The 111,673-nt window shown below is 73.7% G+C and carries 103 protein-coding genes and 1 riboswitch (2 of these 104 cut by a window edge); of the genes, 47 read left to right on the forward strand and 56 right to left on the reverse strand.

From position 1 onward, the window contains the following. Positions 1-748, forward strand: partial view of a YafY family protein gene (locus tag ANAE109_RS20590; RefSeq protein WP_012098832.1) — the 3' portion only. The gene continues 224 nt to the left of window position 1, outside the view; the window shows 748 of its 972 coding nt (coding positions 225-972); its start codon lies beyond the left edge, outside the window; its stop codon occupies positions 746-748. 69 nt (positions 749-817) lie between these two features. Here the strand turns inward: ANAE109_RS20590 and ANAE109_RS20595 are convergent, their stop codons facing one another. The 3 genes from ANAE109_RS20595 to ANAE109_RS20605 all read right to left on the reverse strand — a co-directional run bounded on the left by ANAE109_RS20595 (position 818) and on the right by ANAE109_RS20605 (position 5,127). Further along, entirely contained in the window at positions 818-2,002 is a 1,185-nt protein-coding gene (locus ANAE109_RS20595) for a cytochrome c (RefSeq protein WP_143828032.1), read from the reverse strand. Between the two features lie 509 nt (positions 2,003-2,511). Further along, complete coding sequence (locus ANAE109_RS20600) at positions 2,512-4,176, reverse strand: NERD domain-containing protein (protein ID WP_158305922.1); 1,665 nt, start codon at positions 4,174-4,176, stop codon at positions 2,512-2,514. A gap of 12 nt (positions 4,177-4,188) precedes the next feature. Beyond that, a complete protein-coding gene (locus ANAE109_RS20605; RefSeq protein WP_041448566.1) occupies positions 4,189-5,127 on the reverse strand; it encodes a hypothetical protein in 939 nt (312 codons plus the stop codon). Between the two features lie 177 nt (positions 5,128-5,304). On the opposite strand from ANAE109_RS20605, the gene ANAE109_RS20610 reads away from it, so the two are divergent. From ANAE109_RS20610 to ANAE109_RS20655, 10 genes are all read left to right on the forward strand, one after another. Next, positions 5,305-5,778 (forward strand): hypothetical protein, encoded by a 474-nt coding sequence (locus tag ANAE109_RS20610; RefSeq protein ID WP_143828033.1) that lies wholly within the window; start codon positions 5,305-5,307, stop codon positions 5,776-5,778. 195 nt (positions 5,779-5,973) lie between these two features. Beyond that, positions 5,974-6,065: riboswitch (SAM riboswitch) on the forward strand. A 500-nt stretch (positions 6,066-6,565) separates the two neighbouring features. Then, positions 6,566-6,904, forward strand: a complete 339-nt coding sequence (locus ANAE109_RS23770) for a hypothetical protein (RefSeq protein ID WP_012098836.1) — start codon at positions 6,566-6,568, stop codon at positions 6,902-6,904. After that, entirely contained in the window at positions 6,880-7,260 is a 381-nt protein-coding gene (locus ANAE109_RS20620) for a protein-tyrosine phosphatase family protein (protein ID WP_143828034.1), read from the forward strand. The genes ANAE109_RS23770 and ANAE109_RS20620 overlap by 25 nt, the downstream gene beginning before the upstream one ends. Positions 7,261-7,307: 47 nt before the next feature. Then, positions 7,308-7,739, forward strand: coding sequence for a bifunctional (p)ppGpp synthetase/guanosine-3',5'-bis(diphosphate) 3'-pyrophosphohydrolase (locus tag ANAE109_RS20625; protein WP_012098838.1), 432 nt, complete (start codon positions 7,308-7,310; stop codon positions 7,737-7,739). An 80-nt stretch (positions 7,740-7,819) separates the two neighbouring features. Continuing rightward, positions 7,820-8,311 carry a hypothetical protein gene (locus ANAE109_RS20630; RefSeq protein WP_012098839.1) on the forward strand — a complete coding sequence of 164 codons (492 nt, stop codon included), beginning with the start codon at positions 7,820-7,822 and terminating at the stop codon, positions 8,309-8,311. Next, positions 8,308-8,850, forward strand: a complete 543-nt coding sequence (locus ANAE109_RS20635; RefSeq protein WP_012098840.1) for an HAD domain-containing protein — start codon at positions 8,308-8,310, stop codon at positions 8,848-8,850. Before ANAE109_RS20630 ends, ANAE109_RS20635 begins: the two co-directional genes overlap by 4 nt. Positions 8,851-9,049: 199 nt before the next feature. After that, complete coding sequence (locus ANAE109_RS25065) at positions 9,050-9,595, forward strand: SEC-C metal-binding domain-containing protein (RefSeq protein WP_012098841.1); 546 nt, start codon at positions 9,050-9,052, stop codon at positions 9,593-9,595. A gap of 88 nt (positions 9,596-9,683) precedes the next feature. Beyond that, on the forward strand, positions 9,684-9,875 hold the full coding sequence (locus ANAE109_RS20645) for a hypothetical protein (RefSeq protein WP_041448570.1): 192 nt from the start codon (positions 9,684-9,686) through the stop codon (positions 9,873-9,875). Positions 9,876-10,046: 171 nt separating this feature from the next. Beyond that, entirely contained in the window at positions 10,047-18,293 is an 8,247-nt protein-coding gene (locus tag ANAE109_RS20650; protein ID WP_012098842.1) for a GH36-type glycosyl hydrolase domain-containing protein, read from the forward strand. Then, a complete protein-coding gene (locus ANAE109_RS20655) occupies positions 18,290-18,484 on the forward strand; it encodes a hypothetical protein (protein WP_012098843.1) in 195 nt (64 codons plus the stop codon). Before ANAE109_RS20650 ends, ANAE109_RS20655 begins: the two co-directional genes overlap by 4 nt. Before the next feature lie 75 nt (positions 18,485-18,559). Here ANAE109_RS20655 and ANAE109_RS20660 read toward each other — a convergent pair whose 3' ends face one another. The 3 genes from ANAE109_RS20660 to ANAE109_RS20670 all read right to left on the reverse strand — a co-directional run bounded on the left by ANAE109_RS20660 (position 18,560) and on the right by ANAE109_RS20670 (position 22,421). Continuing rightward, positions 18,560-19,510 carry a hypothetical protein gene (locus tag ANAE109_RS20660; RefSeq protein ID WP_012098844.1) on the reverse strand — a complete coding sequence of 317 codons (951 nt, stop codon included), beginning with the start codon at positions 19,508-19,510 and terminating at the stop codon, positions 18,560-18,562. 257 nt (positions 19,511-19,767) lie between these two features. Beyond that, positions 19,768-20,484 (reverse strand): PolC-type DNA polymerase III, encoded by a 717-nt coding sequence (locus ANAE109_RS20665; RefSeq protein WP_012098845.1) that lies wholly within the window; start codon positions 20,482-20,484, stop codon positions 19,768-19,770. Between the two features lie 11 nt (positions 20,485-20,495). Next, complete coding sequence (locus tag ANAE109_RS20670) at positions 20,496-22,421, reverse strand: DUF294 nucleotidyltransferase-like domain-containing protein (RefSeq protein ID WP_012098846.1); 1,926 nt, start codon at positions 22,419-22,421, stop codon at positions 20,496-20,498. A gap of 147 nt (positions 22,422-22,568) precedes the next feature. Here ANAE109_RS20670 and ANAE109_RS25930 point away from each other — a divergent pair, with 147 nt between their 5' ends. After that, positions 22,569-24,308, forward strand: coding sequence for a cache domain-containing protein (locus tag ANAE109_RS25930; RefSeq protein ID WP_012098847.1), 1,740 nt, complete (start codon positions 22,569-22,571; stop codon positions 24,306-24,308). 55 nt (positions 24,309-24,363) lie between these two features. On the opposite strand, the gene ANAE109_RS20680 is transcribed toward ANAE109_RS25930, so the two are convergent. From ANAE109_RS20680 to ANAE109_RS20690, 3 genes are all read right to left on the reverse strand, one after another. Further along, complete coding sequence (locus ANAE109_RS20680) at positions 24,364-25,818, reverse strand: hypothetical protein (RefSeq protein ID WP_012098848.1); 1,455 nt, start codon at positions 25,816-25,818, stop codon at positions 24,364-24,366. A gap of 153 nt (positions 25,819-25,971) precedes the next feature. Next, a complete protein-coding gene (locus tag ANAE109_RS20685) occupies positions 25,972-27,309 on the reverse strand; it encodes a sodium:proton antiporter (protein WP_012098849.1) in 1,338 nt (445 codons plus the stop codon). Between the two features lie 96 nt (positions 27,310-27,405). After that, entirely contained in the window at positions 27,406-27,708 is a 303-nt protein-coding gene (locus ANAE109_RS20690; protein WP_012098850.1) for an antibiotic biosynthesis monooxygenase, read from the reverse strand. Between the two features lie 165 nt (positions 27,709-27,873). On the opposite strand from ANAE109_RS20690, the gene ANAE109_RS20695 reads away from it, so the two are divergent. Then, complete coding sequence (locus tag ANAE109_RS20695) at positions 27,874-28,698, forward strand: ROK family protein (protein WP_012098851.1); 825 nt, start codon at positions 27,874-27,876, stop codon at positions 28,696-28,698. A gap of 86 nt (positions 28,699-28,784) precedes the next feature. Here the strand turns inward: ANAE109_RS20695 and ANAE109_RS20700 are convergent, their stop codons facing one another. Continuing rightward, positions 28,785-29,201 carry a VOC family protein gene (locus tag ANAE109_RS20700; protein WP_012098852.1) on the reverse strand — a complete coding sequence of 139 codons (417 nt, stop codon included), beginning with the start codon at positions 29,199-29,201 and terminating at the stop codon, positions 28,785-28,787. A 123-nt stretch (positions 29,202-29,324) separates the two neighbouring features. Beyond that, entirely contained in the window at positions 29,325-30,314 is a 990-nt protein-coding gene (locus ANAE109_RS20705; RefSeq protein ID WP_012098853.1) for a sigma-70 family RNA polymerase sigma factor, read from the reverse strand. Between the two features lie 89 nt (positions 30,315-30,403). Here ANAE109_RS20705 and ANAE109_RS20710 point away from each other — a divergent pair, with 89 nt between their 5' ends. Beyond that, positions 30,404-31,501 carry an ATP-dependent DNA ligase gene (locus ANAE109_RS20710; protein ID WP_012098854.1) on the forward strand — a complete coding sequence of 366 codons (1,098 nt, stop codon included), beginning with the start codon at positions 30,404-30,406 and terminating at the stop codon, positions 31,499-31,501. A 198-nt stretch (positions 31,502-31,699) separates the two neighbouring features. Here the strand turns inward: ANAE109_RS20710 and ANAE109_RS20715 are convergent, their stop codons facing one another. From ANAE109_RS20715 to ANAE109_RS20725, 3 genes are all read right to left on the reverse strand, one after another. Beyond that, positions 31,700-32,329, reverse strand: a complete 630-nt coding sequence (locus tag ANAE109_RS20715) for a class I SAM-dependent methyltransferase (RefSeq protein ID WP_012098855.1) — start codon at positions 32,327-32,329, stop codon at positions 31,700-31,702. A 119-nt stretch (positions 32,330-32,448) separates the two neighbouring features. Next, on the reverse strand, positions 32,449-32,883 hold the full coding sequence (locus ANAE109_RS20720) for a co-chaperone YbbN (protein ID WP_012098856.1): 435 nt from the start codon (positions 32,881-32,883) through the stop codon (positions 32,449-32,451). Positions 32,884-32,991: 108 nt separating this feature from the next. After that, the gene (locus tag ANAE109_RS20725; RefSeq protein ID WP_049768655.1) at positions 32,992-33,255 is read right to left on the reverse strand and encodes a hypothetical protein; all 264 of its coding nucleotides are present in this window, start codon (positions 33,253-33,255) and stop codon (positions 32,992-32,994) included. A gap of 295 nt (positions 33,256-33,550) precedes the next feature. Here ANAE109_RS20725 and ANAE109_RS20730 point away from each other — a divergent pair, with 295 nt between their 5' ends. Next, positions 33,551-33,754, forward strand: coding sequence for a cold-shock protein (locus ANAE109_RS20730; RefSeq protein WP_012098858.1), 204 nt, complete (start codon positions 33,551-33,553; stop codon positions 33,752-33,754). 110 nt (positions 33,755-33,864) lie between these two features. Here ANAE109_RS20730 and ANAE109_RS20735 read toward each other — a convergent pair whose 3' ends face one another. Next, complete coding sequence (locus ANAE109_RS20735; protein WP_012098859.1) at positions 33,865-34,056, reverse strand: TIGR04563 family protein; 192 nt, start codon at positions 34,054-34,056, stop codon at positions 33,865-33,867. Positions 34,057-34,183: 127 nt separating this feature from the next. Here ANAE109_RS20735 and ANAE109_RS20740 point away from each other — a divergent pair, with 127 nt between their 5' ends. Both ANAE109_RS20740 and ANAE109_RS20745 read left to right on the forward strand, forming a co-directional pair. Next, positions 34,184-35,389 (forward strand): FIST N-terminal domain-containing protein, encoded by a 1,206-nt coding sequence (locus tag ANAE109_RS20740; RefSeq protein WP_012098860.1) that lies wholly within the window; start codon positions 34,184-34,186, stop codon positions 35,387-35,389. Between the two features lie 54 nt (positions 35,390-35,443). Further along, a complete protein-coding gene (locus ANAE109_RS20745; RefSeq protein WP_041448573.1) occupies positions 35,444-35,626 on the forward strand; it encodes a hypothetical protein in 183 nt (60 codons plus the stop codon). Between the two features lie 400 nt (positions 35,627-36,026). Here the strand turns inward: ANAE109_RS20745 and ANAE109_RS20750 are convergent, their stop codons facing one another. Further along, positions 36,027-37,298, reverse strand: coding sequence for a phosphatidylserine/phosphatidylglycerophosphate/cardiolipin synthase family protein (locus tag ANAE109_RS20750; protein WP_049768656.1), 1,272 nt, complete (start codon positions 37,296-37,298; stop codon positions 36,027-36,029). Positions 37,299-37,435: 137 nt separating this feature from the next. Between ANAE109_RS20750 and ANAE109_RS20755 the strand changes: the two genes are divergently transcribed. The 6 genes from ANAE109_RS20755 to ANAE109_RS20780 all read left to right on the forward strand — a co-directional run bounded on the left by ANAE109_RS20755 (position 37,436) and on the right by ANAE109_RS20780 (position 42,942). Further along, on the forward strand, positions 37,436-38,329 hold the full coding sequence (locus tag ANAE109_RS20755) for an urease accessory protein UreD (RefSeq protein ID WP_012098863.1): 894 nt from the start codon (positions 37,436-37,438) through the stop codon (positions 38,327-38,329). Positions 38,330-38,344: 15 nt separating this feature from the next. Continuing rightward, the gene (locus ANAE109_RS20760) at positions 38,345-39,118 is read left to right on the forward strand and encodes an urease subunit gamma (RefSeq protein ID WP_012098864.1); all 774 of its coding nucleotides are present in this window, start codon (positions 38,345-38,347) and stop codon (positions 39,116-39,118) included. A 1-nt stretch (position 39,119) separates the two neighbouring features. Next, positions 39,120-40,835 (forward strand): urease subunit alpha, encoded by a 1,716-nt coding sequence (gene ureC / locus ANAE109_RS20765; protein ID WP_012098865.1) that lies wholly within the window; start codon positions 39,120-39,122, stop codon positions 40,833-40,835. Between the two features lie 10 nt (positions 40,836-40,845). Further along, positions 40,846-41,502: an urease accessory protein UreF gene (locus tag ANAE109_RS20770; protein ID WP_012098866.1), complete on the forward strand. Its 657-nt coding sequence runs from the start codon at positions 40,846-40,848 to the stop codon at positions 41,500-41,502. 2 nt (positions 41,503-41,504) lie between these two features. Next, entirely contained in the window at positions 41,505-42,215 is a 711-nt protein-coding gene (ureG, locus tag ANAE109_RS20775) for an urease accessory protein UreG (RefSeq protein WP_012098867.1), read from the forward strand. An 88-nt stretch (positions 42,216-42,303) separates the two neighbouring features. Next, entirely contained in the window at positions 42,304-42,942 is a 639-nt protein-coding gene (locus ANAE109_RS20780; RefSeq protein ID WP_041448574.1) for a DNA-3-methyladenine glycosylase I, read from the forward strand. Positions 42,943-42,994: 52 nt separating this feature from the next. On the opposite strand, the gene ANAE109_RS20785 is transcribed toward ANAE109_RS20780, so the two are convergent. Then, positions 42,995-43,477, reverse strand: a complete 483-nt coding sequence (locus tag ANAE109_RS20785; RefSeq protein ID WP_012098869.1) for a VOC family protein — start codon at positions 43,475-43,477, stop codon at positions 42,995-42,997. A 306-nt stretch (positions 43,478-43,783) separates the two neighbouring features. Here ANAE109_RS20785 and ANAE109_RS20790 point away from each other — a divergent pair, with 306 nt between their 5' ends. The 6 genes from ANAE109_RS20790 (at position 43,784) to ANAE109_RS20815 (ending at position 51,789) form a co-directional block, all read left to right on the forward strand. Then, positions 43,784-45,415: a PocR ligand-binding domain-containing protein gene (locus tag ANAE109_RS20790; protein WP_049768657.1), complete on the forward strand. Its 1,632-nt coding sequence runs from the start codon at positions 43,784-43,786 to the stop codon at positions 45,413-45,415. 67 nt (positions 45,416-45,482) lie between these two features. Next, the gene (locus ANAE109_RS20795; RefSeq protein ID WP_041448575.1) at positions 45,483-46,265 is read left to right on the forward strand and encodes a sulfite exporter TauE/SafE family protein; all 783 of its coding nucleotides are present in this window, start codon (positions 45,483-45,485) and stop codon (positions 46,263-46,265) included. A 145-nt stretch (positions 46,266-46,410) separates the two neighbouring features. Then, positions 46,411-46,842, forward strand: coding sequence for a hypothetical protein (locus ANAE109_RS20800; protein WP_041448576.1), 432 nt, complete (start codon positions 46,411-46,413; stop codon positions 46,840-46,842). Between the two features lie 189 nt (positions 46,843-47,031). Beyond that, positions 47,032-49,779 carry a DEAD/DEAH box helicase gene (locus tag ANAE109_RS20805; RefSeq protein WP_041448577.1) on the forward strand — a complete coding sequence of 916 codons (2,748 nt, stop codon included), beginning with the start codon at positions 47,032-47,034 and terminating at the stop codon, positions 49,777-49,779. Between the two features lie 58 nt (positions 49,780-49,837). Next, positions 49,838-50,671, forward strand: coding sequence for an SWIM zinc finger family protein (locus ANAE109_RS20810; RefSeq protein ID WP_012098874.1), 834 nt, complete (start codon positions 49,838-49,840; stop codon positions 50,669-50,671). Positions 50,672-50,838: 167 nt separating this feature from the next. After that, positions 50,839-51,789, forward strand: a complete 951-nt coding sequence (locus ANAE109_RS20815; protein WP_012098875.1) for an NAD(P)-dependent oxidoreductase — start codon at positions 50,839-50,841, stop codon at positions 51,787-51,789. On the opposite strand, the gene ANAE109_RS20820 is transcribed toward ANAE109_RS20815, so the two are convergent. Next, on the reverse strand, positions 51,743-52,714 hold the full coding sequence (locus tag ANAE109_RS20820) for a sigma-70 family RNA polymerase sigma factor (RefSeq protein WP_012098876.1): 972 nt from the start codon (positions 52,712-52,714) through the stop codon (positions 51,743-51,745). The genes ANAE109_RS20815 and ANAE109_RS20820 overlap by 47 nt on opposite strands. 200 nt (positions 52,715-52,914) lie before the next feature. On the opposite strand from ANAE109_RS20820, the gene ANAE109_RS20825 reads away from it, so the two are divergent. After that, complete coding sequence (locus ANAE109_RS20825) at positions 52,915-55,224, forward strand: malate synthase (protein ID WP_012098877.1); 2,310 nt, start codon at positions 52,915-52,917, stop codon at positions 55,222-55,224. A gap of 25 nt (positions 55,225-55,249) precedes the next feature. Here the strand turns inward: ANAE109_RS20825 and ANAE109_RS20830 are convergent, their stop codons facing one another. From ANAE109_RS20830 to ANAE109_RS20855, 6 genes are all read right to left on the reverse strand, one after another. Then, positions 55,250-55,462: a hypothetical protein gene (locus tag ANAE109_RS20830; protein ID WP_143828036.1), complete on the reverse strand. Its 213-nt coding sequence runs from the start codon at positions 55,460-55,462 to the stop codon at positions 55,250-55,252. Positions 55,463-55,470: 8 nt separating this feature from the next. After that, on the reverse strand, positions 55,471-55,662 hold the full coding sequence (locus ANAE109_RS20835) for a hypothetical protein (RefSeq protein WP_041448579.1): 192 nt from the start codon (positions 55,660-55,662) through the stop codon (positions 55,471-55,473). Positions 55,663-55,905: 243 nt separating this feature from the next. Then, positions 55,906-57,570, reverse strand: coding sequence for an energy-dependent translational throttle protein EttA (gene ettA / locus ANAE109_RS20840; RefSeq protein WP_012098878.1), 1,665 nt, complete (start codon positions 57,568-57,570; stop codon positions 55,906-55,908). Positions 57,571-57,712: 142 nt separating this feature from the next. Continuing rightward, positions 57,713-59,221: a phenylacetate--CoA ligase family protein gene (locus tag ANAE109_RS20845; RefSeq protein ID WP_012098879.1), complete on the reverse strand. Its 1,509-nt coding sequence runs from the start codon at positions 59,219-59,221 to the stop codon at positions 57,713-57,715. Between the two features lie 21 nt (positions 59,222-59,242). Further along, positions 59,243-61,831, reverse strand: coding sequence for a serine/threonine-protein kinase (locus ANAE109_RS23780; RefSeq protein WP_158305924.1), 2,589 nt, complete (start codon positions 61,829-61,831; stop codon positions 59,243-59,245). A 179-nt stretch (positions 61,832-62,010) separates the two neighbouring features. Then, entirely contained in the window at positions 62,011-62,868 is an 858-nt protein-coding gene (locus ANAE109_RS20855; protein ID WP_041448580.1) for an NmrA/HSCARG family protein, read from the reverse strand. Between the two features lie 236 nt (positions 62,869-63,104). On the opposite strand from ANAE109_RS20855, the gene ANAE109_RS20860 reads away from it, so the two are divergent. Beyond that, a complete protein-coding gene (locus ANAE109_RS20860; protein WP_012098882.1) occupies positions 63,105-63,302 on the forward strand; it encodes a hypothetical protein in 198 nt (65 codons plus the stop codon). 102 nt (positions 63,303-63,404) lie between these two features. Here ANAE109_RS20860 and ANAE109_RS20865 read toward each other — a convergent pair whose 3' ends face one another. The 4 genes from ANAE109_RS20865 to ANAE109_RS20880 all read right to left on the reverse strand — a co-directional run bounded on the left by ANAE109_RS20865 (position 63,405) and on the right by ANAE109_RS20880 (position 65,690). Continuing rightward, positions 63,405-63,818, reverse strand: a complete 414-nt coding sequence (locus tag ANAE109_RS20865; protein WP_012098883.1) for a universal stress protein — start codon at positions 63,816-63,818, stop codon at positions 63,405-63,407. A gap of 233 nt (positions 63,819-64,051) precedes the next feature. Next, entirely contained in the window at positions 64,052-64,288 is a 237-nt protein-coding gene (locus tag ANAE109_RS20870) for a hypothetical protein (protein WP_012098884.1), read from the reverse strand. A 231-nt stretch (positions 64,289-64,519) separates the two neighbouring features. Then, positions 64,520-65,008, reverse strand: a complete 489-nt coding sequence (locus tag ANAE109_RS20875) for a universal stress protein (RefSeq protein WP_012098885.1) — start codon at positions 65,006-65,008, stop codon at positions 64,520-64,522. Between the two features lie 166 nt (positions 65,009-65,174). Continuing rightward, on the reverse strand, positions 65,175-65,690 hold the full coding sequence (locus ANAE109_RS20880) for a superoxide dismutase family protein (protein ID WP_012098886.1): 516 nt from the start codon (positions 65,688-65,690) through the stop codon (positions 65,175-65,177). Positions 65,691-65,847: 157 nt separating this feature from the next. Here ANAE109_RS20880 and ANAE109_RS20885 point away from each other — a divergent pair, with 157 nt between their 5' ends. The 3 genes from ANAE109_RS20885 (at position 65,848) to bfr (ending at position 67,775) form a co-directional block, all read left to right on the forward strand. Beyond that, positions 65,848-66,300, forward strand: a complete 453-nt coding sequence (locus tag ANAE109_RS20885; protein ID WP_041448581.1) for a MarR family winged helix-turn-helix transcriptional regulator — start codon at positions 65,848-65,850, stop codon at positions 66,298-66,300. A gap of 89 nt (positions 66,301-66,389) precedes the next feature. Beyond that, positions 66,390-67,136, forward strand: a complete 747-nt coding sequence (locus tag ANAE109_RS20890; RefSeq protein ID WP_012098888.1) for a hypothetical protein — start codon at positions 66,390-66,392, stop codon at positions 67,134-67,136. Positions 67,137-67,298: 162 nt separating this feature from the next. Beyond that, the gene (bfr, locus tag ANAE109_RS20895; RefSeq protein WP_012098889.1) at positions 67,299-67,775 is read left to right on the forward strand and encodes a bacterioferritin; all 477 of its coding nucleotides are present in this window, start codon (positions 67,299-67,301) and stop codon (positions 67,773-67,775) included. A gap of 65 nt (positions 67,776-67,840) precedes the next feature. Here the strand turns inward: bfr and ANAE109_RS20900 are convergent, their stop codons facing one another. Then, entirely contained in the window at positions 67,841-69,166 is a 1,326-nt protein-coding gene (locus ANAE109_RS20900) for a glycoside hydrolase family 3 N-terminal domain-containing protein (RefSeq protein WP_049768659.1), read from the reverse strand. Positions 69,167-69,223: 57 nt separating this feature from the next. Here ANAE109_RS20900 and ANAE109_RS20905 point away from each other — a divergent pair, with 57 nt between their 5' ends. Together ANAE109_RS20905 and ANAE109_RS20910 are read left to right on the forward strand one after the other, a co-directional pair. Beyond that, positions 69,224-69,964 (forward strand): sigma-70 family RNA polymerase sigma factor, encoded by a 741-nt coding sequence (locus ANAE109_RS20905; protein WP_041448582.1) that lies wholly within the window; start codon positions 69,224-69,226, stop codon positions 69,962-69,964. A 42-nt stretch (positions 69,965-70,006) separates the two neighbouring features. After that, positions 70,007-70,480 (forward strand): type II TA system antitoxin MqsA family protein, encoded by a 474-nt coding sequence (locus ANAE109_RS20910; RefSeq protein ID WP_012098893.1) that lies wholly within the window; start codon positions 70,007-70,009, stop codon positions 70,478-70,480. 30 nt (positions 70,481-70,510) lie between these two features. Here ANAE109_RS20910 and ANAE109_RS20915 read toward each other — a convergent pair whose 3' ends face one another. Then, positions 70,511-70,708 carry a hypothetical protein gene (locus tag ANAE109_RS20915; RefSeq protein WP_041448583.1) on the reverse strand — a complete coding sequence of 66 codons (198 nt, stop codon included), beginning with the start codon at positions 70,706-70,708 and terminating at the stop codon, positions 70,511-70,513. Between the two features lie 196 nt (positions 70,709-70,904). On the opposite strand from ANAE109_RS20915, the gene ANAE109_RS20920 reads away from it, so the two are divergent. After that, the gene (locus ANAE109_RS20920) at positions 70,905-71,114 is read left to right on the forward strand and encodes a hypothetical protein (RefSeq protein WP_041448584.1); all 210 of its coding nucleotides are present in this window, start codon (positions 70,905-70,907) and stop codon (positions 71,112-71,114) included. A gap of 8 nt (positions 71,115-71,122) precedes the next feature. Here ANAE109_RS20920 and ANAE109_RS23785 read toward each other — a convergent pair whose 3' ends face one another. The 8 genes from ANAE109_RS23785 to ANAE109_RS20960 form a co-directional block, all read right to left on the reverse strand. Beyond that, entirely contained in the window at positions 71,123-72,619 is a 1,497-nt protein-coding gene (locus tag ANAE109_RS23785) for a carotenoid biosynthesis protein (RefSeq protein WP_012098895.1), read from the reverse strand. Between the two features lie 4 nt (positions 72,620-72,623). Continuing rightward, positions 72,624-74,588, reverse strand: coding sequence for a squalene--hopene cyclase (gene shc / locus ANAE109_RS20930; RefSeq protein WP_012098896.1), 1,965 nt, complete (start codon positions 74,586-74,588; stop codon positions 72,624-72,626). Further along, positions 74,585-75,508: a phytoene/squalene synthase family protein gene (locus ANAE109_RS20935; protein WP_041448585.1), complete on the reverse strand. Its 924-nt coding sequence runs from the start codon at positions 75,506-75,508 to the stop codon at positions 74,585-74,587. Before ANAE109_RS20935 ends, shc begins: the two co-directional genes overlap by 4 nt. Beyond that, positions 75,505-77,220: an NAD(P)/FAD-dependent oxidoreductase gene (locus tag ANAE109_RS20940; protein ID WP_012098898.1), complete on the reverse strand. Its 1,716-nt coding sequence runs from the start codon at positions 77,218-77,220 to the stop codon at positions 75,505-75,507. The genes ANAE109_RS20935 and ANAE109_RS20940 overlap by 4 nt, the downstream gene beginning before the upstream one ends. Then, the gene (fni, locus tag ANAE109_RS20945; protein WP_012098899.1) at positions 77,217-78,269 is read right to left on the reverse strand and encodes a type 2 isopentenyl-diphosphate Delta-isomerase; all 1,053 of its coding nucleotides are present in this window, start codon (positions 78,267-78,269) and stop codon (positions 77,217-77,219) included. The genes ANAE109_RS20940 and fni overlap by 4 nt, the downstream gene beginning before the upstream one ends. 11 nt (positions 78,270-78,280) lie before the next feature. Continuing rightward, complete coding sequence (hpnH, locus tag ANAE109_RS20950; RefSeq protein WP_012098900.1) at positions 78,281-79,291, reverse strand: adenosyl-hopene transferase HpnH; 1,011 nt, start codon at positions 79,289-79,291, stop codon at positions 78,281-78,283. Beyond that, a complete protein-coding gene (hpnA, locus tag ANAE109_RS20955; RefSeq protein ID WP_012098901.1) occupies positions 79,276-80,343 on the reverse strand; it encodes a hopanoid-associated sugar epimerase in 1,068 nt (355 codons plus the stop codon). Before hpnA ends, hpnH begins: the two co-directional genes overlap by 16 nt. 253 nt (positions 80,344-80,596) lie before the next feature. Then, positions 80,597-80,836 (reverse strand): hypothetical protein, encoded by a 240-nt coding sequence (locus ANAE109_RS20960; protein ID WP_041448586.1) that lies wholly within the window; start codon positions 80,834-80,836, stop codon positions 80,597-80,599. A 157-nt stretch (positions 80,837-80,993) separates the two neighbouring features. Here ANAE109_RS20960 and ANAE109_RS20965 point away from each other — a divergent pair, with 157 nt between their 5' ends. After that, positions 80,994-82,187 (forward strand): PLP-dependent aspartate aminotransferase family protein, encoded by a 1,194-nt coding sequence (locus tag ANAE109_RS20965; RefSeq protein WP_012098902.1) that lies wholly within the window; start codon positions 80,994-80,996, stop codon positions 82,185-82,187. A 24-nt stretch (positions 82,188-82,211) separates the two neighbouring features. On the opposite strand, the gene ANAE109_RS20970 is transcribed toward ANAE109_RS20965, so the two are convergent. Further along, on the reverse strand, positions 82,212-83,675 hold the full coding sequence (locus ANAE109_RS20970) for a YhjD/YihY/BrkB family envelope integrity protein (RefSeq protein WP_012098903.1): 1,464 nt from the start codon (positions 83,673-83,675) through the stop codon (positions 82,212-82,214). A 187-nt stretch (positions 83,676-83,862) separates the two neighbouring features. Here ANAE109_RS20970 and ANAE109_RS20975 point away from each other — a divergent pair, with 187 nt between their 5' ends. Next, positions 83,863-84,300, forward strand: coding sequence for a universal stress protein (locus ANAE109_RS20975; protein WP_012098904.1), 438 nt, complete (start codon positions 83,863-83,865; stop codon positions 84,298-84,300). A gap of 10 nt (positions 84,301-84,310) precedes the next feature. On the opposite strand, the gene ANAE109_RS20980 is transcribed toward ANAE109_RS20975, so the two are convergent. Continuing rightward, the gene (locus ANAE109_RS20980) at positions 84,311-84,520 is read right to left on the reverse strand and encodes a hypothetical protein (RefSeq protein ID WP_041448587.1); all 210 of its coding nucleotides are present in this window, start codon (positions 84,518-84,520) and stop codon (positions 84,311-84,313) included. Between the two features lie 200 nt (positions 84,521-84,720). Here ANAE109_RS20980 and ANAE109_RS20985 point away from each other — a divergent pair, with 200 nt between their 5' ends. After that, complete coding sequence (locus tag ANAE109_RS20985; protein WP_012098905.1) at positions 84,721-85,503, forward strand: DUF169 domain-containing protein; 783 nt, start codon at positions 84,721-84,723, stop codon at positions 85,501-85,503. 19 nt (positions 85,504-85,522) lie between these two features. Here ANAE109_RS20985 and ANAE109_RS20990 read toward each other — a convergent pair whose 3' ends face one another. Both ANAE109_RS20990 and ANAE109_RS20995 read right to left on the reverse strand, forming a co-directional pair. Beyond that, complete coding sequence (locus tag ANAE109_RS20990; RefSeq protein WP_234945198.1) at positions 85,523-86,440, reverse strand: lysophospholipid acyltransferase family protein; 918 nt, start codon at positions 86,438-86,440, stop codon at positions 85,523-85,525. A gap of 62 nt (positions 86,441-86,502) precedes the next feature. Beyond that, positions 86,503-86,742, reverse strand: a complete 240-nt coding sequence (locus tag ANAE109_RS20995) for a hypothetical protein (protein ID WP_234945199.1) — start codon at positions 86,740-86,742, stop codon at positions 86,503-86,505. 331 nt (positions 86,743-87,073) lie between these two features. Between ANAE109_RS20995 and ANAE109_RS21000 the strand changes: the two genes are divergently transcribed. Continuing rightward, positions 87,074-87,271 (forward strand): hypothetical protein, encoded by a 198-nt coding sequence (locus ANAE109_RS21000; protein WP_041448588.1) that lies wholly within the window; start codon positions 87,074-87,076, stop codon positions 87,269-87,271. Positions 87,272-87,376: 105 nt separating this feature from the next. Here the strand turns inward: ANAE109_RS21000 and ANAE109_RS21005 are convergent, their stop codons facing one another. The 8 genes from ANAE109_RS21005 to ANAE109_RS21040 form a co-directional block, all read right to left on the reverse strand. Continuing rightward, complete coding sequence (locus ANAE109_RS21005) at positions 87,377-90,355, reverse strand: biotin carboxylase N-terminal domain-containing protein (protein WP_012098909.1); 2,979 nt, start codon at positions 90,353-90,355, stop codon at positions 87,377-87,379. 49 nt (positions 90,356-90,404) lie between these two features. Next, entirely contained in the window at positions 90,405-92,129 is a 1,725-nt protein-coding gene (locus tag ANAE109_RS21010; protein ID WP_012098910.1) for an acyl-CoA carboxylase subunit beta, read from the reverse strand. 302 nt (positions 92,130-92,431) lie between these two features. After that, the gene (locus ANAE109_RS21015; RefSeq protein ID WP_012098911.1) at positions 92,432-95,569 is read right to left on the reverse strand and encodes an efflux RND transporter permease subunit; all 3,138 of its coding nucleotides are present in this window, start codon (positions 95,567-95,569) and stop codon (positions 92,432-92,434) included. 11 nt (positions 95,570-95,580) lie between these two features. Further along, positions 95,581-97,158: an efflux RND transporter periplasmic adaptor subunit gene (locus ANAE109_RS21020; RefSeq protein ID WP_012098912.1), complete on the reverse strand. Its 1,578-nt coding sequence runs from the start codon at positions 97,156-97,158 to the stop codon at positions 95,581-95,583. Continuing rightward, a complete protein-coding gene (locus ANAE109_RS21025) occupies positions 97,155-98,399 on the reverse strand; it encodes a TolC family protein (RefSeq protein ID WP_012098913.1) in 1,245 nt (414 codons plus the stop codon). Before ANAE109_RS21025 ends, ANAE109_RS21020 begins: the two co-directional genes overlap by 4 nt. A 35-nt stretch (positions 98,400-98,434) precedes the next feature. Next, complete coding sequence (locus tag ANAE109_RS23790) at positions 98,435-99,409, reverse strand: M56 family metallopeptidase (protein ID WP_012098914.1); 975 nt, start codon at positions 99,407-99,409, stop codon at positions 98,435-98,437. Continuing rightward, positions 99,406-99,798, reverse strand: coding sequence for a BlaI/MecI/CopY family transcriptional regulator (locus ANAE109_RS21035; RefSeq protein WP_041448589.1), 393 nt, complete (start codon positions 99,796-99,798; stop codon positions 99,406-99,408). Before ANAE109_RS21035 ends, ANAE109_RS23790 begins: the two co-directional genes overlap by 4 nt. Before the next feature lie 57 nt (positions 99,799-99,855). After that, the gene (locus ANAE109_RS21040; RefSeq protein WP_012098916.1) at positions 99,856-100,470 is read right to left on the reverse strand and encodes an RNA polymerase sigma factor; all 615 of its coding nucleotides are present in this window, start codon (positions 100,468-100,470) and stop codon (positions 99,856-99,858) included. A 150-nt stretch (positions 100,471-100,620) separates the two neighbouring features. Between ANAE109_RS21040 and ANAE109_RS21045 the strand changes: the two genes are divergently transcribed. After that, positions 100,621-102,978: a heavy metal translocating P-type ATPase gene (locus ANAE109_RS21045; RefSeq protein WP_012098917.1), complete on the forward strand. Its 2,358-nt coding sequence runs from the start codon at positions 100,621-100,623 to the stop codon at positions 102,976-102,978. A gap of 33 nt (positions 102,979-103,011) precedes the next feature. On the opposite strand, the gene ANAE109_RS21050 is transcribed toward ANAE109_RS21045, so the two are convergent. Beyond that, on the reverse strand, positions 103,012-103,569 hold the full coding sequence (locus ANAE109_RS21050; protein WP_041449519.1) for a methyltransferase domain-containing protein: 558 nt from the start codon (positions 103,567-103,569) through the stop codon (positions 103,012-103,014). A 451-nt stretch (positions 103,570-104,020) separates the two neighbouring features. On the opposite strand from ANAE109_RS21050, the gene ANAE109_RS21055 reads away from it, so the two are divergent. From ANAE109_RS21055 to ANAE109_RS21075, 5 genes are read left to right on the forward strand one after another with little or no spacing between them, the layout of a single operon-like run. Continuing rightward, the gene (locus tag ANAE109_RS21055) at positions 104,021-104,872 is read left to right on the forward strand and encodes a hypothetical protein (RefSeq protein WP_012098919.1); all 852 of its coding nucleotides are present in this window, start codon (positions 104,021-104,023) and stop codon (positions 104,870-104,872) included. A 17-nt stretch (positions 104,873-104,889) separates the two neighbouring features. Beyond that, positions 104,890-105,117 carry a FeoA family protein gene (locus tag ANAE109_RS21060; RefSeq protein ID WP_012098920.1) on the forward strand — a complete coding sequence of 76 codons (228 nt, stop codon included), beginning with the start codon at positions 104,890-104,892 and terminating at the stop codon, positions 105,115-105,117. Further along, positions 105,114-105,347 carry a FeoA family protein gene (locus ANAE109_RS21065; protein ID WP_012098921.1) on the forward strand — a complete coding sequence of 78 codons (234 nt, stop codon included), beginning with the start codon at positions 105,114-105,116 and terminating at the stop codon, positions 105,345-105,347. The genes ANAE109_RS21060 and ANAE109_RS21065 overlap by 4 nt, the downstream gene beginning before the upstream one ends. Further along, positions 105,344-107,560 (forward strand): ferrous iron transport protein B, encoded by a 2,217-nt coding sequence (gene feoB / locus ANAE109_RS21070; protein ID WP_012098922.1) that lies wholly within the window; start codon positions 105,344-105,346, stop codon positions 107,558-107,560. The genes ANAE109_RS21065 and feoB overlap by 4 nt, the downstream gene beginning before the upstream one ends. 2 nt (positions 107,561-107,562) lie before the next feature. Beyond that, complete coding sequence (locus ANAE109_RS21075; protein ID WP_041448590.1) at positions 107,563-107,781, forward strand: hypothetical protein; 219 nt, start codon at positions 107,563-107,565, stop codon at positions 107,779-107,781. A 137-nt stretch (positions 107,782-107,918) separates the two neighbouring features. Here the strand turns inward: ANAE109_RS21075 and nrfD are convergent, their stop codons facing one another. The 5 genes in view from nrfD to ANAE109_RS21100 are tightly spaced (at most 19 nt apart) and all read right to left on the reverse strand, a layout consistent with a single transcriptional unit that may run on beyond the window. After that, positions 107,919-108,854: an NrfD/PsrC family molybdoenzyme membrane anchor subunit gene (gene nrfD, locus ANAE109_RS21080; RefSeq protein WP_012098923.1), complete on the reverse strand. Its 936-nt coding sequence runs from the start codon at positions 108,852-108,854 to the stop codon at positions 107,919-107,921. A gap of 19 nt (positions 108,855-108,873) precedes the next feature. Continuing rightward, entirely contained in the window at positions 108,874-110,073 is a 1,200-nt protein-coding gene (locus ANAE109_RS23795) for a YeeE/YedE thiosulfate transporter family protein (protein WP_012098924.1), read from the reverse strand. Beyond that, positions 110,070-110,579: a YeeE/YedE thiosulfate transporter family protein gene (locus ANAE109_RS21090; protein WP_012098925.1), complete on the reverse strand. Its 510-nt coding sequence runs from the start codon at positions 110,577-110,579 to the stop codon at positions 110,070-110,072. The genes ANAE109_RS23795 and ANAE109_RS21090 overlap by 4 nt, the downstream gene beginning before the upstream one ends. 8 nt (positions 110,580-110,587) lie before the next feature. Then, positions 110,588-111,127: a 4Fe-4S dicluster domain-containing protein gene (locus ANAE109_RS21095; protein WP_012098926.1), complete on the reverse strand. Its 540-nt coding sequence runs from the start codon at positions 111,125-111,127 to the stop codon at positions 110,588-110,590. Then, positions 111,124-111,673, reverse strand: the 3' portion of a protein-coding gene (locus ANAE109_RS21100; protein WP_012098927.1) for a molybdopterin-dependent oxidoreductase. 1,685 nt of this gene lie beyond the right edge of the window; only the last 550 of its 2,235 coding nucleotides appear in the window; its start codon lies beyond the right edge, outside the window; its stop codon occupies positions 111,124-111,126. The genes ANAE109_RS21095 and ANAE109_RS21100 overlap by 4 nt, the downstream gene beginning before the upstream one ends.

A 111,673-nucleotide genomic window follows, 5' to 3' on the forward strand; every position in this document is an offset into this window, starting at 1 on the left:
CGAGGTCCACGTCACGTATGCGAACGGCTTCGGCAGGCCCACGGCCTTCTCCCTCGCCGAGGGCGCGGTCCTGCTCGCAGCGCTCACGCCCTTCGAGCAGGACGGCGGGCGTCCGGTGAAGGAGGCCGCGCGCAAGCTCCGCAAGGCGATCCCCGAGGTCCTGCGCACCGAGGCGGACCGGCTCGTCGCCGGCCTCGATCTGCAGCTCGAGACCCCCGGCCCCTGGGCCGGGGCGCTCCGCGAGGCGATCGACAAGCGGGTCGAGACCACGATCGAGTACCGCTCCGTCGGCGACGGCACGGCCGCGAAGCGCGTCGTGGAGCCGCGGCTCGTCTTCCACCGCGAGGGCCACTGGTACCTCGCCGCCTGGAACGTGGCGAAGCGCGAGGAGCACCTCTTCCGCCTCGACCGCATCGTCTCCGTCGAGCTCGGCACGCGCATCTTCGGCGAGCACCAGGGTCCGCCGCTGGCGCGGTACGGGAAGAGCCTCTACTTCCAGTCGGGAGCCGAACGCGACGTCAGCGTCCGGTATCGCGATACCGCCGCGCGGCTCGCCCGCGAGCGGCACGGCGCCCGCGCGCGGGCGAACGACGACGGCAGCGTCACCGTCACGACGAAGCTGACCCCGGGGAACTTCCTGCTCGGGATCGTGCTCGGGTATGGCGGCGAGGCCACGATCGAGGCCCCCGAGGACGTCGTGGCCCAGCTGCGCGAGCGCGTCGAGGCGCTGCAGCGGTTGTACGGGTGACCCGGCTCAAATGGGCGATCCGGGCCGCTCGTGGAGCGACCCGGACCGCCTCGCGGAGCAGCGCGCCGATTACGGACCGATCACGCTGACGATCGCCTGCAGCTGCTCATCCGTCAGGCCGAACGTCATGTTGCCGTCCTTGATCATCTGGACGGTCATGCCCCTGCCCTTCAGGTTGCTCGTCTCGAGCGGCCCGTGGCAGCTCGCGCAGGACTGGCCGTACAGCGCGGCCCCGTCGATCGGGGGCGTGTACGTGCAGGCCTGCTGGACGATGGGTGTGCCGCCGGTGCAGCCGTCCGGCGACGAGGTGAGCACGGAGCGCGTCTGCGTTCCGTCCGGCTGGCAGGCGCTCCAGTCCGAGTAGGTGAAGGAGGTGCACTCGACGGCGGGCGGCGTGTACGTGCAGGCCTGCGAGAGCACCGGGCTACCGCCGGTGCAGCCCTCGGGCGAGGACGTCAGCACCGTGCGCGTCTGCGTCCCGTCGGACTGGCAGGCGCTCCAGTCCGAGTAGGTGAAGCTCGTGCAGGTCACCGGGGGAGTGTAGGTGCACGGCTGCGAGAGCTCGGGGCTACCGCCCGTGCAGCCCTCGGGCGAGGACGTCAGCACGGTGCGCGTCTGCGTCCCGTCGGGCTGGCACGCGTCCCAGTCCGAGTAGGTGAAGCTCGAGCACGTCACCGGGGGCTCGCCGTACGTGCACGACTGCGTGAGGACGGGCGTACCCGTGCAGCCCTCCGGGCTGGAGGAGATCACCGTCCGCGTCTGCGTCCCGTCCGGCTGGCAGGCGCTCCAGTCCGAGTAGGTGTACGTGCACGCCGTCGGAGGGGTCACGCCCGCCGGAAGGTTCTCCGGGTGGAACACGCCGGCGGCGAGGTCCGTGAGCGGTGCCGAGAAGATCAGCCCGCCCGTCTCGCGGTTGGTGACCGTCACGTTCCCTTCGCGGTCGCGGGTGATCTTGACGACGCCGAGCAGCGGCACGACGCCGGTGCTCCCCTCGCTCGCCACGGGCTTCGGGACCCGGTAGTTCTCGAACAGCGGGGCGAGCGCCGGGACCGTGCGCAGCTCGTTGAGGACGTCCATGAACGTCTTCACCGCCTGCTCGGGCGCGACCCCGGGTGACAGCTCCCTCGCGGCCGCGCGGACGGCCGCGGTGGCCTGCGCGTCGGCGGCGGGCGGGGAGCTGCCGTCGCCGCATCCACTGGTCGTCAACCCGGCGACGAGCGCGCCGACGGCGAGCGAGTTGAGAATCCGGTTCATCTGCATTGCGTCTCCGATCTTGGCGGCGCGGCCTCCACTGCGGAGCCCGCGCCGCGCCGTGAAAGGGGGCGCCGCGCGCGCCGCGTCCGGATGAGAACGCGGCGCGCGCGGCGTGGGGACGTGTACTGAGCCTCGCCTCCTGACCACTTCGCGCCGGGGCGGATCCCCGGGGGCGTGCGATCGGACGGGTCACGTCAGCACCAGGCGTGCCCGCGGCGAGCGGACCGATCATCGGGCGCTTACGCGCGCAGTGAGCCCACGCGGGCTGCCTGATTTTCGATGTGCGATATCGCGAATCCGAGGCCCGCGGGACCCACCCGTGGTGCAGGGCCTCGCGGTGCTGACGGGGCGATCATGATTCGCGAGAGGACGCCGAGTACGAGCCTTCCACCTCGGTCAGCCCAGACACAGACCTCGTGGGCAGTCGAGGTGCACGCGGAGCGTGCGCGTGCCTTCACCCTCATCGGCCAGCCCCGCAGGATTCGCGCCGGCCGCCGTCTCGTTCGTGTTCACCTCAGCCCCGGCCAGCGCCCTTCTCCCGGGTGAGGCGCCACGATCCGCGCCGCAACGAGCGCTCGGGTGAGCGCGATGTGCATCCGCGTCCCGAACTGCTTCACGGTCGGGTCCACGTCCGCGACCACGATGGCGGGCCGCTCGAGCCCCTTCCAGCGCAGGAAGGTGTCCGCGACGAGGTGGCTCTCCATCTCCGGATCGTCCGCGTGCACGAACGCGTGTCGCCCGATTCGCTCGCGCTGGTGGATGGCGTCCGAGGCGGTCTGGCCGCGCAACGACACCACCCCGATGTCGGCGAGCGTCAGCCCCTGCGAGAGCAGGCGATCGATCTCCTCCCCCACGCGGTCGGCCGTCTTCGCGGCGTCGGCGCACTCGACGAGCGCGAGCGTGCGGTCCCGTACGGCCGCCGCGATCGCCTTCTCGTCCCCCTTCTCGCCGGCGTAGAGCCCAGCGAGCGCGCCGACACCCGCCGGGCAGCGCTGGCCGCGGGTCAGCCGGAACGTCGTCGTGAACAGGTCCGGGAGCGGCTCGCGATCGGGCCAGAAGCCCTGGCCGGGATCGTAGAAGGCCCACAGGCGCGCGCCCTCGGCGAGCCCGCGGATTAGGTACCAGGCCTCGAAGGTGAGGTCCTGGCCCTCGTCGACCACGACCGCGTCCCAGCGCGGCTCGCAGAGGTCCGCCGCGCGCTCGTAGGTGGCCTGCCAGTAAGCGTTCGCGGTGAGGTCCCCCTGCCGGTTCGGCCCGTCCGCGGCATCGGCGATGGACTTCGCGAACCCGCTCACCGTCTGGACTTCGACGCCGCTGCCGGCGAGGCGGGCCTCGAGCCACTTGCGCAGCGGCTGCGTGAAGCACAGTAGGAGCACGCGCTTCCCCTCCGCAGCGTGACGGCGCGCCGCCTCCACGGCGAGCAGCGTCTTTCCGGAGCCGGCTCCGCCGCGGACGAGGACGCGGTCGTTCTCGAAGAGCCCCTCGAGCGCGACGAGCTGGGCGTCGTCGAGCGCGAACTGCCGGTCGCCCAGGGAACGAAGTCGAGTGCCGAGCGAGAGCGCCGGAACCCACGTCTCGCCCCACATCTGATGAAGCCGGTCCATCCAGCCGCCTCTGGCCGGCTGCGGCTCGGGCAACGCGCGATCGACGACACCCGGGAACGCCTCCGCAAGCCAGCGCAGCTGCATTCGTCCGAGAACGACGCCGCGCAGCGCGTCCTCCTGCGGCTGCTCGTCGAAGTCCGTGTCCGGCAGAACCAGCGCGGCGCCGAACGCAGGCGGCTCGCATTTCCAGTCTTCGAGGCGCCGCTCGAGCTTGTGAACGAACCCGTGCGCTTGATCGAGGGGAGTCGTGTCGAACGGGATCCCGTTCGTGAACCAGCGCCCGTCGCGCTGCTCGACGCGCCCGCCCTTCACCTCCAGGACGAGCAAACCCCGTTGCGGGTGAGCGAGGACGAAGTCCCCCTCCCCCAGGTAGTTCTTGCCGTCGCGGATACGGAGCGAGTGCCAGGCGGTCCAGCCGGCGGGCATCCCATTCTTCAACGCCTTCCAGACGGTTCGCTCTGCTTTGGACTTCGCGGGGCGGGGCGCTTCGGCGGGATTGATGCGCGGCGGGGGCACGGAGACAGGTTGCCAGAAGAGCGGATCGAGTGAAACGGGCCAGCCGACCGACACGCTCGCTTGACGTCAGGTCCCGTTGCTCTCGCCCCACTCGTACCCGAGCGACGTCACGTGGTCGATGACCTGCTCGACGGTCGCCTCGGCCGGCAGCGCGCCGTAGTGCTTGCGCGCGGCGGCGAACGTCTCGGCGCCGGGTTCGTCGACCGAATAGAAGACGAGCTCGTCGAGCTGCCCCAGCTCCGCAGCCACGAGCTGCAGCAGCGCCATCAGCTCGCGGTTCCCGCCGTAGGCTCCACCGCCCCAGAACCCGGTATGGACGACGGTGCGCGGCCGGGAACGGTGTGAATGCGCGGCTCGGTCGGTCTCCAGCACCGCGGCGCGGAATCCCGAGAACGCGGTCGAGAGGATGAGCGCGACCTCGTCGCGATCGTAGGTGCCCGATCCGTACGCCGGCGCCTCGATCGCGATGATGTTGCTGATCGTGGGCGGCTCGATGCGCGACAGCGCAGCGAGGACTTCCTCTTCGAGCGCCCGAGCGAACTGGTTGCCGTACAGCCCGTTGGGGCGTCCCGGCCCGGGCCGCGTGTCCAGCTCTCCGCGCCGTTCGACTCCGCTCACGAGGACCGGCGTTGGCCGCCCGTCCTCGACGCAAAGGATCGAGAAGCCCTCCGCGCTGGCCGCTTCGGGCAGCGATCCGAGCGCGGGGTGCTCCAGGACCTGCAGCTCGTCCTGCGCGAGCAATGGTCCCGCGTACGCGCCGAAGCAGTCGCTCATCGCGAAGTTCACGTGCCAGTGCGTCGCACCCACCGGCGCCGGTTCGCCGTAGACGAAGAACCCGCTGCGCTCCGTCAGCGCCGGACGGGTCGGCGGTCGGACGCGCGGAAGCGCCGCCTCGGCCCATCGGGTGGCGGACAACGTTCCACGAGGGGCCTCTCCGTCCAGGAGCAACCGCGCGAACACGGCGCGCTTGTTCGCGTCCGAGAACCGCGGCGGGTGCTCTCGCATCAAGCGGCCAGCCTCATACTCGTGGCGCTCGAGAAGCTTGGGATCCATTCCGTCAGCTTAGGGCGGGGTCGGACAGCAGCCGACCTTCGACGATCGTCCGTTCGCCCTTCGACTACGCGGGCCGCTCCGCGGCCGCTACGCTCGGGGCGAACGGTCGAGAGAAGCTCGCCGAGACCGATGGGGGTCGGCCCTGTCCGTCCCGCGGGTATTCTTGTGGCCATGGCAGCGGGCAAGGCATTCCTCCTCCTCGCCGTGATCACCGCCGCAGCGCTCCCGGTCATCGCTCATGCCGAGCTCGACGTGCGGGTCGGCGGCCGACAGTGGGCCACCGTGGAGGACGATGGCACGGTTCGCGTGAACGGCCTCGGCGTCGGGCGCATCGAGCCGGACGGAACGGTGCGACGCGACGGGAGGAGCGTAGGAGAGGTCGAGCCCGACGGGACGATCCGCGCGTCCGGGAGAGTCGTCGGTCGGGTGGAGCGAGACGGCACCGTGCGTCGGGGAGGCCGTGCAATCGGCGCCATCGAGGACGGTGGAACGCTGCGACGCGACGGCCGTGCGTGGGGAAGCATCCGCAACTGCTGCGGCGACCCGGCGTCGAAGCGGACGATCGCGGCCCTCCTGGCGTTCTTTGCGGACGACTGGTTCTGAGGCACCCCAGGGTGCCGAGACGTGTCGGGCGTCGAAGACTCGGCATTCCGAGTCTTCGCTCGAATCGTCCGTCCCTCTCGGGAGGGACGGGCGCTTTCGTCGCTACGTGAAGACGTCCCCGATTGGACGCGATTGACCCGATTGTTGACTTATGGTGGCCAATGATGTATCTACGGGTCTCCGATGTTCGGCCCGATTCCATCAAGACGAGGCGAGGGCGGCGGCCCGATGACCCTCGGCCAGCTCCCGGCATCCCGGGGATGTGGCAATGCCGCCTGCGATGGAGGACCCATGACCCACGAGAAGACGACGTAATCGGCCCTCGGGCGTGATCGTCGCTGCGCCCCGCGGGCGCAGGCGATGACGCACCGTCCGTCCTGGTCACCCGGGCCTCTTCGCCCGGCCGGCCATGTCCGTGCGCTGCGTAGGATGATCCTGCCGGCGCCCACGTCCTCGTCAAGCCATCCGACCGCTGCAAAGCAGCGGGACGGGATCCGTTCGTCCCGATGAAGGAGATATTGCGCAATGACCTGCTATCCGCTCGGCGTCGCCTCGCACCTCGCCATCGCCTGCGATTGCATTCGCCGGGGCGACCTCGACGGCGCCCAGGCTGCGCTCGCGCGCGCCACCTCGCTCGTTCGCGACGAGCGCCCCGCGCATGCGCGGCCGGCTCCGCACACGCGGCCGGCCCCTCACGCGGCGCCGGCGCCGCGGCCCTGAACGGACCCGGCCCGGGATCGCCCGAGTCCGGAACCACGACGCACCGAAACCACAAGGAGGAACCGACATGACGCCGAGGAAGACGACGGACCGACTGCTGGGAGAGATGCGGCGCGCCTACGACCTCGTGGAGCAGCGGCGCGCCGACGAGGCGGTGAACGTGTACCGCGAGATCGTCGCGGAGGCCCGCAAGGTGGGGCTCGACTCCGCCCACCTCCACTGGGCGTTCGCCGTGGCCTGCGACTACTCGGGAGAGTCCCCTCCTCCGCGCTCGGGTTCCCGGGCCGACTCGGCCTCACGCGCGCGCCCGGCCGCTGGTCGGCGGGACGCACCCCGGACTCCGACCTGCGGCTGCGCGAGGACGTGGAGGCGATCGCGCGCGTGCACGGTGCGAAGATGCTCGTGACCTTGCTCGAGCGGTTCGAGATCGCGGAGCTCGGCGATCTCGACGGCGAGGCGCGGCAGGCGCGGCTCAGGTGGATCCACTATCCGATCGCGGACAGGTGGGCCCCAACGGATCTGGCCTCGGCGCGCCGGCTCGTGGTGAGCATCCTGAACGCGCTCGAGCGAGGGCAGGACTTGGTCGTGCACTGCTGGGGTGGCGTCGGGCGTGCCGGGACCATCGCGGCGGCGTGCTTCGTCGCGCGCGGCACGCCTCCCGCAGACGCCATCGCCATCGTGCGCGCGGCCCGCGGTCGCGCGATCGAGACCGCCGCGCAGGAGCGCTTCGTCCGGGAGTTCGGAAGCCACGTCCACGCCTGACCTCGTTTCCTCGAATTCAGCTTCACCCACACACAGGAGAGACTCCCATGCACACCCCCACCGTCGCCGATGCCGTCGCGCTCGCGGCCGAGAAGCACCGGGACGCCATCGACAAGGGCGGCGCTCCCTACATCCTCCACCCGCTACGCGTGATGCTCGCGATGAGCACCGACGAGGCGCGCCGCGTCGCCGTGCTCCATGACGTGCTCGAGGACACGGACATCACGCCGGACGAGCTGCGACGGCGCGGGTACCCGGAGCGCGAGGTGACCGCGATCTCCGCGCTCACGAAGCGGCCCGGAGAGGACTACGCGGCGTTCATCGAGCGCGTTCGCCTCGATCCCCTCGCCACCACAGTGAAGCGCGCCGATCTCCTCGACAACATGGACGTTCGCAGGCTCGCGGCGTTTGGACAAGCCGAAGCGGAGCGGATGGCGCGGTACCTGGCTGCGTGGAAGCGGCTTTCGGGCGGGGTGTAGGCCGCTCCGGGCGACCGCGAGCCGGGCTCGAGCCGATGCCGAGCACTCGAGCGTGTCCGTGCTGCCACTAGCCTCGGCGCATGAACGACGAGAGTGCTGCCGCAGGGTTCGTGGGCTTCTTTGACGAACAAGACTTCGACCCCGACCAGCCGGAGGAAGCGCGGCCGTTCGAGCTCACCGACCTCGCGGTGCTCCCGGCAGGGCTGGCGCCAGCCGCCCTCGATGCGATCGCCCGGTGGGGCGCACGCAACGGAGTCGCGCTCGACGCCCCGTCCTTCGTCCCGACGCGCGCCGCCGTCCGGACGTGGAACGGGTACTCGATGGGCGAGCCGGTCATCGGGTTACTCACCTGGCGCGGTGTGGGCGAGGTGCGGATGAACGGCGTCCCCGGCCTGCTCGTGGCCGAGGTGACCGTCACGGACGATGCGCCCATCGACGCGACGCTCGCCGATGCCCGCGTCGACCTCTACTTCGTCGCGTTCGCGACGGCGTTCGATGCCGAGCGCGTCGCGATCGTGCGCACGCCGGGGTTTCCGTTCCCGCTCATTGGGGCGGTGGAGGGCACCCGGTGAAGGTCGTGTTCCTCGACATCGATGGCGTCCTGAACAGCGACGCGTGGTTCGCGCGCTCGCCGCCGCGCGACTGGGGGCTCGATCACCTGGACCCGGAGGCGGTCGCCCGCGTGGACTGGCTGGCCTCGGACCCGGCGGCGCGGATCGTCATCTCGTCGACGTGGCGGCTCGTCTACCCGCTCGACGAGATCCGGGCGATGCTCGCCGCGAGGGGACTCCGTGCGCCCATCGTCGACCGCACGCCGGAGATCCCGGCAGAGTTCGCCGAGGGCCGCATCCGGGCCCAGGAGATCGGGAACTGGCTCCACGCGCAGGGGCTCCGTGAGCGAAGGGGCGAGGGCGGCGTCGAGTCGTTCGTGATCCTGGACGACCTCGAGGGCTTCGGCGATCTGGAGCGGTACTGCGTCCGGACGCAGTTCGCAACCGGGCTCCTCGACGAGCATGTGGTTCGCGCGACCGCGCTGCTCGTGCAGGGCGCCCGCACTGCCGCGGGCGCGTGCTCGTCGGGACGTCTTCGTCCCGCATATGCTTCAGAGTAGACCTGCTCCCTTCGGACCTGGCTCACGTCGCTCCCTCGTCTCCTTCTCTTTTCGGCGGCACGCACCTTGCTCATGCACTCCTCGTCCGCGTCGTTCCGCGTCCAAGGCCGGAACGGCGGCGGGCACGCCGTCGGATCGGCGGACCCCGCGTCCGCAGGTTGGACGGCGGCGGAAGGCTCTCCTCTTCGCCGGAGATCGCATGTCGACACCTTCGAAGCCGTCACTGGACGCCCTCCTCGCCTCCTTCCACGCAGCGCGAAAACTCCCGGAGCGCATCAAGATCGCCATGGCGCTCGTTCGAACGGGGGCTCGCGACGATCGGATCCTCGCGGCCCTCGTTCGCGTGTTCGGCGAGCTTCCCGTCGGTGGCTCCGCGCTGCTCGCGACGTACGGCGACGTCCGGGCCATCCCGGACCTCGTTCGCGCGCTCGAGTCGGACGACCTGCTCGCGAAGGCCGACTGTGCCATCTGCGCGGCAGAGCAGCTGAGCGCGATTGCGCACGCCATCGAACGCCTCGGGGGAACGCTCACCGATGGACAGCGCGCGCGCCTCGACCGGATCGACCGCGAGGCAGCTCGACTATGGCAGCCCGGCCCCGACGCGTTCCCCCCCGAGACGTCCGCGAGGCGGCCCGCGAGGCGCGAGCCGCGTCCGGGCCGAAACGTTCCGTGCCCCTGCGGCAGCGGCAAGAAGTACAAGCGGTGCTGCGCCCTCGATGCGGATGCCGCTGGTCAGCTTCACTGAGGTCGGCCGCGCGATCCTTCACACGCCCCTCCGTTCCCGTGCCCTTCGGGTGCCCGCGCGCTACACGTCCACTCAGGAGCGTGACCCCATGGGATTCGCAGACGCCTTCAAGAAGCAACCGCAGCCTCACGTGGACACGCCCGCTCAGGCGAAGGCGAGAGCCGACGCAGCCGCCGAGGTGAAGTCCAAGGCGGACGCCAAGTCCGCCAGGGCCGAGGCCGCCCGGGCCGCGAAGAAGGCCGAGCACGCCGCGCCCGCGGCGTCGCCGGCGAAGAAGTGACCGACGCTCTCTAGCGAGCAGCCACACGGCGAGCGAGGGCGGCGCTGAGCGCCGCCTGCCGCGCTGCCGTGAAGACTGCCGGGCATGCAGCCCTGCCCGGCGTTAGATCGAGAGAGCGACCCAGCCAACGCATCTGCCCGATGACGCGCTGACCGCCGATCGGGAGCATGCGTGTTTCTGGCAAAGATCTTCGATTCCCCGCGGTTCGGCGGCCGCGACGGCGCCGCCGAGAAGCCGCTCCGCGACGAGCTCTTGAGCATCGAGCGGCTCGAGGAGCGCGCCCGCGCGCTCGCCGCGCGGTTCACCGTGGACCCGAGCTCGCGGCGCGTCGCGCGCAGCGTGTTCCCGCGGTTCGACGACAACGCGCGCGTCCTGCGCGGCGCCTACCGCTGCCTCGCCGACGACGTCCACCGCGGCGAGTTCGTCACGCCCGCCGGCGAGTGGCTGCTCGACAACTACCACCTGGTCGCCTCGGAGATCCTCCAGGTGCGCCGGAACCTCCCGCGCGGCTACTACCGCGAGCTTCCGAAGCTCGCGTCGAGAGAGCGAGCCGGAGACGCCCGCGTCTACGCCCTCGCCGTGGAGCTCATCCGCCACAGCGACAGCCGCCTCGACCGCCCGCAGCTCGCCCGGTTCCTCGAGAGCTTCCAGTCGGTCGCGCCCCTGGCGATCGGCGAGCTGTGGGCCTGGCCGAGCATGCTGAAGCTGGCGCTCGTCGAGAACCTCCGGCGCCTCGCCGACGAGCTGCTGGCCGCGCGCGCGGCTCGACGTGCCGCCGACTCCGACGTGGCGCGGTTCGACGCCGGCGGACGCGGAGAGGTCCCGCCGCTGCCACGCGAGCCCCACGCCGCCCACGTCGTCCAGCTGCTGCTGCGCGTCCGCGAGTACGGGCCCCGGCTGACGGCCGTCCGCAGGGCGCTCGAGGATCACCTCGCCCGCGACGGGATGACGCCCGAAGAGGCCATCCGCAGCGAGCACCAGCGCGAGGCCGTCGCACAGGTCTCGGTCGCGAACGTCATCACCAGCCTGCGGCTCTGCGCGCAGCTCGACTGGAGCGAGTACGTCGAGTCGGTGAGCCTCGTCGAGCGGGTGCTCCTGCGCGATCCGGCCGGCGTCCACGCGCGGATGGACTTCGCGAGCCGCGATCGGTACCGGCAGGCCGTCGAGGAGCTGGCGGATCCCGACGGCGCGGCCCAGGTGCGCGTGGCGCTGCGGGCCGTCGAGAGCGCGCGCGAGGTGTCCGAGAGCGAAGGGGCCTCGGCGCGCGCCGCCCACGTGGGGCACCACCTCATCGGCGGGGGCCGGCTCGGCCTCGAGGTCGACGTGGCCTTCCGGCCTGGGCTCGCGAAGCGACTCCGGCGCGGCGCCTTCGCGCACGCGACGGGCGTGTACCTCGGGACCATCGCGATCCTCACCGCCGCGCTCGCCGTCGCCGGCGTCCTGTACGCGCGTCACGCGCTCGCCTCGCCGGCGGCGCAGCTCGCGCTGGCCGCGCTCCTCTTGCTGCCCGCGAGCCAGGTCGCCATCGCGGTCGCGCAGCGCCTCGCCGCTCGCGCCGTACCGCCGCGGCGATTGCCGCGCATCGACCTCGCGTCGGGCCTCCCCGAGGACGCGCGGACCCTCGTGGTGGTGCCGACGCTGCTCACGAGCGTACCGGGCGTGGAGCGGCTCCTCGAGCACGTCGAGGTCCTCGCGCTCGCCAACCTCGACCCTCGCATCCACTTCGCGATCCTCGGCGACTTCGCCGACGCCGCCGCCCGGGAGATGCCGGACGATGCCGCCATCCTCGAGGCCGCGAAGGCGGGGGTCGAGGCGCTCAACGGGCGCCACGGCGACGGCCGGGGTGACCGGTTCCTCCTGCTCCACCGCGGACGCCAGTGGAACGAGGGCCAGGGCACGTGGATGGGGTGGGAGCGCAAGCGAGGAAAGCTCGAGGAGCTGAACCGGCTGCTGCGCGGCGCCGCCGACACGAGCTACGACGTCCAGGTAGGCGACCTCTCGATCCTCACGGGCGTCCGCTACTGCATCACCCTCGACGCCGACACCCGGTTGCCGCGCGACGCCGCGAGGAAGCTCGTCGGCATCATCTCCCACCCGCTCAATCGCCCGCACTTCGACCCGCGGCAAGGCCGGATCACCGACGGCTACGCGATCCTGCAGCCACGCGTCAGCGTCACCACGTCGAGCGCCGCCGGCTCGCGCTTCGCGCGCCTCTTCGCCGGGCTCACCGGGATCGACCCCTACACGACGGCCGTCTCGGACACCTACCAGGACCTCTTCGCGGAGGGGATCTTCACCGGCAAGGGGCTGTACGACGTGGACGCGTTCACGGCCGCCCTCGACGGGCGAGTGCCCGACAACGCGCTCCTGTCCCACGATCTCTTCGAAGGCGTGCACGCGCGCACCGCCCTCGTCACCGACGTGGAGCTCGTGGACGACTACCCCTCGAGCGTCCTCGCGCACGCGCGGCGTCAGCACCGCTGGACGCGCGGCGACTGGCAGATCCTCGCCTGGCTGTTCCCGTTCGTCCCGACGCGCGCCGGGCTGCGCAGGAACCGGCTGCCGGTCATCGCGCGCTGGAAGATCTTCGACAACCTGCGCCGCAGCGTGCTCGCGCCGGCCACGATCGTCCTGCTGGTCTGCGCCTGGACGGTATTGCCGGGCAGCGCGCTGGTCTGGACCGCCGCCGTCCTCGCCGGCATGGCGCTCCCGCTCTACCCGCTCCTCCTCGCGGCGCTCTCGGGCCCTCCGCCGCGGCAGCCGTGGCGCGCCCACCTGCGCGAGCTCGCCGACGACGCGCAGACCGCGCTCGCGCAGCTCGCGCTCCAGCTCACGTTCCTCGCGAACGACGCGGCCCAGATGGCCCACGCGATCGCCGTCACGCTCTCCCGCCTCGTCTCCCGGCGCGGCCTGCTCGAGTGGGAGACCGCGGCGGCGAGCGCCGCGCGCCACGACGACCTCGCGCGCGGGGCCGGCGCGCGCCCCTTCCTGAGCGCGATGGCGGCGAGCCCGGCGATCGCGGTCGGAGCGCTCGTCCTCGTCGTGGTCGCGGGTCGCCCGTGGGCGCTCCTCGCCGCGGCGCCGCTGCTCGCGCTGTGGCTGCTCGCGCCGCTCGTCGCCCACCGGCTGAGCCAGCCGGCCACGCGGGAGCGCCCCGCGCTCGGCGAGGCGGATCGCCGCCTCCTCCTCGAGGTGGCTCGCCGGACCTGGCGCTACTTCGAGACGTTCATGGGCCCGGAGGATCACGGGCTGCCGCCCGACAACTTCCAGGAGCTGCCCGACGCGAGGGTGGCGCACCGGACCTCGCCGACCAACATCGGCATGGGCCTCCTCTCCACCCTCGCCGCGCACGACCTCGGCTTCATCCAGACGCCGGAGCTCGCGGCACGCGTCGAGCGGACGCTCACGACCATCGAGGGGCTCGAGCGCGTCGAGGGGCACCTCCTCAACTGGTACGACACGCGGAGCCTCGCTCCGCTCGCGCCGCGCTACGTCTCCACGGTCGACAGCGGCAACCTCGCCGGCGCGCTCATGGTGCTCGCCGAGGGGCTGCGCGAGTGCGGCCTCGAGCCCCTGGCGCGCCGGGCCGCCGCGTTCGCCGACGGGATGAGCTTCCGCTTCCTGTACGACCCGAAGCGACGGCTGCTCGCGATCGGCCACCGCAGCGCGGACGCCGAGGGGCCCGGGCGGCTCGACCCCGCCCACTACGACCTCCTCGCCTCGGAGGCCCGGCTCGCCAGCTTCGTCGCGATCGCCAAGGGCGACCTCCCGGAGGAGCACTGGTTCCACCTGGGCCGCAGCGCCACCAGCGTGCACGGCGTCCCGACGCTCCTCTCGTGGAGCGCCAGCATGTTCGAGTACCTGATGCCGCTCCTCGTCATGAGGAGCTATCCGGGCACGCTCCTCGACGACGCGTGCCGGATGGCGGTGCGGCGGCAGCGCGACTACGGCGCGCAGCGCGGCGTGCCGTGGGGGATCTCGGAGTCCGCCTACCTCGCGGTCGATCGCCACGACAACTACCAGTACAAGGCGTTCGGGGTGCCGGGCCTGGGCCTGAAGCGCGGGCTCGCGAGCGAGCTCGTGGTGGCGCCCTACGCGACCGCGCTCGCCGCGCTCGTCGATCCGGTGGCGGCCGCGGGGAACCTCCGGCTGCTCTCCTCCGAGGGGCTCGACGGCGCGTACGGACCGTACGACGCCATCGACTACACGCGCCGCCGCGCCGAGGAGCCCGGCGATCCGGTCGAGGCGCCCCCCGCGCCGGCGGGCACGGTCGTGCGGACGTACCTCGCCCATCACCAGGGGATGACGCTCGCCGCCATCGCCAACGTGCTCGGCGGCAATCGCATGGTGGAGCGCTTCCACGCCGATCCCCGCGTCCAGGCGACGGAGCTCCTGCTCCAGGAGCGCGCCCCTCGTCACGCGCCGCTCATGCGGCCGCGACCGGAGGACGAGGCGCGGGTCACCGCGCAGGTGCCCGCGATCGCGGTTCGCCGCTTCCGCTCGCCCCACACCGAGTTCCCGCACGCGCAGTTCCTGTCGAACGGCGGCTACACCGCGGTCGTGACGAACGCCGGCGGAGGCTGGAGCCTCTGCCGGGGGCGCGCGGTCACGCGGACGCGCCAGGACCCGACGCGCGACCCGGGCAGCCAGTTCCTCTACCTGCGGGACGTGCGGAGCGGCTCGGTCTGGTCGGCCACCCACCACCCGACCGGAAGGGACGCGGAGGACGAGGTCGTCACGTTCACCGCCGAGAAGGCCACGTTCCAGCGGCGCCTCGACGGCGTCGCCAGCCAGCTCGACGTCGCGGTGTCGCCCGAGGACGACATCGAGGTGCGGCGGCTGACCCTGACGAACCAGGGTGATCGCGAGCGCGAGCTCGAGGTCACGAGCTACGCGGAGATCGTCCTCGCCCCTCCGCAGGACGACCTCGCCCACCCCGCGTTCGGCAAGCTCTTCGTCGAGACCGAGTACGTCGCCGAGAGCACCGCGCTGCTGTGCCGGCGCCGCCCGCGCGGCCCCGACGACGCGGCGATCTGGGCCGTCCACGTCCTCAGCCAGGAGGGCCGGACCCAGGGGCCGGTCGAGTTCGAGACCGACCGCAGCCGCTTCCTCGGGCGCGGCCGCGGCCCGGAAGCTCCCCAGGCGCTCGACGGCCGCCCGCTCACCGGGACGACCGGCGTCCTGCTCGACCCCGTCGTGAGCCTGCGGCAGCGGCTGCGGCTCGCGCCCGGCGCGGTGGCGCGCCTCTCCTTCGCGACCGGCGTCGCGACGAGCCGCGAGATGGCGCTCGCGCTCGCCCAGCGCTACCGCGACCCCAGCGCGACGTCGCGCACCTTCGCGATGGCGTTCGCGCACGCCCACAGCGCGCAGCGCCACCTCGGCGTCTCCGGCGAGGACGCGCTGCTCTTCGAGCGCCTCGCCTCGCGCGTGCTGTACGCCGACGCGTCGCTCCGCGCGGGGGCCGACGACCTCGCCCGCAACGTGCTCGGGCAGGAGGGGCTGTGGGGCCACGGCATCTCCGGCGACCTCCCGATCCTGCTGGTGCGGGTGGTGCGCGCGGATGGCCTCGGCCTCGTGCGCCAGGTCCTCCAGGCCCAGGAGTACTGGCGCCTGAAGGGGCTCAGCGCCGACGTCGTGATCCTGAACGAGCACCCGGTCAGCTACCTCGACGAGATGAACGCGCAGCTCACCGGGCTCCTCGACGACGGGCCCTGGGCCGCCTGGAAGCACCGGCCGGGCGGCGCCTACCTGCTGCGGGGCGATCGCATGCCCGGGCCGGAGCGCGCCCTCCTCGCGGCGGTCGCGCGCGCCGTCGTCTCGGACGACGGCGGATCGCTGGCGCAGCAGCTCGACCGCGCCTCGCATCGCCCCACTCCGCCCGAGGGGGTCGCCCTCACTCCTCGGCCCGGCGCGGTGAGGCCGCAGTCCGCCGAGCCCACGGTCCCCCCCCTCACGCTCGCGAACGGCGTGGGCGGCTTCAGCGGGCGGGAGTACGTGATCGTCCTGGAGGGAGCCGAGGAGACGCCAAGGCCCTGGGCCAACGTCATCGCGAGCCCGCGCCTCGGCACGATCGTCACCGCCTCCGGCTCCGCCTTCACCTGGTCGGAGAACAGCCGCGAGAACCGGCTCACGCCGTTCGCGAACGACCCGGTCTCGGATCCGACCGGCGAGGCGATCTTCGTCCGCGACGACGAGACCGGGTGGTCGTGGTCGCCGACGCCGGGGCCGCTCCCCCGGACCAAGGCGAGCGGCCGGTTCGTGATCCGCCACGCGGCCGGGGTCACGCGCTTCGAGCGCGCGACGAGCGGGATCCGCCACGCGCTCGAGGTCTTCGTCGACGCGACCGATCCGGTGAAGCTGTCGCTCCTGACGCTCACGAACGAGAGCGGCGCGGCGCGGCGCCTCTCCGTCTTCGCGTACGGCGAGTGGGTGCTCGGACCGCCGCAGGCGGGTCAGCACCTCCACGTCGTCACCGCCCAGGACCCCGAGACCGGGGCGATCCTCGCCACGAACGCGTTCAACCACGAGTTCGCGGGCCGCGTGGCCTTCGCGTGCTCGAGCGAGCGGCCGCGCTCGACCACCGGCTCCCGCGCCTCCTTCCTGGGGCGCAACGGCTCGCTGGCGCACCCGGCGGCGCTCGACCGCGAGGCCCTCTCCGGCGAGTTCGGCGCGGGGCTCGATCCGTGCGCTGCGATGCACGTCGCGGTCGCGCTCGCGCCGGGCGAGACGCGGCGGCTCGCGTTCCTCGTCGGCGAGGGGCGGGACGTCGCGCACGCCCGCGAGCTGGTTCGCCGGCACGGCCGCGTCGAGGCCGCCGAGGCCGCGCTCGAGGGGGTGCGACGCTCGTGGGACGAGACCCTCGGCGCGGTGCAGGTCCGCACCCCCGACGACTCGTTCGACCAGCTCATGAACGGCTGGCTCCTCTATCAGGACCTGAGCTGCCGCGTGTGGGCGCGCTCCGGCTTCTACCAGCCGGGCGGCGCGTTCGGCTTCCGCGACCAGCTGCAGGACGTCCTCGCGCTCCTGCCGGCGCGCCCCGAGCTCGTCCGCGAGCACCTGCTGCGGGCCGCGGCCCGCCAGTTCCTGGAGGGGGACGTCCAGCACTGGTGGCACGAGCCGAGCGGCCGCGGGACGCGGACGCACTGCTCGGACGATCTGCTCTGGCTGCCGTACGCGGTGACGCACTACCTCCGCGCGACCGGCGACGCGGCGGTCCTCGACGAGCTGGTGCCGTTCCTCGACGCGCCGGTGCTCGGACCGGACGCGCTCGACTCCTACACGCAGCCGCGGATCTCGGACGAGCGGGCGTCGCTCTACGAGCACTGCGTCCGCGCCATCGAGCGGGCCTCGACCGCCGGCGCCCACGGCCTGCCGCTCATGGGCAGCGGGGACTGGAACGACGGCATGAACCTCGTCGGGCGGGCCGGACGCGGCGAGAGCACCTGGCTCGGCTTCTTCCTGCACGCCGTGCTCGCCGGCTTCGCGCCGCTCTGCGCCGCGCGCGGAGACGCGGCGCGCGCCGAGCGTTACCGGGGCCAGGCCGGTCGGCTCGCGTCCGCGCTCGAGCTGACGTGGGACGGCGAGTGGTACCGGCGCGGCTATTACGACGACGGCACGCCCCTCGGATCGGCGCAGAACGACGAGTGCAAGATCGACTCGATCGCGCAGTCATGGGCGGTCCTCTCCGGCGCCGTCCCGTCGCGGTTCGCCGAGCGATCGATGGACGCGGTCCGCACGCACCTCATCCGGCGCGCGGCCCGGGTCATCCTCCTGCTCGACCCGCCCTTCGATCGGTCCGCGCAGTCTCCCGGGTACATCAAGGGCTATCCGCCCGGCGTGCGGGAGAACGGCGGCCAGTACACCCACGCGGCGGCGTGGCTCGTCATGGCGCTGGCGCAGCTCGGGAGCGGCGACGAGGCGGCCGAGCTCTTCCACATGCTGAACCCGATCAACCACACGCGGACGGGCTCGGACGTCCTCCGCTACGAGGGCGAGCCCTACGTCGTCGCCGGCGACGTCACCTCGCACCCCGAGCACGCGGGCCGCGCCGGGTGGACCTGGTACACCGGGTCGGCGGGCTGGATGTACCGCGCCGGGCTCGAGAGCATCCTCGGGCTGCGGCGCCACGGCGCCACCTTCGAGCTGGATCCCTGCATCGCGGCGTCGTGGCCCGGGTACGAGATCAGCTGGCGCGTCGGCCGGACCCGCTACGAGATCTCGCTCACGAACCCCGAGCGCCGCTGCCGCGGGATCGCGTCGGCGGAGCTCGACGGCGTCCCGGTCGATCCGCGCGCCATTCCGCTCGTCGACGACGGCGCGGTGCACGCGCTGCGGCTCGTCCTCGGGCGGGTCCGTCACGATGCGGCCTCGCGTCCCGGCGATGCCTCGCGCGCTGGGGAACGACTGGAGACGCGATGAACGTGAGGAGAGGCCGGGGCGCGGTTCACCACCTCGTCGACACGACCCGGCGGCTGCTCTGCGGCCACCGCGAGCCGTTCGACTGGCCCGCGGGCCAGACGAGCGCCGCGGTCACCTGCCCCGCCTGCGTCCGGATGCTGGAGGACGACCTGCGGCGTGACGGCCCGACCGCTTACGACTCCGAGGACTGACGCGTGTCCTCGAAACGCAAGCGGGGAGCCCGGCACCCGGGCTCCCCGCTGCGTGAAGCTCTCGGTAGCGGCGCGTCAGTGCCCGCGACCGTGACCCCGCCCGTCGTTCTCGTGCCGGCGGCCGTCGTCGTGCCCTCGGCCATCGTCGTGTCGCCGGCCGTCGTCCCGCCGCCCGCCGTTGTCGTGGCGCCGGCCGTCGTCGCGCCCCCGGCCGTCATCGCGCCCCCGGCCGTCATCGCGCCCCCGGCCGTCATCGCGCCCCCGGCCGTCATCGTGGCGCCGGCCGTCGTCGTGGCGCCGCACGTCGTCGTGCTGTCCAGGGCGGTTCCCGCGACGGTTCTCCTGCGGCGGCGGCGCGGACCACCGCTGGTGGTCACGCCCTCGCGGCGACGGCTGGGCCCGCGAGTGGCCCCGGTCCGGGCTGCCGTGCGGCTCGAAGCGCGCCCGCGTCACGTCCTCGCGCGGCCGGTAGCGGTACTGCTCGGACCGGATCGCGTGCTGGCGCTCGGGGGCGCGAGGATAGCGGTCCCCCGCATAGCCGCGCTGGTAGGCAGGCAACGGTGCGCGTCGCGGGCCGGCGTGGCGGTCCCACCGATCCCACCCGCGGTGACGGTGTTCCCAGTCGCGGCCCCAGCGATGTCCCCAGCGTGGCGGCGCGTCGGCGCGCCAGCCGCGGAAGTACGGGGGAGGCTGCCGGTAGTACCGCACCGGAACGCGCAGCACGTAGAGCGGGACGTAATCGGGCTCCACCACGTGCCACGGCCCGTCGTACCAGCTGCTCACGTACCAGGCGTCGCCCTGGTACACCCAGTAGGCGCCGTCGTAGAAGAAGTAATTCCAGCTCGCCCGAGGGTCGTAATAAACGGGATAGCCCGGCACCGGGACGAGCTCCGGATAGGCCGGCACGTTGATGCCGATCTGGATGCTGGGGACCGCGACCGCGATCCCGACGCCGACGCTGACTTGAGCCTGAGCCGAGGTCAGCGACCCGAGCAGCAGCGACGACGCAACGAGCAGGTAGCGCATTCTGTCCTCCGGGGTTTCGACGAGCTGCCAGCGCGCCGTATTCTCTCCGCGCAGCCTCAGCAGCTTTCGAGCCAGCGAGCCCGCCCAGAAAGATCGCGCACTTGGAAGCCCGCGCCTGCCGGGCGTGTGCCCCGGGGCAACAGGAGTCGAGGTGGGTGCAGACCTTCCGGGTCGGCACGGCGGCGTTGTCCCACCTCTGACGGCGTCCCACCTCTGACGGCGCAGGTCGTGACCGCCCGCGCTCTCCAGCGCGCCGCCTAATACACCCCCGCCTCCCGGTACAGCGCGCGGAACTGCACGGCACCGGACGCCTCGAAGTCCCCGAGCAGCTTCAGGAACACCATGCCGGTGGTGAGCGCGTCGTAGAACGCGTGGTGCGCCGGATAGCGCGGCAGGCCCATCTCGATGACGATGTCCTCGAGGTTCGCGTCGGCGGCGGCCTGGCCCGCCGGCGAGGTCCGCCGGCGCCACCAGGCGTACAGCAGCCGCGTGTCGAGCGCGGGGTTCTTGAGCGACCGCTCCTTGCGCGACGCGAGCGCCGCGTTCAGGAAGCTCAGATCGACGGACGTGAAGTGGCCGATCACGACGCTGTCGCCGATGAAGGCGAGGAGCCGCTCGAGGGCGTCGCCGAGCGGCAAGCCGCGGCTGACCTCGTCCGGCCCGAGGCCGTGGATGAGGATCACCTCCTTCGGCGAGACCGCCTCGGTCGGCTTGAACACCTGGTAGAAGCGCTCGGCCATCACGATCCGGCCGTTGCGGATCCGGACCGCGCCGATCGAGAGGATCTCGTCCCGCGCCGGGTCGAGCCCGGTCATCTCGCAGTCGAGCACGGTGAAGGTCATCGTCCGGATCGGCTGCGTCCACTCCTCGGAGCCGAGCGTCCTCCGGCGCGCGTAGCGGACCTCCGCGGCCGCGCCGGTGGCCTTTCGCCGGACGAGCCGGAGGAGCGAGGCGATGCCGGTGGCTCGGACCATTGCGCTCCCCTTCACGACTGGCGCAGGAACTTCCTGCGCGCGCTCGCCTGCACACGCCCGATGAGGCCGAAGGCCTCCTCGAGGAACCGCTGCTCGAGCGTGGAGATCTCCTGCGTGCTGATGAGGTTGTCCGCGGGCACGCCGCCCTCGCCGAGCGCCGCGACCTGCCGGGCGAGCCGCAGCTGCATCAGGAACGAGTACGCGTGCTTCAGGTCGAGGCAGACGCGCGCGTCCACCTCGCCCTGCTGCGAGAGCTTCCGCAGCCGCTCGAGCGTGCTCGTCGCGCCGATCCCGTGCCACAGCCCCTGGAGCCGCGTCAGCTCGCAGATACGGGCGATGGGCTGCTTGATGTCGAACACGTTCTCGCGGCTCCCGCGCGTCTCCACCGAGATCCGGCCGAAGAGCCCGACGGGCAGCTCCTTGTCCACCACCGCCTGGGCGAGGAGGTTGAAGAACATCCCGGGCCGGGACGCGAGGAGCTGGGTCACGTGGCCGCGGAGCTCCGCGGCGAGCGCGACGTCGCCGTGGACCTCCCGGAAGTCGAAGAAGATGCTCGAGTTGAGCACCGCCTCGGGCACCGGGACCCGCACCCACCTCCGGAAGTACTCCTTCCAGACCGACAGCGGCTGGCACCACTCGCCGTTGCTCGCCATCACGTCGCCGTCGCAGTACTCGACCCCGACCTCCTTCAGCCACGTGCACACGCGCTCGCCGAGCCGGGGGAAGTACTCCGCCGCCGCCGCCTCGCGTCCGGGGACGTCGGCGAACACGATCGCGTTGTCCTGATCGGTCACGAGCGTCTGCTCTCGCCGCCCCTCGCTCCCGAGCGTCAGGAACACGAACGGCACGGGGGGAGGTCCCATCTCGGCGAGCGCCATGTCGAGCACGCGCCTGAGGGTGGCGTCGGACACCGCGCTGATGAGCCAGGTGAGGCTGTCCACGCGCGCTCCCTCGAGCATGAGCGCGCGGACGAGGCGGGGCAGGCGCGCGCGCTTCTCCGCGAGGTCCTTGCGGAGCCGCGTCTGCGCGATGTCCCGGAGGTACTCGAGCGGCGAGCTGCCGTGCGCGACGAGCAGGTCGTCGTCCGCGAGCAGCCCGACGATCTCGCCGCGGTCACCGGCGACCGCGAGCGAGCGGACCCCGGACCGCACCATCACCTCCATCGCCTCCGCGAGCGCCAGGCCGGCCGGCATCGGCTCGCCGGCGGGCGTCATCACCTCCGACACGGGCCGCGCCGCGTCCAGGCCGTTCGCGAGCGCCCGCTCGACGAGGTCCCGCTCGCTCACGACGCCCACGAGCGCGCCCCCCGCGTCGCGCACGAGGAGCGTGTGGCAGCGCCGGACGGTCATGCGGTGCGCGACGTCCCGCACCGACTCCTCGCGCGTGCACCAGGCCACCTCCCGATCGCAGATCTCCCCGACCGTGCGGCTGAAGCCGACGGAGTCCGGGTCGGGCGAGGTGAGGAGCCACTTCTGGCGCAGGCGCGCGCCCACGCGCTCGAGCATGCGCGGGCCCAGGCTCTCGGCGAAGAAGTCGTGGAACTCGCGGTGCCTCGCGCAGGCCTCGAGGAAGAGCGGCCCGGGCACGGCGTAGAGGAACGTGTCCTCCAGCGCGCGCACCGTGAAGAGGGCGATCCCGCCGTTCGTCAGGACGCACGCGCCGCCGTAGGTCTGGCCCAGCCCCACGGCGCGCAGCTGCGCCGTCTGGGCGGCGGCGTCGTCGAGGAGCTCGAGCGAGCCCTTCATGACCACGTAGACGTCCGCGACGGCCGACTGCCCCTGGGCGAAGAGCGTGCTCCCCCTCGGGTGGTACTCGATGGAGAGCGCGTCGCTGATGCGCTCGAGGTCCGGGTCCGGCAGGAAGTCGAACGGCGTGACCGAGCGCAGGAACTGGAACGCCGGGCTTCCCGTCACGAAGTGGAGGAGGCGATCGAGCATCGGTCCTGCCAGCCCCCGTCTTCGCGGCCTGCGACGTTCTGTCGAGCGCCGGGATTATCCCAGCCTCCCGCGCACGTCCACAACCCCTCGTTGATCTGCCCTCTCGCCTCGGCCAGAATCCCGCCACCGCCCGCCCCCGGAGCGCCCTTGACCTTGAAGCTCAAGCTGCAGCTGGCCATCTCGGTCGCGGTGCTGGTCACCGCGGTCGTCGTCGCGGGCTACGCCGTCGGCAGCCTCCGCTCGCAGGCGGCGGCGGACGTGGCGCGCATCCGGGCGGAGAAGACCGCGCAGGTGAAGCAGGACCTCGCCGACAAGGTGAACACGGTCTACGCGCTCATCGACGCGCAGTACCGGGAGGCCGCGGACGAGCGCTACCTCGAGCAGAAGTACGGCCAGCGGCTCGAGGCGATCCTCGACGTGGCGGGCGCGACGCTCCGCGAGCACCTCGAGCGCGCGCGGCGGGGCGAGGTGCCGGTCGCGCGGGCGCAGGCGGAGGCGCTCGCGACGCTCCGCGCGATGCGCTTCGACGGCGGCAAGGGCTACCTCTGGATCAACACCGTCGGCCGGCCCTACCCCACGATGCTGATGCACCCGCTCGTCCCGAGGCTCGAGGGGACGGTCCTCGACGCGCCCGAGTTCGACTGCGCCGGCGACGCGAACCGCAACCTGTTCCAGCTCGCCGTCGAGCTCACGGCCGCGCGCGGCGAGGGCTTCATCCGCTACAGCTGGCCCGAGCCGGACGGCAACGCGCTGCTGCCGCAGATGCCCAAGTTCTCCTACGTCCGCCTGTTCAAGGAGTGGGGGTGGGTGGTCGGGACCGGCATCTACGTGGACGAGGCGGTGCGAGAGAAGCTCGCGGAGATCACCTCGGGCATCCGCAAGATCCGCTACGGCTCCGAGTACTTCTGGATCAGCACGGCCGAGTCGCCGGTCCCGCGGATGGTGATGCACCCGATCCGGCCCGAGCTCGACGGCCAGCGGATGGACGCGAAGGAGTTCGAGCTCGTCGTGAACGGCCGCGCGCAGAACCTGTTCTCGGCGTTCCGGGACCTCTCGTCGAAGGACGGCGAGGGGTTCGTGGAGTACACGTGGCCGAAGCCGACGGCGGCGGGTGCGCCGGGGCCGGCCGCGCCGAAGGTCTCCTTCGTGAAGCGCTACCGGCCGCTCGACTGGATCATCGGCACCGGCCGGTACGTCGACGACATCGAGGTCGCCATCGCCGAGAAGACGGCGGCCGCCGAGGAGCAGGTGGGCGCCCTCGTCCGCCGCATCATGCTGGCCTCGCTCGTGGTCGTCGTCCTGGCGGTCGCCGGCGTGAGCTTCCTCGCGGCGACCCTGACGAAGCCGCTCGCCAAGCTCGTCGGCCTGTCGCGGGACATCGCGGAGGACGAGAAGCACCTGTCGCGCCGCATCGGCCTGCGCTCGCGCGACGAGATCGGGCAGCTCGCCACCGAGTTCGATCACATGGCCGAGCGGGTCGAGGCGAGCTTCCGGAACGTCCGCGAGCAGCGCGAGCTCCTCCTGAGCGTCCTGTCGAACGTCCCGCACTCCATCTACTGGAAGGACCGGCGCTCCGTTTACCTGGGGTGCAACGACCGGTTCGCGCAGCGGTTCGGCCTCCCCTCCACGGAGGCGATCGTCGGGAAGACCGACGCGCAGCTCGGCTGGAGCGACGAGCAGCGCGCGCGCCTGGCGGCGGGGGATCGGCGCGTCATGGACGAGGGGGCGCCGCTGCTCGACGAGCGCGAGCACCTGCGCGACGCGTCCGGGCGGGACATCGACTGCCTGGCGAGCAGGGTGCCGCTGCGCGACCAGGCCGGGAACCTCATCGGGATGCTCGGGGTGTTCGTCGCGATCCCGCCGGACGATCGCGCGCTGAGCGCGTGAGGGTCCCCGGGCGCGCCGTCCCGACCCGCCGTCCCGGCCCGGCGCCGGACGCTCTTCAGGGCGAGTACACGCTCCCGCGCGCGGACAGGGCGAAGAACGGCGGCGAGGAGCCGTACGACACGCTCCAGGCGCCGACGATCATCGCTCCTGCGCCGTTCGCCTCCGCGTCGCCCACGTGGCCGAAGCCGAGCGACTGCGCCTCCTGCCAGCCGAGGGACGGGTCGTGCCGCCGCGCGCGGAGCCCCGCGCTCGTGAAGACCGCCCAGCCCGAACCGGCGCCGTCCATCGCCGCGGCCACCTCGTCCACGCCGCCGCCCGTCTCGAACTCCGAGGCCGGCGACCAGGCGCGCGCCGCGCCGTCGAAGCGCGCCGCGGCGCCGTTCACCAGGCTCGAGTCGGGCACGTGGGCCTGCCACACCGCGAACGCATCCCCGCGGCCGTCCGCCGCGATGGACGGGAAGGAGAGGTGATCCACGCTCGACGCGGAGGCGGCGAGCGTCGCCGGCGCCGACCAGGTCGACCCGGCCGGATCGAGCGCGCTCGAGGCGATCCGGTTCTCGGCGAGGCGATGCTCCTCCCACACCGCGAACGCCCGGCCGGCGGCGTCCATCACGACGTGCGGCCGCTCGATCCCCTCGAAGTCGGCGAGCTCGCTGCCGATGCGCTGCGGGGCGCCCCACGTGCCGCCCGAGAAGACGCGCGCCCAGGCGTTCGGGTTCGTGGGACCGCCGCCGGACCGGTTGGGATCGTAAGGGTTCGTGTCCTGCACCCAGACCACCGCCGCGCTGCCATCCGCGCTCACCGCGACGTCGGACCAGGCCGCGGAGAGGGTGCCGGCGCTCACCGCGAAGGGCGCGCTCCAGCTCGTCCCGTCGAAGCGGCTCCCGTGGATCGCGTCGGGGAGCTCATCGCCGACCCGGTCCTGATCCCACGTCACGAGGGCGCGCCCCGCGGCGTCGATGCCGGCGCGCGGCCGCGAGGCGTACAGGTCGCCCGGCGCGGCCGGCGCGGCGCACAGCCGCGCCGGCGCGGTCCACGCTCCGTCGACCCAGCGGCTCGCCCAGATCGTCCGGCTGTCGATGGCGACGCCGGCGTCGTCCACCACCTCCCAGGCCACGATCGCCTGCCCCGCGTCGTTCAGGGCGACGCGGGGCAGGATCGCGTGCGTGTCGGCCGCCGAGACGCGCTGCGCGCTCTCCCACGCGCCGCCCCGGTACCAGGCGACGAACACGCTCCCGAAGCCGTCGCCGTCCTCCTCCCACGCGGCGATGCCCGTCCCTCCCTCGTTCAGATCGACGTCGACGCCGTAGATCTCGACGAGGGTCGAGTCGCGGACCGCGCCGAGCTCCTTCTGCGTGCTCCAGCCGCTCTGGGATCCCCCGCCGCCTCCGCCGCCTCCGCCTCCGCCTCCCGGGTCGCCGCCGGGATCCACGGGGGGCGCGCTGCCTCCACCGGAGCAGGCGAGGACGAGGAGCGCGGCGGCGACGAACGCGGGCTGACGAGGAGCCATGCTTCCCTCCGGACGGGACGAACTTCAGAGCACGTCACCGCGCGCCTGTCCACGCGGAGGGTGTGCGAGATGTCGTACGCGGGCGCGCCGTCTCGCGTGATGCGCCCCCGCGCGCGGCCTGCCGCGCCGTAGCGGCGCTGGTCGCTCCACTCGTCAGCGCTCCGACGCGGAGGGCGAGGCGCTCGCGGCCCGCCGCGCCTTCCTCGCCGCGTAGCGGTTCATGAGCGGCGTCACCGACACACCGTGGAGGACGATCGAGCACGCCACCGTGGTCAGCGTGATGGCGACGAGCTCGCGCGCGAGCGGTCCGGGCACGCCGCGGTGAACGGCGAACATCAGGTAGTAGATCGACCCGGCCCCGCGTATCCCGAACCACGACATGAGCACGCGCTGCTCGCTCGAGACCGGCGCGCCGAGCAACCCGAGCCACACCGACACCGGGCGGATGACGACGAAGAGCAGCAGGAGGAACCCGCCGGTGGCGGCGTCGAGGCGGGCGTGGGGCAGCAGCGCACCGACGGCCAGCACCACGACCACCTCGCCGATTCGCCCGAGCTGCTCGTTGAACCCGCGTACCGCCCGCATCATGTGGGCGCCCGCGTGCTCCGGGTCCGTCGCGGCGGCCTCCGCTCCTCGCGGCTCCTCCAGGCCGGTGGGGAGGAGCTCCGGAGCGGCCGCTCGCGGCGACCGTTCGGCGCGTTGCATCGCGACCCCGGCGGCGAACACGGCCAGGAAGCCGTAGGTGTGGGCGAGCTGCGCCGCGCCCGCGGCGAGGCCGATGAGCCCGAGGACGAGGAACTCGTCCAGACCCACGGCCTCTCGATGGCGGGTGCGCAGGTAGACGACGAGCTTCCCGACCGCGACTCCGAGCGACGCGCCGATGACGAGGCCGCCCGCGATGGCCCAGAGCACGTCCACGGCCAGCCACCTCCAGCCGACCGCCCCGTGCTCGCCCAGCCCGAGCAGGCCCAGGCCCAGTATCACGAACGGAAAAGCCGATCCGTCGTTCAGCCCGCCCTCCCCGGTCAGGCTGAAGCGCACCGGGTCCCGATCCTGCGTCCGCTCCACCTGCACGTCGGAGGCGAGCACCGGGTCCGTGGGCGCGAGGATGGCGCCGAGCAGGATTGCCGCGCCCATCGGCATCCCGAGCCCCAGCGTCGCGACGGCCGCGATGAGCGCCACGGTGACCGCCATCGACGCGGAGGCGAGGCGGACCGGCCACCACCAGCGAGGGCTCGAGAGCGGCTGGCCGAGCCTCAGGCCGACCGAGAAGAGCGAGATCAGCACCGCGATCTCCGAGATCGTCTCGAGCGTCCCGGAGTGCTCCAGCGGGTCGACGTTCAGCAAACCCCACCCGCCGGGGCCGACGGCGTAGCCCACCCCCAGGTAGAGCATCGACGCGCTCAGGGGCAGCCTGCTGAGCAGCGACCCCGAGAGCGCGACGGCGACGAGCAGCGCGCCCACGACGAGCGCCCAGATCGGGAATGCCATCTCGATCGCTCCCGGGGCCGTGCGGGTCGACCGGCGGTGCACCGCAGGGCGATCCGCTTGATCTGCTGGCGCGCCGCCACCGCCGGCGAATGGGCGCTACAGCACCACCTGCCACCCCACGAACCTCGGCGGTCCCAGGATCGTCCCCGCGGTCGAGCGGCCCTGGCGATGCGCCTTCTGGAACGCCTCCGACTCGGTCCACGCCCGGAAGGCGGCCTCATCGCGCCAGACGGTGTGCGACGCGTAGAGGCGAGCGGCGTCCTCCTCCGGACCCTTCAGGAGATGGAACGACTCGAAGCCTGGCACCTCGTGGAGGTACGTCTCGCGCTCGCGCCAGCCGCTCTCGAACTCCTCGCAGCGGTCAGGGGCCACGCGGAACTGGTTCATGGCGATGTACATGCCGGACCCTTATCCGGCACCGGGACCTGACGCACTCCCCGCATAGCGCATCCCCCGCGTTCCCCGCAGGGCCGCGGCCGCGGAGCCGATCCGCCGCCCCTCACCGCCCGAGGCGCGCGGCTCCCGCCGGCCCTAATGATGTCTGCATCATGAAGAGGTGACCCGATGCCCAATCAGCTGCGTGCCGCGCCCCGCCCGTGGCCGGCGGACGTGAAGACGTTGTCGGTCGACATCGGGGGAACCCGCCTCAAGGCCAGCGTCCTCGATCGCGGCGGCAAGATGCTGGTCGAGCAGGTGCGCATCGACACGCCGTACCCCTGCCCGCCCGAGGTGCTGGTCGAGGCGCTCTGCCGCCTCACCCACGACCTGCCGCGGTATCAGCGCGCCTCGGTGGGGTTCCCGGGGCTCATCCGGAAAGGCGTGGTGAAGCAGGTCCCCTCGCTCTCGCGCCGGAAGCCGGGCGGTCCACGGAACCCGGCGCTGGCGGCGCGCTGGGAGGGATTCCGGCTGCGGGACGCGCTCGAGGAGGCGTTCGGCGTCCCGACCCTGGTCGCGAACGACGCCGACGTGCAGGGGAGCGCGGTGGTGCGCGGGGAGGGCTTCGAGCTGGTGGTGACGCTCGGCACCGGCGTCGGGTGCGCGATGTTCGAGGACGGCGTGGTGCTGCCCCACCTCGAGCTGTCGCACTGCCACTACAAGCGCGGCCGGTCGATCGACCTCGCCATCGGGAACGCCGAGCGCGCGCGCATCGGCAAGAAGCGGTGGAACAAGCGCGTCGCGAAGTCCCTGGAGTGGCTCGAGCGGATGGTGCTGTTCGACCGGATGTACGTGGGCGGCGGGAACGCGAAGCACCTCACGCTGGACCTCGGGCCGCGCGTCGAGATCATCTCGAACACCGCGGGCATCACCGGCGGCATCCGGCTGTGGGATCGCTACGACGGCCCGATCTCGCGGCGGCCCGCGGGCGCCGGCACGGCAGCGACCTCCTGACGTGCCGGCGGAGCGCGACGCCGAGCCCTCGCCGCTCGCTCGCGGCTGCGGCGAGCATGCGGCGAGGCGGCGTCATCGCGCCCCTCTCACCGCTCGAGCGCCTTGGGGTCCATCCAGAACACTTCCCAGTGGTGGCCGTCGAGGTCGTAGAAGCTCGAGCCGTACATGAAGCCCTGATCCTGGGGCTCCATGGCGTGCTTGCCTCCCGCCGCGATCGCCCTCTTCACGAGGTCGTCGACCTCCGCGCGGCTCTCGCAGGAGAGCGCGCAGAGCGCCTCCGAGTGCAGCTGCGTGTCGCAGAGCCCCTTCTTCGTGAACGTCCGGAAGAACGGCTCGGTGAGGAGCATCACGTACGCGTCCTCGCCGACGAGCATGCAGGTAGCGTTCTCGTCCGTGAACCGCGGGTCGAACTCGAAGCCGAGCTTCGTGAAGAACTCCTTCGAGCGGTGCAGGTCGCGCACGGCCAGGTTGACGAAGAGCTTGCGGGCGTGACTCATTGCCATGTCTGCCTCCAGGGGTCAGCCCCGGCGCGCGCCCGAGTCGTGACCCGAAGTCGTCTGGTGCATGGACTCGCCGGGCGCACGGGACTCATCGGTGCACGGACGCTCGGCACCCGCCCGAGCCGATCAGGCGGGCGAGCTCGGCGAGCTCGAGGCCGCGTCGACCGGCGGGAGCTCCAGCGGGAGCTCGAACCTCGGAAAGAGCGACTCGGTGTCGAGGAAGGTGGTCCACCCCGAGATGCGGTCGCCGGCGAGGTCCAGCACGATGAGCCCCCACGCCCGGTGCCCCCCCTGCGGCGCGGGACGGTACTGGGCGAAGGCGGGGGCGCCGCACGCGGCGGTCGGGAGCAGCCGCGAGCCACGGCAACCCAGCCCGCGTCCGAGCAGCCAGGCACGGACCGCCTCCCTCCCGCGCAGCCACAGGGCATGCGGCGGCATCGACATGGCCGCGTCCTCGTGCAGGAGCGCGGTCAGCCCGTCCACGTCGTAGCGCTCGAACGCCGCGACGTAACGGTCGAGCAGCGCTGCCTGCGCGTCGGAGAGCGTGCCCGTCGGGTCGTCCCCCAGGTCGCGCGTGGCGAGCGTGGCGCGCGCCCGCTGCAGCGCGCTGTTCACGGCGGCGACGGAGGTGTCGAGGCCCTGCGCGACCTCCGCGGCGGACCAGCCGAGCACGTCGGTGAGCAGCAGGGCGGCGCGCTGCCGGGGCGGGAGGTGCTGGAGCGCCGCCACGAAGGCGAGCCGGATGCTCTGCCGGAGCACCACCCGCTCCGCCGGGTCCCCGTCCGCCGGCACGGCCCGCGCGTCGGGCACCGGCTCGAGCCAGTGGGAACGTGGACGCGTCTCCAGCGGGTCGTCCACCGATCCGGCCGGCCCCTCCTCCACCGGGCGCTCCCGCCGCGAGCGGTCGGCCAGCGCGTCGAGGCACACGTTCGTCGCGATGCGGTAGAGCCAGGTGCGCAGCGACGAGCGCCCGTCGAACCGGTCGAGGCCTCTCCAGGCCCTGACCATCGTCTCCTGGACGGCGTCGTCGGCGTCCACCACCGAGCCGAGCATCCGGTAGCAGTGCCCGGTGAGCGCGGCGCGGTGCTCCTCGAGGTGAGCGGCGGGTCCGGGCATGGTCGCACCCATAACGAGCGATCCGGGAAGACGCACGCCCCGTGCTGGATGACGGTCGCCCGGCGCGAGCCCTCTTAGACTCTCCTGCGATGCCCTACCCGATCGCGCCCCCCGTGGAGCCCATGCTGGCCAAGCTCTCGGAGGCCTTGCCGGAGGGTGACGGGTGGCTGTTCGAGCCGAAGTGGGACGGCTTCCGCGCGCTGGTGTTCCGCGACGGCCCGGAGCTCTTCCTCCAGTCGCGCGAGCTCAAGCCGCTGAACCGCTACTTCCCCGAGCTCGAGCAGCCGCTCCTCGCGAGCCTCCCCGAGCGCTGCGTGCTGGACGGCGAGATCGTCATCGCCGGGGAGTCCGGCCTCGACTTCGAGGCGCTCCTCCTCCGCATCCACCCCGCGGCGTCGCGGGTGAGGCTGCTCGCGCAGGAGAGCCCGGCGAGCATCGTGCTGTTCGACCTGCTCGCCCTCGGCGACCGCGACCTGCGCTCCTCGCCGCTCGCGGAGCGGCGCGCGCAGCTCGAGGGGCGACTGGCGCGCGCGGCGACGCAGGTCCACGTGACGCCGGCGACGACGGACCGGGCCGTGGCGCAGGACTGGTTCTCGCGCTTCGAGGGCGCGGGGCTCGACGGCGTCGTCGCGAAGCGGCTCGACTCGACCTACCAGCCCGGCGTGCGCGCCATGGTGAAGGTGAAGCACGCGCGCACGGCCGACTGCGCCGTGGCCGGCTTCCGCTGGCACAAGAACGGCCCCGGCACGATGGTGGGCTCCCTCCTGCTCGGGCTCTACGACGACGGCGGCAAGCTCCACCACGTCGGCATCTGCAGCGCCTTCTCGGTCGCTCGCCGCAAGGAGCTCGTGAAGGAGCTGGCGCCGCTGCGCGAGAACGCGAAGGACCACCCCTGGCGCGACTGGGCGGAGTGGGCCGACGCGGACCGCGAGCCCGCGCAGCGCATGCCCGGCGCGAGCAGCCGCTGGAACCGCGGCAAGGACCTCTCCTGGGAGCCGCTGCGGGTGGAGCGCGTCTGCGAGGTCGCCTACGACCACCTGCAGGGCGACCGCTTCCGCCACGCCACCCACTTCCTGCGGTGGCGGCCGGACAGATCGCCGAGCGAGTGCCGCTACGACCAGCTCGAGGTGACGCCGGCGTACGAGCTCTCGCGCATCTTCGGGGTGCGCTCGCGGGCGTCGCGCTAAAGCGGAGCCCGCTTGGTCTGAGGCGCGTAGCGAGGCGCACGATGGCGTCGGCGAGCCGGGCACACGAGGGCCGAGCAGCGGAGGCGTGCCCGAAAGGCACGTCGAGCAGCGCAGGGCCGAGTCTGCCCGGCGCAGCCAGCCAGCGCGCGCCGCAGTAGCGAATCAGGCCAAGTGGTCTCCGCCTTGGCTCTCGCGCCGTCAGGCCTTCTCCGCGATGGCCAGGAACACGGGGTAGATCCGCGGCCCGGCGGCGGTGTCCTTCCTCACCTCGGCCACGAGGTCGATCTTCACGTTCCGGAAGCCGCCGTGCTCGAGCCGCGCTCGAAGCTCGGCGCGGTCGAACCCGTTGTGCCCGGAGAACCCCGGGCCATGGAACGAGCCGTCCTCCCGGTCGAGGTCTGCGATGCAGACGGCTCCGGCCTTCGGCAGCAGCTCGCGGAACGCTCCCAGGATCCCGTCCGTGTCCGGGATGTGGTGGAGGGTCATCAGCGTGCAGATGAGGTCGAACCGGAGCTCGGGCGGGGGCCCCGCGGCCAGGTCGAGGTGCAGCGTCCTCGCGTTGCGGAGGCCGCGCGCCGCGATCTTCTCCTGGGCGACCGCCAGCATCTCGCGTGAGCTGTCGGCCAGCGTCACCTCGGCGACGAGCGGCTGGAGGGCGAGCCCCAGGAGCCCCGTCCCGGCGCCGTACTCGAGGACCCTGCTCCCGGACAGCGCGGGGACGCGAGCGGCGATCGCGTCCGCCACGCTGCGCGCCCGCTCGCGCTTCGCGGTGTCGTCGTCCCAGGTCCTCGCCCGGGAGTCGAAGTCGCTCGAAGAGGAGTGGGTCATGTGCTCTCTCCTGCGTCGTCCACGACACGACGACTCTGCCGCCGGTGGCGCCACCTGCCCCTGCCTGGAGCCCGGTTGGAGCCGCGGCTCGAGAGAGCGGTTCGCGACCCGCCCGGCCGTCACGTCGACGTCTTCGCCGGCCCCAGCATCGCCTCCACGCGCGCCTTCAGCGCCGTCCGCTGGATGTCGTCGCCGCTCAACCGCTCCCCCTCCTCCTTCCCACCCTGGAGGAAGACGAGCGTCGGGCTCGCGGTGACTCCGAGCGTTTCGGCGAGCCGAGCGTTCGCCTCCCGCTGGACCTTCAGGAAGCGGACCTTGCCGGCGAACTTCTCCGCCACCGCCGCGAACCTCGGAGCGAGCGTCTCGCAGGCCTTGGACTCCTTGCCGCCATGGAAGTCGAGCACGACCGGCAGCGGCGCCCCGAGCACCTCGGTCTCGTAGTCCTTCTCGGCGATCTCCTTCACGTGCAGCGCCGCGGCCTCCATGCCGTTGGGGTACTCGGTCACGGGGAGCTTCACGTTGAAGCGGTTCGTTCCGCTGAAGCGGTTTCCCATTCGTCGTCCTCTCGGCGCAGACGGGTCCAGCCGGGCGCGCAGGCGCCCACGCTCGTCGCGCGTGTTGCGGTGTTCCTCAGAAGGTGAGGCGAGCGCCCGGGATCCGCCTCAGCCCATCGCGAGCGGCGCGTTCACGACCGCCGCCACCGCTCGCAGGTACGGCAGGCGGCCCGCCCACTCCAGCTCGAAGAAGCCGTGGTCGGCGCCCCAGAGCACCCACGGCATCTTCTCGCCGTCATGCACCCACACGATCTTGCGATCGAGCGCGCGCAGGCGGCCCCGCTGCTTCTTGCACCAGGCACGGCGCCCCAGCTCGCGCCACCCGGGGATCGCGTTCGTCAGCAGGGCTGCGATGAACGCGGTCGCGGTCATCCGCTTCTGGTAGCACCGTTCATCGCTCCGCGCCGGGGGAGGCGCACGGACTTCGGGGTCCTTGCGCCGGCAGCGCGTTCGTGAGCGCGACGAGGAGCCTGGCGCCGCTGCGCGAGGACACCCGCTCGAGCTCCTCGGGTCAGCCCCGGCGCAGGGCCGCGGAAGGTCATTTCGACCGCGCCCTCGACTTCTCCGCTGATTGGGAGTAGAGGTGCCCCTCCCCATCCAACTCTTGGCCGGGACCGAGCGGCGTTCTCACCGTTCGCGAACATGAGAAGAAACGAGTTATCCAGTAATGTCTACCGGTACCGTGAAGTGGTTCAACGACGCGAAGGGCTTCGGCTTCATCACGCAGGATAGCGGCGGCGAGGACGTCTTCTGCCACCACACCGCTATCAACGCGCAGGGGTTCCGCACCCTCGCCGAGGGCCAGAAGGTGGAGTTCGACGTGACCAAGGGGCCGAAGGGCCTCCAGGCGGCGAACGTCCGCCCGCTGTAGTCCGCCGCTTCACCTGAAGCGCCCGGAGCCCGGCCTCGTGAGGCCGGGCTTCGTCGTTTCTGGAGCTCGCGGAGACGCGGCCAGGACGCCGGTCCTCGCCGCGACGCCCGCTACGCGCTCGCAGGCGGCCCGAGGTCGTCCATGCCCGGCATCGTCGCGATCCGCGCGCGAGCGGACCTCCAGGCCTGCTGCATGATCCAGGAGAGCGAGCGGTCCTGGCGCGTCGCCTCCTCCTGGATCTCGCGCAGCATGTCTTCAGGGAAATACAGCGACTGCTTCCTCTTCTCGGAGGGCTGGGCCATGAGCGCTTGTACGCCCTTGAATGGCCGAAGGGAAGGCGGGCAGCGGACCGCGTGGCTCCGCGGCGCCGCCTTCGCGTGGTCGCGATCTTCGCGGTGCGCTCGCGGGCGTCGCGCCTAGATCCCTCGCATGAGGTGGAGCTCGGCGATCTCGCGCCAGCCGCGTGCGGTGGACGCGTTCGCCGAGGCCGCGGCGCCGCTCGAGGCGCGGCTCGAGGGAGACCCGCCCGACCTCCTGGTCGCGTTCGTGTCGCCCCACCACGCGGGCGAGAGCGAGCAGCTCGTGGATCTGGCGGCCCGGCGCTTTCCGCGCGCGCTGCTCGTCGGCTGCACCGCGGGAGGCGTCATCGGGGACGCCCACGAGGTCGAGGACGGGCCCGCGCTCTCCCTCACGGCGGCGGTCCTCCCCGGGGTCGAGCTCTCCCCGTTCCGCGTCGAGCCCGGAGCGCAGCCTTTGGATCCGTCCGCCTGGCGCGCCCGCGTCGGCTGTCCTCCCGAGGCACGACCGAAGCTCCTGCTGCTCGCCGATCCCTTCACCGTGGACATCGGCGCGCTCGTCGAGGGGCTCGACGGCGCCTACCCCGCGGCGCCCAAGTTCGGCGGGCTGGCCAGCGGGGGGCGGGGCCTCGACCAGAACCGGCTGCTCGTCGCCGAGGACGTGCACCGCAACGGCGGGGTCGGGGTCGTCTTCACCGGCAACCTCGAGGTGGACACGCTCATCGCGCAGGGGTGCCGTGCCATCGGCGCCCCGATGCTGGTGACGCGCTGCCAGCACGGCGTGCTGCAGGAGCTCGACGGCCGTCCGCCGCTGCAGGTCATCGCCGAGCTGTACGCGTCGCTCGAGCCGCGCGACCGCGAGCTGATGCAGACCTCCCTGTTCCTCGGGCTCGAGCTGCGCTCGGACGAGGTCGAGTTCCAGCCGGGAGAGCTGCTGGTCCGCAACCTCATCGGCGCCGACGAGGACACCGGCGCGCTGGCGGTGGGCGCGGAGCTGCGCCCGCTGACGGTGGTGCAGTTCGTGCTCCGCGACGCGCACAGCGCGGAGCAGGAGCTGCGGCGCATGCTCGCGCGACACCGCCGCGCCGCCACGGGCCGTCCGGCGGGCGCGCTCCTCTTCTCCTGCGTCGGCCGGGGTGCCGGCCTGTTCGGCCACCCCGACCACGACACCAGCCTCTTCGAGGAGCAGCTCGGGCCGGCGCCCCTGGGCGGCTTCTTCTGCAACGGCGAGATCGGGCCGGTGGGAGGCACGACGTTCGTCCACGGCTACACGAGCGCGTTCGCGATGTTCCGGGAGGCAGAGGACGGCGGGCCGGAGCGGCGCGCCGGGGCGAGCTGAGAGGTGAGCAGAGCGCGGCGGAGGATTCGGACCGCCGGCGCGTGGAGGTGAGCGATGGCTGAAGCGCCGAAGAAGGACGGGACGGAGCGGCCTCCGCAGCCGGAGGCGAGCGAGCAGCGGCGGCGCGAGGCGAGCGGGCGCGCGGAGGACCTCGATCCCCGTGAGGAGGAGGGCTGGTCCCAGCCCGAGTCTTCCGCGCAGAAGGGAGCCGCCTCCAACGACGGCGAAGAGGACTGAGGGCGAGGCGCCCCCCGGCGCCCCGGCGCGGACGATCCGCTCGCCTTCGACACGACAGGCTCGGCGCGAGCGGATCTCCCGGGGCCGTCATCCACCGGCAGGTCCTGGCGCGGGCACCCGGCGTACTCGACCGGCACCTCCTTGCGCATCCGGAAACGGTGCTTACCGGAGAGAGAGAGGCAGCGCGGAGGTGGCCATGTCGCTGCGAGCGCGACGTCTGTCACGGGAGGAGTCGCACCGGTGCAGCTGCGGCGCCCGGGCGCTGTACCGGCGCCCTCGCGGGGGCGTGGCGGCGCACCGCGATCACCCGCTCTGCTTCCGCTGCTGGCGCTCCGAGCGAGATCGCATCCGCGCCGCCCATTGAGGGCGGGCGCAGCCCGGAGCGGTCAGAGGTCGATGGTTAGCGCGAGGCGGACTGCTGCGCCGCTCGCACGCTCTGGAGCTCGCGGTGCGGCAGCCCCGCCTCGCCTTCCTGGCGCGGCCCGGTCACCTGCCTCGAGCGCTCGACGTCCCGCGCCCATCGCTCCTCGAACTCCCGCGCGAAGGCGCGGTCGTCCACGATCAGCGCCCCCTCCTCGAGCCACTCCATCGACAGGAAGTCGAGGTTCATCGAGCCGACGACGGAGAGCCGGTCGTCCACGAGCATCGTCTTCGCGTGCATCATCGAGGGCTGGTACTCGTAGACCTTCACCCCGGCGCGGTCGAGCCGCGGATAGAGCCGGCGCTGCAAGAACGTCACGCTGGCATGGTCCTGGTGCGGCCCGGGCAGCAAGAGCCGCACGTCGATGCCGTTCTCCCGCCGCGCGACCAGCGCGCCGAGCACCGAGGGCGGCGGGACGAAGTACGCGTTCGCGATCCACACCCGCCGCTCGGCCGCCGCGAGCGCGAGGTGCGTCACCCAGCGCGCGTGGGAGAGGCCGACCACGTCCGTGCTGCTCACGTACGCGGCGCTGGCCTCACCCGCGGGGCGCGCGGGCTCGAGCTCGATCTCCGGCAGGAGCCAGCCGCCCGTCTCGATCCAGTGGTTGGCGAAGGACACCTGCATCTGCTTGACGACGGGCCCCTCGACCTCCACGTTCGCGTCCCGCCACACCGACGCGGAGGGCCCCGGGACGCTCCACTCGGGCGCGATCCCGAACCCGCCGGTGAAGCCGATCCTGCCGTCCACCACCACGAGCTTGCGGTGATTCCGGCCGGTGAGGGTGAAGGGCCGCTTCTTCAGGTCGCGGAAGTAGCGCACCTCGCAGCCCGCCTCGGTCAGGCGCGGGCACAGCTCCTCGTGAAAGCCGGTGCTGCCCATCGGGTCCACGAGGACGCGCACCTTCACCCCCTCGCGCGCCCGCCGGCAGACGAGCTCGGTCAGTCGCTCCCCGGCGCCGCCCGGCTTCCAGATGTAGACGTCGATGTGGACGCTTCGCCGCGCGGCGCGGATCGCCTCCTCGATCCCATCGAACACGTCGGCGTCGTGCCTCCAGGCGACGCGGTTCCCCGCGATGACGGAGGTGGTGGTCGTCTGCTTCAGCGCGAGGGCCACGCCGTCGACCCCTCCGGGGAGCCCCATCCCGAGCGAGCCCCAGGGGCCATAGCGCAGCCGACGCTCCCAGTAGCGTCGACCGAGCATGCCGAGTCCGGTACCCGTCAAGAGCCCAGCAGCGAAGAGCGCGCGCTTCATGAGTGGAAGGTAAGCCTCCCGCGCCGAGGCCGAGGCGTGAGGCCGCGGACGGAGGAGGCGCGAACGGTCGAGCGCAGCGCTTCGACGACCCACGATCGGATCCGTGGCTCGTCCCCTGCACCTCGCGCGCGTGGCGGATGGAATGCCCGGATCCCCAGCCGATCCTCGAGCTCCTCGAGGCACCGTGCCCGACCATCGGGCAGCCCCGCCCGGAAGTCGGGCTCCGCGCCGGCGCGGGGCGGGTCGACATCGCGCGCGTGGACGGCGCGAGCGCCATCGTCGCCTGCGTCGCGTCGAGCCCGCTTCAGCTCCTCGCGCCGTCACCGCGCGGCCGCTGCGCCTGGATCATCTCGGCGAGCCACGGCGGCGGGCTCCTGGCCGGCGACGAGGTGTCGCTCGAGGTCGACGTCGGCGCGGGCGCGGTCGCGCTCCTCTCCACGCAGGCGGGGACGAAGATCTACCGCTCGCGCGGCGAGGTCGCGTCTCAGGGGCTCTCGGCGCGCGTCGGAGCCGGCGCGCTCCTCGCCGCCCTCCCCCACCCCGTGAGCTGCTTCTCGGGCGCGCGCTTCCGCCAGGAGCAGCGCTTCGAGCTCGCGCGCGGCGCGAGCCTCCTCTGGCTCGATGCCCTGGTCGCCGGCCGCATCGCGCGCGGCGAGCGCTGGGCCTTCGACGAGTACCGCTCGCGCATCGAGGTCGCGATCGACGGCCGGACCGTGCTGGCGGACGCGCTCCGCCTCGTGCCCGGCGAGGGCCCGCCCATCGTCGCGAGGCTCCCGGGGGTGGAGCTGCTCGCCACGGTGGTCGCGCTCGGCCCAGCCGTCGCCAGCGCCGCACGCGAGCTCCTCGAGCGCGTCGCGGCGTCCCCCGCCGAGCGGGACGCCGGCGTGCTCGCCGCGGCGAGCCCGCTCCGTGACGGCTTGCTCCTGCGCGTCGCCAGCCGGAGCGTCGAGGCGGGCCTCGCCTTCCTCCGGCAGCGCCTCGCGTTCGTCGAGGCCGTCACCGGCGCCGACCCGTTCGCCCGCACCCCCTGATCCCGGAGAGACGACATGCACCTGAGCCCTCGAGAGATCGACAAGCTCACCCTCCACCAGGCCGGCGTGCTCGCGCAGAAGCGGCTCGCGCGCGGCCTGCGCCTGAACCACCCCGAGGCGGTGGCGCTCATCGCCACGCAGCTCCTGGAGCTCGTGCGCGACGGCCGTCGTGTCGCCGAGCTGATGGACCTGGGCCGGAGGATGCTCGGACGCCGGCAGGTCCTCCCGGGCGTGCCCGAGCTCGTCTCCGAGGTGCAGGTGGAGGGGACCTTCCCGGACGGCACGAAGCTCGTGACCGTCCACCACCCCATCGCCGCCGCGCACGGCGACCTCGCCCTCGCGCTCTACGGCTCCTTCCTCCCCGTCCCGCCGCTCTCGGCGTTCGCCGAGGCGCCGGCGGCCGCGCCGGAGGAGGCGATCCCGGGCGAGGTGCTGCCCGCGCCCGGCGAGGTGGTGCTGAACGACGGGCGCGAGGCGATCCAGGTCGCGGTGACGAACCTCGCGGATCGGCCCGTGCAGGTGGGGAGCCACTATCACTTCGCCGAGGTGAATCCGCTGCTGCGCTTCGACCGGGCGCGCGCCTACGGCCGGCGCCTCGACCTGCCGGCGGGCATGGCGGTGCGCTTCGAGCCCGGCGAGACCCGCACGGTGGCGCTGGTGGAGATCGCGGGCCGCAGGATCGTCCGCGGCGGCAACGCCCTGGCGACCGGGCCGGTCAGCGAGGAAGGCCGGCGGCGGATCGTGGAGGAGGCGCGGCGGCGCGGCTTCGCCCACGAGGAGGAGCGCTGACATGACGCGGCGGATGGATCGGCGGCAGTACGCGCAGGTGTACGGCCCGACGACCGGCGACCGGGTCCGGCTGGGCGACACCGCGCTCGTGCTCGAGGTCGACCGGGACCTCACCGTGTACGGCGACGAGTGCGTCTTCGGCGGCGGCAAGGTCCTGCGCGACGGGATGGGGCAGGCGGCCGGCGCGCCGCCGGAGGAGGTGCTCGACCTCGTCATCACCAACGCGCTCGTGCTGGATCAGGGCGGCGTCACCAAAGCGGACGTGGGCATCCGCGGCGGCCGGATCGCGGCCCTCGGCAAGGCGGGCAACCCCGACGCGATGGCGGGGGTGACGCCGGGGATGACGATCGGACCCGGCACGGAGTGCATCGCCGGCGAGGGGCTCATCCTCACCGCCGGCGGCGTGGACTCGCACATCCACTTCATCTCGCCGCAGCAGGCCTACGAGGCGATCGCGAGCGGCGTGACGACCATGCTCGGCGGGGGCACCGGCCCGGCCACCGGCACCAACGCCACGACCTGCACGCCGGGCGCCCGGCACGTCGCGCTCCTGCTGCAGGCGACCGACGCCCTGCCGGTGAACATCGGGCTCCTCGGCAAGGGAAACGCCGCGTCGCCGGAGGGGCTGGCCGAGCAGGTCCGCGCCGGAGCGGTGGGCCTGAAGCTCCACGAGGACTGGGGCACGACGCCGGCGGCGATCGACACCTGCCTGCGCGTCGCCGACCAGCTCGACGTGCAGGTGGCCATCCACACCGACACGCTCAACGAGTCCGGCTGCGCCGAGCACTCCATCGCCGCGTTCGCGGGGCGCACCATCCACACGTTCCACACGGAGGGGGCGGGCGGCGGCCACGCGCCGGACATCATCCGCGTGTGCGGCGAGCCGAACGTCCTCCCCTCCTCGACCAACCCGACCCGTCCGTTCACGGTGAACACCGTCGACGAGCACCTCGACATGCTCGTCGTCTGCCACCACCTCGACCCGTCCTTGCCCGAGGACCTCGCCTTCGCGGAGAGTCGCATCCGCCGCGAGACCATCGCGGCCGAGGACGTCCTGCACGACCTCGGCGCGATCTCGATGATGAGCTCGGACTCGCAGGCGATGGGGCGCGTCGGGGAGGTCGTCACCCGCACCTGGCAGACCGCCGACAAGATGCGCCGGCAGCGCGGGCGGCTCCCGGAGGAGCGGGGCGACAACGACAACCTGCGCATCCGCCGCTACCTCGCGAAGTACACCATCAACCCCGCCGTCGCCCACGGCCTCTCGCACGAGGTCGGGTCGGTCGAGCCCGGCAAGCTCGCCGACCTGGTGCTGTGGCGGCCGGCGTTGTTCGGGGCGAAGCCCGAGCTCGTGCTGAAGGGCGGGCTCATCGCCTGGGCGCAGATGGGCGACGCGAACGCCTCCATCCCGACGCCGCAGCCGGTCGTGGCGCGCCCCATGTTCGGCGCGCTCGGCCGCGCGGTGGGTGCGACGAGCGTCGCCTTCGTCTCGCGGGCCTCCCTCGAGGGCGGCGCGGTGCAGGGCTACGGGCTCGCGAAGCGGCTCGTCGCCGTGCACGGCTGCCGTGGGCTCGGCAAGAAGGACATGCGGCTCAACGACGCGCTGCCGCGGATGGAGGTGGACCCGGAGACGTACGAGGTGCGGGCCGACGGGGTGCTCCTGCGCTGCGAGCCGGCGGCCCGCCTCCCGCTCGCGCAGCGCTACTTCCTGTTCTGATGAGGAGTCCATGACGCCCTGGATCGCCTGGCAGCTCGCGGACTCCGCCTTCCCCGCCGGCGGCTTCGCCCACTCCGGCGGGCTGGAGGCGGCCGTGCAGCTCGGGCACGTCCGCGATCCCGCCGGGCTCGACCGGTTCCTCGAGGAGGCGCTCTGGCAGGCGGGCTCGCTCACGCTCCCGTTCGTCCTCGCCGTCCTGCGCGCGCCGGAGCGGCTCGCCGAGCTCGACGCCCGCTGCGACGCCGCCACGCCCGCGCTCGTGGCGAACCGCGCGAGCCGCGCGCGGGGACGGGCCCTGCTCCGCGCCGCGACGGCGCTCGGGCCGGCCGCCCGGTCGCTCGAGCAGGAGGTGCTGCGCGCCGGCCTCGCCGGGCACCTCGCCCCCGTGTCGGGCGCGCTCCTCGCGCGCCTCGGCGCCTCCGAAAACGAGGCCGGCCGGCTGCACCTGTTCCTCGCGGCGCGCGGGCTCCTCTCCGCGGGCGTGCGGCTCGGGCTCTGCGGACCGCTCGAGGCCCAGGCCGCCCTGGCCCGCGCCGGCGCGGTCGCGCAGGCGGTCCTCGCCGCGGCGGCAGGGCGCGCCCCGGAGGACGCCGCCGCGTCCTCGCCGCTCCTCGAGCTCTTGCAGTCCCACCAGGACCGCCTCTACTCGCGCCTCTTCCAGAGCTGACCATGCACGACCACTCGCTCCACTCCGGCCACGATCACGGGCTCGGCCCCGGATCGTTCCACGACCGCGGCGCCCCGCACGCCCGCGGGGATCTCCGGCGGCGGGCCTTCACGGTGGGCGTCGGCGGACCGGTGGGGAGCGGCAAGACCGCGCTCGTCCTCGCGCTCTGCCGGGCGCTGCGCGACTCGCGCTCGCTGGGGGTCGTGACGAACGACATCTTCACCCGCGAGGACGCCGAGTTCCTGGTCCGCAACGACGCCCTGCCCGCCGAGCGCATCCGCGCGGTGGAGACCGGCGGCTGCCCCCACGCGGCGATCCGCGAGGACGTCACCGCGAACCTGCTCGCGCTCGAGGAGCTCACGGAGGCGCACCGCCCGGAGATCCTCTTCTGCGAGTCGGGCGGCGACAACCTCGCCGCGCACTTCAGCCGCGAGCTCGCCGACTACACGATCTACGTCATCGACGTGGCGGGCGGGGACAAGGTGCCGCGCAAGGGCGGCCCCGGCATCACCCAGGCGGATCTGCTCGTGGTGAACAAGACCGATCTCGCCACGGCGGTCGGCGCCGACCTCGACGTCATGGCGCGCGACGCGGCGCGGATGCGCGGCGACGGCCCGGTGGTGTTCGCGCAGGTCACCCGCGGCGTGGGCGTACCGGAGATCGCCGGGCACGTGCTGCACGCCTACCGGCACGCCGTCGGGGCGCCGCACTGATGGCGGCCTCCTCTGCGCGGCGGGGCGACGACGCCCCCGCAGCCGAGGATGGTCGCGGCGCGGCGCCGCCGCTATGACTCGGCCGTCCATGCCCGCCCCTCCCCCCGGCCTCCAGCCCGGCCCCGACCGCAAGCTCCGCTGCGTCTGGGGCGCCTCGGCGCCCGAGTACCTGCCCTACCACGACGACGAGTGGGGTCAGCCGACCGCGGACGACGTGCGCCTCTTCGAGAAGGTGTGCCTGGAGGGGTTCCAGTCCGGCCTCTCCTGGCTCACCATCCTCCGCAAGCGCGAGGCGTTCCGGCGCGGCTTCGCGGGCTTCGACTTCGAGCGCGTGGCGCGCTTCGGCGAGCGCGACGTGGCGAGGCTCCTCGCCGACGCGGGCATCGTGCGCCACCGCGGCAAGATCGAGTCCACGGTGAACAACGCCCGCCGCGCCTGCGAGCTGCGCGACGAGGTCGGCTCCCTCGCCGCCTACTTCTGGCGCTTCGAGCCCGATCCCGCCTCGCGCCCGAAGCGGCTCACGTGGGCCGCCCTGCGCGAGCTGGCGACCACGCCCGCGTCCGTCGCCATGTCGAAGGATCTCCGCAAGCGCGGCTGGACCTTCGTCGGGCCCACCACGCTCTACGCCTTCATGCAGGCGGTCGGCATCGTGAACGACCACCTCGACGGCTGCGCGTTCCGCGCGCGCGCCGAGCGCGCCCGGCGCGCGTTCGCGCGGCCGCGTTGACGGGCAGCGCCGCCCCGCTCGGCGCCGCCCGGCGGGCCCGCCGGGACCCCGGTCAGCGGCTCGCGCCCATCGACCGCGCGAACTCCTCGCCGGCGCGGCGCATCTCCTCCTCCGTCAGGTCCTTCTGGTGCGTCGCGAACGACCACACGTAGCCGAACGGATCGGCGACGCCCGCGCAGCGATCGCCCCAGAACATGTCGGAGGGCTCCATGGTCGGCTTCGCGCCGGCGTCGACCGCGCGCTTGAAGGCGGCGTCCGTGTCCGGCACGTAGAGCCACATCGTCACCGGCACGGGCGAGTCCGGGGAGGGCGCGCCGGCCCCCATTCCCGGCATCTCGTCGTTCAGGAAGAGCATCGAGTCGCCGATGCGAAGCTCGGCGTGCCAGATGCTCTTCCCGTCCGGTGCCGGCATGCGCGCGACCTCCTGCGCCCCGAGCGCGCGCTTGTAGAACTCGATCGCCTTCTCCGCGCCGCGGAGGACGAGGTTCGGCGTCAGCGTGTGCATCCCGTCCGGGATCGGCTTCACCGTCGCCATGCGGTTCTCCTTTGGGATGAGGATCGACCCTCCCGCCTATCCGCGGCGCGGGCGGCGATCGACGCCTCGTCGGGTCGAAAGCGGGCGTTCGCTCTGCGTCTCCCGCCATCCGTCACGAGCCGCACGAGCTTCACGCCCGATTCCGGAATCGTCCCTGACAGGACGGATTCGACGCCGCAGGTCCGAGGGATATTTGCGGAATACACGCCCTCGCCTGCATGGACGTGCCCCTGTGCCGCAATCTAGGAATATTGTCACATCTCTTCCGATTGGTCCTCCTGGATGACGCGTCCCGATCGACCCTCCGTGCGGCTCGCGCAGTTGCTGGACATGTCGATCGTCCAGCGGCTCGCGGAGGCGAACCACAGGGCGTACGGGATGCCGATCGGCATCGTGGACGCCTTCGACGGCTCCATCCTCGTCGGCTGCGGGTGGCAGGAGATCTGCCTCGACTTCCACCGCGCCAACCCCGCGTCGCGCGAGCGCTGCCGGGAGAGCGACGACTTCATCAAGAGCCACCTCACGCCGGGCGAGGCCTGCGCGTACACCTGCAAGAACGGGATGCGCGACATCGGCGTCCCCATCGTCGTCGCCGGGGAGCACCTCGCCACGCTCTTCCTCGGCCAGTTCTTCTACGAGAACGAGTCGCCGGACCGGGAGTCCTTCGTCCGGCAGGCGAAGGTCTTCGGGTACGACGAGGCCGCCTACCTCGCCGCGCTCGACCGCGTCCCGACCTTCGACCGCCGGTCGGTCGACGACATCGTCGCCTACGACCGCGCCCTCGTTCGGTTCATCGGCGAGCTCGCCGAGGGCGCGCTGCGGCAGCGTCAGGCGGAGGAGGCGCTGCGCGAGGCCGACCGGAGGAAGGACGAGTTCCTGAGCTTGCTCTCGCACGAGCTGCGGAACCCGCTCGCGCCCATCCGCAACTCCATCTACGTCCTCGAGCACGCGGAGCCCGCCGGAGAGCAGGCGCGGCGCGCGCGGGCCGTCATCGAGCGCCAGACCGACCACCTCACGAAGCTGGTGGACGACCTGCTCGACGTGACCCGCATCGCGAAGGGGAAGATCGCGCTGCGCCGCGCGCGGCTGGACCTCGCGACCGTCGCGCGCCGGACCGGCGAGGACCTGCGCTCGATCGTGGTCGCGCGGGGCCTCGAGCTCGTGCTCGAGCTCCCTTCCGCGCCCGTGCTCGTGGACGGGGACGAGACGCGCCTCGGGCAGGTGCTCGGCAACCTCCTGCAGAACGCCGCGAAGTTCACGCCGGCCGGCGGGCGGATCGTCCTGTCGGCGCGCGCCGGCGGCGGCGTCGCGGAGATCCGCGTCCGCGACACGGGCGTGGGCATCGCGCCCGGGATGCTGGAGCGGGTGTTCGAGCCGTTCGTCCAGGCCGAGAGCTCGCTCGCGCGGACCGACGGCGGGCTGGGGCTCGGCCTCGCGCTCGTGAAGGGCCTCGTCCAGCTGCACGGCGGGGAGGTCCGCGCGGAGAGCGCCGGGCGAGGCGAGGGGACCGAGGTGATCGTCCGCTTCCCCCTCGCGCCCCCCGCGCTCGCGCGCGACGCGACCGCCGAGGGTCCGGCCCCGGCGTCGCGCGGGCGGCTCGTCCTCGTGGTGGACGACAACGTGGACGCCGCGGACTCGCTCGCCGAGCTCGTGGAGATGCTCGGCCACTCGGCCATGGTCGCCTACGACGGGCCGAGCGCCATCGCCAGGGCGGCGGCGAACCCGCCCGACGTCGTGCTGTGCGACCTCGGCCTGCCCGGCATGAGCGGCTACGAGGTGGCCCGCGCCCTGCGCGCCGGCAGGGGCGACGACCTGCGGCTCGTCGCGGTCAGCGGGTACGCGCAGCCGGAGGACGTGAAGCGCGCCGCGGAGGCCGGCTTCGACCGCCACGTCGCGAAGCCGACGGATCCCGGCGTCATCGAGCGGATCCTCGGGTGAGCCGGCGCGCGCCGGGCTGCGGACCCTGGTGACACTTCCTCGTCCTCGTGCTTTCCTCGCGGACCGCATGAAGAGCTTCGTCTCCAGCCTGGTCATCGGCCTCACCGCCGGGATCTTCGGCGGCCTGGTCGGCGTCGGCGGCGGCATCGTGATGATCCCGCTCATGGTCCGCTTCGCCGGACTGCGCCAGCACCAGGCGCACGGCACGAGCCTGCTCGCGCTGGTGTTCACCGGGCTCGGCGGGGCCGCCACCTACGCCGGGCAGGGCGCGGTGGACGTGGCGGCCGCGGCGAGCCTGGCGGTCACCGCGATCGCGACGGCGCGGCTCGGCGCGCGGCACGCCCACGCGCTGCCGGAGTGGAAGCTGAAGCGCGCCTTCGGCGGCTTCCAGGTCGCCGTCGCCGCGCTGCTCCTCGCGAAGCCCTACCTCGCCGGTGCGTCGGTTCCGGCGGTGGGCTTCTCGAAGCTCGCCGTGCTCATCGTCACCGGCGGCTTCACCGGGTTCCTGTCCGGGATGATGGGCGTGGGCGGCGGGAGCCTGATGGTGCCGGCCATGGTCCTCCTCACCGGCTTCCCGCAGGTGCTCGCCCAGGGGAGCTCGCTGCTCGCCATGGTCCCCGCCGGTCTGGCCGGCGCCCACCAGCACTGGCAGCTCGGGAACGTGGTGCGACGCCTCCTCGTCGGGCTCGTGCCCGGCATCCTGCTCGGCACCTGGCTCGGCAGCAGCCTCGCGCTCCAGCTGACGGACGTGACGCTGCGCTTCGCCTTCGCCGGCGTGGTGACGTACACCGGCGTGCGCTACCTCCGGGCGCCTCGCCCCGCGCCCGCCCCCGCGGCGGCCGGGGTGTGAGAGGGCGTCGGAGGCGACGCACGACGGCTCGCGGGACGTGCGGGGCTGGAGCCGTCCGCACCGAAGGCCCGCCGTCTCTGCCCGCGTCCGTCACCGCCGATCGCGCGACGTGCTCTCCGAGGAGGCCAGTCTCTACATTCTGCTCATGGAGACGCACGGACACGGCGACCTGGCGCGGTTCGCGCGGGAGCACCACGTGCACTACGAGGTCGAGCCCGAGGAGGTGCTCGAGCACGACCGGCGCGAGCTGGTGGGGTTCCAGGTGCGCCTCTTCGCCATGCACGAGAAGGTGAAGCTCGAGGCCCCCGCGTGTCCGAGCTGCAACGAGCTGCTCGGGGAGCTGCGATCGTTCGCGGAGGAGGTGGTGCGCGAGAGCGACGCCGCGAGCCGGACCGAGATCGTCCCGGCGCTGCCGGCGCTCTACCAGTCGACCGAGGTCCCGGACGCCGACGAGGTCGCGCTGACGCTGCGCGTCCACTGCGACTCCCCCGATCACGCCCGCCCGGGCGGCGGCGAGGAGCCCTGCCTCGCGGCGCTTCGCCAGCGGCTCGACGCGGTGGGCGTTCCGCGGCGGTGATCACCCGACGACGGCGCGAGGACGGGTTTCACCCTTCGTCATCCGGCCACGCTCTGCCACCTGGGCGGAGCCCGTCGGCATGAGCTCGAGCCATGCCGCGAGCCCCGGCTCGGGGCGGTGACGGCGGTGGGATCCTCGAGCGTGAGGACGCGCCGCGCTTCTCCTCGCGCGAGGTATCCTCGGCGTCTCGTGGAGCCCTTCACCCTCGCGCTGACGCCGGCCGGGCATCTCGTCCCGAGCCCGGCCGATCCGGCGGACGCCCTCGGCGAGGCGGCCGGCCGGCGCATCCGCGGCGCGCTCGAGCGCGGCCACGGCCACGGCCTCCTCCACCTCGGCACGCGCGAGGCGCGCACCGCGCTGCCGCCGGCGCTCGCGTTCTGGCGCGACTTCGCGCGCGGGTTCGTCGCGGCGCTCTGCGCGCTCCCCGACCTCGAGGAGCGCCGCGAGGCGGCCGACCCGGAGCCGAGCGCGGGCGAGCTCGAGCGGCTCGCCGCGTCCGCGCCCCCGCTGCAGGGCGGCGAGTACCTCTCCCCGCCCGTCCTGCGCTCGCTGTGGGCCGACACGCTCGCGGCCTGGCGCGAGGAGATCTCCTCGGCGAGGGGAACCGTGCAGGCGTGGCTCGCCGAACGCGACCCGGCCTGGAGCGTGGTCGGACGCGTCCACCTCCACCTCGCCGAGAACCGGCGCGATCCGGAGCGCCCCTTCGCCTTCCTCGCGACCTACACGACCGGGCTCGCCGCGAGCGGCAGGCCCCAGCACCGTCGACTCGGCGACGCGGTCCGCGTGGCCTCCTCCGCGGCCGATCGGCGCCGTCTGCTCGCGCTCCTGCAACCGGTCCACCGCGCGTCCGAGCGGAGCAGCCTCGTGAAGGCCCTCGCCGACTCCGGCGCGCTGTTCCAGCCCCTCGCCTGGACCCCGCCCGAGGCGCACCGCTTCCTCCGCGAGGTCCCAGCGCTCGAGGAGAGCGGCGTCCTCGTGCGCGTCCCCGGGTGGTGGAGCGGCCGGCACGCGCCGCGGCCGCGCGTGACCGTGCGCGTCGGCGAGACCAGCCCCGCCGGGCTGGGGCTCGACGCGCTGCTCGACTTCGACGTGCGGCTCACCCTCGGTGAGGGCGAGCTCACCGAGGCCGAGCTGCGAGACCTGCGCGACGCCGGCGGCGGGCTCGTCCTGTTCAAGGGACGCTGGGTCGAGGTCGATCGCGACCAGCTCGACGCGCTCCTCCAGCGCTTCCACGAGGCGCAGCGCGCCGCCGCCGAAGGCGTCTCGTTCGTCGAGGCCATGCGCCTCGTCGCCGGCGCCGAGCTGGGGGCGGAGGTGCTCCTCCTCGACCCTCACCGGGAGTGGAGCGGCGTCCAGGCCGGGGCGTGGCTCGAGCACACGCTCGCAGCGCTGCGCGGCGCCCGCGGCGCGGAGGAGGCGGACCCCGGCCCGGCGCTCCACGCCACGCTCAGGCCGTACCAGCGCGACGGCGTCCGCTGGCTCTGGACCCTCTCGCGCCTCGGCCTCGGCGGTTGCCTCGCGGACGACATGGGGCTCGGGAAGACGGTGCAGGTCCTCGCCCTGCTCCTGCTCGTGAAGCGCCACCGGCTCCTCCCGGGGCCGCACCTCCTCGTCGTGCCCGCGTCTCTCCTCGCGAACTGGAAGGCCGAGGCCGAGCGGTTCGCCCCCTCGCTGCGGGTGCTCGTCGCGCACCCGTCCGCCACTCCGCGCGAGGCGCTCGCGGCGCTGGACCCCGACCGGCTCGCCGAGCACGACGTCGTCGTCGTCACGTACGGAGCGGTGGCCCGCCTGCCCTGGCTCACCCGGACCGACTTCGGCGTCGCGGTGCTCGACGAGGCGCAGGCGGTGAAGAACCCCGCCGCGCGCCAGACCCGCGCGGTGAAGGGGATCCGCGCGCGCGTGCGCTTCGCCCTCACGGGCACGCCCGTCGAGAACCGCGCGGGCGACCTCTGGTCCATCTTCGACTTCGTGAACCCCGGCCTGCTCGGCTCGGCGAAGGAGTTCGCCACCTTCCTGAAGCGGGCCGCCTCGACGGTCGCCGCGCCCGCTCCCCCCGCGCCGGCCCTGGACGGCGCGGCGCCGCCGTCGCCCTACGCCGCGGTCCGCGCCCTCGTGCGGCCGTACCTCCTGCGCCGGCTCAAGACGGACCGCGCGGTGATCGCGGACCTGCCGTCCAAGACCGAGGTGAAGGCGTTCTGCGCCCTCACGCGCGCGCAGGCGGCGCTGTACGCCGAGTCGGTCGAGGCGCTCGCGCGCGAGCTCGCGGGCGTGTCGCCGGGCGAGCGGACGCGGCGGCGCGGCGTCGTCCTCGCCTATCTCCTCAGGCTGAAGCAGATCTGCAACCACCCGTCGCAGTGGCTCGGCGACGGCGAGTACGGCCCCGGAGCGAGCGGCAAGTTCGCGCGGCTCGCCGAGATCGCCGACACGGTCGCCTCGCGCCAGGAGAAGGCGCTCGTCTTCACCCAGTTCCGCGAGATGACCGAGCCGCTGGCGCGCTTCCTGGCGGGTCCCTTCGGACGCCCGGGGCTCGTCCTGCACGGCCACACGCGCGTCAAGGACCGCGCCGCGCTCGTGCGGCGGTTCCAGGAGGACGAGACCCTCCCGTTCCTGGTCCTCTCGCTCAAGGCGGGAGGCACGGGCCTGAACCTCACGGCGGCCTCGCACGTCGTGCACTTCGATCGCTGGTGGAACCCCGCGGTGGAGAACCAGGCGACCGACCGCGCTTTCCGCATCGGGCAGAAGCGCCCGGTCCTGGTGCACAAGCTCGTCTGCCGCGGCACGGTCGAGGAGCGCATCGACTCCATGCTCGAGGACAAGCGGAGGCTCTCGCAGGAGCTCCTCGAGGGAACGGACGAGATCCGGCTCACCGAGCTCGACGACCGCGAGCTCCTCCGGCTCGTCTCGCTCGACCTGCGCAGCGCGACCGGCGACGCGTGAGCCGCGCCCCTCCGAGAGGCTCACGGTGAGCAGCGCCGCGGCGCGGTAGGATGCCAGCGTGGCGTACGAGTACGGCGAGCGGTTCCCCGAGTACGTGACGGCGGCCGAGCGGCGGCTCCGGGCGGAGCTCGCGCGGAAGCGGCTCGCTCGCCAGGGGATCGCCCCGCAGCCGATCGTCATCGAGGGGCGCGACCTCGTCACCACGTTCTGGGGAATGGCGTGGTGCCACCACCTCGAGACCCTGGCGGACCTCGCCACGCGCCTGCCCCGCGGCCGCGCCTATGCGCGGAACGGGTCCGTCGTGCACCTCGAGCTCTCACGCGGCGTGATCCGCGCCTTCGTGAGCGGCACCGAGGTGTACGAGGTGGAGGTGAAGCTCCGGCCTCTCGACCCGGCGCGCTGGAAGAAGGTGCGCCGGGACTGCGCCGGGCGGATCGCCACGGTCGTGGAGCTCCTCTCCGGGAGGCTCTCCGCGGCGGTGATGGAGGTGCTGTGCGATCCCGGCGCCGGGCTCTTCCCGGCGAGCGCCGAGCTCCACATGAGCTGCTCGTGCCCCGACCAGGCGCGCCTGTGCAAGCACCTCGCCGCCGTGCTCTACGGCGTCGGCGCGCGGCTCGACCACGCGCCCGAGCTGCTCTTCACCCTGCGTGGCGTGGAGCTCGCCGAGCTCATCGCGGACGCCGGTGACGCGGGCGCCCTCGCGTCCACGCCCGCCGCGAGCGCCGCGCTCGTCCCCGACGAGCGCCTCGCCGAGATCTTCGGGATCGAGCTCGAGCTCGGCAGCCCGCCGGCGGCAAGGAGGCGACGGCCGCGTCAGGGCGGCGCCCGGCCCGCGGAGCGCAGCGGCGCCAGGCCCCGCCGCTCGCGGCGCCGCAAGCCGCCGGCCCGGTGAGCTGGTGCGGCTCCGCCCGCCCTTCCCCCGAGCCTGTCGAGGGGTCGGGGCGAGCGGAGCCCTCTCCGGCTGCGAAGACGGAGGGCGGAGCCACGCCCTGCACGGGGGGCCGAACGCCTGCGTAACCTCAGCGCCCCCTCGTCCGTGATCACGGTCGAGGAGGAACGATGCGGATCTTCATCACGGGTTCGACGGGAGTGATCGGCCGGCGGGTGCTCCCGGCGCTGCGACGGGCCGGTCACGAACTCACCGCGGTGGCGCGGAGCCCCGAGGCGCGGGAGCGCCTGCTCCGCGCGGGCGTGCGCGCCATCGCGCTCGACCTGCTCGACCGCGACGCGGTCCGCCGGGCGGTCGCGGGGCACGAGGTGGTCGTGAACCTCGCGACCCACATCCCGGCGCCGGCGCGGATGCTCCTGCCTTTCGCGTGGCGCGAGAACGATCTGCTGCGCCGTGTCGCGTCGGCGAACCTCTCCGAGGCGGCCCTCGCCGCGGGGGCCTCCCGGTTCGTCCAGGAGTCGTTCGCGTTCGTCTACGCGGACTGCGGCGAGGCGTGGGTGGGGGAGCGCTCCCGCCTCGAGCCGGCGCGCCACACGCGCTCGGTCGTGGACGCGGAGCGCGCGGCGGCCCGCTTCGCGAGCCACGGAGGCGCGGGCGTGGTGCTCCGCTTCGCGGCGTTCTACGGGCCGGACGCGTCCCACCTGCGTCCGCTCCTCGCGGCGGCGCGGCGCGGCTGGGCGGCGTTGCCCGGCGACGGCGAGGCCTTCATCTCCTCGGTGTCGCACGACGACGCGGCGTCGGCCGTCGTGGCGGCGCTCCGCCTCCCCTCCGGCGTCTACAACGTCGCGGACGACGAGCCCGTCCGGCGGCGGGAGTACTTCGACCTCCTCGCCGGCGCGCTCGCCCTCCCGCCGCCGCGGCTGCTGCCGCCGTGGGTGAAGCTCCTCTCCGGCTCGCTCGGAGAGACGGTGGCGCGCTCGCTGCGGATCTCCAACTGGAAGCTCCGCGAGGCGGGCGCGTGGGCGCCGCGCCACCCGAGCGTGCGCGAGGGCTGGCCCGCCACGATCGCCGCGCTCAGCGCGCAGGCGGCGCCGCCGGCGGTCCTGGAGGCAGCCCCGTGAGCTTGCGGGGCGCGGCGACGGCGTAGATGCGGCGGATGCGCCCCTCTGCGTCGAGCTCGGCGCGCAGCACGAAGCGGGGCGCGACCCCCGCGTCGGGCGACCGGAAATCCAGCACGATCACGGGGACGCCGTTGAGGCGCAGCCAGGTCACCCGCCGCTCCCTGCCTCCACGCGGCGCGACCCCGACGAAGAACCGCGCCACGTTGCGCGCGCCGTCGATCGCCCGCGGCGCCGAGAAGTACGCGCCGCCGGCGTCGGACACGACGCGCGCGTTCGCGGCGAGGAGCGCCTCCGCCGCGGCCACGTCGCCCGCGAGGATCGCCTGCATGAACCCCTCGAGCGCCTCGCGCGTGCGCGCCTCCAGGGCGGGCGTCGCGGGCAGGCGGTCCGCCTCGTAGCCGTCCATGGCGCGGCGGGCGCGGAGGTGCGCGACCTTCACCGCGCCGTCCGTCGTGGAGAGCGCGCTCGCGGCCTCGCGCACGGAGTGGCCGAGCACGTCGCGCAGGAGGAGCACCGCGCGCTGGAGCGGCGTGAGCCGCTCCAGGGCGACGAGGAATGCATACGAGGCCGACTCGGCCGTGTCGTAGCGCGCGTCGGGAGTCGGCCCGAGGTCCGGCTCGTCCGTCGAGGCGGGCCCGGGCAGCCACTGGCCCGGGTAGCCCCTCACGCGCCGGCGGCGCAGGTGATCGATGGCGAGCCGCACGGCGACGCGGGTGAGCCAGGGACGGAGCGGCTCCCCCGAGCGGTCGGGACGCGCCGTGAGGGCGCGCGCGAACGTCTCCTGGACGAGGTCGTCCGCGTCCGCCGCCACGCCGGTCATGCGGTAGCAGACGCCCCACACGGCGCGCCGGTGCCCGTCGAGCGCCTGGCCGAGCGCGCGGTTCCTCGGTTCGAGCTCCGGAGGCTTCGCAACCATGGTCGTCATGGGCCGTGATCACGGCCGGCGGTGGAGAAAGGTAACGCCGGCGTCCGGAGGCGCCGCCCGCACGCCCACCGCGTCACGCTCGGTGGCCCGGATGGGTGCCGCGCGAGCGACCGAACCTTCATGGTCCATGCCGCGACGCGCCGTTCGCGCAAGCTACCTACCTCGCGCCCTCGGGCGTCCCTCTCGAAGAGGACCCATCCATGATCCGTCCGGACATCCTCCAGCAGTTCCCCGAGATCTTCGGCAAGAAGCAGGTGAACGGCCGCGAGGTCGACGTCGAGGAGACGATCGCCACGCTCACCCGCGAGCTGCGGCCCGCCATCGCCGCCGCGCTCACCGCGCGCCGCCACATCCTCGCGAACCCGTCTCCCGCCCGCGAGAAGTACGCCTGGCCGAGCTGGGACGAGACCTTCGACGATCCCGTCTCCGGGAAGCGCTGGACCTACCGCCAGATCGTCCAGGGGCTCGTCGACAACTTCCTCGGCCGCGAGAGCGAGTGGCGCTGGCGCCTCAACGACGAGGTGCCCATCCCCGACCACGTCCACCCCTCGAAGAACCCGGGCCTCGAGCTCACCGGCCCGTGGCACCCGCTCGACATGGCGTTCAACGCCCTCAACTCGCCGGCGCCCATGAACATGCCGGACTTCGAGGACGCCTCCCCGCCGCACTTCACGCCCGACGGCACCCCCACGAACCAGCCGGTGGGCGTCTTCGCCGCGATGAAGAACGCGAAGGACATCCACGAGGGGCGATGGACCGGCCGCCCGTACGAGGTGGTGAAGAAGGGCAAGAAGCGCGCGTACCAGATCACGAAGCCGCCCGCGCAGTGGCCGACGCGGCTGGCGCGCCCGCCGAGCCTCCACCTCCGGTACGACCACGTCACGGTGGACGGCGAGCCGGCCCCCGGGCTCGTGGTCATCACCACCCTCTGGGCCTTCAACAACTACGACGCCCTCGTCCGCGCCGGGAGCGGCGTCTACTACTACATCCCGAAGCTCCAGACGCCGCGCGAGGCGCTCATCGTCGAGACCCTGCTCTCCCGGCTGGAGGGGCTCATGGGCGTGCCGGCGGGCACGCTCAAGGTGAAGATGCTGTACGAGGAGGGGAACGCGGGCCGGTACCTGCCCGGCATCGCCTGGGTGCTGAGGCGGCGCCTCCTCGGCATGAACGTCGGCCGGTGGGACTACCTGGGCAGCATGATCGAGCTCTGGAAGGACGAGCCGGAGGGGATCTTCCCCGATCCGCAGAGCATCGGGATGGCCACCCCGTTCATGATCGCCTACCAGCGATACGCCGCGCTGATGATGCTCATGGCGGGCACGAAGGGCGGCGCGCTCACGAACGCGGCGCCCATCGGCGGGATGGCGGCGGTGATGATCTACCAGCCGGGCGATCCCTACGGGCGCTCCGCCTACAACCCGGTGGCCCTCCGCGCCATCACCATCGACAAGCTGCGCGAGCGCATCCTCGGGCTCATGTTCGTACCCGACGCGCCGCTCGCCGCAGGCGCGCAGCCCACGCTCGCCGGCATCCTCGCCGGCGAGGTGAAGGGCACGCTCCACGACGCCTTCCGGCAGAGCTGGGTGGCGAGCCCCGAGACCGAGTACGTCGCCGCAGGCAACGGCCCGCTCCGCGCCGAGCTCTCCGCGCTGCAGGGCCTCCTCGACGCGAAGCTCGAGACGACCGACGTGAAGGGGAAGCCGGTGCCGACGCCGGCGAGCGGCCTCGACGCGGCGGAGCGGCAGCTCTTCCAGGCTCGCGGGCTCCTCGACGCGCAGGGCCGCATCACGCCGTCGATCGTCCGCAAGGAGGAGCTCGACGCGCCGGAGAAGATCTTCTCGAGGGAGCGCTGGGAGGGCATCTACGCGCCACCCAAGGGCGACGTCACCATCCAGCACGTGCAGCACTCGTTCTACATGGCCGCCAACTACGGCTTCCAGATCCTGAACGGCAACTTCGCCGCGGCCATCGACGACTACGAGCTCCGGCAGCGGTTCATGAACGACCTCGCCACCTACCGGATCTACGTCTCGTGGCTCTGGACGCTCGTCCGCCACGAGGCGCCGATCACGAAGGACGGTCACCTCCAGCGGCAGCTCCTCACGGAGGACGGCGTGGTCATCGGGGCGAACGCGGAGCCGATCAGGGCGGGCGCGCGCTTCACCCGGGACCTGTTCCAGAAGGTCTGGGACTACCACTTCGAGTGGACGCGGGAGTTCTTCGCCGAGCAGGACCGCCGCGGCGACCCGCCGCGCTTCGACCGCTCCAAGGCCGACGTGATCATGGAGCTGCTGAAGCGGCAGCTGCTCTCGGCGCGCTACGTCCAGCACAGCGCGCGCGTGCTGTTCGTGGTCGGTCAGGCGAGCGCGCAGGAGCGGACCCCGATCCTGGACGCGATCTTCGAGCTCAATCGCGCGGAGGTGGTGCAGCGCGTGCGGGCCGGCTCGATGCCGAAGAGCGCCCTCTCGGCGCACGACTACGTGTTCGACGTCTTCGAGGGTCAGGGCTGAGGGTGGGGGGCGGCGCCCGCCGCCCCTACTTCCGTCGCAGCCCGCGGCGCACGCGCCGCAGCAGCGCTCCCGCCACGGCGTCGAGCCGCAGCGTCTCTCGTTCCGCCGAGGCCCGCGCCTCGGGCTCGGACGAGAACGTCGCGACGACGCCGCCCTTCACGACGACGGCCCAGCCGCCGGCCTCCAGCGGATCGACGCGAACGAGGTGTCCGCGATCCCCGAGGCTGCGCGGCGGCATCGCCATCGCTATGCGTGACGCCCGCCGCCGGCGTCGCCCGGGGCGGCTCGCGGCGTCGCGTGGAGCAGCTCGAGACAGGCGCTGCAGGTGACGGCTGCCGCGTGCTTCGTCGAGCTCGTCTGCTGGGGTACGCCGCAGAGCACCCGGCGCTGCACCGGATCGTAGCCGTGGATGATCCGCTCGCCGTGCTGGTCCTGCATGTCGGGCCTCCCTCCGAAGCGAGCGCCTGCAGAGGTCCGACGCAGGCGAGCCGCTTCACCCATCCTGCGCACGAGCGGGCTGGCGCCGGGAGGCCCCGCCCCGCTTTCCAGGCGACCGGGGGCACACCCGCCCTGGTCCGGGGCAGCTCGCCCTCCCTCTCCCTCGTAGGCGCGGTACGGGCACAGGCGTCGCCGGACGGGCGCTCCGCGCCGCGCGGCGCGCTCGCCCCGCCTAGCGGTCGCCTAGCGGTGGATCGGCTTGTAGCGGATCCTCCGGGGCTTCGCGCCCTCCTCGCCCAGCCGCCGCCGCTTGTCGGCCTCGTACTCCTGGTAGTTACCGGTGAAGAACGTCCACCTCGAGTCGCCCTCGGCCGCCAGGATGTGCGTGGCGATGCGGTCGAGGAACCAGCGGTCGTGGGAGATGACCATGACGCTGCCGGCGTACTCGAGGAGCGCGTCCTCGAGCGCGCGCAGGGTCTCGACGTCGAGGTCGTTGGACGGCTCGTCGAGGAGCAGCACGTTGGCGCCCGTCATGAGCGTCTTCGCGAGGTGCAGGCGGCCGCGCTCGCCGCCGGAGAGCGTGCCGACGACCTTCTGCTGGTCGGCGCCCTTGAAGTTGAAGCGGCCGATGTACGCGCGGCTCGGCATCTCGAAGCGGCCGACCTGGATGACGTCGCGGCCACCGGAGAGCTCGTCGAAGACCGTCTTGTCGCTCGCGAGGTTCTCGCGGCTCTGATCGACGAACGCGAGCTTCACGGACTGGCCGATGGCGACCTCGCCCGAGTCCGGCTTCTCGGCGCCGGTGATCATCCTGAACAGCGTCGACTTGCCGGCGCCGTTGGGTCCGATGATGCCGACGATGGCGCCCGGCGGGACGATGAACGAGAGGTCGTCCATCAGCAGCCGGTCGCCGAAGCCCTTCGTGACGCCCTTGAACTCGATCACCTTGTCGCCGAGCCGCTCGGCCACCGGGATGAAGATCTCCTGGGTCTCGTTGCGCTTCTGGTACTCGACGCTGGAGAGCTCCTCGAAGCGCGCGAGGCGGGCCTTGCTCTTCGCCTGCCGCGCCTTCGGGTTCTGCCGCACCCACTCGAGCTCGAGCTTCATCGCCTTGATGCGCGCGCTCTCCTGCTTCGCCTCCACCTCGAGCCGCTGCTCCTTCTGGTCGAGCCAGGAGGAGTAGTTGCCCTTCCACGGGATCCCGCGGCCGCGATCGAGCTCGAGGATCCACTCGGCCGCGTTGTCGAGGAAGTAGCGGTCGTGCGTGACCGCCACCACCGTCCCGGGGAAGCGGGTGAGGAACTGCTCGAGCCACTCGACCGACTCGGCGTCGAGGTGGTTCGTCGGCTCGTCGAGGAGCAGCATGTCCGGCTTCGAGAGCAGGAGCTTGCAGAGCGCCACGCGCCGCTTCTCGCCGCCCGAGAGGTGCTTGATGGTCGCGTCCCAGGGCGGCAGGCGCAGCGCGTCCGCGGCGATCTCGAGCGCGTTGCCGGTGTCGGCGCCCGCGTGGGCGATGATCGCCTCGAGGCGGGCCTGCTCCTCCGCCAGCTTCTCCATGTCCGCGTCCGGGTCGCTGTAGGCGGCGTAGACCGCCTCGAGCTTGGTCTGCGCCTCGGCCACCTCGCCGAGGGCGGACTCGACCTCCTCGCGAACGGTCCGGTCGCCCTCGAGCCTCGGCTCCTGGGGGAGGTAGCCGATCTTGATCCCGCCCTGGCGCTGCAGCTCGCCGTCGAACTCCTCGTCCACGCCGGCCATGATCCGCAGCACCGTCGACTTGCCGGAGCCGTTGAGGCCGAGGAGCCCGATCTTCGCCCCGTGGAAGAAGGAGAGGGAGATGTCCTTGATGATCTGCCGCTTGGGCGGGACGACCTTGCTCACGCGGAGCATCGACATCACGTACTGGGCCATGGCGCTCGGGGGTGGAGGGTGGAGAGGGATGGGGGGCGCAGCCTAACCGAATTGGCTCTCTTAACCGAGCGCCGTCGTGCGGGCACGCACCCCCGCGCAAGGGGGCGCGAGCCCGCGCCGGCGCAGGCGGGCCTCGGACGGCCTACTTCCTCGAGGACCGGTGCTTCACGCCCGGCGGGAAGTACCGCGGGTGCCCCGCCGGCCAGAGCGTGATCCGGGGACGCTGGCGCTCGGGCGGCACGTAGCTCGCGAACTCGCTGTTGAGCCGCCGCAGCGCCTTCACGATCTCCTCCGCGAGCAGGTCGAGGAGCCGCTCGCCGGCTTCGTTCCCGGGGGCGAGCTCGACCGCGACGGCGAGCTGGCGGTCCCGCGCCGCGTCCTCCTCCACCTCCAGCACGAACTTGCCCGTGACCTGATCGCGCGTGCCGGGCTGCTCGAGCGCGATGGCGACGGTCTCCGGGAACACGTTCGCCCCGTAGTAGGAGACCGCGAACCGCGAGCGACCGAACACGTACGCGAACGGGAGCGGGCGGACGCCGCGCTCGCCGTGGCGCCGCGCCTCGGCCTCCACGTCGAGGCCGAGGTCGCGAAGCCGCGCCATCATGGTGGCGTAGGGGATGACGCCTCCCGAGTCGTCGATCTGGTAGCGCACCAGCGGGACCCCGTTCTCCCCCGAGAACAGCAGCATCCCCTCGCGCTCCTCGAAGTACCGGGCGAACGGGTCGTACTGGACGAGGGTGGGGAGCCGCGCCTCGCCGAACACGCTGCGGGTCGCGTCCGGCCGCTCCGAGAGGAAGCGCCGGATGCACACCGAGACGGGCGTCTCGTTCCCGAGGACGCCCGCGTCCGCCGTCCCGTAGAGCGAAGCCGTGTCGTGCAGCGGGCGCGACATGCCCGCGCGCTCCATCATCAGCGCACGCCACTCCTCGCTGAACACCTCGCCGGCGAGCACGAGCCTGATGCCCAGCTCGCTCCAGCGCACCCCGTCGGCGGCGCCCGCGTCGACGACGTCCTTCAGGAACGGCGGATAGCCGAGCAGCACGGTCTGCTCGAACATGGGCGCGAGCGACCGGACCGAGCGCAGGATCTCCGCCTGGTGGTTCCCCGGGGTGACCACCGTGAGCGGGTAGCCCTTCGCGGCGAGGTGGCGGCAGCAGCTCGCCGTGAACATCCCGCCCACCCAGGTGCCGAGCGGGAAGCAGACGACCGCGAGCGTGCGGCGCCGATCGGCGGCGAACGCCTCGAGGAACACCTGCTCGAACCGGAGCGCGATGGCGAGCTCGTCCGTCAGGAAGCGCGGCCAGATCGTCGGCTCGCCGGTCGAGCCCGACGACACCGCGATCATGTCGCACGACGACGCGAGCTCGCCGCCGCGGCAGCGCTCCGCGAGCGGGTAGGCGCGGACGTAGTTCTCCTTCGTGGTGAGGGGCAGCGCCGCGAGCTCCTCGGGCGCGCGGATCGCCGCCGGGTCGATCCCGCTCGCCGCGAGGAAGGCGCGGTAGGCGGGGACCTCGCGCACCGTGGCGTGGAAGAAGGCGAGCACGCCCGGCCGCGGGTCGGCGCCGGCGCGCGCGTCGAGCAGCGCCGAGAGCGGCGTCCGGAGGAAGCTCCGGTACGCGGCGAGCGCCCGCGTGCGTCGTCCGGTCAGCATGCCTCCCGCCGTGGGCGGGTTCTAGCGCGGCGCCGCCTCGCGCGCGCCCGCCAGCCGGGCCCGCATCGCGCGGGCCTCGACCACGAGGGGCAGGTCCGGGTCGGCCCGCCGCCAGCGGGCGAGCAGGCGATCGAGCTCCGCCGCCGCGTCGTCGCAGCGGCCGAGCGCCTCGTACGCGCGAGCGCGGACGAGCTGCGCGCGCGGATAGTTCGCGACCTGATCCCAGCTCGGGCAGTCGCTCTTCATCGCCGACCACTCGATCCGGCGCAGCGCCTCGAGCGCCTCCGCGGGCCTGCCGTCCTCGAGGAGGGACTCGCCGAGCAGGTAGTGGAGCTGCCAGAGGGCCGGGACGAGGGCGTAGTCCGCCGAGGCGACGAGGCTGCGGAGGAGCGGGATCGCCTGCTCGTGCCGGCCCGCGTTCGCGAGCGCGATCGCGCGGTGATAGGTCTCGGGCGCCGACCCCTCCTCGAGCGCGGCGGCGGCGCGGCGCGCGGCGCGCTCGTCGCCGTGGAACGCCAGCTCCCCCGCGTACAGGAGGTGATCGGAGGCCGCCGCGACGTAGGGCAGCGCCTCCTTCGCGTCGAGGCGGGGACGCCCCACCGCGCGCACCCTGGCCCGCGCGAGGGCGATCCCGCCCGGCCAGCTCCGCGGCGGCTCGCGCCATCCCCGGAGGGCGTCGGCGACCCTCCCCTGCTCCGCGAGCGCCACGGGGACGCGCTGGCGGGCCCTGGCGCGCGCCTCCTCGGTGGCCCCGCGCGCCTCCACCCTGCGGAAGGTCTCCTCCGCCTCCTCCACGTGCCCGGCGAGCCCCAGCGCGCACGCCGACACCAGGGCGGCCTCGCCGGGCTCCCGCTCCGCCCGGAGCGCCTGGCGCGCGGTCTCGACGGCCTCGGTCCGGTGCTCGCGCGCCTGCAGCAGCGCGAGCGTGCCGACGTTCTCGGCGATGGGGTTCACGGAGGCCGCGCGCCGCGCGACCTCCATCGCCTCGTCCCACCGGCCCGCGTCGCGCAGCGCCCCGATCAGACGGCCCGCGACCCAGCACTGGCCGGGATCGAGGACGAGCGCGCGGTCGTACAGCTCCACCGCCCGCTCCCGACCCCCGAAGCGGCCGTACACGTACGCGGCGTAGAAGAGGGCGAACCCGTCCAGCGGGTAGCGGCGGACCAGCTCCTCGGCGAGCCGCAGCGCCTCCGCGCGGTAGGTGCCCGGGGCGGCGGCCCCCATCTGACCCTCGGTCACGTACCGATCCAGCCGGACGATGGCGCGCTCCTTCTCCGGCATGCGGTCCGCGAGCGCGTACGCAGCGCGGAACTGCGCGTCCGCCTCCGGGTCGAAGTCGTTCCCGCGCACGTTCGCGAGGATCGTCCCGAGCTCCATGCGCGCCGCCGCGAGGCCGGGATCGAGCGCGATCGCGCGGCGCTGCTCCTGCTCCGCGCCGTGCAGGTCGCACGCGTGCAGGCGCAGCTCGACGCCGCGCACGAAGTGGCCGTACGCCTCGACGCTGACGGAGGCGGCGGCCTCCCCGTCGTCCGCCGCGCGCAGCGCCCCGGGCGCGCCCGGGACCGACCAGAGCGCCAGCGAGGACACGCGCCAGGAGGGCGCGCGGCCGAGGATCCAGGCGACGAGGGCGACGCCCGCGACGGCGCCCGCGACCAGCGCCGTCAGGGACCCCCGGCGCGTGCGGACGCGGGTCGGCGACGGGGCGGCGCGCGAGCGCATCAGCTCCGCCTCGATGGCGAGGAGCTCCGGGACGACCTCCGTCGCGTCCCGCGGGCGCGCCGACGCGCGCGGCTCCAGCATGCGCGCGACGAGCCGCCCCAGCGCCGGCGCGCCGGGCACGTCGAGCGCCGGCGCTCTCGCGCGCCGCCGCCCGCTCCCGAGCTCCGCGTCGGGGCGCGGGCCGGCGAGCATCTCGTGGAGGATCGCGCCCAGCGCGAAGACGTCCGTCCGCTCGTCCTCCGGCGCCCCCTCCTCCTGCTCGGGCGCCATGTACGCCGGGGTGCCACCGTCGGTGCGGGGGCGCCCGAACGCGTGGGCGAGCCCGAAGTCGAGCACCTTCACCTGTCCGTCGTCGCAGAGGAACACGTTGGCGGGCTTGAGGTCGCGGTGCACGACGCCGTGGGCGTGGGCGTGCGCGACGCCCTTCGCGATCTCGAGGGCGACGCGGACCGCCTCCGCGGGCGAGAGCCGCTCCTCGGCGAGCGCGTCGCCGAGCGTGCGCCCGCGGAGGAGCTCGAGGATGAGGTAGGACCCGCGGTCGCACTGCCCGACGTCGTGGAGCGCGACGAGGTTCGGGTGCGAGAGCCTCGCCACGGCCTCCGCCTCGCCGCGGAGCAGCCGTTCGCGGAGCGCGTGCCGCTCGCCGCGGCGGATCGCCTTGAAGGCCACGGCGCGGTCGAGCTGCCGGTCGCGCGCCTCGAACACCACCCCGAAGCCGCCGCGCCCGATCTCCCGCACGAGCTCGAACCGGCTCCCGATCACGTCGCCGGCGGCGAAGCGGGGACCGTCCTCGTCCGGCGCGCGCGCGAGCTGCTCGAGGAGCGAGGTGATCGCGCCCGGCCGCACTCGCGGGCCGCCGGCCTGCGGCGCGCCCTGTTCGTCCCCGTCCACCACGCGCCTCTCCCGGACAGAACGGCCCCGAGCGTATCAGCGCGCGCTGCGAGCGTCAGCGGACGCGGCGGTCCCGGGCGTCGCCTTGCCAACGGGGAGGTCCGCGCGTGACGGTCGCTGCCGCTCGACCTCGGGACGTCGATCGACGGACGTTCCGGCGAGCGGACGGTGGCGAGGCCTCAGCGCCGCCGCTGGTGGCGGGCCCACTCCCGCAGCGTCATGGGCCGGATCCCCCAGCGCGGCTCGAGCGAGGGGATGTCTGCCGAGTAGCCCACGCGATCGAACCACTCCAGCATCGCCGCGAAGTCGGCGCTGTTCGCCCGCACGGCTTCGACAGGGATCTGCTGTACCGTGATCCCCCGGCCGACGATCTCGCTCACCGCCTCCGCCGCCTCCGGCATCGTCGCCGCGTCGCCCGCGAGATCGGTCTCCGTCCCGTTCCACTTCTCCGCCTCGGTGAACGCCTGCGCGGCGAAGCGGCCGATGTCGTCCGAGGCGATCATCTGCAGCTTCGTCGCGGGGCGCAGGGCGGTGACGAGCGCGTCGCCCTGCAGGAACCAGGGGGAGACGAGGTTCTCCATGAAGAAGACGGGACGCAGGATGACGTGCGAGGAGAACCCGAGCCCGCGCACGCGCTGCTCCACCCTCGCCTTGTTGTCGAAGTGCGGGATCCCGGTGCGGAGGTGCGCCGAGCCGACCGAGCTGTAGACGAAGTGCTGCACGCCCGCGTCGCGCGCGAGCTGCGCGAGCCGCTTGCCCTGCTCCTCCTCGCGCTCCACCCCGGCCTCCCACGTGTTCTGCACGGCGAACACGCCCCAGCAACCGGCGAGCGCGCGCTCGAGCGACGCCGGATCGTCGAGGTCGCCCTGGACCACCTCGGCGCCGAGGGCGGCGAGCGCCTTCGCCGCGTCGCCGCCCGGCTTGCGCGTCATCGCGCGGAGCCGGAAGGCGCCCTTCGGCGCGAGGTGACGGAGGGTGGCGCCCCCCTGCTTCCCGGTCGCACCCGTCACGAGGATGGTCCTGCGGTCGTCTGCCATGGGCTCCTCCGGGCGCCGTGCGCCGAGTGCCGCCCCCATGTCGGCATCTCCGCGGTCTCGCCAGGTATCTCGCGGGGAGTCGCCGCCCCGCGACGAGAGGTCCGGAGCGAGCGCCGGGCGTTCGGGCGCCGGCTCCGCGGGCTCCCCCCTTTTGCGGCGCCCACCTTGTGCGGGCGGCGGCGCCCTCCGCTGCACACCGTCCACTCAGCAGCGATCAGCGGACGAGGAGAGATCCCATGACGAACCCCGGGCAGCCGCAGGAAGCCACGTCCCAGCCGAACCGCGAGCGTCTCGAGGAGCTGCGACGCAAGCTCGACAGCTGTATCGACGACATCACCGGCTCCCGCGCGGACCGGGCCGCGGCGGCGAAGAAGGAGTTCGACGCCGCCTGGAAGGAGCTGAACCAGGAGGTGGGTGAACCGACGATCCACTGACGGCCGCGCAGCTGAGCGCGTCGGACGGCGAGCGCCGGTGGCGCCACGCCTGGACTGACCTGGCGTGTCGGCCGTCCAGGCGGGGCGGAGCGCTCCGCCTCGTCAGGCGGTCCAGCCCGGCCGCACGGTGAGGACGGGGCACGCCGCGTTGCGGACGACCCCCTCCGCGACGGAGCCGGTCAGCATGTGCTGGCGATCGACGCGGCCGTGCGTCCCCATCACGATGAGGTCGATCGCGCTCGCGGCCGCGAACTCCACGATGGCGACCTCCGGGGTCCCGGTCGCGCGAGCGACGGTGACGCTCGGGGCACCGAGCCGCTCGGCGCTCTCCTTCCACGAGTCGAGCCCTCCGCCCGAGTGGAGCTCCTCGGCGACCTTCGTGGCGCCGTCCGCGTAGAGGAGCACGAGCTCGGAGCCGAGCCTGCGGCACAGATCGGCGGCGACGCGCAGGCCGGCCTCCGCGGGCTCCGAGAAGTCCACCGGACAGCAGATCCTCCTCCACTCCATCGCAGCCATGAACGCCTCCGCGGTTCGCCTCCCCTAGCGTAAGGAAGCGCGCGGCCCGGCATCATGGCCGTCCGGGTCGCCGGCCTCGTGCAGTGCGCGGGCTTCCTCGCACGGGCCGACGGACGTCGGCGTTCGTCACCGCCAGGGAGCGGCGCCGCCCGTCGAACGGTCGACCGCTCGCCGCGCGCCGTCGATGATCCGCTCGGCTGGCCGAGGTGGAGCGGCTCGCGCCGCGCGGACGCTCAGGCGCGGTCCCGGATCTCCTTCGCGCCGGCGGTGTGCGCGCAATGCGCGCAGCAGAAGAACCTCCCGCCGGCCTCGACGCCGTGCCCGATCACGTGACAGCCGCAGTGCTCGCAGTGGGGCGCGAGCTTCTGGATGGCGCACTCGAAGCTGTCGAAGACGTGGTGCGCCCCGGCGGCCACCACCTCGAACGCCTTGTCGTACTGGTTCCCGCACACTTCGCAGTTCCCGGTCATGACCGTCCTCCCGTGCGCTCCGGCGGGCGCCGCCGTCGTCGCGAGGCGCCCACCGCAAGGTAGCGCAGGACCCGCGAGCGGGCCGCGCGGTCGCTGGACCGCGCCGCGGAGTTCGCGGGCGGCCCGCCGGCCCCCTCCTCCGGCGCGCTCCCGGGGCGCGCACGCACCTCGCGCGAAGGAGCGAGGCGATCCCACGGCCCGCACCAGCGCTGCGCGCGCGGGACCCGGTCGTCAGCGGTACTGCTCCACCTCCTCCCGCTCCCGGTCCTTCTCGAGCGAGCGCCGGTCGTGGACCACGAGCACCGGGCACTCCGCCTGCCGCACGATCCGCTCCGCCACCGAGCCCAGGACCATGCGCGAGAGGCCCGTCCGGCCGTGCGTCCCCACGACCAGCAAGTCGCAGCGCTCCTCGCGCGCGTGCCGCAGGACCTCGGCGGCGGGATCGCCCGAGAGCACCCGCGCCTGCGCGGGCCGGCCGGCGCGTCTTCCGGCGTCGGCGCGCCACTCCTCGAGCGCCTTCACCTGCTCCTCCGCTTCCACCTCGGTCGCGCCTCTCGACGAGACGAGCACGTCGCTGGCCGCCGGAGGAGGCGGCACGCGGACGTGCACGAGCGCCAGATCCGCCTCGAACCGCTTCGCCAGGTCGGCGCCTTCCTCCATCGCCGCGCGGGACGGCTCCGCGAAGTCGATCGCGCAGCAGATCCTCTTCCACGCGCTCATGCGCGCCTCCTCTCACGGAGATCGTATGCGTCGCTGCGGGTGTTCGCGGAGGAACGCGGGGCGCTCCGAATGGCCGTACCCTCGGGAGGGTCTCGCGCCCGTCGCCGCGCGGACGCGGCACCCCACCCGCTCGTCAGGCGCCCCGCTCCGCAGGCCCAGGCCGGCGCTACTTCCGCTCGATGACGCCGCAGGCGATCCGTGCGCCGGAGGCGCCGGCGGGATCCGTCCTCTCGTCGTCCGGGTCGGCGTGGACGACGAGGGCGGTACCCTCCGCGCCGAACAGCGATCCCTCGCCCTCGCCCAGGGTGGCGCCCTTCGCGATGAAGGTCGCCCTGGCCTCGCCGCCCTTCCCGACCTCGAGGTTGGGCAGGTCGCCGGCGTGGAGACCCTCCGGGTTGCGGAGTCCGTGCTTCTTGCCGAACGGGTTGAAGTGACCGCCGGCGGACTTGAAGTCCGGCGGCTCGCACTTCCCCACCGCGTGGACGTGGATCCCGTGCTTGCCAGGCGTGAGCCCCGCCACCACGACGTCGACCTTCACCCCGCCTTCGCCGCTCGTGAACGTGGCGGTGCCGACCTCCTTGCCGCCGGCGTCCTTCAGGATCGCCCGTCCCGACGCGCCGCCGCCGAGGGCGAGGAGCGGCGCGGCGAGCAGCAGGGCCAGGGAGAGGAATCGGGTGGTCATGGGGCCTCCTCCGGGCGGAGCCGCCCTGGGCGTCGCGCCTGGCCATAGGGCCGCGGCCCGGCCGCCGCAAGCGGACGGCGGGGCGCGCGGTCGTCCCGCGGCGCGAGACCGAGCGCGAGCGGTTGCGGCGCCGACGATGGTTGCCTATACAACCGACATGACCCCACCGCGCCCGCGCGCCTGCGAGGAGATCGCGTCCGAGTGCCTGGCGAGCCGCGCCCGGCTGCTCGACCGCCGCCTCGCCGCGATCTACGAGCGCGCCCTGCGCCCGCTCGGGCTCCGGCGCACCCAGCTCACGCTGCTCGTGGCGATCGCGCGCGCCGGTGAGCGGGCCTCGCCGACCGTCGTCGGCCAGGCGCTCCTGCTCGAGAAGTCCTCGGTCAGCCGGGAGCTGGGCCGGCTCGAGGCGCTGGGCTGGGTGCGCGTCGCGCCCTCCCCCGACGGACGCTCGCAGCGCCTGTCGCTCACTGCGCCCGGCGAGCGGATCCTGGAGGAGGCGCTGCCGCGCTGGCGCAAGGCGCAGCGGGAGGCGCGCGCGCTGCTGGGAGATCGGGGCGCGGAGGCGCTCGCCGCGGTGGCCACCCGCATTCACCCCCGCTTCGCGGGCTGAGGAGGTCTAACGCCCCGGGGGAGGCGCGCGCCCCGGGCCGGCGTCCGCCGTCGCGCGCATGGTTGTAGGTACAACCGGAGGAGGTCCGCATGGCTTCGCCCGTTCCGTGGTTCGTGTGGCCGATCGTCCTCGCAGTGAACCTGGCGCTCGTCGCCTCCTCGTTCGTGGCGCTCCGCCGTCACGGCGCAGGGAGGGGCGCCACGGTCACGGCCTCCCTGCTCGCCGCCTGGTTCGCCCTCGCCGTGGGGCTCTCCGCGGCGGGGCTGTTCGCGGGCGCGCCGGACCGGCTGCCGGGGATCGGCCTCGGCGTCTTCCCTCCGCTGCTCGCCGGAGCGCTCGCGCTCGCCCTCTCGCCTTCGCTGCGCGCCCGGGCGCTCGCCGTCCCCCAGGCCTGGCTCGTCGGCGTCCAGTCGCTCCGCCTCGTCGGCGTCGTGTTCCTCGTGCTGCTCGCGCGCGGCGTGCTCCCGAGCGCGTTCGCGCTCTCCGCGGGCTGGGGAGACGTCGCGGTCGGGTCGGCGGCCCCGGTGGTCGCCCTGGCGCTCGCCGCCCGCAAGCGCTGGGCGCCGGGCGCCGCGCTGGCGTGGAACGTCCTCGGGCTCGTGGATCTGGCGGCGGCGATCGCGCTCGGCGCGCTGTCGGCGGACGGCCCCCTCCGCCTCTTCTCCGGCGGGCCGACCACGAACGCCATGGCGGAGCTCCCGCTGTCGCTCATCCCCACCTTCGGGGTGCCGATCTTCGTGCTCCTCCACGTCGTGTCGCTCCTCGGGCTACGCGCGCGCGCGAAGGGCCGCGGCGAGCCTGCTCGCGCCGGGCCTGCGCCCGCGCTCGCGCGCTGACGGAGCGCTCGACCGCCCCTCTCAGCGTGGAGCCCCGCCGGCCCGGCCCCCGGGGCTTCACGGCGAGACCAGATGGGTGCCAGCCTGCTTTCGGCACCGGACCGATCCGGCGCACGATCTAGGAGTTCCGAACGCGCGCCTCGGTCCGCGCTCGGAGGAAGCATGCACGGCGATCCGAAGGTCCTCGGGCTCCTCAACGAGCTCCTCTCCAGCGAGCTCACCGCGGTGCACCAGTACCTGCTGCACGCGCGCATGTGCCAGAACTGGGGCTACGAGCGGCTGTTCCAGAAGATCCACGAGGAGTCGCGCGACGAGCTGAACCACGCGGACGAGCTGATCGAGCGGATCCTCTACCTCGACGGCACCCCCGACGTTCAGAAGCTCGCGAAGGTGGCGGCGGGCGCGAGCGTGCACGAGCAGCTGAAGCTGGATCACGCGCTCGAGAAGGGCGTCCGCGACGCCCTGAACCGCGGCATCGAGCTGTGCCGGAAGGCCGGAGACAACGGCTCCGCCGAGCTGCTCGAGCACCTCCTGGAGGAGACCGAGGGGCACCACCACTGGCTCGAGAAGCAGCTCACCGCCATCGAGCAGATCGGGGTCCAGAACTACCTGTCCGAGCAGCTCAAGGGACAGGGCTGACCCAAGGAGCCGCTGGCGACGTCGCGCCGGACGCCGCCGTGAGTCCTCGGCCGAGGCGCCGCTCGCTACGACGACTCGCCGAGCGGCGCGTGGTCGCGCGCGGTGGAGCGACGCGCAGTTGGCGGCGCCTTGCCTTCGCCTTCGGTCCGCGCCACGCCCGGAGCGGCCGCGTCCTCGAGCAGCCCCGCCCGCTCCTTGGCGCGCAGGATACGGAGCACGCTCTCGTCGACGCGCTGCTCCAGCGCGGGCCGCCGCCGCACCAGCTCGACGACGACCTTCCGCACGTCGGGCATCCCCCGCCAGCCGGGCGGCGCGGTCGTGAGGAGGAGGTCGTTTCCGGCGAGGAACGCGCGCCGGACGACCTCGGCCGCGTCGCCGCCGACCGCCTCCCTCAGCGCCGGCACCGCCAGGTCGTCGGTGACGGCCAGCCAGCCGCTCAGGTGCGCCGAGGCGACGAGCTGCGGCGAGAAGATGGCGGGGACCGAGCCGTACGAGGTGTAGCCCACGTTCGCGAGCATGACGCCCTCGAGCGCGTCGCCCGCCGCGACGAACGCCGCCGCCTCGCGCGCGATGTCCTGGCGCGTCCGCCGCGCGATGACGAGCGCGAGGTCCGAGTTCCGGCGCGCCGTGCCGTAGCCGGGGAAGTGCTTGCCGATGGGCAGCACCCCCGCGCTGCGCAGCCCGCGGGCGTACGCCCGCCCCAGGCGCGCGACGTGGTCCGGCTCGCCGCCGAGAGAGCGGCCCGTCCTCGACATGAGCCCGTCGGGCGAGACGTCCAGCACCGGCCCCAGGCTGCAGTTGATCCCGAGCGCGAGCATGTCGAGCCCCGCGCGCGTCCCCCACGCCTCCGCCGCCCACTCGCCCTCGCCGCCGAGCCGCCGCGGCGGGGGGAGCGCCGCGAGCGTGCGAACGAAGCGGAGCCGGTTCACCCCACCCCCCTCCACGTCCACCGCCACGAGGAGCGGCACGCGCGCGCGCCGCTGCAGCTCCGCCACGAGCCGGCGCGTCCGTTCCGCGGAGCCGAGCGCCTTGCCGTGGAGGATGACGCCCCCGAGCTCGACCCGCCTGCCCGGGGCGGGCGCGGAGGTCATCACCATCTGCGCCACCTTCTCCGGCAGCGTCATGGCGCGGAGCAGCTCGAGGGCGCGCTCGCGCGCCGCCGGAGCGCCGGCGGCCAGCTCGCCCCGCGCGGCCGGGGCGCACGAGATCTCGCGCGTGGTCGCGGCCACGGCCCGCGAGGCGAGGAGCGCGGCCGCCACGGCGAGCGTGAGGCGCAGCGAGGGCGGGCAGTGGCGGGACGGGTGGCGCAGGGCGCCGCGAACCGTACCGCGTCCGACGGCCGCCCGCTCGCCGGTGCGCCGAGCGAGCGAACATGCGGTCGGCGCGCTCACATGGGGATTTTCGGCCCCACTTGAAATTTCTTCAAACCACATGTGTTCCAGTGAGCGATGAAGATGAAGACCCTCAAGAGCATGAACCAGGAGATGGAGTCGCTCGCGCCTTACCTGGAGGCGGCGCGCGGCCGGAAGCCCCTCACCCGCGAGGCAGAGCGGGCGCTCGCCCTCCGCGCCCGGCGGGGCGACGCGCGGGCGAAGGACGAGCTCGTGCGCCACAACCTGGCGCTCGTCGTGATGGTGGCGCGCAAGCAGTCGCGGGGCGCGCTCCGGCTGGAGGAGCTCGTGCAGGAGGGGATGCTCGGCCTCCTGCGCGCGATCGAGAAGTTCGACCCGAACGCCGGGACGCGGTTCTCCACGTACGCGGTGTGGTGGATCCGCGCCTACGTGTGGAAGTACCTCAAGCAGGCGCGCTCGTCCGTCCGTCCGCGCAGCGGCGCCGTCGCGGCGGCCGACCTCTCGCTCGACACCGCGGTGGACGAGGAGGGCGACGTCTCCTTCCTCGATCGGCTCGAGGACGAGGGCGCGAGCCCGCTGGAGCGCTACGAGCGCGTCGAGAGCGGCGAGCGGCTGAGGGCCTCGCTCGAGAAGGTGCGCAAGCGGATCGGGGACCTCGGCTGGGACATCGTCCACACGCGGCTCCAGCAGGATCCGCCCGACACCCTCGAGCAGATCGGCCAGCGGTGGGGCGTGTCGCGAGAGCGGGTCCGCCAGGTGGAGCTGCAGACGAAGCGCTTCCTGCTCGGCTACCTCGGCCCGGAGCTGGAGGCGGAGCTGGAGCGCGAGGCGGCGTAGCGACGATCCCGAGCGCCGCGCGCCGCGCGGCACGAGGTGCCCATGGGCGAAGACGCGCCAAGATGCTCCCGCTGCGGGGACACCACGCTCCGCGACGAGACGGAGACGCTCTCGGTGAAGCTCCCCCGCTCCGACGTCACCGCCTCGGTCGCGGTGCCCGCCCGCCGCTGCCCGGCCTGCGGCGAGGTGCACCTGGACGGCACGCTCGCGCAGCGCTTCCAGCTCGCCGCCTGCAGCGAGCTCGCCGACGCCGGGGTCGACACCGGCGAGGCGCTGCGCCACATGCGCAAGGTGCTCGGCCTGCGGGCCGCGGAGCTCGCGCGCCTGCTGGACGTGACGCCGGAGACCATCTCGCACTGGGAGACGGGCAAGGCGCGCCCCAACCGCGCGGCGTTCGTGGCGGTCTGCGCGATGGCCGACGACGCCCTCCACGGCAGGACCACGACCCGCGATCGGCTGGAGCTGCTGGCGAAGGGACGGGTCTACCCGCGGGCGCTCGTGGTGAAGCTGCGATAGGCCGGGGCCTCCCGCGGCGGGGCGGCGCGCTCAGGGACGTCCGGTCCGCGCCGGCAGGAAGGCGCGCCCGGGCTTCTCGCGGCGCTTCTCGCGCCTGCGATCGGCGCTCGCGGCGAAGGGCGGCACGGTGCGCCCGCTCCGGAAGAGCGCGACGAGCACGGCGACGATCGCGACGAGCGACGCGAGGACCAGCCAGAACAGCACCCTGATCTCGGGGCTCGTTTCCATACGATCGTCTCGTATCGCGCCCGGGGCGCGCGCGCGTGACGACGGCGCGACGAGTTGGCGACGGACTCCCGCGCTGCTCCGAGCACCCGGCCGGGCGAGCGCCCGCGCACCGTCCGAGGGCGGAGTCGCGCGGAGTTCACACAGCCATTGCCGTGCCGTCGCGCGGCCGAGTCGGCCGCCGTGCAAGCTCACCGGAATGAACGCCCAGCACACGATCTACTGTGGAAACAGGCACCGCCGCCGCGACGGCGTCCCCATCGCCCACGCGTGCCGGATCCTCGCCCCCGAGTTCCTCGAGGCCGAGCGCCGCGAGGAGTACGGCCTCGCGGCCAGCGTGCTCGAGAAGATGGACGTCGTCCTCCACGGCGGCGTGCCGGACGCCGACGGGCACGGAGCGGGCCGCTGACCGCAGGCTCACGACGGGCGCGCGGCGCGACGCGGCCCCTCCTCGCGCGCCGCCGCGCTCGACGCGGCGAGCAGCCCCTCCGCGCGCCAGGCGACGCGCAGCGCGCGACACCACCCGACGGACGCCCGCACGAAGCGCGCCGTGTGGACGGGGCGGCGCGCCGCCTCCGCCATCGCCCGCAGGCCGTGACGGGCCCGCGAGAGGCCGCGCGCGGCGAACGCCGCCGCGAGGCTCCGCGCCAGCGGCGGGAGCGGCGCGGCCGGCGTGTCGGTGACGAGGCGCAGCACCGTGAACGGCACGCCCGCCTCCACGGCGGCGCGCGCGAGGGCCGCCGACTCCATGTCGGCGGCGCCCGACGAGAGCTCGAGGGCCGGGAGCACACCCTGCGCCGACACCACCTCGACCGGCCGGGCGGCGGGCGCGAGCCGGAGCAGCCCCGGCGGAAGCTCGAGCGCCGCCATCCGCCCGCCCTCGAGGGTGTGCAGCGCCCGCGCCGTGACGAGGGCGCCGATCGCGAGGTCGGGCGAGAGCGCCCCCGCGAACCCCGACGAGATGACGAGGCGGGGCCTCGGCGCCCGCGCGAGGCGGACCCGGAGCGCGGAGCCGGCGCGCGCCGGCCCGACCCCGGTGCGCAGCACCTCGACCCCGAGGGCCCCCGAGTCGGCGATGCCGCGGCGGCAGGCCAGGGCCTCCGCTCGCGTGGCGGCGCAGACCACCACGCGCCCTGCCGAGCCTGGCGCGCGCAGCCGGAGCGCGCTCGCGCCCAGCGTGACGGCGATGACGGCCGCGCTCGCGGCGGCGAGGGGCAGGTCGCGGATCCAGATCGTGACGGCGAGGTTGAAGCCGAAGATGCCGGCGTACACGCCGAGGACGCCCCAGGCCAGGCGCGGGTGCACCCTGCGGAGCGGGCCGCGGCACCACGGCACGTGCGCGAGGCAGCGCTGGAACACCCACGCGCTCGCCGCGCCGACGAGGAACCAGCCCGCGAAGTTCGCCGCCGTCACGCCGAAGTAGAAGCCGCGCGTGGGGTACTCGTAGATGCGCCCGAGGAACCACTCGTCGCCCTGCAGCGCCACGGGATCGATGACCACGTCGAGCAGGGTCATGAGGAGGCCGGCGAGGAGCGGCGCCGCCGGCCGCCGCAGCCCGGGCCAGCTCCCCCGGGCGCGCTCCTCCGCCGGCGAGAGGAGCGCCGCCGCCAGCGCGAGCGAGAACCAGGCGAGGAACACGAACGACAGCGAGTCGAAGAACGGCACGTTCGAGATCCAGAGCTCGCGCGTGCGCGTCGCGTCGAAGTAGCGGTACGCGCCGAACGGGAAGCCGTTGCGCGTCGAGCTGTACTCCGCGCCGAAGGCGAGGAGCCACGTCGCGGCCGCGAAGGTCAGCGTCCGGCGGCCGCCGAGCTGGTACCAGGCGAACGCGAGGAAGCAGGCGAGGAACGCGTAGACGTACGGACGGTGGACCACGCTCCCCCAGAGCAGCGCCGCGATCTCCGCGAGCCCCATCGCCTCATCCCCGGCCCTGCGCGCAGAAGCGCCCGAGCGCCATGAGGGGGAAGTAGTGCCGGTACAGGTGGTAGCGGAGGTAGAAGTGGCGCGGGAAGCCCGTCCCGGTGAACGCCTCCTCCTCCCACGAGCCCTGCGCCTCGCCGTCGGCGAGCTGGCGCTCCACGAGCCACGCGATCCCTCGCCGCACCGCCGCGTCGTCCGCGGCTCGGTACGCGAGCAGGCCCATCACGCCCCAGGCGGTCTGCGACGCGGTCGAGGGGCCGCGCCCCATCGCGGCGCGGTCCGCGTAGGACTCGAGCCCCTCGCCGAAGCCGCCGTCCGCGTTCTGCACCGAGTCGAGCCAGCCGAGCGCGCGCGCGACCATCGGGTCGGACGCCGGCACGCGCTGGCGCGCGAGGCCGTTCAGCACGTTCGAGGTCCCGTAGACGTAGTTCACCCCCCAGCGGCCGTACCAGCTCCCCTCCGGCTCCTGCGCGCGGCGCAGGTAGGCCACCCCGCGCCGGCAAGCGGCGCGCAGGTGCGGCGCGTCCAGCATCCCGAACGCCTCGAGGACCCGTCCCGTGACGTCGGGGCTCGAGGGATCGCAGAGCGAGTCCATGTCCGAGAACGGGATCTCGTTCAGGAAGAGGCGGTCGTTGTTCACGTCGAACGCGGCCCAGCCGCCGTCCCGGTTCTGCATGCTCGCGACCCAGGCCGCCGCGCGCCGCACCGTCTCGCCGGCGCGCGAGGCCGGGTCGTGCTTCAGGAGCCCCACGATCACCGCGGCCGTGTCGTCGACGTCCGGGTACCAGCTGTTCGCGTACTCGAAGGCCCACCCGCCCGGCTCGCCGCGCGGGTCGTAGACCTTCCAGTCGCCCCAGTCGTTCGTGAGCTGCATGCCCTCGATCCATCGGCGCGCGGCCACGAGCCGCGGGTCGGTGGGGCTCTCGCCGGAGTCGAGCAGCCCGATGAGCGCGAGGATCGTGTCCCAGACCGGCGACTGGCACGCCTCGATGCGGAAGCCCTCCCGGTCCGACACCGCGAAGCGCTCGATGGCCTCCAGGCCGCGGCGGACCGGGGCCGCGTCGAGCCCGTGGCCGGCCACGTGGAGCGCGAGCACGCCGTTCAGCATGGGCGGGAAGATCCCCGCCCAGTCGCCGCTCGCCTCCTGCCGCGCGAGGATCCACTCCTCGCAGGCGCGCAGCGCCTCGGTCCGGAGCCGGCCCAGGGGCGGGAGGTGGCGCAGGCGGTCGTGCACGCGGAGCCAGGCGTCGGCCGCGTTGAAGAAGGCCTTCCAGCCCGGCCCGTGCCGGCGCACGGTCTCCATCACCGACGTGCGGTAGGGGACCCGCTTGTCGCCGGGCCCGAGCCAGAGGTGATCCAGCCAGTCGCTCCCCGCGCCGCCGGGGAGCGCGAACACCGGGCGGTGGTGGAACAGCACGAACAGCGGCACCATCGTGGAGCGCGCCCAGCTCGCCAGCCGGTACACGTTCACGGGCGCCCAGCGCGGCAGGAAGATCAGCTCCGCCGGCACCGTGGGCACCGCCTCCCAGGGGAAGAGGCCGAACAGCGCGAGGTTGATGCGCGTGAACACCCGCACGCGGGCGAGGCCCCCCGCGCCGCGGATGAAGCGCTCCGCCGCCCGCAGCCGCTCGTCCTCCCGGTCCAGCCCGAGGAGCCGCAGCGCGAGGTAGGCCTCGGCGGTGGTGGAGACGTCGCCGGGCAGGGTCGAGGCGATGCCGAAGCTCCCGTCGGCCTTCTGGCGGGAGCACAGGTAGCGGACGAGCGCGTCGCGCCGTTCCTCCAGGTCCAGCCCCAGGGCCTGCCGGAGCAGCACGTACTCCGCCGTGACGGTGACGTTCGACTCGAGCTCCGCGCGCCAGTGATCGCGCTGCTGCGTGCGGTACAGGTACTGCGAGGCGGCCGCGGCGGCGCGGCCCGCGTCCTCGGCGAGGGCGTCCCCCGCGACGCGGACCTCGCCGCTCATTGCGCGTGACCGTTGGTGGCGGCGAGCGACGCGCGCCACAGGGCGCCCGGGACGAGCGCGAGCTTCTCGCTCGCGGAGAGGCTGGCCCGCCGGCGGAAGACGTCGTAGCGGTTGGCGCGGATCTTCTCGAGGATGGCGGAGTACGCGTCGACGGCGAACTGGAACGCCAGGCGCCCGCGCCCGTCGGCGAGGAGCGGGATGAGGGCCAGCCCCCGCTCGTAGAGGCCGCGCGCGCGCGCGATCTCGAAGTCCATGAGCGCCTTGAACCGGCCGTCCACGCGCCGCGCCGCGAGGTGCCCGTCGGCGAGGCCGAACAGCGCGAGGTCCTCCTCGGGCAGGTACACGCGCCCGAGGTTGAGATCCTCCCCCACGTCGCGGAGGATGTTCGTGAGCTGCATGGCCGTGCCGAGCGTCTTCGCGTGCTCGAGCGCCTCGGTGCCCTCCCGGTAGCCGGCGACCGGCGTGATCATGAGGCCGACGGTCCCGGCCACGCGATAGCAGTACAGCTCCAGGTCGGCGAAGGTGCGGTAGCGCGCCCCCTCGAGGTCCATGAGCAGGCCGGCGACGAGGTCGTCGAAGGGCTCGAGGGGGATGGCGTGACGGCGCACCGTCTCGCCCAGCGCGACGAAGCGCGGCTGGGCGCTCTCCCCCCGCACCGCCCGGCGCAGCTCCGCCTGCATCCGGGCGAGCTTCGCGCGGATGTCGTCCGGCGTGTCGCCGGGCGCCGGGACGTCCACCGCGTCGTCGGCGACGCGCGCGAACCCGTACAGCGCGGCGATGTCGTTCCCGCGCTCGGGGCCGAGCAGCTTCGCCATCATGTGGAACGTCTTCCCGTGCACGCGCAGGATCTCCCAGCACTCCGCGAGCCCGGTGTGGACGAGCTGGGCGGCCGAGGGCTGCTCCGACGCCGGCATGGTCATGGTCTGCACGTGATCCCCCCTTCGAGATGGATGTCCGGGCCCGGCGCGGCGCGAGCGCGGCCGCGGCGCCGGGCGAGCCGCTCGTGGGCGCGGAGCGCCGCGATCTTCCCGGAGAGCGCGGCGGTGGGCACCGCACCGGGCCAGACGGTGAAGTGGCCGGCGGCGTGGAAGTTCGCGAGCGGCGTCTCGACGTGCGCGAGCGGGCTCGTGAAAGGGAAGCTGCGGAGGTTCAGCTCGAAGCCGCACGAGCCGCCGAACGCGTTTCGCGTGAAGCGCACCGTGGAGGGCGGCGCGCCCACGTCGAGGTGGACGACGCGCGCGGTGACGCCGGGGACGAGCCCCTCGAGCTTCTCGAGCAGCTCCCCGGCCACCCGCCGCTTGAGGGCGCGGTACGCCGCGGGCCGGGGCGGCGGCCGCGCCGGCTCGCTGGCCGGGTCGCCGCCGAGCCCGGTGCGCCAGCCGTCCTGCCAGTCGTGGCGGGTGAACGCCTGCACGACGAGGGCGGAGCGGCCCTCCGGCGCGAGCGACGGGTCGGCGAGGCCGTGCGCGGTCACCTCGAGGAAGGCGTTCTGGTGAGCGGCGGGGTCGGCGGGGTCGACCTCGGTGCGGCAGTCGAACGAGGGGAAGTAGAAGACGTGCGCGGTGCGCAGCCGCTCCCGCAGCGCCTCGGGGGCGAGGTCGAGGCCCAGGTAGACCGAGACGAGCGCGTCGGAGTGGCGCGCCTCGTCGAGCCGCGCGACCGCGCCCGCCGGGAAGCGCTCGCTCCCGATGAGGCGGTGGACCGCGTGGCGGTAGTCCCCCGTGTAGACGACCTCCTCCGCCGCGAAGCGCTCGCCCTTCGCGGTGCGGACCGCCACCGCGCGGCCCCCCGAGACGTCGAGGGCGGTGACCGTGCGCCGGAACAGGAAGCGGGCGCCGCGCTCCTCCAGGCGCGCCACCCAGCGCTCGAAGAACGCCTGCAGCCCGCCCTCCGGGTACCAGTAGTCGTTCGCCCACAGGTGCCAGAAGGCGGAGGCGACGAAGACGTTCATGCGGGTGTAGCCGCAGCGCGAGAGCAGGTCGCGCAGCCCGGAGGGCGGGAGCTCGCGCCCGTACCACGCGGCGGCGTCGTCGAGGAGCAGGGTGCGGAGGTCGCGCAGCCGGCGGAGGAGCGCCGCGGGCGAGCGCACCTCCTCGCGCTCGAAGGCCCCGAGCGCCCAGCGCGTGACGCTCTTCCCGTTCCCGTCGCGCACGTACGGCACGCGGGAGGGGTCGAACAGCCGCTCGACGAGCGCGGAGGTCCGCTCGTGGAAGTCGAACACCCGCCCGAGCGGGACGGCGCTCTCCGGGAATCCCCGCTGCAGCGCCTCGCGGACGGCGCCGAGCGAGGTCACGTCCACGTCCACCCCCGGCATGACGAGGCGGTAGCGGGCGCGGCGGAAGCGCGCCAGGTCCGCGAGCCCGTACTGCGCGAGCAGCGGGAAGACGATGCCCATGTCCTCGAACGACTGGCAGCCCACGTCGAAGTAGAAGCCGCGGCGGCGGATGCCCCCCATGAGCCCGCCGGGCTGGTGATCGTGCTCGAGCACGAGGACGCGGTGTCCGCGCTGGCACAGCTCGGACGCGGCCACGAGCCCGGCGATCCCCGCCCCGACCACGATCGCGTCGAAGCGGCCCTCCGCCGCCTCGCGCGCGTCCCGGCGCGAGCGCGCCCTGGCCTCGGGCTCGGTCATGTCCGGGGCGCCGCCGTGAGATCGCGAGCGTGGGAGAGCGGGCGGGCGCGCAGCTCGGAGACGCGCGCGCAGCCGGTGAGGAACATGGCGAGCCGCAGCTCCTGGACGAGCCGATCGAGCTCCTCGGCCGCCGCCTCCCAGGACTGCTCCGCGGCCTTCAGCAGCGGCAGCGCGAGCGCCACCGCGTCCGCCCCGAGCGCGAGCGCCTTGGCGATCTCGATCCCGTTGCGGATCCCGCCGGACGCGACGACCACCCGATCCGGGAGCGCCTGCCGGCAGGCGGCGATGCTCTCCACCGTCGGGATCCCCCAGCGCGCGAAGGCCTCGCCGAGGCTCTTCCGCGCCGGATCGGCCGCGCGCAGGCTCTCGACCTTGGCCCAGGAGGTGCCGCCGAGCCCGCCGGTCTCCACCCCCGCCACGGGCAGCGCCGCGATCTTCCGCGCGGTGGTGCGGGAGATCCCCGCGCCGATCTCCTTCAGCAGCACGGGCACGCCGAGCTCCGGGATCACGGCGGCCAGCTTCGGCAGGAGCGCCGCGAAGCGCGTGTCCCCCTCGGGCTGGATCGCCTCCTGCAGCGGGTTCAGGTGGAAGTTGAACGCGTCGGCGCCGACGTCCCGCACCAGCGCCCGCAGCTCCGCCACGCCCACGCCGTAGTTGAGCTGCACCGCGCCCAGGTTTCCGAAGAGGAGCCGGAGCTCCGGCGCGGCGGCGCGCACCGCGTAGCTGTCGCGGCTGGCCGGATCCTGGAGCATGCGCCGCTGCGACCCGAGCGCGAACGCGACGCCGCAGCGCTCCGCGGCGCGCGCGAGGCGCCGGTTCATCTCGCCCGCCCGCGCCGTCCCTCCCGTCATCGCGCCGACCACGATGGGCGCCGCGAGCTTCTTCCCGAGGAGCTCCGTCTCGGTCCGCACCGCCGCGAGGTCCACCTCGGGCAGCGCGTCGTGATCGAAGCGCAGGGCGCCGAACCCGGTCGCGTCGCCGCCCGGGAGCTCGACCTGCTCCTCGAGGCACAGGGCGAGGTGACTGTCCTTCCGCTCGGCGATGGACATCCCGGATCTCCTCAGCCCATGAGCGACCGCACGGAGCGGACGACGTTCCCCAGGGTCGCCATCGAGTCCTGGACGGCGGAGGGCTCGTAGCCCGAGTGCACCATGCAGTCCGCGCAGCGCGGGTGGCGCCCGGCCCCGTACCGCTCCCACGCGGTGGTCTCCATGAGCTCCGCGAACGTCTTCGCGTAGCCGCCCTCGGAGAACAGGTAGCAGGGGCGCTGCCAGCCGAAGACGCTGTAGTTCGGGCTCCCCCACGGCGTGCACTGGTAGTCGCGGAGGCCGGAGAGGAAGTCGAGGTAGAACGGTGAGTGATTGAAGCGCCAGCCGCGCTCGCGCGCGGGCGCGAGCACGCGGCGGAAGAGCGCGCGCGTCTCGTCCCGTCGCAGGAAGTGGTCCTGGTCCGGCGCCCGCTCGTAGCCGTAGCCGGGGGAGACGGTCATCCCCTCCACCCCGAGCGCCATCACCTCGTCGAAGAACCGGTGCACCTCCTCGGGATCCTGGCCGACGAAGAGGGTCGAGTTGGTGGTGACGCGGAAGCCGCGCGCCCGCGCCGCGCGGATCGCGGCCACCGCGGTCCGGTGGACGCCCGCGCGCTGCACCGACGCGTCGTGGCGCTCCTCGACGCCGTCGAGGTGCACGTTGAAGGTCAGCCGCTCGTGAGGCTCGAACTGCGGGAGCTTCTTCTCGAGCAGGATCGCGTTCGTGCACAGGTAGACGAACCGGCCGCGCTCGACGAGGCCGCGCGCGACGCGGGCGATCTCCGGGTGGAGCAGCGGCTCGCCGCCGGCGATGCTCACGACCGGCGCGCCGCACTCGTCGGACGCCGCCCAGCACTGCTCGGGCGAGAGCGAGCTCCGCAGCACCGACTCGGGGTGCTGGATCTTCCCGCAGCCGGCGCACTCGAGGTTGCAGCGGAAGAGCGGCTCGAGCATCAGCACGAGCGGGTAGCGCGTCCGCCCGCGCAGCCGCTGGGACACGATGTAACGGCCGACCGCGACCGCCTGCTTCAGCGGGATGCCCATGCCGTCCTCCCCTGCCCCGCCCCCGCGAGATAGCCCCGCTCGGCGAACCACGCGATCGCGTCCTCGAAGGCCCGGCGGACCGGCGTCTGCGGCAGCCCGAGCTCGCGCACCGCCTTGCCGGCGTCGAAGAACATGCGGCGCCGCGACATGCGCACCGCCTCCAGCGCCACCGTGGGCGGCCGGTGCGTGAGGCGGGAGAGCGCGGTGTCGAGCGCTCCCACCGCGAGCGCGGCCGCGTACGGGAGCCGCAGGCGCGGCGCCGGACGGCCCAGGATCGCCCCCGCCTCGGCGAGGATCTCCGCGAGCGTCATGTTCCGGTGGCCGAGGATGTAGCGCTCGCCGACGCGGCCGCGCGCCGCGGCGAGCAGGTGCCCCTCCGCCACGTCGCGCGCGTGGACCACGTTCAGGCCCGTGTCCACGAAGGCGGGGAGCTTCCCGAGCGCGAAGTCCAGGAGGATGCGCCCGGTCGGCGTCGGCTTCACGTCCCAGGCGCCGACCGGCGCGGACGGGTTCACCACCACGACGGGGAGGCCGCGCGCGACGTAGGAGAGGGCCGCCCGCTCCGCCTCGAGCTTCGAGCGCTTGTAGTGGCTCGTGAGCTGCCCCGCCACGAGCGGCGTGTGCTCGTCGCAGGGCGCGGGCGCCGCCGCGAGACCGATGGTGCCGACCGTGGAGGTGTAGACCACCCGCTCGACGCCTTCGGCGAGGCACGCCTCCATGACGTGCACCGTGCCCTCGACGTTCGACGCGTAGAGCTCGCGCGGATCGCGCGCCCAGAAGCGGTAGTCCGCGGCGACGTGGAACACCCGCCGGCAGCCGCGCACCGCGCGGCGCACCGCCTCCGCGTCGCGGAGGTCTCCCTCGACGAGCTCGATCGGGAGCCCGTCCACGTTCGTGCGCGGGGAGAACGCCCGGACGAGCGCGCGCACCTCCACGCCCCGCTCGAGCAGGAGCCGCGCCACGTTCGCCCCGAGGAAACCGGTCGCGCCGGTGACGAGCACTCTTCCGCTCGCCCCCGGCGCCGAGCCGCTGTCGTCGAGAGATCCCGTCATTGGCGCATCGCGGCGCGAGTGATCATCGCCTCACCGTGAACCTCCGCCCCGCCGCGAGGCGTGTACGATCCATCCCGACCGCCTTCGGTGCAATGGAGCCGGGGTCGCCCGGATGCGGTCGCGCGAAGGTGTGCGACGAAAAGTGTGCTCCCGGATCAGGGGAGTCGCCCGTGTCATGTTGCCCGGGAACCCACGTGGGAGCGCGGGCGCAACGCGCTCCTGATCAGGGGCCTGCCGCACGACCGAGCAGCGCTCAGCCCGGCGGCAGCGCAGCCCCGTGGCGATGACCGGGCGCTGCCGCGCGGAGGTCGAGGCGCCGATCCCGGCTCGCGCAGCGACGGCTGCGCCCGACGACCCCCCGGCAGGGCGCGTTCAGGAGCTCGTCCGCCACGCGGAACGCCTCGCTCGCCGGGGCGACGAACCGATCGACCCGCCCGCACTGGCAGCAGCGGATCCGGAGGGTCACCGTGCCGTCGCTCGCGCTCTTCGCCATCTTCGGCCTCCGACGGCCACCTAAGCACGAGCCATGCCGCGCCCGACCCGTGCTCGCACGCCCGCTACGGCCTCCCGTGCCTCGCGCGGTTAGATCGCGCCGTCCCCGGCGCGCCGCGCAGGCCCCACTGCGCAGCGCCTTGACCCGAGAGGTACGAATGACCGAACGATCGAGCCTCCGCACGCGGGCCGTCGCGGGCGAGCCCGTGGACCCGACCTACCGCGCCATCGGGACCCCCGTCGTGCAGGCCACGAGCTTCGTCGTGGAGCCCGGCGAGGTCGGGTTCTCCGCCGCCGACATGCAGGAGGAGCAGCCGTACTTCTACGGCCGGTGGGGGTCCCCCACGGTCCGCGTGCTCGAGCAGCGCCTCGCCGACCTCGACGACGGCGAGGACGCGGTCTGCTTCGCGAGCGGGATGGCCGCGGCGTCGGGGCTGCTCCTGCACCTGCTGCGCGCCGGCGATCACGCGATCGTGAGCGACGTCTGCTACGCGGGCGTGGCGGAGCTCTGCGCCGGCGCGCTCCGCCGGCTCGGCGTCGAGATCACCTTCGCCGACCTCTCGGACCTCGAGGAGGTGCGCGGGGCGCTGCGCCCGGGCACGCGGCTCGTCTACGCCGAGACCCCGGTGAATCCGACGCTGCGCCTCGCCGACGTGGAGGCGCTCGCGGACCTCGCGCACCGCGCGGGCGCGGCGCTCGCCGTCGACTCGACCATCGCGACGCCGTTCGGGCTCCGGCCGCTCGCGCTCGGCGCCGACTACGTGCTCCACTCGCTCACCAAGTACGCGTGCGGGCACGGCGACGCCCTCGGCGGCGTGGTCGTCGGGCGGCGCGCGGCGATGGCGGCGCTCCGGCAGGACGCGCTCGTCCACCTGGGCGCGGCGATGAGCCCCTCCTCGGCGAGCCTCATCCTGCGCGGGCTGGTGACGCTCCCGCTGCGGATGCGCGCCCACGAGGAGGGGGCGCGCGCGGTGGCGGAGTTCCTGGAGCGGCACCCGCGCGTCCGGCGCGTGCTGTACCCCGGCCTCGCCTCTCACCCGCAGGCGGAGCTCGCGCGGCGGCAGCTCCAGAACGCCTCCGGCCTGCTCGCCTTCGTCGCGGACGGAGGCGACGCGCTCGCGCGCCGGCTCGCGGAGCGGCTTCGCCTGATCCTGTACGCCGTCTCCCTGGGCAAGCACCGCAGCCTCGTGTACTTCCTGCCGACCGAGGATCTCCTGCGGACCTCCTTCCCGCTCCAGGGCGACAAGGCGGCGCGCTTCCGTGCGGTCGCCGGGGAGGGGCTGTTCCGCCTCTCCGTCGGGCTCGAGGCGCCGGAGGAGATCGTGGCGGATCTCGAGCAGGCGCTCCGGTGACGATCCGGCGCGCCCGGCGGCGCCCTACGCCGGCGTCTCCGGCTGCTTCGCGTCGAGCACCTCCGCCTCCTCTGGGAGGGCGGGGCGGCCGTCGCGCTCGCCCGGCGGGGCGACGGGGCGCGTCTCGGGGGCGACGGCGGCGAGCTCCCGGAGCGTCGCGTTCAGCGGCGAGGCGCGCCGCTCGTCTTGGTCGGCGTGGATCAGCCGCTGGAGCTCCGGCCCGAGCCGGCGCTCCACCGCCGCGCGCACGTCCTCGGCCTGGGGCTCGCGGCGGAGCGCGTCGCGCAGGTCGCTCGCGCGGATGTCGTCGAGATCGCGACCCGGCACGTAGCCCACGTGCTGGGCGACGGCGGCGCGGACGAGCAGGCCCGCGCGCACCAGCGCCTCGAGGATCTCCTCGATCACGGGGGGCGGCACCTCCAGGAGCGCGGCCAGCTCGGGCGCCGAGCGCCGCGGCCCGCCGGCGAGGAAGTCGCGCGCGATCTGCGCGCCCGCGGCGACGGCGAGCGTCTCCTTCAGCGCCTGATCGGCGCGCTTCCCGCGCAGCCGCTGTCGCACGATCTGCTCGTTCTGGTGGCTCGCGGCGATCTCCGCTCCCACGAGCACGATGAGCCACGACACGTAGGACCACACGAGGAAGATCGGGAGCGCGCTGAGGACGGAGTAGAGGGCGTTGTACTTGGCGACGCCCATCTGGAGCTGCACGTGCAGCACCAGCGCGCCCTGCCAGCCCAGCGCCGCGACCGCGGCGCCGAGCAGCGCCGAGAACGGCCGGACGCGCACGTTCGGCAGGATCGTGTACATCGCGAAGAGCGCGAGGCAGACGACCGCGACCGGCGTGAAGCCGAGCGCGAAGTCGATCGCGGGCCCGAGCCCGAGCCGCTCGCGCAGGAACACGATCACGCTCGAGCTCTGCGCCGCCGTGGAGATGGTCGCCGCCGCGAACACGAGGATGGGCGTGGTCACGAGCAGCGTGACGTAGTCGGTGATCTGGCGGAGGAACGGCCGCGTCGTCTTCGCCCCGAACACGTCGTTCAGCGCGACCTCGATGCTCGAGACGAGCGAGACGCTCGTGTACACCAGCACCACGAGCCCGAGCGCGCCGAGCCGCGACACGTCGGTCCGCTCCACGAACTCGAGGATCCGCTCGGTGGCCTGGTGCAGCGCCGGGTTCGCGCCGAAGGTGTCCGCGAGGTAGGGCCGGACGATCTCGCCGATGAAGGTGCGGTACGCGCCGAAGCCCTTCAGCACCGCGAAGGCGAAGGCGAGGAACGGCACGACGGAGAGGATGCTGTAGTAGGTGAGCGCGGCGGCGCGGACCGTCAGCCGGTTGTCGAGGAACCCCCGGACCGTGGAGTAGCCGAGCCGGCTCACGCGGAACAACGCGGCCTTCGCCCTCGGCAGCTCCGCCGGCCGGGCGTCCCAGATCCGCGCGGAGAAGAACGCGCGCAGGCGGTCGAGCGGGTGGTGCAGCGCGGTGGCGTTCACGTCTTCGAAGATCCATCCCGTGGGGCGAAGCGGCGAGCGCGGCCCCCCGAGGGCGCGGCGTCCGTGCCGCGGGGCGCCCGGAGGACGGGCGCTCGGACGCCGCCGCCATACCCTTCTTTCGCCGCCGGCCCGGCGTCCCGCCGCCGCCCGGCGGCGGGAAGATCGCCCGGGGGAAGCGAGGGAAGCCATGGCCATCTTCAAGCACGTCCTCGCGGCGACGGACTTCAGCGAGACGTCGGGCCGCGCGCTCGAGACGGCGGTCGCGATCGCGCGCGAGGCCGGCGCCGAGCTGAGCGTCGTGCACGTCTGCGAGATCCCGCCGTACACCGACTTCGCCTCGCCGGTGGATCTGGTGACGCCGATCACCGACGTCGCAGAGACGAAGCTCGAGCAGCTGCTCTCCTCGATCCGCGACGTCTGCCCGGCGGCGAAGGGCTACGTCAGGGTCGGCGCGCCCTGGGAACAGCTCCTCGCCACCGCCGCGGAGCGCGGCGCGGACCTCGTCGTGGTCGGCACCCACGGACGGCGCGGGTTCGCGCACGCCATGATGGGCAGCGTCGCCGAGCGCGTCGTGCGCCTTTCCCCGGTCCCGGTGCTGACGGTGCGGTCCCGGATCCCGGGGTGAGGCGGATCGGCTAGAGCGCGTCGCTCGCGGCCGCGTCCGCGAGGGGTTTCGCCGGCGCGGCGGCGGGGCGACGCCGCTCGCGCAGGAGCGTGCTGCAGTCGGGGCAGTTCACCCGGCTGCGGATGGTCCAGTGCGCGGTCGGATCGTCCACTCCGCACAGGATCTGGCGAAGCTCGCGGTCGTAGTAGTGGATGGTCTTGTTTCGTTCCTGCTGCTCCATTGAGTCTCCTGACGCCGGCCGGAGGAGGGGACGACCGCCCCACCATCGGGCCCGGCTACGAGGGGTTGTAATGCGCGGCGCCGTGCTCTGCAGGCGGCGTGCGGGTGCGTGCGCGCTCGCGGTCCGCTCGTCCCGGCCGGAGCGTCGAGGCGGGGCCCGGCGACGTGGCATCGTGGGTCCCCCCTCACGGAGGAGATTCCATGGACGCCCCCACGCTCACGAAGCACCTGGAGAAGCACCTCCGCGTCGCCACCTTCCCCGTCGGCGTGCGGACGCTCGCTCCGGGCGAGCCGTTGCCGGCGAAGGCGAAGCGGCCGTCGAGGGACCTCGGGGGGCCGGTGGCGATCTGCCAGGGCGTCGCGCTCGCGCGCCGTTACGGGTGGACGCTCGCCTTCACGGGCGAGGATCTCGCCTGCCCCATCGCCAAGGCGGCCTTCGGGTTCGAGGACCGCATCCCCTACTACGAGCGGGGATCGCTCGCGGAGGGGATGTACGCGGCCTGCCAGGAGGCCGGCGCCGCGTTCGAGGCGGCGCTGCCGCGCCTGGAGCGCGGCGCGATCTCCGCGATCGCCGTCGGCCCGCTCGAGCGGGTGAGCTTCGAGCCGGAGACGGTGGTCGTCTACGGCAACTCGGCGCAGGTGCTCCGCCTCGTGAACGCCTCCCTCTACGCGAAGGGCGGCAGCTTCACGGCCCAGTTCACGGGGCGTGGCGACTGCGCCGACATCGTCATCCGCACGCGCCAGGCGCAGGCGCCGCAGCTCGTCCTGCCCTGCTACGGCGACCGCCTCTTCGGCCTCGCCGCGGACGACGAGCTCGCGTTCACGTTCCCCTTCGCGATGGCGGACGAGATCGTCGCGGGCCTGGAGGGGACGAGCAAGGGCGGGATCCGCTACCCCGTCCCGGTCTTCGCGTTGCGGACGCAGCCCGCCTTCCCGCCGAGCTACGTCGAGCTCGAGCGACGCTGGCGGGCCGGCGAGGAGTAGCGCGGCTCGAGCGCCGGGATCACCCTGCCTGGCGCGAGCCCGTCGGGAGCTCCCGCCGCTCGTCCGGCGCCGCCGCCTGCGCGGGGTCGGGCCGCGTCTTCCAGCGCTGGTGCATCCAGACCCACTCGGCGGGGTGACGCCGGATCGCCTGCTCCTGCACGGCGGCGCACGCCGCGGTCACCCGGAGGACCTCGGCCTCGCGGTCCGGCGCCGTGGCGTCGGCGGGGATCTCGACGACCTCGAGGCGGTGACCGTCCCGGGGGCCCGGCCCGCGGCGCGAGCAGGTCACGACGAGGAGCGTCGCGCCGAACCGCAGCGCGAGGTCGGCGGGCGCCCGCGGCGTCGCGGCGAGCCGGCCGAAGAACGGCACGAACACGCTCTGCACGTCGCGGATGTCCTGATCGATGAGGATGCCGAGCGCGCCGCCCTGGCGGAAGAGCTTCAGCATGTTGCGGCCGGTGGCCGGGTCGTCGCGCCAGAAGGTGCCGACGCCGCTGTCGGCGCGGAACCGCTCCGCCAGCGCGTCGAGGCTGGGGTGCCAGCTGCGCTTCGCGATCGCGGCGTTCGGCTGGACGTAGCGGGACAGCCGGGAGGTGAGCTCCCAGTTCCCGATGTGCCCGAGCACGAAGATGATCCCCTTCTTCCGCGCCCACGCCCGCTCGACCGTCGCGACGGCCTCCGCGGGCGCCTCGACGTACTCGTCCAGGCGATGGGCCCACTGGCGCATCGTGATCGCCTCGCCGGCCACGCGGCCCAGGTTGACGAGGCTCTCGCGCGCGATCGCGTCCCGCTCGGCGTCGCTCTTCTCCGGGAACGCCACGGCGAGGCTCGCGCGCATGTCGCGGCGCAGCGCCGGCGAGAGGAACCACCCGAGCCGCCCGAGGAGCGCGCCGAGCGCGAACGCCAGGCCCGGCGGCAGCGCCATGAGCGCTCGCACCGCGGCCCGGATCACCGCCGCGCGCGCGGCGCGCCGCGTTCGCTTCCAGCTCGCTCCGCCCATCACCCCGCCCGGCGCGAGAGGTTCTCCGCCGCCTCGAGCAGGCCCCGCAGCTCGGGCGTCGGCTCGCGGGAGCGATCGCCGTGACGGATGGCGCGCCGCAGGCGGCTCACCGCCTGTGCGAACTCCACGTCGGCGTGCCCACGCGAGACGAGCAGCTCCTCCAGCTTGCGGATCCGGCCTTTGAGCTCCTTGAAGTTCTCGTTCACGCGGTCCTCCCTCGCCACCCGGTCCAAAGCCATCCGATAGCCCACCTCTGCCCCACTGCGGGGACCAGAGCTCGTCTTCAGCCGCGCGGGGCGCACGCCGGCGCCGCGCGGGGCGTCGCCCGCGCGAGCGGACAGGAGGCGTACGGAAGGCCGAGCGGGTGGGCGCTCGCTCGTCCCGGTCGCCACGCCCGGTCCCGGCGACGCCGGATCCTTTTACGCCCGGAGTGCTCCGCTGGGAAGCCCCCGCAGCGCGTCAGCCTGGCCCCGGGCCGGCCGGAATTCACGGTTCGTCATGACACCAGCGGCGCGGCCGACCGCCATGGGGCGAGCTTCGGGGCGCGTTCGCGGTTATGCTCGACATCTCATGGCCGCCGCGCGCTTCACCCGGTCCGTTCGCGGGCACCTCGTCGCGATCGAGCGGGTCGACACTCGCCTGTGGCGCGTCACCGTCGACGGGCACCTGCTCGCGAGCTTCTGCTCCGAGAGCCGTGCCCGCGCGGCGGGGACCGCGGAGGCGCGGCGCCTCGAGCTGGTCGCGAACGAGGGGCGCCACCGGCGCTGACGGCCGGGCCCCTCCCTCGCCGGATGGCTCCCCTCGACGCAGAGGAGCCCCGCCGGGCAGGCGGGGCTCCCTCGGACGGCCTCGGGGGGCCCTCGTCGCCCGCCGCTAGACGGCGAGCACGTAGTCGCCCGCGCGCACCAGGTCGACCTCCACCTGCTCGCGCGGCTCCACGTCGTACAGCTTCTCGTGCGGAGTCATGAGCACGGCCTGGATCAGCTCGGCCGTGCGCGCCCGGCGCTCGCGCTGCACCTGCTTCGGATCGAGCTCGATGAACTTCTCGTCCGGGGTGATCTTGAAGAGCGGCTGTCCCTTCTGGACGACCGTCCCGTCCGGACCGGTCATGAGGACCCGGTCGATCGTGCCGGAGAACGGCGCGCGGACGGTGTTGAACATCTTCATGACCTCGATGATGTAGAGCGCCTGCCCCTTGTCGAAGTGCACGCCCTCGCTGACGAAGGGCGGCCTCCCCGGCGCCTCCTGGCGGTAGAGCATGCCGCCGAACGGCGCCACCAGCTCGTCCGCCTTGGTCGCCGGCGGCGGCACGAGCACCTTCTTCATGCGCGCCTGGAGCTCCGGGTCGTTGAGGTGGGCGGGGATGGTGACGTCGAGGTTCTGCTCCACGCGGAAGTCGAAGAACTTCACCGCCTCGGCGACCATGAAGAGGAGCCCCAGCAGCTCGTTCCCGGCCTCGTAGCCGAGGTGCGCGGCGCGGATCTGCGTCCAGGTCTCCGCGTCGTAGCCGCCCTGCGGCGCCTCGCTCTTCAGGATGTCGTTCAGCTTGTAGAACTCCTCCTTCTTCAGGCCGAACGTCTCGCGGAGCGCCACGTAGAAGCGGATCGACTTCTGCAGGAGCTCGTGATCGTGCTGCCAGATCACCTCGGCCGCGGGCGCCTTCGGATCCCACGCCATGTTCAGGTACTCGTACGTGTCGTTGAGCACGCCGAGCGGGTTGCGGATCCACACCACCTTGCCGTTCTCGAGCCGGTAGTGCTTGCGGTTCAGGCTGAGCCAGCCGGCGAGCAGGTGCGGCTCCTCGAGCAGGCGATCCATGACGCGGGTGAGGAGCGTGAGCTTCCGGTCGATCACCTCGGCCATCGCCTTGACGACGGACGGATCGCCCGGGCTCTCCTTCGCGATCTGCGCGGTGTAGTGCTTCTTCATCTCGGCGAAGGCGAACGCCGTGTCGAGCTTGTTCCCCTCCTCCGCGAGGAGGCCCACCAGCGTCAGGTACGGGACGACGAAGCGGGTCGTCGGCTTCGCCATGACGTTCTGGCCGAGGAACCAGTTCACGAGGCCATAGTGGAACTGCAGGTTCGTGGCGAGGTTCACGCCGCGCAGGCTGGTCTTGCGCAGCACCTTGGCGAGCTCGAGGTAGCTCTCGAGCCGGTCCCCGCCCTTGGTGAGCAGGAGCGCGATGTTGGAGTCGTACGCGCCGGCCACGTGGTAGCGCATGAACATGCCGGTGTCGGGGTTCGGCATGCTGATGCCCTGATCGTCGCGGATCTCGCCCTCGATGGGCTTCGACCAGAAGCGGATGAGCCCGCCGGCGTGCGGCGAGAGCGAGGCGTCGGTGGCGTTGAGGCGCGCCTCCGCCGCCGCGCTGAAGCGCGGGATGCGCGTGGGCTTGGGCAGCCGCTCCTTGTGCCGGGCGAGCAGCGCCATGGCCTCCACGAGCGACTCGACCACGAACGCGTCGCGCGGGTCGTCCGGGTTGGTGAACTTCAGGGAGTAGCAGAGCTCCGTGACCCGGTGCTCCACCTGGATGCGGGTGTTCACCTCCATGAAGTAGTAGCGGTCCCGGTCGACGATGCACTCGAAGGTGGAGGCCGAGTCGAGCCCGACCGCCGCGCCGAAGCGGGCCGCGTCGTCCTCCATCCGCTTCAGGATCTCGAGGTCGGTCGCGAGGGCGCGGGCCTCGTCCTTCTTGCCGGCCTTCTCCGCCCTGGCGATGGCGGCGGCGAGCCCCTCCTGCGTGACGGAGATCTCGAGCAGCTTCTGCTCGTGCATCTGCAGCGAGCAGTCGCGGCCGCCCAGCGAGACGCACCAGGCGCCGTTGCCGAGGAGCTGGATCTCGTTGTGGCGGGTCTGCTCGATGTTGAGCTCGATGAGGACGTTCTTGTTGTCGCCGACGCCGGTCGCCTTGACCTCGTTCAGCACCTCGCGCACGAGCGTGGGCGCCTCCGCGGCGGCCTCCTCGATGAGCTTCGCGTCGGGCGACGTCGCGGTGAGCAGCGCGCCCCCGAGGATGCGCTGGCCCTTGCCGCCGCCGCCGCCGATGGCCTTGAGGCGCACGCGGGTGCCGGGGTGCTTCTTGAACAGCTCCGTCACCTCGCGCTGCACCTGCCAGCCGAGCTCGTCGATGGTGTAGAGGTCGATCCCCTTCGCGTAAGAGGCCATCAGGACGTGATCGGCGAGCCCCACGAGCGGGAGCTTCTCGTCCTTCAGGACCTTGGGATCGCAGGCGAGGTCCTCGGCCTCCACCAGCGCGAGCAGCGCCTTGCGGGTCTTGTGCTTGTGGAGGAGGGTGCGCGCCGCGACGTCGTTCACGCCCGGGGTCACGCTGACGCCCACCTCGAGCGCGGTCCGCTTCGCCTCGTCCTTCTTGCCGGCGCGGGCCTGCGTCACCGAGTTGGGGCCGATGAACTTGAGCCCGGCCCGCTCGACCGTGGCGACGAACTCCTCGTCCTCCGCCATGAAGCCGTAGCCGGCGAACACCGAGTCGTAGCCGTTGTCCTTCGCGATCTGGACGATCTGGTTCATCCGCTCGACGCGCTCCTCCTTCGTCGCGCCGGTGTAGTCGGGCACGCGGTGCACCCGGCTCGTGTCGGTGAGCTGGCGCAGCTCGGGCGCGAGCGCGTTCGCGTAGACGATGGAGTCCTTCTCGGAGAGGAGGATGCCGTAGTGGCCGATCCCCATCTCCTCGAACACGTCCATCGCCTCCTTGCGGATCGGGCCGCGGCAGACGATGAGCGGCTTCAGGTCCTCGCAGGCGAAGGAGCGCGCCCACGCGGAGGGCGACGCGCCGAGCCGGCGGTCGCGGTGAACGAGCGGGTTGGTCTTGTAGTAGTCAGCGGTCGCAGCCATCGGTCTCAGTCTCCAGTCTGGATTCCAGATCTCGTCGATCCGCTGGGGCCTAGTGGAACTCGCGCTGCGGGCCCGACATCGGGGACGGCTTGTAGTGCCGCAGCAGGAAGCTCATGTTCTCGCCGAGCGCCTTGCGCAGGTCGGTGGGCATCACGAGCGAGGAGATGGAGCCGAGCGCGAGCCCTTCCTTCGGGTTCATGAGCTCCTTCTCGTAGCGCCGGTTGAGCGCGGCCTCCTGCTGCTTCAGCCACTCGCCCGCCTCCTTCTCCGCGTCCTTCTTGGCGGCGGGGCCCTCCATCCCGGCGGCGGTGCGCTGCTCGATCCCCTTCTTCACCATGTCCGCCGCCGCGCCGCGCACCTTGCGCAGCTCGTCCTTGTAGACGAACTCCTTGCCGGCGGGCCCCATCACCGCGAGGCGCGTGGTGGGCAGCGCGAGCACGAGGTCCGCGCCGGTCGGGTAGTTGTTGTAGGACGCGTAGGCGCCGCCGAACGCGTTGCGCAGGATGAGCAGGATGCGCGGCGTGCGCACGTCGACGATCGCGTCGAGCATGGAGCGGCCGGCCTGCACGATGCCGCGCGCCTCCTGCTCGCGGCCCGGGAGGAAGCCGGTCGTGTCCTCCATGAAGATGATGGGGATGTTGTAGATGTTGCAGAAGCGCACGAACCTCGCGATCTTCACCGCCGAGTCGCAGTCGATCTGGCCCGAGGCGACCGCGCTGTTGTTCGCGACGAAGCCCACCACGTTGCCGTCGAGCCGACCGAACGCGGTGATCACCTCCCGCGCGCGCTCCGGCTGGATCTCGAAGTAGTCGCCGTAGTCGCAGACCTGCTGGATGATGATCGACACGTCGAACGGGGTGTTGAAGCCCGTCGGCGAGTTGAACGCCTTCTTGAGCAGCGTGTTGATCTCCCAGGTCTTGCGATCGAGGGGATCGCTCGTCCGCTGGACCGGCGCCGCCACGCCGTTGTTGTCCGGGAGGTAGCCGAGGAGCCGCACCGCCTGGCGCAGCGCGGCGAGCTCGTCCGCGACGGTCAGATCCGCCACGCCGGAGGCGCCGTGGACCTTCGGCCCGCCGAGGTCCTCGGGCGAGATGTCCTCCCCGAGCACCGACTTCACCACGCCCGGGCCGGTGAGGCCGAAGAAGGTGTCGGCCGGCTGGATCACGAAGCTGCCCTGGCGCGGCAGGTAGGAGCCGCCCCCGGCGTTGAAGCCGAACATGCACATGATCGAGGGGACGACGCCGCTGATCTTGCGGAGCGCCGTGAACGCCTCGGCGTAGCCGTCGAGGCCGCCGACCCCGGCCGGCACGTAGGCGCCGGCGCTGTCGTTCATGCCGATGAGGGGGATGCCCTTCTCGCCGGCGAGGCGGAACAGGCGCGCGAGCTTCGAGCCGTTGGTGGCGTCGATCGAGCCCGCGCGGACCGTGAAGTCGTGGCCGTAGACCGCCACGTCGCGCCCGTTGATGTTCAGCACCGCCGTGACGAGGGAGGCGCCGTCGAGGTTCTTGCCCCAGTTCTGGTAGAGGACCATCGGCTCCCTGTCCGAGAGGACCCGGATCCGCTCCCACACCGTCATGCGCCTCTTCGCGTGCTGCTTCTCGATCTGCTCGATGCTGACCGAGCGGATGGGGCGCTGGATGAGGTCGTGCCCCTCCTTCATCGCCTCCTCGTAGCCGCCGGTCTCGCGGGCGATCTCGCCCGGGATGTTGAACTCCACCTTCTCGACGGGATCGAGCGGGTTGGTCAGGATCGGTTTGATCGCCTTCGTTGCCATGGGCTCGGTCCTCTGAACGACGGGGATGAAGTCCGTTGTAAAGCGTGCTGATCGATCCGGTCGCCCGCGGGCGAGCCGCACTCGAGGCAGCGTCGGGAAGTGCGGGATTGTCACAAAGGCGCGCAGGCGCGGGCAAGGGGTCTCGCAGGTTTTGCGTCCCGATTTGCGTGCCCGTCGTGGACCGGTGCGGGCGGATTGCCGCAGCGCGGCATCGGCGGCGCGGCGTGGCCGCAGGTCCGGCACGGCGAGGCCCTGGCCGCTCGCCTACCGCCGTTCCGGCGCGCGCCGCTGCGCGGCTCCGATCAGCTCGCGCCGTCCCCGCGCGGTTCCCGCGCCCGCCCCTCGGCCGTGGCCATCAGCGTGCGTCGCACCGACCCGAAGCGCAGGTAGAGCGCGGGCACGACCAGCATGTTGAGCGCCGTGGAGGTGACGAGGCCGCACAGGATGACGACCGCCATGGGCGTCTCGATCTCGCTGCCGGGCTGTCCGCCGGCGAGCGCGAGCGGCACGAGGCCGAGCCCGGTCGCGAGGGCCGTCATGAGGATGGGCGAGAGCCGCTCGAGCGCGCCGCGGCGAACGGCGGTCTCGGCGTCCGTGACGCCCTCCTGCTCGACGAGGTGCTGGACGTGCGACACGAGCATGAGGCCGTTCCGGGTGGCGATGCCGAAGAGCGTGATGAACCCGATGATGGACGCGACCGACAGGACGCCGCCCGAGAGGTAGACGCCCGCGGCGCCTCCCGCGAGCGCCAGCGGCAGGTTCACCATCACGAGCGCGGAGTCGCGGCCCGACCGGAGCGCCAGGTAGAGGAGCAGGAAGATCCCGGCGATCACGGCGACGCCCAGGAGGACCAGCGTGCGCACCGCCTCCTCGGCGCTCTCGAGCTGGCCGCCGTACTCGACGTGGTAGCCGCGGGGCATCTCCACCGACGCCTCGATCCCGGCGCGGAGGTCGTGGACGACGCTCCCGAGGTCGCGCCCCGCGACGTTGCACATGACGACCACCTTCCGCTGGACGTTCTCGCGCGTCACCATGCTCGGGCCGCGGTCCTTGCGGATCTCGGCGAGGGCGTGGAGCGGGACGCGGGCGCCGGACGGGGTGGCGACGAGGGTCGCGCGGATCGCCTCCAGGTCCGAGAGCGCCGAGCGGTCGTAGCGCACCACCACGTCGAAGCTCGCCTGCCCCTCCAGCACGCGGGAGACGGTGGTCCCCTGGAACGCGGTCTCGATCGACTCCGCCACGTCCCGGATCCGCAGCCCGTGCCGCGCGATCGCGGCGCGGTCGAAGCGGACCGTGAGGAGCGGGATGTCGGGTTGCTGCTCGAGGGACAGGTCGACGACGCCGGGGACGGTGGACATGGCGCCGCGGACCTGCTCGCCGAGCCGGCGCAGCTCCACGAGATCGTCGCCGAAGATCTTCACGGCGACGTTGGCGCGGGTGCCCGACAGCATGTGGTCGATGCGGTGCGAGATGGGCTGCCCGATCGTGACGTTCAAGCCGGGGATCCCCGCGAAGTCCCGCCGGAGGGCGGCGAGGAGCTCCTCCTTCGAGCGGTCCTTCATCCGCAGCCCGACGTCGATCTCGGCGGAGTTCACGTCCTGCGCGTGCTCGTCGAGCTCCGCGCGCCCGGTGCGCCGGGCCGTGGCGACGACCTCGGGGTGCTTCAAGAGCAGCTGCTCGACCATGCCGCCGAGGCGGTTCGACTCCTCGAGCGAGGTGCCCGGCAGGGTGACGGCCGAGAGCGTCAGCGTGCCCTCGTTGAACTCGGGGAGGAAGGCGCGCCCGGCGAGCGCGAGCGCCAGGGCCGCCGCCGCGAGGAGGCCCATCCCGGCCGCCGCGGCGAGCCGCCAGCGCGGGAGGACGCGCCCGAGGAGCGGCTCGTAGCGCGCCTTCAGCCAGTGGACGAGCCTCCCCTCCCGGCTCTCGCGCACCGCGCGCGCGTTCGGGAGGACCGTGAGGCACAGGGCGGGCGTCACCGTGAGGGCCACGAGCAGCGAGGCGGCGAGCGAGACGACGTACGCGAACCCGAGCGGCTGCAGCAGCCGGCCCTCCACCCCCGAGAGGAAGAACAGCGGCAGGAACACCAGGACGATGATGAGCGTCGCGTACACGATGGACCCGCGGATCTCGCGGCTCGCCTCGAAGACGATGCCCAGGTAGTGGAGCTGCCCGCCCCGGCCGCGGTCCTCCCGCAGGCGGCGGACCACGTTCTCGACGTCGATGATGGCGTCGTCGACGAGGGCGCCCACGGCGATCGCCATCCCGCCGAGCGTCATGGTGTTGATGCTCGCGCCGAGCGCCCGCATGGCCAGGATGGCGGTCACGAGCGACAGCGGGATGGCGAGCACCGTGATGCCGGTCGCGCGGGCGCTCGCGAGGAAGAGGAAGACGATGGCGACGACGAGGAGCGCGCCGTCGCGCAGCGCGCCGACCACGTTGCCGATCGCGATCTCGATGAAGTCGGCCTGCCGGAAGATGTGGCGGTCGATCTCCATCCCCTCGGGGAGGGTCTGCTGGATCGCGTCGAGCTCCGCGTCGAGCCGCTTCGTGAGCTCGAGCGTGTTCGCGCCCGGCTGCTTCTGGATGCCGAGCACGACGGCCTGCCTGCCGTCGTGGGAGCCCTCGCCGAGCTTCATGGCGGGGCCGAGCCGCACCTCGCCGAGCTGGCGCACCAGCACGGGCTCCGTCCCGCGCACCGCCACCACGGTCTCGCCGAGATCGGCGGGGGTCCGCACGCGCCCGACGCCGTGGATGAGGAACTGCTGCCCGCCCTCCAGGTAGAAGCCGGCGGAGGCGTTCTCGTTCGTGGCGCGGAGGGCGCGCACGACCTCGTCGGCCGTCAGCCCGTACGCCGACAGCCGGTCCGGCCGGAGCACCACCTGGTACTGCTTGGTGTCGCCGCCGGTCGGGACCACCTGGGAGACGCCGGGCACGGCGAGCAGGCGGCGGCGGATGGTCCAGTCGGCCGTCGTCTTCAGATCCATCGGCGTGTGGCGCTCGGAGGTGAGCGCGATGAACAGGATCTCGCCCATGATCGACGAGACCGGCGCGAGCACCGGCGCGTCGGCCCCGGGGGGCAGCGCCGACTGCGCGAGCTGGAGCTTCTCCGCGACGACCTGGCGCGCCTGGTAGATGTCCGTCCCCCACTCGAACTCGGCCCAGACGATGGCGATCCCGATGCCGCTCGCCGATCGCACGCGGCGCACTCCGGGCGCGCCGTTCAGCGCCGTCTCGATGGGGAAGGCGATCTGGCTCTCCGCCTCCTGGGGGGCCATCCCGTGCGCCTCGGCGATCACGGTGACGGTCGGGGCGGTGAGATCCGGGAAAACGTCCACCGGCATCCGGACCGCGACGACGGACCCCCAGGCGAGGAGGATGCCCGCCCCGAGCAGGACGACCAGCCGGTGCGTGAGGGACCAGCGGATGACGGCGTCGATCATCGTGCGGCCTCTCAGTGCACGTGCCCGTGCTGCGGGATGGCGCCGGAGGACGCGGCCAGCCGGACCTGGTAGGCGCCGCGCGAGACGACGCGCTCGCCGGGCTGCACGCCGGCGAGCACCTGCACGCGCTCGCCGTCCCGCAGCCCGAGGCGGACCGGGCGGCGCTCGAACCGCTCGCCCGAGACCTCCACGAAGACGACCTGCTCGCTGCCGTCGTCCACGACGGCGCTCGCGGGGACGGCGACCGCCTTCACGGGGGGACCGGTGAGGACGTGGACGCGCGCGAACATCCCGACGCGCAGGTCGCGTCCCGCGTTCGGCAGCTCGAGCACGAGCGGCGCCGTCCTGGTCTGCGGGTCGATCACGCCGCCGAAGCCGATCACGCGCCCGCCGCGCTCCGGCGCCACCTCGAACGGCGCCGCGAACCCCTCGACCTCGAACCACGCGCCGGTCGGCTTCCCGATCCTCCCCACGTCGGCCTCGGGGATCTGCACCTCCAGCCAGAGACGATCGAGATCCACGACGTGGATGACCTCGCGGCCCTCCTCGACGAGCGTGCCGGGCGAGGCGCCGATCAGGGCGACCGTCCCCGCGATCGTGGAGCGGAGCATGATCCGGCCCGCGCCGCCGCCGGCGGAGCCCTCGAAGCGCGCCTTGCGCGCCTGCCCTGCCGCGAGCCGGGCCTCGCCCTCCGCGACGGCGCGCCGCGCGTCCTGGACGCGCCGCTCGGGCACCGCCTCGGCGGAGGCGAGCTCCTCGAGCCGCGCCAGGTCCTTCCGGGCGAGCTCGAGGTCGAGCCGCGCCTGCGTGACCGCCAGCTCGAGCGAGGCGGGATCGGCGTCCCCGCCGACCCTGGGAGCGAGCGCGGCCAGCACCTCTCCCGCGCGCACCTGGCGCCCCACGAACGGGAAGCCCCCGCCCGCGGCGACGAGCCGCCCGGCGACGGGCGCGGCGATCCGAGACTCGCCGTCCGGGCGCGCGCGGAGCGTGCCGTTGGCGAGGACGGACGGACGCAGCTCCGCCTCGGCCGCGGGCGCCGTGGCGAACTCCGTGCGCCACTGCTGCTCCTTCAGGTACGGGACGAGGCCGGGGGCCTCCTCCTCCTCTCCGGCCCCGGCCGCCTCGGCGACGGTGACGAACACCTGGACCTCGCCGAGGTCGTGCCGGTCGGTGACCCCCGCGCCCTCGACCGTGAGGGCGAGGCGCCTCTTCGCGGCGTGGGCGGGCTTCACCACGGGCCGGAAGATCCCCGCCGGGCTGGGATCCGTCGCCGCGAAGCGCTCGTCGGGCGCGCCGCCGCCGGAGAGGACCACCTCGACGCGTCCCTTCTCGAGCGGCCTGAAGCGCTCGAGATCGTTCAGGTGCGCCGCGAAGCGCGACTCCTCGCCGCGCACCAGCACGGGGAACTCGACGAACAGCTCCGTGCGCTCGCCGAAGTGCGTGATCGACCTGCCGGGCCGCTCCGCCGGCGCGTGGTCCCCGTGGCCGGCGGCTCGGGGGGCGTGATCGTGGTCGTCGCCGCCGCCCGGGCGCTCGCGGCAGGAGGCGAGGGCGCCGAGCAGGGCGAGCGCGAGCAGGGTGCGCGTCATCGGGGAGCTCCTCCGGAGGTGCGGTCGAGATCGATGCGGGCGCGGCGAGCGGCCCACTCCAGCTCCACGAGCGAGAGGTCGGCGTCGAGCGCGGCGCGGTAGCCGTCGATGAGCTCGAGCACGCCGACCTCCCCGCCGCGATACGCGGCCTCGGCGATGCGCAGCAGCGCCGCGGAATCGGCGGCGCCGCTCTCGCGGTAGCGGCCGGCCGCCCCGGCGAGCCGGGTCGCCTCGGCGTGGAGCCCGGCGACGTCCGCGCGGGCGGCGTCGAGGGCGAGGGAGAGCCGCCCGCGCGCCGCGCGGGCACGGGCGTCGCCGCGCAGCCGCTCGTCCTGCCCCCGCGCGAACAGCGGGATGGGAACGGTGATCGCGGCGGCGAACCCCGAGTCGCGCCCGGCGCCGGCCTCGACGGTCTTCACCCCGCCGCCGAGCTCCACCTCCGGGATGAGCCATCGCCCCGCGGCGCGGGCCTCGAGCTCGCCCGCTCGCGCCTCGAGCGCGAGGGCCCTCAGATCCGGGCGCGAGGGGAGCCGCTCGGCGAGCGTCGCGAGCGGGGGCGGCGAGGTCGGCGCGAGGTCGCCGGTCAAGGCGAGCGCCGACGGATCGGTCGCCCCGATCAGCGCCGCGAGCCGGGCGCGGGCGCGGGCGAGCGCGCCCTCCTCGACGTCGAGCCGCCCGAGCGCGGTCAGCCGCTCGCGCTCGACGCGGCGGCGGTCGTAGCCGGCCACGTCGCCGCTCGCCGCCCTGCGCCCCACGGCGGCCGCGACCCCCTCGAGCCGCTCCACGGCCGCCCTCAGGATGCCCACCCGTCGCTCGGACGCGAGCGCGTGCGCGAACGCCCGCCGCGCCTCGGCCTCCACGTCGAGCCGGAGGAGCGCCGCCTCGGCGCCCGCGGCCTCCACGCGGCGCGCCGCCGCGTCGCCGCGGAGCCCGCGGCGGCCGGAGAGGTCGAAGCGCTGAGACAGCACCGCCACGTCCTCCCGCGCGGCCGGGCCGTCGGGGCGAACCTCCTCGTGGGACCACGTCGCTTCTGGGTTCGGCCAGCGGCGCGCGGCGATCTCGTCGGCGCGGGCCAGGTCGACGCGGGCGCCGAGCTCCTCCACGAGAGCCGGGCGCGAGAGGGCGCGGCGCACGGCGTCCTGCTCGTCCAGCGGGGACGGAGCCCCGTCGGCGGCCGCCCGGGAGGCGAGCGCGATCACGGCGACGAGGAAGAACCGAGCGACGGTCGGCTTTTCGGGCACGGGAGATCACCTCGGGCGCGAGCGCGCTCCGCCGTTCAGTGGGGAAGATGGTCGAGGAGCGTCTCCGTCCAGTGATGGACGTGAGGCGCGGCGCCGGCGAGCGCGGCGGCCGCGGCGAGCAGGATCCACGGTAGGTAACGCGGCGCCGCGCCGTCCACGGGCGCCCCGAGCAACGACTCCACCCGGCTCCCCACCTCGGCGCCGCCGAAGGCGAGCCCCGGCGCGGCGAGCGGGTGGGAGGACCCGGCCGCGCGCTCCGCCGCCAGGATCGTCTCTGCCACGAGGACGCGATCCCCGCACGCGCGTGCGGCGGCCTCGTCGCACGCCTGCTCGCAGGCGAGGGCGAGGTCGAAGAGGACCTGGCGGCGCACGGACGGAAGGTGCGCGAGCGAGAGGACCCGGGCGATCGTGACCGCCAGCGCGTCGCGCCGCTCGGCGTGCGCCCGCTCATGGGCGACCACGATCTCGACCTGCGCCGGGCTCAGCCGCTCGAGGAGGGCCGTCGACACGAGGACGCGCGGGCGGAACCAGCCCGCGGTGAGCGCGAAGGCGCGCCGGGACTCGACGACGCCGGCGCCAGAAGGGAGCTCGAGCGAGGCCGCGCCGGCGAGGCGGGCGGCGAGCGCGGCCGTGCGGAGCGCGCGCACGAGCGCCGCGCCCGCGACCGCGGCGAAGCCGCCGAGGCCCAAGGCCCCGGCGAGCCAGGGCCCGCGCGCCGGCAGGTGGTGGAGGCAGAGGTGGACGTGCCCGGCGTGCGCAGGGCAGTGATCGACGGCCAGCCCGAGCACCGCGCCGAGCGACGGCCACAGCGCGAGCGCGAGGAGCGCCGTCGCCGCGGTCGCGGGGGCGGCGGCCCACGCGAGGAGCACGCGCGACCGGAAGGGGGGCGGGAGCGCACGGGTCCGGGTGGCGACGATGCGCTGCGCGAGCGCGGCCGCGGCCGCGACGAGGACGCCGAACCCGAGGAGCGCGACGCCGTTCAGGGCCGCGAGCCGCAGCAGGCCCGTCATCGCCGAGCCTTCTTCCTGTCGGCGATGAGCCGCTCGAGCCGATCGAGGTTCGCCGCGTCCGTCCGCTCGGCGAGGTCGACGAACGCCTCGAGCACCGGCACCGCCTCGCCCTGCAGGAGCCGGGAGACGACCTCCTCCACCACGCGCGCGCCCAGCTCCTCGCGGCTGTGGCACGGCGAGTAGACGTAGGCGTGGCTCACCTTCTCGCGCGCGAGCAGCCCCTTGCGGAACAGCCGCTCCATGGTGGACTGGACGGTGTTGAGCGTGATCCCGCGGCGGGACCCGAGCGTCCGGTGGACGGCCTTCACGTCGCACGACCCGGCCGCCCAGACGTGCTCCAGGACGGCGGTCTCGAGCTCACCGAGCCTTGGGAGGGGAGGCCTCGTCATGCGTGCCGCCGATCTGTCCCACGGCCGAATACCGGTCGTCAATCGGTGTTTCCCGCCTCAGGCCCGCGGCGCGAGCGCGACGCGGGGCCGCGCGCCGTGGCAGCCGCAGTCGAGGCAGCCGTGCTCGGCGCAGGCACCGCAGGAGCGCACGAGCTGACGCCGCAGCGCCCGGCGGGCGCGGTGCAGCCGGACGCCGGCGTTGTTGGGCGTGATCCCGGACGCACGGGCGACGTCGGCGACCGAGCGCCCGTCCAGGTCGACCGCCCGGAGGATCTCGCCGTACTCGGGCCTGAGCGTCGAGACGAGCTCACCCACGCAGGCGCAGATCGCGTCCTCGAGCTCGACGTCGAGCGCGTCGCCCGACTCGCGCCCGTGCCGCTCGAGGGCCCGTCGCTCGGCGCCGCGCCGCCGCACCTCGTCGATCCAGGCGTTGCGCAGCACCCCATGGAACCAGGCCACGATCCCCTCGTCCTCGTCGTCCGGGACGCCCTTCTCGATCGCGCGGGCGTAGGCGGCCTGCAGGACGTCCTCCGCCTGCTCGCGATCGCCGGCGCGGCGCGCGAGCGAGGCGAGGAAGCGGGGGCGGTGGGCGAGGAGGACGCGCTCGGCGCGCTCCGCCAGGGCGCGGTCCTCCACCTCGTCGAGCCGGGGCTCGGTCTCCTTCGGCTGCACCGCGGGCCTCCTCGTCCGGCCAGGGCCGCCGGAGTCCCGATCTGGTAATGGCCGTCGCGCGCTCCCGCAAACCGCCCGCCCGGCGAGGCGTGCCGCGCCGAGGTGTAAGGGTTCGCTCGCTGCTTCGTTAGCGTCGCGAAAGGAGCAGGAATGCGAGCGACCGAGCAGCCCGTCCACGTCCACCCCGCCGCGGAGGGAGGCGCCGAGCGCGTGCGCGACCCGGTGTGCGGCATGTGGGTCGACCCCGCCGCCCCCAGGGGCGGCAGCGCCGAGCACGCGGGGCGCACCCATCACTTCTGCAGCCCGCGGTGCCTCGCCCGCTTTCGCGACGACCCGGCAGCGTTCACCGAGCGCGAACCCGCGCTCCGGCCGGTGCCTCCCCCTGCTCCCGGCGCCGAGTACGTCTGCCCGATGCACCCCGAGGTCGTGCGGGACGCGCCGGGGGACTGCCCGCGCTGCGGGATGGCGCTCGAGCCCCGCACGCCGTCCCTCGAGCAGGGACCGGACCCGGAGCTCGTCTCCATGACGCGGCGGCTCTGGGCGAGCGTGCCGCTCGCGCTCGCGGTCGTCGCCCTCGCGATGTCCGGCACGCTCCCCGGCGATCCGCTCGGCCGGATCGTGCCACCCCGCTGGAACGCCTGGCTCCAGCTCGCCCTGGCGGCGCCGGTGGTGCTGTGGGCCGGCGGGCCGCTCCTCGCCCGCGGCTGGGCGTCGGTGGTGAACCGCCACCTCAACATGTTCACCCTCATCGCCCTCGGGACCCTCGCCGCCTTCGGCTTCAGCGCGGTGGGGACGATCTTCCCCGGCGCGCTCCCGGACGGCTTCGCCGGCCACGACGGCCGCGTGCACCTCTACTTCGAGGCGGCGGCGGCGATCACCGCCCTCGTGCTCCTCGGCCAGGTGCTCGAGCTGCGCGCCCGCCACGCCACGTCCGGCGCCATCCGGGCGCTCCTCGGGCTCGCGCCCGCCACCGCCCGGCGCGTCGGGGCCGACGGGCGAGAGGAGGACGTCACGCTCGACCGCGTCGCGGTGGGCGATCGCCTGCGCGTCCGCCCCGGCGAGAAGGTCCCGGTGGACGGCGCCGTCGTCGAGGGACGGAGCGCGGTGGACGAGGCGATGGTCACCGGGGAGCCCATCCCGGTCGAGAAGGGTCCGGGGGCGAAGGTGACGGGCGGGACGCTCAACGGGACGGGCACGCTCGTCCTGCGCGCCGAGCACGTGGGGCGCGACACCCTCCTCGCCCGCATCGTCCAGCGCGTGGCGGAGGCGCAGCGGAGCCGCGCGCCCATCCAGCGGCTCGCCGACCGCGTCTCGGCCTGGTTCGTGCCGCTCGTCGTGGCCGTCGCGGTCCTCACCGCGCTCGCCTGGGGCCTCGCCGGACCGGAGCCGCGGCTCGCCCACGCCCTCGTGAACGCCGTCGCCGTGCTCATCATCGCGTGCCCCTGCGCGCTCGGGCTCGCGACGCCCATGTCGATCATGGTCGGCACCGGGCGCGGCGCGCTCGCCGGCGTGCTCGTGCGCGACGCCGCCGCGCTCGAGGTGCTCGCCCGGGTGGACACGCTCGTGCTGGACAAGACCGGCACGCTCACCGAAGGCAAGCCGCGCCTGGCCGCCCTCGAGCCCGCCCGCGGCGTCGACGCCGGAGCCCTGCTCCGCCTCGCCGCCAGCGTGGAGCGCGGCAGCGAGCACCCGCTCGCGGCCGCCATCGTGGGCGCCGCCGGGGAGCGCGGCCTCTCCCTCTCGCCCGTCCGCGACTTCGCCTCGGCGACCGGCCAGGGCGTGACGGGCCTCGTGGACGGCGCGCGCGTCGCGCTCGGCAACGCGGCGCTGCTGGCCGCGCGGGGCATCGACGCGGGCCCGCTCGCCGCGCGCGCCGCGGCGCTGCGCGAGGAGGGGCACACGGTGCTGTTCGTGGCGATGGACGGCGAGGCGGCGGGGCTCGTCGCCGTCGCCGACCCGGTGAAGCCGACCACGCCGGAGGCGCTCGCGGCGCTGCGCGCCGAGGGGCTGCGCCTCGTGATGCTGACGGGCGACGGCCGCGCCACCGCGGAGGCGGTCGCGCGGCGGCTGGGCGTCTCCGAGGTCGAGGCGGACGTCGTCCCGGAGCAGAAGGCCGAGGTGGTGCGCCGGCTCCGCGCCGCGGGCGCCGTCGTCGCGATGGCAGGCGACGGCGTCAACGACGCCCCCGCGCTCGCCGAGGCGGACGTCGGGATCGCGATGGGCACCGGGACCGACGTCGCCATGGAGAGCGCCGGCGTGACGCTCGTGAAGGGAGACCTGCGCGGCCTCGTCCGCGCGCGCCGCCTCTCGCGCGCCACCATCGCGAACATCCGCCAGAACCTGTTCTTCGCCTTCGTCTACAACGCCGTGGGCGTGCCGGTCGCCGCGGGCGCGCTCTACCCGATCTTCGGGCTCCTGCTGAGCCCGATGCTCGCGAGCGCGGCGATGAGCTTCTCGTCCGCGTCGGTGATCGCCAACGCCCTGCGGCTCCGGCGCGTCCGGCTCTAGCTCCGCCGGGGCGCGCGTCGCGCGGCGGCCGGTTCAGCGCCTCACCAGCACCGCCGAGCGGCTGCGCCACACCTCCGGCCGGGCGGCCAGGACGAGCCCGGCGCCGGCCGCCACCTCGAGCTCGCCCTCGAAGTCGCTCCCGGAGACGTGGCCGCTGGGCTCGGCGAGGAGGAGCCTGCCTCCAGGCTTCAGCGCGGCGGCGGCCTCCGCGAAGAAGCGCGCCGGGCTCGGCAGCTCGTGCACCACCGCGAAGGCGACGACCACGTCGACCTTGCCGGCGAGATCCGTCGCGCCGAGCGACTCCCGCTCGGCGAGCCGCACCTCGATGCGCTCGGCGACCCCGGCCCGGCGCGCGCGGCGGCGGAGCGCCTCCGCCATCCTGGGCTGGAGCTCGACGGCGACGACCCGGCCGCCAGGGCCGACGAGCCGCGCGAGGTCCAGCGTGAAGAAGCCCATGCCCGGGCCGGGCTCGAGCACGGTCATGCCCTCGGCCACGTGAGGCCCGAGCAGCGTCGTCGGGTTCTGGACGAGCCGCCGCAGCGGGCTCACCAGCAGATAACCGAGCCACCAGGGGCAGACGCGATGGGCCATGCCGCTGCGCATCTCCCGGCGCCACGGACCAGGGAAGCGAGATCCTGGGGGTGCCCCAGGTGTCGCTGGGTGCGACCCCGCAACGGCTGCGGCGCGTGCGGCTCGTGGAGGCGCGCTGGTCCGAGACCCCGTCGCAGCGCTGGCGCCGATCACGGACGGTGATCCGGCGACCCGCTCGGATCGGCTGCGGCACGGCGCCGCGCCGCGAGGGGAGCGGGGGCGGCGGCAGGACCTCCCGACTTGCGCCTCTTCCAGCGCTTTTATTGATCTCGCGCACGAACACTGGGCGACGGGCCGTCCCGTCTTGACCGCGATCAAGCAGAACGCACTCTCGGTCCGTGGAATGCTCGCGTTGAGACCGAGTATCGTCCGGTTCGAAGTTGAGAACGACTCGCAAGTTCGCCGCTCGTAGAAGTTTGCCGCCCCCACCAGTCCCGCAGGAGCAGTGCACATGAGCAATCGCCTTCGCGCCCTGGCGTTCGCCGCCGTAGTCCTCCTCTCCCCCGCCGCGCGCGCCTCCGAGCTGGACGACGGCCCGATCGTCCCTCCCGCAGGCCCCGACCACGGCAAGATGGCCACCGAGGAGGCGACGCCCGTCGGCGCCGGCGCGGTCGAGGTCGAGACCGCCTACAGCCCGAAGTTCGCCAACCGGGGATCCGGCGGCTTCGACCGCTCCGCCGACGGCCACACCCACGCGTCCTCGCTGGCCTTCTTCTACGGCGTGAACGAGCACCTCGACGTGAAGGTGGGCAGCGGGTTCGCGAACACCGTCGACCGCTCCGACCCGACCGGCCCCGCGCGCGGCGCCGGCGCCACCGACCTCGTGCTCGGGACGCGCTGGCGCTTCCTCGCCGACGTCGAGCGCGCCCTCGACCTGACCCTCGCGACCACCGTCGTCGCCCCCACGGGGCTCGAGGAGGCGGAGGACGCCCTCGGCCTGACGCAGGGCTACTGGAGCCTGCGCAACGCCCTCGTCGCCTCCAAGGACTGGGGCCGCAAGACCGCCAACGCGGAGCTCGCCGTCACGGTGCCCATGGGCGGAGGCGCCGGCGACCTCGTGGGCGGCGCCAGCGCGAACGTCGCGTTCGGCTACGCCGTCGTCCCCTGGTTCCAGCCCATCGCCGAGGTGAACTACGAGGCGGCGCGCGACGTCACCACCCAGCAGCGGCTCGCGCTCACCGCGGGCCTGAACATGACCGCGCGGAGCGGCACCCGGCTGCTGGTCGGGGTCCAGCAGGCGGTCTGGGGACGCGACGTCGGGCAGGACACCACCGCGCTCGCCGCGTTCAAGGTCGCCTTCTAGGCAGGGAGCGCGCCGCCATGATGCCGCTCGGACTGCTGGGCGAGGGAGAGGCCGGAGAGATCGTGGGGGTGGCCGCGGCCGCCCCGGGGAGCTGCGCGTCGCGGGCGGAGGACATGGGCCTCCGCGTCGGCAAGCGCGTGCAGATGCTGTCCAACGGCGCCGGCCCGGTGCTGGTGAAGGTCGACGAGTCGCGCATCGCGATCGATCGCGGCGTCGCCATGAAGATCAAGGTCACGAGGTCATGAGCACGAACCTGGCGAAGCTCGCCCCCGGCGAGACGGGGCGCATCACGGCGATCGGGGCCATCGGGCCCATGAAGCGGCGGCTCATGGACATGGGCCTGCTGCCCGGCGCGGAGGTGCGGGTGGAGAAGGTGGCGCCGCTCGGCGATCCCATCGAGGTGCGGATCCGCAGCTATCACCTCTCGCTTCGCAAGAACGAGGCGGAGGGGATCGCGGTGGAGGTGACGCCGTGACCGCCGCGCCCAAGCTCACCGCGGCGCCCTCGGCGCCCCCCGACGCGGCGCGGCCCCTCACCGTGGCGGTGGCGGGCAACCCGAACTCCGGCAAGTCCACGCTCATCAACGCCATCGCCGGCAGCCGCCTGCACGTCGGCAACTGGCCGGGGGTGACCGTCGAGAAGAAGGAGGCCTCGCTGGAGCACGGCGGGCGCCGCATCCGGCTCGTCGACCTGCCCGGCACCTACTCCCTCTCCCCCTACTCGCAGGAGGAGATCGTCGCGCGCGACTACCTCGCGCACGAGCGCCCCGACGTGATCGTCAACGTGGTGGACGCCACCAACCTGGAGCGGAACCTGTACCTCACGGTGCAGCTCCTGGAGCTCGGCATCCCGGTGGTGATGGCGCTCAACATCTACGACGAGGCGGAGGCGAAGGGCTACCGCATCGACGTGCGCGGGCTGGAGGCGCGCCTCGGCCTGCGCGTCGTCCCGACCTCGGCGACGAAGAAGACGGGGCTCGCGGAGCTGCTCGGGACGGTGGTGTCCACCGCGGATCGCCGCCAGGTGCGCACCCTCGTCCCCCTCTCGTACGGCCCCGACCTCGACGGCGCCGCCGCCGCGGTCGCCCGCGCGCTCGCGGAGCGCCACCCGGCGCTCGCGGAGCGCTTCCCGGCGCGCTGGCTCGCGCTGAAGCTCATCGAGGGCGACGCGCGGGTGCTGGAGGAGACGGGCCTCGACCGGCCCGCGCTCGTGACGGCGCCGCTCGAGCACCTCGTCACCGCGCACGGCGACGACGTCGAGGCGATCCTCGCCGAGGCGCGCTACGGGCTCGCCGCCGGGCTCACCCGCGAGGTGCTGGAGAAGCCGCGGCTGCAGCGCACCGAGCTCACCGAGCGGATCGACAGGATCGTCCTGAACCGCTTCCTCGGCATCCCCATCTTCCTCGCCGCGATGTGGCTCGTCTTCAAGCTCACCTTCGATCTCTCCGCGCCCTTCGGCGACTGGATCGACGCGATGGCGAACGGCCCGTTCAAGCGCTGGGCGGCCGCGCTCCTCGGCACGGTGGGCGCGCCCGACTGGACGGTGTCGCTCGTCAACGACGGCATCATCGCCGGGGTCGGCTTCGTCCTCGTCTTCGTCCCCGTCATCTTCGCGATGATGTTCTTCATCACCTTCCTGGAGGGGTCGGGCTACATGGCCCGCGCCGCCTTCGTGATGGACAAGGCGATGCACGCCATGGGGCTGCACGGCAAGTCGTTCATCCCCATGGTGCTCGGCTTCGGCTGCAACGTCCCGGGCGTCTACGCCACCCGCACCCTGGAGAGCGGGCGCGACCGGATCCTCACGGCGCTCCTCATCCCGCTCATGTCCTGCGGCGCGCGCCTCCCGGTGTACGTGCTCTTCGTCGGCGTGTTCTTCCCGGATCGGCCGGGCACGGTGATCTGGTCGCTCTACGTCATCGGCATCGTGCTCGCCATCGCCATGGGCGTGGTCTTCAAGAGGACGCTGTTCCGCGGCGAGGCGCCCGCCTTCATCATGGAGCTGCCGCCCTACCGCATGCCGTCGATGCGCAGCGTGTGCCTGCACACCTGGGAGAAGGGGAAGCACTTCCTCTACAAGGCCGGCACCTACATCCTCGCGGTCTCGGTCATCGTCTGGTTCATGCTGAACCTGCCCTGGGGCGTGGCGGACAAGAAGGACTCGTACCTCGGCAAGGCCGGCCAGGTGATGGCGCCCGCGCTCGCGCCGCTCGGGTTCGGGACCTGGGAGGCGGCCTCCTCCCTCATCACCGGCGTCATCGCGAAGGAGATCGTCGTGGGGACCATGGCCGAGATCTACGCGCCGGAGCCCGCCGCCGCGGAGGAGGCGCAGCCCACGCTCGGCGAGGACGTGCGCGAGATCGGCGTCTCGTTCTTCGAGGCGGCGCGCCAGTCGCTCGGCAACGTGGTGTCGACGCTCGGCGTGACGGCGATCTCGATCGAGGACGCCGACGAGGCGCCCTCCCCGCTCAAGGCCGCGGTCCGCACCGGGTTCACGCCGCTCACCGCCCTCGGCTTCATGGTGTTCGTGCTGCTCTACATGCCGTGCGTGGTGGTCGCCATCGCCATGCGGCAGGAGTTCGGCGGCTGGAAGTGGTTCGGGGTGGCGTTCGCCTACCAGACCGCGCTCGCCTGGGGCATGGCGCTGCTCATCTACCAGGGCGGCCGGCTGCTCGGCCTGGGGGCCTGACGGTGGGGCTCGCCGACGCCGTCATCGCCGCGCTCGTGCTCGCGGGCGCAGCCTTCCTGCTGTACCGCTCGCTCTTCAAGGGGAAGGGCCCCTGCCACGGCTGCAGCTCCGGTGGCTGCGGCGCGCGCGCGCCTGCCCCCGCCCCGCTCGTGCGGCTCGGCTCGCAACCGCGGGCCGGCGGCGAGCAGGGGAACCCGCCGCCGGCCTGTCACCGACCGTGATCCGCGCCAACGAGAGCGCTGTACGGGACGGCGCGTGAGCCCCGAGCAACGCGAGGGGCGCAGCCCCCCGTCAGATCATGCCTGAACCCTGGCGCGATTCGAGACAGCGAAGCTGATCTCGGATCGCGAACCATGGCTCAGGCCTGGCCAGCGGCGACCAGGATCCAGCGCAGCGCCAGCCCGCCCGCGAGCACCAGCGCGGGCGCGACCCGGGTGGCGCCGAGGTGCAGCCGCGCCTCGAGCGTCTCGAGCAGGAGCGGCACGGCGAGCCCGGCGATGACGACGAGGCTCCAGAACTCGGCCGTGAAGGCCCCGCCGAGCACGAGCCCGGCGGCGGCCTGCCCGGTCGCACCGCTCGTCGAGAGCCCGACGAGGAAGAGGACGAGCAGCGCCGCCTCGACCGCGATGGCCGCCCGATCCCAGCGGGTCACGAGCTCGCGCTCCTCGGCGTCGAGGCCGAAGAGGAGCAGGAAGGCCGCGCCGGTGGAGAGGCCGGACACGAGGAACAGCGGCCCGAGGAGCGAGGAGCTCCAGAGGGCGCGCGCACCGAGGGTGGAGAGCAGGATGCCGGTGTACACGCCGAGCGCGACGCCCATCCACAGGTTGGCCTGGAGCAGCGCCGGGGCGTGGCGCCGCCCGACGGCGCCCGCGGCGCGGACCAGGCCGCCGAGGCGAACCCGGCCGGCGAGCGCCACGACGCGCTCCGCCTGCGCCTCGCCGAGCCCGGCGAGCGCGACGAGCAGGCTCACCGGGTAGACGAGCACGAGGATCCAGGCGCCCCACGACATGGGCGAGGTCCAGCGGAACGCGAGGTAGAAGCGCCACACGTGCGCCTTGTGGGCGAGGTCGAGGAAGAGCGCCCCCATCCCGATCGACACGAGCACCGGCGCGGCGAAGGCGAGCCAGCGCGCGGCGCCGGAGCGCTCCTCCCGCCTGAGCGCGAGGAGCGAGGTGACGATCATGAGCCCCGCGGCCATGCCGCCGAGGAACAGGTAGACGGGGATCTCCCAGCCCCAGACGTGAAGCTGCGGATCGATGAGCCGGCTGTGCCGCGCGAGATCGAGCTCGGTCATGGTGGTCTCCCGTTCGTGGCTACCCGCTGCAGCCGCCGCCGCCGGCCTTGCGCCCGCCCGGCGCGGCGACGGTGGGCGTGGGGGGCGGAGGCGCGGACTTCATGCCGGTCATCGCCGCGTGGATCCCGGCGCGGAGGCGGTACGCCTCGAGCTCCGCCGCCGGCGCCCCGGGGGCGGGCGGGGCCGTGGGAACGAGCGCGAGCTGCTGCCACGCCGCCCACCCGCCCTCGAGCACGTACACGCGGCCGGCGTACGCCGCCGCGGCCGGCGGCGTCGCGGCGAGGGGGGCGTCGGCGACGAGCACGAGATCGCGCGCGGCCGGGGCCTCGGCGAGGCCGAGCTCGCCGAGCTTCTCGGCGGGCACGCACTCGGCGCCGGGGATCCGCTTCGCCGAGCAGGCCTCGAGCGAGCGCAGATCGAGGATGCGGAGCTTCCACGGCTCGTCGAACACGCGGCGCGCGAGGGCGAGCGGCGCGACGGCCGTCGCCTCGCGGCCCACCTCTCGCGCCCCCGTGGGCGTCGCGAGGCCGACGAGGCCCACGGCCGCCGCGGCGGCGAGGCCCGCGAAGACGAAGCGGCCGGCCCGCCCGGCCGGCGTCGGCACCGCGTGCGGATCGGTGCGGCCGGACAGGACGCGCTCGAGCTTCTCCGCGCCCACGAAGCAGCCGACGGCCATGGCGGTGACGCCGAGCGCGACCACGTACGGGCCGGAGCTCGCCGGCAGGTGGAACAGCTCCCAGAGGTAGAAGTTGCCGAGGGCGCCGGCGTTGTGGAAGGCCGCGAAGCCGGGCCGCCACTCCAGCTCGGCCCAGATCACCTGCCCGACGATGACGCCGAGCACGGTCATGAGCCCGTCCACCTTGCCGGAGGCCATCGCCACGAACGACGTGCCGGGGCAGTAGCCCGAGACGATGAAGCCGGCGCCGAGCAGGAAGCCGCCCGCGATCATCGGCACGAGGAAGGTGCCGCTCGTCGCGTGATCGGCGAGCGCGCGGAAGTCGGCGAGCCCGAGCGCGGAGGCGAGCACGACCCCGAGCATCGCCGTCACGATCGCGCTGAACATGACCTTGAAGACGGTCATGTCGTGCCCGTAGAACTGGGCGGCGAGCTTGTTGGCCCGCCCGAAGCCGGCGCGCTCGAGCACGAACCCGAACCCGAAGCCGATGAGGACGGCGAGCACGAGCCCGAGCTCGTGCGCCGGGAGGACGGGGAAGGTCATCGCCACTGCCTCCTCAGGAACCAGGCGAGCGCGTAGCCGCCGCCGAACACCGAGAACATGAAGGCCCAGGCGCCCACCGAGAGGAGCGCGCCGCCCGAGAGCGCCTGGCCCGAGGTGCAGCCGCGCGTCATCTTGGCCGCGGCGCCCATGAGCACCCCGCCCGCGAGGGCGAGCGCGAGGCGCGCCCCCTTGCCGATGCGCGGGCCGCGCAGCACCTCGGCGCCGAGCCGGCCGGAGGTGTACGCGGCGACCACCCCGCCGAGCAGCGCGCCGAGGATCTCGAAGACGAGCCAGGTGACGTGGCCGCTCGCCGCGGCGCGCGCGAGCGGCGGCGTGCTCGCGACGTGGTCCGGCGCGAAGAGGCCGATCGCCGCGATGCCGGCGCGGAGCGACGCGCCCGAGGCGCCGAGCCCGCTGCCCATCACCAGGAACGAGGTGAAGAGCACGAGCCCGAGCGCGACGCCGGCGAGGTACGGGTTCCAGAACTTGTCGGGGTTCCGTTCCATGCAGGCTCCTACACGAGGAAGAAGACGTTCGGCTCGTTGCCCGACCCGGGCTGGAGCACCTTCACGCGCCGGGAGCGCGTGAGCTGCGCCACGCGGCTCGCGGGATCGGAGAGGTCGCCGAAGGTGAGCGCGCGCGTGGGGCAGGTCTCGACGCACGCGGGCGGCTTCCCCTCGCGGACGCGGTGCAGGCAGAAGGTGCACTTGTCCACGTGGCCCTCGGGGTGGACGTAGCGCGCGCCGTACGGGCAGGAGGCGATGCACGCCTTGCAGCCGGTGCACTTCGCCCGCGCCACCCCCACCACCCCGCCGTCGGCGACGTGGCTCGCGCCGGTCGGGCAGGCGCTGACGCAGGAGGGGTGGCTGCACTGGTTGCAGCGCTCCGAGCGGATCTCCAGCGTGAGCGCGGGGAACGTGCCGCGCGTCTCCTGCGCGATCCAGTCGCGGAACCCTCCGCTCGGCAGCGCGTTCTCCGTCTTGCAGGCGATGACGCAGGCGTTGCAGCCGACGCAGCGCGCGGTGTCGACCGCCATGGCGTAGCGCTTCCTCATGCCGCCCTCTCGGCGCGCTCGATGCGCACGAAGTTCACGCTCATGCCCGTGCCGCCCATGATCGGATCCACCGCGTAGCGGGTGACGAGCTCGGTGTCGGAGGCGCCGCGGCCGTACGCGTAGCGGAGCCGGCGCGCCGTCTGCCCCCAGCCGTGGACGAGGTACACGCAGTCCCCGCGGATCCGCTGGGTCACCTTCGCCCGCACCGGCCCCGCGCGCGCGCCGTCCTGGTTCACCAGGAACACGCGCGCGCCGTCCTCGAGCGGTCCGTCGAGCCCGGGCAGCGCCCGCGCCGCGTCCGCGTTCACCCACACCTCGTTCTCCGGGTACGGCTCGGCGAGGAGCCGGTTGTTCACCGTGCGGCCGAAGGTGTGCGTGGGGGCGCGTCCCATGAGCAGCCGGAACTGGCCGGGCGGCGGCTCCTCGTGCGGGTAGTACTGCGGGAGCGGGTCGAAGCCCAGCTTCGCGAGCTCCTCGCTGCGGAGGTGGATCTTCCCCGAGTCGGTGTCCACCGTGACCGCCAGCCCCTCCTCCTCGCAGGTGGCG

Source organism: Anaeromyxobacter sp. Fw109-5, from assembly GCF_000017505.1.
Classification (GTDB): Bacteria; Myxococcota; Myxococcia; order Myxococcales; family Anaeromyxobacteraceae; genus Anaeromyxobacter.

Coding starts and splice junctions, on each gene's coding strand:
- ANAE109_RS20665 (WP_012098845.1), bottom strand. CDS start 20,484: ATGGTCCGAGCCACCGGCATCGCCTCGCTCCTCCGGCTCGTCCGGCGA.
- ANAE109_RS20730 (WP_012098858.1), top strand. CDS start 33,551: ATGTCTACCGGTACCGTGAAGTGGTTCAACGACGCGAAGGGCTTCGGC.
- ANAE109_RS20685 (WP_012098849.1), bottom strand. CDS start 27,309: ATGGCATTCCCGATCTGGGCGCTCGTCGTGGGCGCGCTGCTCGTCGCC.
- ANAE109_RS20890 (WP_012098888.1), top strand. CDS start 66,390: ATGGCTTCGCCCGTTCCGTGGTTCGTGTGGCCGATCGTCCTCGCAGTG.
- ANAE109_RS20670 (WP_012098846.1), bottom strand. CDS start 22,421: ATGCTCGATCGCCTCCTCCACTTCGTGACGGGAAGCCCGGCGTTCCAG.
- ANAE109_RS20865 (WP_012098883.1), bottom strand. CDS start 63,818: ATGGCTGCGATGGAGTGGAGGAGGATCTGCTGTCCGGTGGACTTCTCG.
- ANAE109_RS21045 (WP_012098917.1), top strand. CDS start 100,621: ATGCGAGCGACCGAGCAGCCCGTCCACGTCCACCCCGCCGCGGAGGGA.
- nrfD (WP_012098923.1), bottom strand. CDS start 108,854: ATGACCGAGCTCGATCTCGCGCGGCACAGCCGGCTCATCGATCCGCAG.
- ANAE109_RS25065 (WP_012098841.1), top strand. CDS start 9,050: ATGTCGACACCTTCGAAGCCGTCACTGGACGCCCTCCTCGCCTCCTTC.
- ANAE109_RS20770 (WP_012098866.1), top strand. CDS start 40,846: ATGACGCCCTGGATCGCCTGGCAGCTCGCGGACTCCGCCTTCCCCGCC.
- ANAE109_RS21050 (WP_041449519.1), bottom strand. CDS start 103,569: ATGGCCCATCGCGTCTGCCCCTGGTGGCTCGGTTATCTGCTGGTGAGC.
- ANAE109_RS20755 (WP_012098863.1), top strand. CDS start 37,436: ATGGAATGCCCGGATCCCCAGCCGATCCTCGAGCTCCTCGAGGCACCG.
- ANAE109_RS20780 (WP_041448574.1), top strand. CDS start 42,304: ATGCCCGCCCCTCCCCCCGGCCTCCAGCCCGGCCCCGACCGCAAGCTC.
- ANAE109_RS20825 (WP_012098877.1), top strand. CDS start 52,915: ATGATCCGTCCGGACATCCTCCAGCAGTTCCCCGAGATCTTCGGCAAG.
- ANAE109_RS20820 (WP_012098876.1), bottom strand. CDS start 52,714: ATGACGACCATGGTTGCGAAGCCTCCGGAGCTCGAACCGAGGAACCGC.
- ANAE109_RS20795 (WP_041448575.1), top strand. CDS start 45,483: ATGAAGAGCTTCGTCTCCAGCCTGGTCATCGGCCTCACCGCCGGGATC.
- ANAE109_RS20715 (WP_012098855.1), bottom strand. CDS start 32,329: ATGACCCACTCCTCTTCGAGCGACTTCGACTCCCGGGCGAGGACCTGG.
- ANAE109_RS20940 (WP_012098898.1), bottom strand. CDS start 77,220: ATGACCGAGCCCGAGGCCAGGGCGCGCTCGCGCCGGGACGCGCGCGAG.
- ANAE109_RS20695 (WP_012098851.1), top strand. CDS start 27,874: ATGCCCAATCAGCTGCGTGCCGCGCCCCGCCCGTGGCCGGCGGACGTG.
- ANAE109_RS23770 (WP_012098836.1), top strand. CDS start 6,566: ATGACGCCGAGGAAGACGACGGACCGACTGCTGGGAGAGATGCGGCGC.
- ANAE109_RS20655 (WP_012098843.1), top strand. CDS start 18,290: ATGAACGTGAGGAGAGGCCGGGGCGCGGTTCACCACCTCGTCGACACG.
- ANAE109_RS21010 (WP_012098910.1), bottom strand. CDS start 92,129: ATGGCAACGAAGGCGATCAAACCGATCCTGACCAACCCGCTCGATCCC.
- ANAE109_RS21060 (WP_012098920.1), top strand. CDS start 104,890: ATGATGCCGCTCGGACTGCTGGGCGAGGGAGAGGCCGGAGAGATCGTG.
- ANAE109_RS20690 (WP_012098850.1), bottom strand. CDS start 27,708: ATGTACATCGCCATGAACCAGTTCCGCGTGGCCCCTGACCGCTGCGAG.
- ANAE109_RS21035 (WP_041448589.1), bottom strand. CDS start 99,798: ATGACGAGGCCTCCCCTCCCAAGGCTCGGTGAGCTCGAGACCGCCGTC.
- ANAE109_RS23785 (WP_012098895.1), bottom strand. CDS start 72,619: ATGGGGCTCGCGGAGATCGCGGCGCTGCTCTGGGGGAGCGTGGTCCAC.
- ANAE109_RS20700 (WP_012098852.1), bottom strand. CDS start 29,201: ATGGCAATGAGTCACGCCCGCAAGCTCTTCGTCAACCTGGCCGTGCGC.
- ANAE109_RS21095 (WP_012098926.1), bottom strand. CDS start 111,127: ATGAGGAAGCGCTACGCCATGGCGGTCGACACCGCGCGCTGCGTCGGC.
- ANAE109_RS20605 (WP_041448566.1), bottom strand. CDS start 5,127: ATGCGAGAGCACCCGCCGCGGTTCTCGGACGCGAACAAGCGCGCCGTG.
- ANAE109_RS23795 (WP_012098924.1), bottom strand. CDS start 110,073: ATGACCTTCCCCGTCCTCCCGGCGCACGAGCTCGGGCTCGTGCTCGCC.
- ANAE109_RS21090 (WP_012098925.1), bottom strand. CDS start 110,579: ATGGAACGGAACCCCGACAAGTTCTGGAACCCGTACCTCGCCGGCGTC.
- ANAE109_RS21005 (WP_012098909.1), bottom strand. CDS start 90,355: ATGGCTGCGACCGCTGACTACTACAAGACCAACCCGCTCGTTCACCGC.
- ANAE109_RS20800 (WP_041448576.1), top strand. CDS start 46,411: ATGGAGACGCACGGACACGGCGACCTGGCGCGGTTCGCGCGGGAGCAC.
- ANAE109_RS20915 (WP_041448583.1), bottom strand. CDS start 70,708: ATGGAAACGAGCCCCGAGATCAGGGTGCTGTTCTGGCTGGTCCTCGCG.
- ANAE109_RS20985 (WP_012098905.1), top strand. CDS start 84,721: ATGGACGCCCCCACGCTCACGAAGCACCTGGAGAAGCACCTCCGCGTC.
- ANAE109_RS20735 (WP_012098859.1), bottom strand. CDS start 34,056: ATGGCCCAGCCCTCCGAGAAGAGGAAGCAGTCGCTGTATTTCCCTGAA.
- ANAE109_RS20815 (WP_012098875.1), top strand. CDS start 50,839: ATGCGGATCTTCATCACGGGTTCGACGGGAGTGATCGGCCGGCGGGTG.
- ANAE109_RS20680 (WP_012098848.1), bottom strand. CDS start 25,818: ATGGCTCCTCGTCAGCCCGCGTTCGTCGCCGCCGCGCTCCTCGTCCTC.
- ANAE109_RS20705 (WP_012098853.1), bottom strand. CDS start 30,314: ATGCCCGGACCCGCCGCTCACCTCGAGGAGCACCGCGCCGCGCTCACC.
- bfr (WP_012098889.1), top strand. CDS start 67,299: ATGCACGGCGATCCGAAGGTCCTCGGGCTCCTCAACGAGCTCCTCTCC.
- ureG (WP_012098867.1), top strand. CDS start 41,505: ATGCACGACCACTCGCTCCACTCCGGCCACGATCACGGGCTCGGCCCC.
- ANAE109_RS20870 (WP_012098884.1), bottom strand. CDS start 64,288: ATGACCGGGAACTGCGAAGTGTGCGGGAACCAGTACGACAAGGCGTTC.
- ANAE109_RS20885 (WP_041448581.1), top strand. CDS start 65,848: ATGACCCCACCGCGCCCGCGCGCCTGCGAGGAGATCGCGTCCGAGTGC.
- ANAE109_RS21055 (WP_012098919.1), top strand. CDS start 104,021: ATGAGCAATCGCCTTCGCGCCCTGGCGTTCGCCGCCGTAGTCCTCCTC.
- ANAE109_RS20845 (WP_012098879.1), bottom strand. CDS start 59,221: ATGCTGACCGGACGACGCACGCGGGCGCTCGCCGCGTACCGGAGCTTC.
- ANAE109_RS20645 (WP_041448570.1), top strand. CDS start 9,684: ATGGGATTCGCAGACGCCTTCAAGAAGCAACCGCAGCCTCACGTGGAC.
- ANAE109_RS21015 (WP_012098911.1), bottom strand. CDS start 95,569: ATGATCGACGCCGTCATCCGCTGGTCCCTCACGCACCGGCTGGTCGTC.
- ANAE109_RS20980 (WP_041448587.1), bottom strand. CDS start 84,520: ATGGAGCAGCAGGAACGAAACAAGACCATCCACTACTACGACCGCGAG.
- ANAE109_RS20830 (WP_143828036.1), bottom strand. CDS start 55,462: ATGCCGCCGCGCAGCCTCGGGGATCGCGGACACCTCGTTCGCGTCGAT.
- ANAE109_RS20595 (WP_143828032.1), bottom strand. CDS start 2,002: ATGAACCGGATTCTCAACTCGCTCGCCGTCGGCGCGCTCGTCGCCGGG.
- ANAE109_RS20905 (WP_041448582.1), top strand. CDS start 69,224: ATGAAGATGAAGACCCTCAAGAGCATGAACCAGGAGATGGAGTCGCTC.
- ANAE109_RS23790 (WP_012098914.1), bottom strand. CDS start 99,409: ATGACGGGCCTGCTGCGGCTCGCGGCCCTGAACGGCGTCGCGCTCCTC.
- ANAE109_RS20720 (WP_012098856.1), bottom strand. CDS start 32,883: ATGGGAAACCGCTTCAGCGGAACGAACCGCTTCAACGTGAAGCTCCCC.
- ANAE109_RS20740 (WP_012098860.1), top strand. CDS start 34,184: ATGAGGTGGAGCTCGGCGATCTCGCGCCAGCCGCGTGCGGTGGACGCG.
- ANAE109_RS20880 (WP_012098886.1), bottom strand. CDS start 65,690: ATGACCACCCGATTCCTCTCCCTGGCCCTGCTGCTCGCCGCGCCGCTC.
- ANAE109_RS20660 (WP_012098844.1), bottom strand. CDS start 19,510: ATGCGCTACCTGCTCGTTGCGTCGTCGCTGCTGCTCGGGTCGCTGACC.
- ANAE109_RS20710 (WP_012098854.1), top strand. CDS start 30,404: ATGCCCTACCCGATCGCGCCCCCCGTGGAGCCCATGCTGGCCAAGCTC.
- ANAE109_RS20860 (WP_012098882.1), top strand. CDS start 63,105: ATGACGAACCCCGGGCAGCCGCAGGAAGCCACGTCCCAGCCGAACCGC.
- ANAE109_RS20625 (WP_012098838.1), top strand. CDS start 7,308: ATGCACACCCCCACCGTCGCCGATGCCGTCGCGCTCGCGGCCGAGAAG.
- ANAE109_RS20855 (WP_041448580.1), bottom strand. CDS start 62,868: ATGGCAGACGACCGCAGGACCATCCTCGTGACGGGTGCGACCGGGAAG.
- ANAE109_RS20960 (WP_041448586.1), bottom strand. CDS start 80,836: ATGGCGAAGAGCGCGAGCGACGGCACGGTGACCCTCCGGATCCGCTGC.
- ANAE109_RS20725 (WP_049768655.1), bottom strand. CDS start 33,255: ATGACCGCGACCGCGTTCATCGCAGCCCTGCTGACGAACGCGATCCCC.
- shc (WP_012098896.1), bottom strand. CDS start 74,588: ATGAGCGGCGAGGTCCGCGTCGCGGGGGACGCCCTCGCCGAGGACGCG.
- ANAE109_RS20630 (WP_012098839.1), top strand. CDS start 7,820: ATGAACGACGAGAGTGCTGCCGCAGGGTTCGTGGGCTTCTTTGACGAA.
- hpnA (WP_012098901.1), bottom strand. CDS start 80,343: ATGACGGGATCTCTCGACGACAGCGGCTCGGCGCCGGGGGCGAGCGGA.
- ANAE109_RS20995 (WP_234945199.1), bottom strand. CDS start 86,742: ATGGCTTTGGACCGGGTGGCGAGGGAGGACCGCGTGAACGAGAACTTC.
- ANAE109_RS20785 (WP_012098869.1), bottom strand. CDS start 43,477: ATGGCGACGGTGAAGCCGATCCCGGACGGGATGCACACGCTGACGCCG.
- ANAE109_RS20610 (WP_143828033.1), top strand. CDS start 5,305: ATGGGGGTCGGCCCTGTCCGTCCCGCGGGTATTCTTGTGGCCATGGCA.
- ANAE109_RS20910 (WP_012098893.1), top strand. CDS start 70,007: ATGGGCGAAGACGCGCCAAGATGCTCCCGCTGCGGGGACACCACGCTC.
- ANAE109_RS20935 (WP_041448585.1), bottom strand. CDS start 75,508: ATGACCATGCCGGCGTCGGAGCAGCCCTCGGCCGCCCAGCTCGTCCAC.
- ANAE109_RS20750 (WP_049768656.1), bottom strand. CDS start 37,298: ATGAAGCGCGCGCTCTTCGCTGCTGGGCTCTTGACGGGTACCGGACTC.
- ANAE109_RS21065 (WP_012098921.1), top strand. CDS start 105,114: ATGAGCACGAACCTGGCGAAGCTCGCCCCCGGCGAGACGGGGCGCATC.
- ANAE109_RS20975 (WP_012098904.1), top strand. CDS start 83,863: ATGGCCATCTTCAAGCACGTCCTCGCGGCGACGGACTTCAGCGAGACG.
- ANAE109_RS20745 (WP_041448573.1), top strand. CDS start 35,444: ATGGCTGAAGCGCCGAAGAAGGACGGGACGGAGCGGCCTCCGCAGCCG.
- ANAE109_RS20965 (WP_012098902.1), top strand. CDS start 80,994: ATGACCGAACGATCGAGCCTCCGCACGCGGGCCGTCGCGGGCGAGCCC.
- ANAE109_RS20920 (WP_041448584.1), top strand. CDS start 70,905: ATGAACGCCCAGCACACGATCTACTGTGGAAACAGGCACCGCCGCCGC.
- ureC (WP_012098865.1), top strand. CDS start 39,120: ATGACGCGGCGGATGGATCGGCGGCAGTACGCGCAGGTGTACGGCCCG.
- ANAE109_RS21020 (WP_012098912.1), bottom strand. CDS start 97,158: ATGACGCGCACCCTGCTCGCGCTCGCCCTGCTCGGCGCCCTCGCCTCC.
- ANAE109_RS20875 (WP_012098885.1), bottom strand. CDS start 65,008: ATGAGCGCGTGGAAGAGGATCTGCTGCGCGATCGACTTCGCGGAGCCG.
- ANAE109_RS20760 (WP_012098864.1), top strand. CDS start 38,345: ATGCACCTGAGCCCTCGAGAGATCGACAAGCTCACCCTCCACCAGGCC.
- ANAE109_RS21000 (WP_041448588.1), top strand. CDS start 87,074: ATGGCCGCCGCGCGCTTCACCCGGTCCGTTCGCGGGCACCTCGTCGCG.
- ettA (WP_012098878.1), bottom strand. CDS start 57,570: ATGGCCCAGTACGTGATGTCGATGCTCCGCGTGAGCAAGGTCGTCCCG.
- fni (WP_012098899.1), bottom strand. CDS start 78,269: ATGTCCATCGCCGAGCGGAAGGACAGTCACCTCGCCCTGTGCCTCGAG.
- hpnH (WP_012098900.1), bottom strand. CDS start 79,291: ATGGGCATCCCGCTGAAGCAGGCGGTCGCGGTCGGCCGTTACATCGTG.
- ANAE109_RS20835 (WP_041448579.1), bottom strand. CDS start 55,662: ATGCAGGACCAGCACGGCGAGCGGATCATCCACGGCTACGATCCGGTG.